The 92,558-nt window shown below is 58.9% G+C and carries 81 protein-coding genes and 2 tRNA genes; 49 read left to right on the forward strand and 34 right to left on the reverse strand.

The features are described from left to right. Positions 1-1,270, reverse strand: a 1,270-nt coding sequence (locus WBG04_RS12655) for an integrase catalytic domain-containing protein (protein WP_424314798.1), incomplete at its 3' end; no start/stop codon positions are given. Between the two features lie 249 nt (positions 1,271-1,519). Here WBG04_RS12655 and WBG04_RS12660 point away from each other — a divergent pair. Then, the gene (locus WBG04_RS12660; RefSeq protein WP_424314799.1) at positions 1,520-2,101 is read left to right on the forward strand and encodes a tetratricopeptide repeat protein; all 582 of its coding nucleotides are present in this window, start codon (positions 1,520-1,522) and stop codon (positions 2,099-2,101) included. Between the two features lie 37 nt (positions 2,102-2,138). Here the strand turns inward: WBG04_RS12660 and WBG04_RS12665 are convergent, their stop codons facing one another. After that, positions 2,139-3,377, reverse strand: coding sequence for a PQQ-binding-like beta-propeller repeat protein (locus WBG04_RS12665; RefSeq protein ID WP_424314800.1), 1,239 nt, complete (start codon positions 3,375-3,377; stop codon positions 2,139-2,141). Between the two features lie 125 nt (positions 3,378-3,502). After that, positions 3,503-4,300, reverse strand: coding sequence for a DUF1853 family protein (locus WBG04_RS12670; protein ID WP_424314801.1), 798 nt, complete (start codon positions 4,298-4,300; stop codon positions 3,503-3,505). 191 nt (positions 4,301-4,491) lie between these two features. Here WBG04_RS12670 and WBG04_RS12675 point away from each other — a divergent pair, with 191 nt between their 5' ends. From WBG04_RS12675 to ybeY, 3 genes are all read left to right on the forward strand, one after another. Next, positions 4,492-4,857: a hypothetical protein gene (locus WBG04_RS12675; protein WP_424314802.1), complete on the forward strand. Its 366-nt coding sequence runs from the start codon at positions 4,492-4,494 to the stop codon at positions 4,855-4,857. Between the two features lie 284 nt (positions 4,858-5,141). Beyond that, positions 5,142-6,785 carry an HD family phosphohydrolase gene (locus WBG04_RS12680; protein ID WP_424314803.1) on the forward strand — a complete coding sequence of 548 codons (1,644 nt, stop codon included), beginning with the start codon at positions 5,142-5,144 and terminating at the stop codon, positions 6,783-6,785. Further along, the gene (gene ybeY / locus WBG04_RS12685; protein ID WP_424314804.1) at positions 6,782-7,231 is read left to right on the forward strand and encodes an rRNA maturation RNase YbeY; all 450 of its coding nucleotides are present in this window, start codon (positions 6,782-6,784) and stop codon (positions 7,229-7,231) included. The genes WBG04_RS12680 and ybeY overlap by 4 nt, the downstream gene beginning before the upstream one ends. Before the next feature lie 17 nt (positions 7,232-7,248). Here the strand turns inward: ybeY and WBG04_RS12690 are convergent, their stop codons facing one another. From WBG04_RS12690 to WBG04_RS12700, 3 genes are read right to left on the reverse strand one after another with little or no spacing between them, the layout of a single operon-like run. Continuing rightward, a complete protein-coding gene (locus WBG04_RS12690) occupies positions 7,249-9,078 on the reverse strand; it encodes a SulP family inorganic anion transporter (protein WP_424314805.1) in 1,830 nt (609 codons plus the stop codon). A gap of 49 nt (positions 9,079-9,127) precedes the next feature. Further along, positions 9,128-10,210, reverse strand: a complete 1,083-nt coding sequence (locus WBG04_RS12695) for an LptF/LptG family permease (RefSeq protein ID WP_424314806.1) — start codon at positions 10,208-10,210, stop codon at positions 9,128-9,130. 51 nt (positions 10,211-10,261) lie between these two features. Beyond that, positions 10,262-11,800 carry a Na+/H+ antiporter NhaC family protein gene (locus WBG04_RS12700; RefSeq protein WP_424314807.1) on the reverse strand — a complete coding sequence of 513 codons (1,539 nt, stop codon included), beginning with the start codon at positions 11,798-11,800 and terminating at the stop codon, positions 10,262-10,264. A 185-nt stretch (positions 11,801-11,985) separates the two neighbouring features. Here WBG04_RS12700 and WBG04_RS12705 point away from each other — a divergent pair, with 185 nt between their 5' ends. The 3 genes from WBG04_RS12705 to WBG04_RS12715 all read left to right on the forward strand — a co-directional run bounded on the left by WBG04_RS12705 (position 11,986) and on the right by WBG04_RS12715 (position 15,597). Further along, entirely contained in the window at positions 11,986-12,615 is a 630-nt protein-coding gene (locus WBG04_RS12705; RefSeq protein ID WP_424314808.1) for a D-Ala-D-Ala carboxypeptidase family metallohydrolase, read from the forward strand. Positions 12,616-12,747: 132 nt separating this feature from the next. Continuing rightward, positions 12,748-14,094: a Trk system potassium transporter TrkA gene (gene trkA, locus WBG04_RS12710; protein WP_424314809.1), complete on the forward strand. Its 1,347-nt coding sequence runs from the start codon at positions 12,748-12,750 to the stop codon at positions 14,092-14,094. Between the two features lie 12 nt (positions 14,095-14,106). Next, a complete protein-coding gene (locus WBG04_RS12715; RefSeq protein WP_424314810.1) occupies positions 14,107-15,597 on the forward strand; it encodes a TrkH family potassium uptake protein in 1,491 nt (496 codons plus the stop codon). A 12-nt stretch (positions 15,598-15,609) separates the two neighbouring features. Here WBG04_RS12715 and WBG04_RS12720 read toward each other — a convergent pair whose 3' ends face one another. Continuing rightward, the gene (locus tag WBG04_RS12720) at positions 15,610-15,876 is read right to left on the reverse strand and encodes a ferredoxin (RefSeq protein WP_424314811.1); all 267 of its coding nucleotides are present in this window, start codon (positions 15,874-15,876) and stop codon (positions 15,610-15,612) included. 42 nt (positions 15,877-15,918) lie between these two features. Here WBG04_RS12720 and WBG04_RS12725 point away from each other — a divergent pair, with 42 nt between their 5' ends. Further along, positions 15,919-16,821, forward strand: coding sequence for a LysR family transcriptional regulator (locus tag WBG04_RS12725; RefSeq protein ID WP_424314812.1), 903 nt, complete (start codon positions 15,919-15,921; stop codon positions 16,819-16,821). Positions 16,822-16,917: 96 nt separating this feature from the next. Next, positions 16,918-17,604 (forward strand): hypothetical protein, encoded by a 687-nt coding sequence (locus WBG04_RS12730; RefSeq protein WP_424314813.1) that lies wholly within the window; start codon positions 16,918-16,920, stop codon positions 17,602-17,604. A gap of 1 nt (position 17,605) precedes the next feature. Here the strand turns inward: WBG04_RS12730 and WBG04_RS12735 are convergent, their stop codons facing one another. From WBG04_RS12735 to WBG04_RS12750, 4 genes are all read right to left on the reverse strand, one after another. Further along, positions 17,606-18,373 (reverse strand): rhomboid family intramembrane serine protease, encoded by a 768-nt coding sequence (locus WBG04_RS12735; protein ID WP_424314814.1) that lies wholly within the window; start codon positions 18,371-18,373, stop codon positions 17,606-17,608. A gap of 77 nt (positions 18,374-18,450) precedes the next feature. Then, positions 18,451-19,317 carry a hypothetical protein gene (locus WBG04_RS12740; protein WP_424314815.1) on the reverse strand — a complete coding sequence of 289 codons (867 nt, stop codon included), beginning with the start codon at positions 19,315-19,317 and terminating at the stop codon, positions 18,451-18,453. Continuing rightward, on the reverse strand, positions 19,314-20,813 hold the full coding sequence (locus WBG04_RS12745) for an SGNH/GDSL hydrolase family protein (protein WP_424314816.1): 1,500 nt from the start codon (positions 20,811-20,813) through the stop codon (positions 19,314-19,316). Before WBG04_RS12745 ends, WBG04_RS12740 begins: the two co-directional genes overlap by 4 nt. 34 nt (positions 20,814-20,847) lie before the next feature. Further along, entirely contained in the window at positions 20,848-21,396 is a 549-nt protein-coding gene (locus WBG04_RS12750; RefSeq protein WP_424314817.1) for a rhodanese-like domain-containing protein, read from the reverse strand. 72 nt (positions 21,397-21,468) lie between these two features. On the opposite strand from WBG04_RS12750, the gene pssA reads away from it, so the two are divergent. From pssA to WBG04_RS12790, 8 genes are all read left to right on the forward strand, one after another. Further along, positions 21,469-22,320 carry a CDP-diacylglycerol--serine O-phosphatidyltransferase gene (pssA, locus tag WBG04_RS12755; protein WP_424314818.1) on the forward strand — a complete coding sequence of 284 codons (852 nt, stop codon included), beginning with the start codon at positions 21,469-21,471 and terminating at the stop codon, positions 22,318-22,320. Positions 22,321-22,403: 83 nt separating this feature from the next. Continuing rightward, entirely contained in the window at positions 22,404-22,991 is a 588-nt protein-coding gene (locus tag WBG04_RS12760; protein WP_424314819.1) for an N-acetylmuramoyl-L-alanine amidase family protein, read from the forward strand. A gap of 117 nt (positions 22,992-23,108) precedes the next feature. Continuing rightward, positions 23,109-23,978: a M28 family peptidase gene (locus WBG04_RS12765; protein WP_424314820.1), complete on the forward strand. Its 870-nt coding sequence runs from the start codon at positions 23,109-23,111 to the stop codon at positions 23,976-23,978. A 133-nt stretch (positions 23,979-24,111) separates the two neighbouring features. Beyond that, positions 24,112-24,187 (forward strand) — tRNA-Ala (locus WBG04_RS12770). A gap of 89 nt (positions 24,188-24,276) precedes the next feature. Then, entirely contained in the window at positions 24,277-25,362 is a 1,086-nt protein-coding gene (locus tag WBG04_RS12775) for a DUF2891 domain-containing protein (protein ID WP_424314821.1), read from the forward strand. 49 nt (positions 25,363-25,411) lie between these two features. Beyond that, positions 25,412-27,226 carry a sulfurtransferase gene (locus WBG04_RS12780; protein WP_424314822.1) on the forward strand — a complete coding sequence of 605 codons (1,815 nt, stop codon included), beginning with the start codon at positions 25,412-25,414 and terminating at the stop codon, positions 27,224-27,226. Between the two features lie 140 nt (positions 27,227-27,366). After that, entirely contained in the window at positions 27,367-28,614 is a 1,248-nt protein-coding gene (locus WBG04_RS12785) for a hypothetical protein (protein WP_424314823.1), read from the forward strand. A gap of 2 nt (positions 28,615-28,616) precedes the next feature. Further along, positions 28,617-30,002 (forward strand): retropepsin-like aspartic protease, encoded by a 1,386-nt coding sequence (locus WBG04_RS12790; protein WP_424314824.1) that lies wholly within the window; start codon positions 28,617-28,619, stop codon positions 30,000-30,002. Positions 30,003-30,014: 12 nt separating this feature from the next. Here the strand turns inward: WBG04_RS12790 and WBG04_RS12795 are convergent, their stop codons facing one another. Continuing rightward, positions 30,015-30,479 carry a hypothetical protein gene (locus WBG04_RS12795; RefSeq protein ID WP_424314825.1) on the reverse strand — a complete coding sequence of 155 codons (465 nt, stop codon included), beginning with the start codon at positions 30,477-30,479 and terminating at the stop codon, positions 30,015-30,017. A gap of 52 nt (positions 30,480-30,531) precedes the next feature. Between WBG04_RS12795 and WBG04_RS12800 the strand changes: the two genes are divergently transcribed. Beyond that, the gene (locus WBG04_RS12800) at positions 30,532-30,885 is read left to right on the forward strand and encodes an arsenate reductase family protein (protein ID WP_424314826.1); all 354 of its coding nucleotides are present in this window, start codon (positions 30,532-30,534) and stop codon (positions 30,883-30,885) included. Between the two features lie 95 nt (positions 30,886-30,980). Here WBG04_RS12800 and WBG04_RS12805 read toward each other — a convergent pair whose 3' ends face one another. Beyond that, on the reverse strand, positions 30,981-32,363 hold the full coding sequence (locus WBG04_RS12805; RefSeq protein WP_424314827.1) for a sulfatase family protein: 1,383 nt from the start codon (positions 32,361-32,363) through the stop codon (positions 30,981-30,983). Between the two features lie 81 nt (positions 32,364-32,444). Here WBG04_RS12805 and WBG04_RS12810 point away from each other — a divergent pair, with 81 nt between their 5' ends. Both WBG04_RS12810 and WBG04_RS12815 read left to right on the forward strand, forming a co-directional pair. Continuing rightward, on the forward strand, positions 32,445-33,926 hold the full coding sequence (locus tag WBG04_RS12810) for a glycoside hydrolase family 75 protein (protein WP_424314828.1): 1,482 nt from the start codon (positions 32,445-32,447) through the stop codon (positions 33,924-33,926). Positions 33,927-34,005: 79 nt separating this feature from the next. After that, positions 34,006-34,155: a hypothetical protein gene (locus tag WBG04_RS12815; protein ID WP_424314829.1), complete on the forward strand. Its 150-nt coding sequence runs from the start codon at positions 34,006-34,008 to the stop codon at positions 34,153-34,155. Positions 34,156-34,173: 18 nt separating this feature from the next. Here the strand turns inward: WBG04_RS12815 and WBG04_RS12820 are convergent, their stop codons facing one another. Beyond that, positions 34,174-35,886, reverse strand: coding sequence for a transglycosylase domain-containing protein (locus WBG04_RS12820; RefSeq protein ID WP_424314830.1), 1,713 nt, complete (start codon positions 35,884-35,886; stop codon positions 34,174-34,176). 81 nt (positions 35,887-35,967) lie between these two features. Further along, the gene (locus tag WBG04_RS12825) at positions 35,968-38,340 is read right to left on the reverse strand and encodes a transglycosylase domain-containing protein (protein ID WP_424314831.1); all 2,373 of its coding nucleotides are present in this window, start codon (positions 38,338-38,340) and stop codon (positions 35,968-35,970) included. 100 nt (positions 38,341-38,440) lie between these two features. On the opposite strand from WBG04_RS12825, the gene WBG04_RS12830 reads away from it, so the two are divergent. Together WBG04_RS12830 and WBG04_RS12835 are read left to right on the forward strand one after the other, a co-directional pair. Continuing rightward, positions 38,441-39,427 carry a S1C family serine protease gene (locus WBG04_RS12830; RefSeq protein ID WP_424314832.1) on the forward strand — a complete coding sequence of 329 codons (987 nt, stop codon included), beginning with the start codon at positions 38,441-38,443 and terminating at the stop codon, positions 39,425-39,427. After that, positions 39,424-40,623, forward strand: coding sequence for a S1C family serine protease (locus tag WBG04_RS12835; protein WP_424314833.1), 1,200 nt, complete (start codon positions 39,424-39,426; stop codon positions 40,621-40,623). Before WBG04_RS12830 ends, WBG04_RS12835 begins: the two co-directional genes overlap by 4 nt. 24 nt (positions 40,624-40,647) lie before the next feature. On the opposite strand, the gene hemQ is transcribed toward WBG04_RS12835, so the two are convergent. Both hemQ and WBG04_RS12845 read right to left on the reverse strand, forming a co-directional pair. Next, complete coding sequence (hemQ, locus tag WBG04_RS12840; RefSeq protein ID WP_424314834.1) at positions 40,648-41,478, reverse strand: hydrogen peroxide-dependent heme synthase; 831 nt, start codon at positions 41,476-41,478, stop codon at positions 40,648-40,650. Between the two features lie 11 nt (positions 41,479-41,489). Further along, positions 41,490-42,578 (reverse strand): hypothetical protein, encoded by a 1,089-nt coding sequence (locus WBG04_RS12845; RefSeq protein ID WP_424314835.1) that lies wholly within the window; start codon positions 42,576-42,578, stop codon positions 41,490-41,492. 135 nt (positions 42,579-42,713) lie between these two features. On the opposite strand from WBG04_RS12845, the gene WBG04_RS12850 reads away from it, so the two are divergent. From WBG04_RS12850 to WBG04_RS12880, 7 genes are all read left to right on the forward strand, one after another. After that, the gene (locus WBG04_RS12850) at positions 42,714-42,950 is read left to right on the forward strand and encodes a ferredoxin (protein ID WP_424314836.1); all 237 of its coding nucleotides are present in this window, start codon (positions 42,714-42,716) and stop codon (positions 42,948-42,950) included. A 1-nt stretch (position 42,951) separates the two neighbouring features. Next, positions 42,952-43,323: a DUF721 domain-containing protein gene (locus tag WBG04_RS12855; protein WP_424314837.1), complete on the forward strand. Its 372-nt coding sequence runs from the start codon at positions 42,952-42,954 to the stop codon at positions 43,321-43,323. Between the two features lie 12 nt (positions 43,324-43,335). Next, a complete protein-coding gene (locus WBG04_RS12860) occupies positions 43,336-44,385 on the forward strand; it encodes an HAD hydrolase-like protein (RefSeq protein WP_424314838.1) in 1,050 nt (349 codons plus the stop codon). Continuing rightward, positions 44,382-44,738 carry a dihydroneopterin aldolase gene (locus WBG04_RS12865; protein WP_424314839.1) on the forward strand — a complete coding sequence of 119 codons (357 nt, stop codon included), beginning with the start codon at positions 44,382-44,384 and terminating at the stop codon, positions 44,736-44,738. The genes WBG04_RS12860 and WBG04_RS12865 overlap by 4 nt, the downstream gene beginning before the upstream one ends. 63 nt (positions 44,739-44,801) lie before the next feature. Further along, positions 44,802-46,340: a sugar ABC transporter ATP-binding protein gene (locus WBG04_RS12870; protein WP_424314840.1), complete on the forward strand. Its 1,539-nt coding sequence runs from the start codon at positions 44,802-44,804 to the stop codon at positions 46,338-46,340. Continuing rightward, entirely contained in the window at positions 46,324-47,289 is a 966-nt protein-coding gene (locus WBG04_RS12875) for an ABC transporter permease (protein WP_424314841.1), read from the forward strand. Before WBG04_RS12870 ends, WBG04_RS12875 begins: the two co-directional genes overlap by 17 nt. Before the next feature lie 40 nt (positions 47,290-47,329). After that, the gene (locus WBG04_RS12880; RefSeq protein ID WP_424314842.1) at positions 47,330-48,256 is read left to right on the forward strand and encodes a sugar ABC transporter substrate-binding protein; all 927 of its coding nucleotides are present in this window, start codon (positions 47,330-47,332) and stop codon (positions 48,254-48,256) included. A gap of 4 nt (positions 48,257-48,260) precedes the next feature. Here the strand turns inward: WBG04_RS12880 and nagZ are convergent, their stop codons facing one another. The 4 genes from nagZ to WBG04_RS12900 all read right to left on the reverse strand — a co-directional run bounded on the left by nagZ (position 48,261) and on the right by WBG04_RS12900 (position 50,575). Beyond that, entirely contained in the window at positions 48,261-49,337 is a 1,077-nt protein-coding gene (gene nagZ / locus WBG04_RS12885) for a beta-N-acetylhexosaminidase (protein ID WP_424314843.1), read from the reverse strand. A gap of 19 nt (positions 49,338-49,356) precedes the next feature. After that, positions 49,357-49,653 carry a KH domain-containing protein gene (locus WBG04_RS12890; protein WP_424314844.1) on the reverse strand — a complete coding sequence of 99 codons (297 nt, stop codon included), beginning with the start codon at positions 49,651-49,653 and terminating at the stop codon, positions 49,357-49,359. 145 nt (positions 49,654-49,798) lie between these two features. After that, on the reverse strand, positions 49,799-50,194 hold the full coding sequence (locus WBG04_RS12895) for an Hsp20/alpha crystallin family protein (RefSeq protein ID WP_424314845.1): 396 nt from the start codon (positions 50,192-50,194) through the stop codon (positions 49,799-49,801). 12 nt (positions 50,195-50,206) lie between these two features. Then, positions 50,207-50,575, reverse strand: coding sequence for an Hsp20/alpha crystallin family protein (locus WBG04_RS12900; RefSeq protein ID WP_424314846.1), 369 nt, complete (start codon positions 50,573-50,575; stop codon positions 50,207-50,209). A gap of 266 nt (positions 50,576-50,841) precedes the next feature. Between WBG04_RS12900 and WBG04_RS12905 the strand changes: the two genes are divergently transcribed. The 7 genes from WBG04_RS12905 to WBG04_RS12935 all read left to right on the forward strand — a co-directional run bounded on the left by WBG04_RS12905 (position 50,842) and on the right by WBG04_RS12935 (position 62,226). Next, positions 50,842-51,312 carry a GNAT family N-acetyltransferase gene (locus WBG04_RS12905; RefSeq protein WP_424314847.1) on the forward strand — a complete coding sequence of 157 codons (471 nt, stop codon included), beginning with the start codon at positions 50,842-50,844 and terminating at the stop codon, positions 51,310-51,312. 3 nt (positions 51,313-51,315) lie between these two features. Further along, positions 51,316-52,005, forward strand: a complete 690-nt coding sequence (locus WBG04_RS12910; protein WP_424314848.1) for a ubiquinone/menaquinone biosynthesis methyltransferase — start codon at positions 51,316-51,318, stop codon at positions 52,003-52,005. A gap of 460 nt (positions 52,006-52,465) precedes the next feature. Then, positions 52,466-53,728: a phosphoribosylamine--glycine ligase gene (gene purD, locus WBG04_RS12915; protein WP_424314849.1), complete on the forward strand. Its 1,263-nt coding sequence runs from the start codon at positions 52,466-52,468 to the stop codon at positions 53,726-53,728. After that, positions 53,725-54,249, forward strand: coding sequence for a bifunctional pyr operon transcriptional regulator/uracil phosphoribosyltransferase PyrR (gene pyrR / locus WBG04_RS12920; RefSeq protein WP_424314850.1), 525 nt, complete (start codon positions 53,725-53,727; stop codon positions 54,247-54,249). Before purD ends, pyrR begins: the two co-directional genes overlap by 4 nt. Then, a complete protein-coding gene (locus tag WBG04_RS12925) occupies positions 54,246-55,175 on the forward strand; it encodes a hypothetical protein (RefSeq protein ID WP_424314851.1) in 930 nt (309 codons plus the stop codon). Before pyrR ends, WBG04_RS12925 begins: the two co-directional genes overlap by 4 nt. Continuing rightward, complete coding sequence (locus WBG04_RS12930; RefSeq protein ID WP_424314852.1) at positions 55,165-56,085, forward strand: aspartate carbamoyltransferase catalytic subunit; 921 nt, start codon at positions 55,165-55,167, stop codon at positions 56,083-56,085. The genes WBG04_RS12925 and WBG04_RS12930 overlap by 11 nt, the downstream gene beginning before the upstream one ends. 195 nt (positions 56,086-56,280) lie before the next feature. Beyond that, entirely contained in the window at positions 56,281-62,226 is a 5,946-nt protein-coding gene (locus WBG04_RS12935; protein ID WP_424314853.1) for an alpha-2-macroglobulin, read from the forward strand. A gap of 60 nt (positions 62,227-62,286) precedes the next feature. On the opposite strand, the gene WBG04_RS12940 is transcribed toward WBG04_RS12935, so the two are convergent. The 5 genes from WBG04_RS12940 to WBG04_RS12960 form a co-directional block, all read right to left on the reverse strand. Beyond that, a tRNA-Arg gene (locus tag WBG04_RS12940) sits at positions 62,287-62,361 on the reverse strand. A 159-nt stretch (positions 62,362-62,520) separates the two neighbouring features. Further along, positions 62,521-63,066, reverse strand: a complete 546-nt coding sequence (locus tag WBG04_RS12945; RefSeq protein WP_424314854.1) for a DUF4136 domain-containing protein — start codon at positions 63,064-63,066, stop codon at positions 62,521-62,523. A gap of 25 nt (positions 63,067-63,091) precedes the next feature. Beyond that, positions 63,092-64,720 (reverse strand): CTP synthase, encoded by a 1,629-nt coding sequence (locus WBG04_RS12950; protein ID WP_424314855.1) that lies wholly within the window; start codon positions 64,718-64,720, stop codon positions 63,092-63,094. Between the two features lie 22 nt (positions 64,721-64,742). Further along, positions 64,743-65,504: a 3-deoxy-manno-octulosonate cytidylyltransferase gene (gene kdsB, locus WBG04_RS12955; protein ID WP_424314856.1), complete on the reverse strand. Its 762-nt coding sequence runs from the start codon at positions 65,502-65,504 to the stop codon at positions 64,743-64,745. 71 nt (positions 65,505-65,575) lie between these two features. Further along, complete coding sequence (locus WBG04_RS12960; protein WP_424314857.1) at positions 65,576-65,821, reverse strand: hypothetical protein; 246 nt, start codon at positions 65,819-65,821, stop codon at positions 65,576-65,578. 390 nt (positions 65,822-66,211) lie between these two features. Between WBG04_RS12960 and WBG04_RS12965 the strand changes: the two genes are divergently transcribed. From WBG04_RS12965 to dnaN, 3 genes are all read left to right on the forward strand, one after another. Beyond that, positions 66,212-67,879: a sodium:solute symporter family transporter gene (locus WBG04_RS12965; RefSeq protein WP_424314858.1), complete on the forward strand. Its 1,668-nt coding sequence runs from the start codon at positions 66,212-66,214 to the stop codon at positions 67,877-67,879. Positions 67,880-68,141: 262 nt separating this feature from the next. Beyond that, positions 68,142-69,599, forward strand: a complete 1,458-nt coding sequence (gene dnaA / locus WBG04_RS12970) for a chromosomal replication initiator protein DnaA (RefSeq protein WP_424314859.1) — start codon at positions 68,142-68,144, stop codon at positions 69,597-69,599. 149 nt (positions 69,600-69,748) lie between these two features. Next, positions 69,749-70,846 (forward strand): DNA polymerase III subunit beta, encoded by a 1,098-nt coding sequence (dnaN, locus tag WBG04_RS12975; protein ID WP_424314860.1) that lies wholly within the window; start codon positions 69,749-69,751, stop codon positions 70,844-70,846. Between the two features lie 93 nt (positions 70,847-70,939). On the opposite strand, the gene WBG04_RS12980 is transcribed toward dnaN, so the two are convergent. Together WBG04_RS12980 and der are read right to left on the reverse strand one after the other, a co-directional pair. Next, positions 70,940-71,914, reverse strand: coding sequence for an ABC transporter ATP-binding protein (locus tag WBG04_RS12980; protein WP_424314861.1), 975 nt, complete (start codon positions 71,912-71,914; stop codon positions 70,940-70,942). 69 nt (positions 71,915-71,983) lie between these two features. Next, positions 71,984-73,384, reverse strand: a complete 1,401-nt coding sequence (gene der / locus WBG04_RS12985; RefSeq protein ID WP_424314862.1) for a ribosome biogenesis GTPase Der — start codon at positions 73,382-73,384, stop codon at positions 71,984-71,986. Positions 73,385-73,526: 142 nt separating this feature from the next. On the opposite strand from der, the gene rlmB reads away from it, so the two are divergent. Beyond that, positions 73,527-74,105 carry a 23S rRNA (guanosine(2251)-2'-O)-methyltransferase RlmB gene (gene rlmB, locus WBG04_RS12990; protein WP_424314863.1) on the forward strand — a complete coding sequence of 193 codons (579 nt, stop codon included), beginning with the start codon at positions 73,527-73,529 and terminating at the stop codon, positions 74,103-74,105. Further along, the gene (locus WBG04_RS12995; RefSeq protein ID WP_424314864.1) at positions 74,102-74,905 is read left to right on the forward strand and encodes a metallophosphoesterase; all 804 of its coding nucleotides are present in this window, start codon (positions 74,102-74,104) and stop codon (positions 74,903-74,905) included. Before rlmB ends, WBG04_RS12995 begins: the two co-directional genes overlap by 4 nt. A 24-nt stretch (positions 74,906-74,929) precedes the next feature. Here WBG04_RS12995 and metX read toward each other — a convergent pair whose 3' ends face one another. Continuing rightward, positions 74,930-76,075 carry a homoserine O-acetyltransferase MetX gene (gene metX, locus WBG04_RS13000; RefSeq protein ID WP_424314865.1) on the reverse strand — a complete coding sequence of 382 codons (1,146 nt, stop codon included), beginning with the start codon at positions 76,073-76,075 and terminating at the stop codon, positions 74,930-74,932. Between the two features lie 101 nt (positions 76,076-76,176). Between metX and WBG04_RS13005 the strand changes: the two genes are divergently transcribed. Continuing rightward, on the forward strand, positions 76,177-76,740 hold the full coding sequence (locus tag WBG04_RS13005) for a DUF1802 family protein (protein WP_424314866.1): 564 nt from the start codon (positions 76,177-76,179) through the stop codon (positions 76,738-76,740). 27 nt (positions 76,741-76,767) lie between these two features. Here WBG04_RS13005 and WBG04_RS13010 read toward each other — a convergent pair whose 3' ends face one another. From WBG04_RS13010 to WBG04_RS13025, 4 genes are read right to left on the reverse strand one after another with little or no spacing between them, the layout of a single operon-like run. Continuing rightward, positions 76,768-78,291, reverse strand: coding sequence for a sulfatase-like hydrolase/transferase (locus WBG04_RS13010; RefSeq protein ID WP_424314867.1), 1,524 nt, complete (start codon positions 78,289-78,291; stop codon positions 76,768-76,770). A 50-nt stretch (positions 78,292-78,341) separates the two neighbouring features. Next, positions 78,342-79,757, reverse strand: a complete 1,416-nt coding sequence (locus WBG04_RS13015) for an arylsulfatase (RefSeq protein WP_424314868.1) — start codon at positions 79,755-79,757, stop codon at positions 78,342-78,344. 58 nt (positions 79,758-79,815) lie between these two features. Further along, the gene (locus WBG04_RS13020) at positions 79,816-81,231 is read right to left on the reverse strand and encodes a sulfatase (RefSeq protein WP_424314869.1); all 1,416 of its coding nucleotides are present in this window, start codon (positions 81,229-81,231) and stop codon (positions 79,816-79,818) included. Positions 81,232-81,250: 19 nt separating this feature from the next. Next, positions 81,251-82,048, reverse strand: a complete 798-nt coding sequence (locus tag WBG04_RS13025) for a ThuA domain-containing protein (protein WP_424314870.1) — start codon at positions 82,046-82,048, stop codon at positions 81,251-81,253. Positions 82,049-82,263: 215 nt separating this feature from the next. On the opposite strand from WBG04_RS13025, the gene WBG04_RS13030 reads away from it, so the two are divergent. From WBG04_RS13030 to WBG04_RS13060, 7 genes are all read left to right on the forward strand, one after another. Continuing rightward, positions 82,264-83,262 carry an AAA family ATPase gene (locus WBG04_RS13030; RefSeq protein WP_424314871.1) on the forward strand — a complete coding sequence of 333 codons (999 nt, stop codon included), beginning with the start codon at positions 82,264-82,266 and terminating at the stop codon, positions 83,260-83,262. A gap of 8 nt (positions 83,263-83,270) precedes the next feature. Continuing rightward, on the forward strand, positions 83,271-84,128 hold the full coding sequence (locus WBG04_RS13035) for a DUF58 domain-containing protein (protein ID WP_424314872.1): 858 nt from the start codon (positions 83,271-83,273) through the stop codon (positions 84,126-84,128). 3 nt (positions 84,129-84,131) lie between these two features. Further along, entirely contained in the window at positions 84,132-84,866 is a 735-nt protein-coding gene (locus tag WBG04_RS13040) for a hypothetical protein (protein ID WP_424314873.1), read from the forward strand. Beyond that, the gene (locus WBG04_RS13045) at positions 84,863-85,888 is read left to right on the forward strand and encodes a vWA domain-containing protein (RefSeq protein WP_424314874.1); all 1,026 of its coding nucleotides are present in this window, start codon (positions 84,863-84,865) and stop codon (positions 85,886-85,888) included. Before WBG04_RS13040 ends, WBG04_RS13045 begins: the two co-directional genes overlap by 4 nt. Beyond that, complete coding sequence (locus tag WBG04_RS13050; protein ID WP_424314875.1) at positions 85,885-87,945, forward strand: vWA domain-containing protein; 2,061 nt, start codon at positions 85,885-85,887, stop codon at positions 87,943-87,945. The genes WBG04_RS13045 and WBG04_RS13050 overlap by 4 nt, the downstream gene beginning before the upstream one ends. 8 nt (positions 87,946-87,953) lie before the next feature. Continuing rightward, positions 87,954-90,467, forward strand: coding sequence for a hypothetical protein (locus tag WBG04_RS13055; RefSeq protein ID WP_424314876.1), 2,514 nt, complete (start codon positions 87,954-87,956; stop codon positions 90,465-90,467). 525 nt (positions 90,468-90,992) lie between these two features. Further along, entirely contained in the window at positions 90,993-91,310 is a 318-nt protein-coding gene (locus WBG04_RS13060) for an ArsR/SmtB family transcription factor (protein ID WP_424314877.1), read from the forward strand. A 353-nt stretch (positions 91,311-91,663) separates the two neighbouring features. On the opposite strand, the gene WBG04_RS13065 is transcribed toward WBG04_RS13060, so the two are convergent. Then, the gene (locus tag WBG04_RS13065; protein WP_424314878.1) at positions 91,664-92,371 is read right to left on the reverse strand and encodes a tyrosine-type recombinase/integrase; all 708 of its coding nucleotides are present in this window, start codon (positions 92,369-92,371) and stop codon (positions 91,664-91,666) included. Positions 92,372-92,558 lie beyond the last annotated feature (187 nt).

The following is a 92,558-nucleotide window of genomic DNA, read 5'->3' on the forward strand; positions in this document are numbered from 1 at the left end:
CTGCAACGTAGCCCGGGCCATCGGTCGCCGCCGGGGTGGTGGCGGCGCCGGCTTCGATTTCCTCAAGCCAGCCGACTTCCTCGGCTCGGCGTTCTTCGATCCGATCAATGATCTCAAATATTGCAGCAAGCTTCTCTTCTATCTGCTCAGAGAGTGTCAGTGGATCGAGCGACCCTCGCTCAGCTCGTAGCTTGCTCTTCACAGCGGCTGGGACATTGTGGCAATCTAACAAACGATCACAGGGTGTCCGGGCTACGTCATATTTCTTCGTCACTTTGCTGCCTGATCGGGTCTTTTCAACGAGCTTCATGACCGGGGTAAAATAGTTGCGCAGTGGCAGCCAGGCTGTGGTGTAGAGGTCGTTGACGTGCTCAACGAACCGGATGTCGTCATATCGACCATAACCTAACAACTGCCGGACATGAGTGAAATTCATCTGCTCCCCGTGCGCTTGGTCGTTCTTCTTGTAAGAGCGTGAGCGGATCCAGTGGATGGGTGTCGCGCGGTCCCGCAGGTAGCTTTCCAGGACGGTGTTGAGAAATTCGCTGCCGTTGTCCGTGTCGAAACTGATGATCGGAAACGGCAGTCTTGCGGCGATGACGCGCAGACCTTGGCATACCTCTCCGCCAGTCTGACCCCATAGTCCCACGAGTTCGGTCCATCCGCTGAAGATGTCCGTTAGCGTCAGGCTCCACATGAATTCGCCGCTGCTACTGCCTCCGCCGTGCGATACCGTGTCGCCTTCAAACCACCCGGGACCATCGACTTCCCAAGGCCCACAACGCACTGGCACCGTGGCCTTGAGCCGATGGCTGGTGCGCCCCTTTTTCCGACCATGGCGGCTTTCGTCAGCGAGTTTGTGAGGGGCGGTGATCCGGTCGAGTTGGCGGGGGCTGCAGGCGAGCACTTTGCGGCGAGTCTCCTTAGCCACCTTCCCGTATCGGCTCTCATAGCTCTCAATCCAGAGCGGCAGAGTTTGCTTGAGGCGCTTGCCGCAGGGTTGTTCGGAGCGCTTCCGGATTTCGATGATCACGGCCATTTCCGCTTCTCCGCAAACCGCCTTCAAGCCTCGTTTCCGGGCCTTTCCACCAAGGCTGACTTTGCCGTTGAGCGCCTTGATCGCGTGCTTGCGGTCCCAGCCAGGTGTGTCGCTCACTTCATCAATCATCGCGCTCTTTCCCTGTCGGTTTCGACTCGGATACCTCGCTCGGCAGCTCTCCCAATATTCGTTTTTGCTCTTCTGGCTCATGATCCAGGTGAGTGTCTTCATCCGGGTGTCATTCTTTCTGGCGCAACGACCGACCTCAGCTCCTTTCGGGGCTTTCTCCCGGTGTCATTCCTTTTGGCTTAATGTGTCCCAGTAATTTCAACTGCCTGAAGCCTTGCCGGCGACTTTGGCGGAGAATATTCTCTTGGCGAGAGTTGTCGCCAAAGGCACTCCACGACCCTGTCCCTGCAGCCATCGCTTATGAAATCCTTCCATCATTCCGTTTTATTCTCCGCTCTAGTCACCACCCTTGTGAGCAGCCCAGTCCTGGCAGATTTCGAGAAAGGGATTGCGGCCTATCAGGCGAACGACCTGCCGCTTGCCTACAAGGAATTTCGTGAGTCGGCGGAAGCGGGTGAAGTGGGTTCGCAATTCAATTTGGCGCTGATGTATGAACAGGGCATCGGAGTGGAGAAGGATGAAAAGGAGGCCGTGGTCTGGTACGGCAAGGCCGCGAAGCAGGGGAGTAGTCTCGCGCAGTACAATCTGGCAGTAATGTATGAGAATGGTCGCGGCACGGCGGTGGATTTTGCGAAAGCGCGCGAGTGGTACCGGAAGGCATCCGTGCAGGGCGATCCGCTGGCCATTGGCAATCTGGGGATGCTCTATGTGCGTGGCGACGGGGTGAAGGAGAACAAAACGGCGGGTGTGGCATTGCTACTGATGTCAGCGACGATGGATCCTTCTCCTCAGAACAACGCGAAGAGAAACATCACCGGGACGCGTGGTCTAACCCCGCAAATGATTGCGGAGGCTCAAGAGCTCTCGGATGAGATGAGCAAGGCGAAGAGCCTGCTGGTGCCGCTCGATGCGTATTTGAAGAAGGGCGAATAAACGGGGCCGCTCCTTCAGACCGGAAAGGAGGACGTGTCTATTCCCAGCGGTAGGAACTCAAGCCTTTCAAGTCGCGGATCAGGACTTCGTTGCCACATACAGCGAGGTGCGCCCAGGTCGGGCGGGCGCTCACTTCCAATTCGCTGATCAGCTTGTATGCCTTTGGGTCGGCTTCAATGAGCCTGAGGATCCCCTTGTCATCGAGGGCCAGGATTCGGTTGCCGTTTGCAACCATCGACCAGTAGTCGCCGAAAGTCTCCCTGGTCGACCAAAGCACGTTTTTGGCGACCGGGTCGATGCAGTGGAAACGCTTGTCGCGCCCATGAAGGTAGATTTTGCCATCGATCACGACTGGAGAAGACATGTTGCCTTCCAGTTTGTCGTTCCATCGTTCGGCAACCGATTGGGTTTCGTTGTCAGAAGTGATTTCATACCAGAAGGTCCCGCCGCCGTAGCTGGCGGTGAAGATGTGATTCCCGACCGACGTCGGTGTTAGAATGTTCATGCCACGGAAGGCCTTTACGGGGGTGGACCAGATGACCTCACCCGACTTCGGATCGACACCGGCAAGGGCCATGCGGGTCTGGACGACGATTTGGTCACGGCCCTCGATTGTCGCTCTGATCGGTGAGGAAAAGGCTTCCCCGAACATGGCGCGTTCATCCTCCAGTGTCTTCCACACCGTTTTGCCGTCGGACTTTCGGATCTTGCGCAAGGCGGCACCTGCTTGGACGTAGACATGGTCCCTCCCGAGGAGGGGTGAGCAGACGAAGCCGAACTGCGGTTTTTGAGTTTGTTCCTGTTGGGGGAAATCGACACGCCATTTCACGCTGCCGTTGGTGACGTCGATGGCGACGAGCACGTCGCGCATGCCCCCGACGTAGAGGTGTTCGCCATCACAGGCTGGCGTGCTCCGCACCCAGCTCCCGTTTCTTGCGGCGTAAAAAGGAACCTTGATCGATCCTTCCCACGAGGTTTCCCAAAGCTGTTCGCCGGTCTTTCGGTCGAAGGCGCGGACGATCTCGTTTTCCTTGCCTCGGGTTTCCACGGTGAAGATCCGGCTGCCATGGACTATTGGGCTTGAGTAGCCTTCGGCAAGATCCACCGACCACTGCTTCTTGAAGTTGGCCTCATCAAGGGTTGCGGGCCATGCCTTCGCTCCTTGGTGGATCTGGCCGTCACGGGTCGGTCCTCGCCATTCGCCCCAGTTCGGAACCTCAGAGAGAGAAGGGGTGGTGGCTACAGCCAAGGCCAGAAGGATTTGTCGGACGGGCATAAGGGTCAGATTGCAAGAGTTTCACCGATCCGCAAGGGAACGTTTCCGGGCGCTCTGGGGTGGGTTTCGAGTCCGAGGACGATTCGGTTCGTCTGCGGAGATCCTTCAGCTGTCCGATTGGTCGTTTAGGCGTCCCCGGCACATTGGGGGTAGTGGGAGGGGACGACAAAGCAGGGATCGGGTCCATGGTTGGCGCGTATCATGAGGCATCGTTCGAGTTCAGGAGCGGGTGTCCACTTTTCCAGTGGAGCGTCTTCAAGGTGATCGAAGGAGACCGGCCAGAGGCTTTTGGGAATGAGTTCGAGAATACTGTCCTGATGGAAGTGGTCAGCACACTCGTCGATGGTCAGCCATTGGCCACGGCGGCAGTGCGGGTAGATGAACTCGGGATGGGCTGGCTGTGGTGCGTGCACATGATCGAAGAGGCAGCCGTAGACCAGGGAATGAACCGTGATGGGCTCCGTTCGAAAGCTCTCTGGAAGCGAGTTGCGATGATTCCGAACGAGGGTGAGTTGATGGGTCCGGAGTCGTTGGATTTTTCTGGAGTAGTTGTCGCGCGGATCGGGTCCGGGCAGGGCCAGGCCGGTTTTGGTTTCGACGCCGAGGTAGAATTTCGTGGCGAGCTCGAGATGGATGAGTTGTTGGCTTGCGAGGTCACGGACAAGGAAATCGATTTCACCGAGGGTGGTCTTTTCCTGAAGCTGGAGGTTGCGGGCGAGTAACTCGAAGCCGGAGGATTCTTCTAACAGAACAGCCATTGCGTCTTCATAGAGATGGCCGAGTTTTTGTTCCAGGTCGAGTTTGGGGATGATGTGGGGAAGGCGGAGGCGATCACGAGGAAAGGTGCTGGCTTCAGGGAGATCACCGATGAGCAAGGGCCCGTGGATGAGGCTTTGGCACAGAGCGTGGGAATGGGAGAACATGGGCTTCGGTGGGCTAATCAACGGCGGTGAGGCGTGAAGAGGAAAGGTGGACCGTATTGAGAACTTTGGGTGACCCTTGCCCGGCGCCCTTTTTGGCATCTGGATTCTGCATGGGAAGGGCTTGGCCTTTCCAAGTTGAGACGGGTTTTGGAATTGGAAGACTTTCCGCCATCCGTTTAGAACTAGGTCCGATGAAACCAACGTTGAAGCCTCCTTTGTTCGTTATGGTGTTCTTCTCAATTTTTGGATTCATCGGAATCGCCTTGTTGGTTTTTCTCTGGGGCTCGGGCGATGGATTCCACGACCCACCGCTTGTATTCAAGGTTTTCGGGAGCTTCATTGCACTTGGCTTCATGGCGGTGGGTTTCGGTGCGCCGATCAGTGCGATGAAAAAGGGGAAGGAGGTGGATGGTGGGCGAACGCCCCCGAATCCAGAAGCCTCCGGAGGGTATGCTTGCCCCAATTGTGGGGCCAATGTGAAGAATGCCGAGGTTTCACCGAGTGGGGATGTGAAGTGTCCCTACTGCATTGGTTGGTGGAATATACATCGAGGGTGAGAGGCGAAGTGCCGCAGGGGCGGGATCGCCGCTGGAGGGGTGGCTGCGACAAGGTGTCGCACCTAGGGTATTTGCGGATTGCCAAGGGTAATGGCATCGGGTAGCAAGGCCGCGTTGAGGGGGCGTGGCAATCACGCCCCTTCGGTGTCTACGGACTCCGCCCAAGAATTACCCTTTCACCTGTGGGATTTTTCGATGCTTTCAAACGCTGGCGATTAGCCCGGAAGGGTATGTCGTCGGGAAAAAAACGCCGTGTCCAGTGTGATACCGGGGTCGCGAACTCCTTGGATTGTTCCCCATGGGTGCGCTTCGCGCTCTATGTTACCTTCTGTGTGGGGGCCGCGATTTTGGTCATGCGGGGCGTTCCGCTCGTCAGCGGAACGGAGGATCTGATCGTTGAAGCGCTGAGGCTGGACTACGCCTTGTATGCCTTTTTCATCGCGATGAGTGGAGTGGCGGTGCTGGAGCTGAATCTCGAATTGGCCGCTCGAAGAAATGGGCGGGTCGTCCTGATTCTGGGAGGGATTCTGGTTCATCTGGCTCTGATGAGGGGGCTTTCGCTAATCGGAGAGGTCAACGGACTGTCTGCCGAACTCAGTTTTCTCCTCACTCCATTCGTTCTGGCACCCATGGTTCACACCGTTCTGCTGGGCCGGGCCTTGGGCATCTTTTCGACGATCTATGTCGCGCTTCTTGGAGTTCTGCTACGGCCTACCGATGAGTTGGGAATGTATCTCGCCGTCAGTCTGCTCTGTGGCCTGGTAGCGGTGCAGGCTTTGCATCAAACGAGGCGAAGGGTGCAGTTGCTGCGTGCTGGATTCTATGCCGGATTGATGGCGCTGGTTCTTTCGATGATCTTCGGCGCGATCGATCTGAGGTCGGTGATGCAGCGGGATGCGATGGAGGAGTGGAAGATCGTCGGCCTGGCCTCGGCTACGGCACTGGGAATGGGCATTAGTATCGCGCTGCTGGTCAGCGGTTCTCTCCCGGTCTTGGAAGGTTTGTTCAAACTGACGACTGACATCAGCTGGCTGGAGCTGAGCGATCTGAATCATCGCTTGTTGCGTCGCATGCAATTGGAGGCGCCGGGAACCTTTCACCATAGCCTGGTGGTGGCCTCGCTTTCCGAGGCCGCCGCGGAAGCGGTTGGAGCCAATGCTTCGATGTGCCGGGTGGGTGCCTACTTTCATGACATCGGTAAACTCAAGAAGCCGGAGTATTTCATCGAGAACCAGAATGAAGGGGACGAGAACCCCCATGACTCGCTGACTCCGACCATGAGTGCCTTGATCATCACGGCGCATGTGAAGGATGGCGTGGATCTCGCGTTGAAGCACAAGATCAACCCGCGGGTGATCGATGTCATCCGCGAGCACCATGGAGACTCGCTGGTCAGTTATTTCTACCGACGGGCCCAGGAGCAAAAGCGAGCGGAGTTGGAGAAAGTGGAGAAGAAGCTCGAAAATCCGGAGGACCTGCCGAAGGTGGATGAGAAGAACTTCCGCTATCCGGGGCCGACGCCGCGCAGCCGTGAGAGTGGCATCATCAGTTTGGCGGATGCGATTGAAAGCGCCTCGCGGACGATCAAGAAGCCGACGCCGGCAAAGATTCGCGCACTGGTTGAGAACATCGTGGAAGCGCGTATCTGCGATGGTCAACTGGATGACTGCCTGCTGACGATCCGCGATCTTTCCAAGGTCAAGGAGGTCTTTTGCAGCACCTTGAGAAGTATGCTTCACAGCCGGATCGACTATCCGAAGGATGACGAAAAGGGTCGGAAGTCGGATTTGGAAAAGCGAGCGGCTGAAGAGAAAAAGTCGGCCGCCAAGCCCAAAGCCAAGTCTGAAATCAAAAACGATCCGCCGGCGACGAAGGCTCCAGTCGCTGAACCGAAGCCGACGGCGGCGCTCAAATCGACCACGGAATGAGTGGAATCGAGGTCATCGTTGGAGACAATCAATCAAAGGTTCCGTTTGCCGGAAGGACTCTAACCATGTTGGAGGAAGCAGGGGCGGAGGCGGCGGCGATCATCGTGGAAAATGAGATGCGAGTCGTTGATGCGCCCCTGTCGGCACTTGAATGCGTCGAGGTGGCGTTGGTGGATGACGAAGTGAGTGCTCAGGTTCACCAACAGTTCATGGGTGTTGAAGGGGCGACTGATGTGATCACCTTCGAGCACGGTGAAATCGTGATTGGCGTTGAGGTCGCGCAACGGCAGGCCTCGGAATACGGCGAACCGGATGCGCGGGAATTGCTGCGCTATGTGATCCACGGCCTTCTCCATCTGGCCGGTCATGAGGATGAGAAGGATGAGGACCGCAAGGTCATGGAAGCCGTGCAGGAGCGACTCGTGGCGAGGCTTTGGAAAGCCTGAGAGGCCATCGGGTGGCGCTATTTTTTGTTGGGATCGTAAAAAATCCGGATATCCGCTTTTTCTCCGCCGAGGAGTTGCTGGGCACGTTTGAGTGCGTCGCGCGTTGAGATGTTCGGGTTGCTTGCACGGTAAAGGAAGATGTTGCTTTCGCCGGCTTTGCGGTCGGCGCCTTCCTGAACGACTTCCAGCACGCCGGAATTCTTGAGAACCTTGTAGACCTCGCGCGGGGCGCCGGAAATGAGCACGTGGCGTCCGTCGGAGCGCATGAACTTGATCAACTCCTCCAGAGCAAGCACCGAGGTGGCGTCGAGGTGGCGAGCGTTCTTGAGGCGTAGGATGAGAATGTGCAGCGAAGGGTCGGCCGCAGTGCGTTGTAGCTGGGTGCGGAACAGCTCGGCAGCACCGAAAAAGAGGTCGCCTTCGACGTGGACGATCGAGATGGCGGGATTCGGACGCTTGCGTTTCTCGCCCATTTCGCGGAGTTCGCCTTCGTCATTGAATTCGTATTCGACGAGGTGGGGTCGGCTGGCGCGGCGGAGGAAGAGGGTGATGGAAAGGCCCACGCCAATGAAGATCGCCACGTGAAGGGGGGCAATCATGGTCGAGAGGAAGGTGGTGATCAGCACGGCCGCATCGTCCGGGGTCGAGCGCAGGCAGATGCGGATGTTGGTGGGGTTGATGATGCCGATGGCAATCGCGACAACCAAGGCGGCCAGTGCGGACTTCGGAACGTAGTCGATCAGTGCGATGCCGAAGGAAGGCAGCCAGGCGATGATCAGAGCGGCGACCAGTACCATCAGACCGGCAAAGATTGATGAGAAGCGGGTAAGCGCTCCCGAGGCGAAATTCAGCACCGAGCGGGTGAGTGAACCGGATGCCGGCATGCCGCCGGCGAAAGCGGAAGCGACGTTGGCCATGCCGACGGCGAACATGTCCTGGTTGACTTCGGCGCGATCGCCGGTGCGCGAGGCGATGGACTTGGCCATGACGGTGTTCTCCAAGCAGGCGAGGAAGGCGATGGCGAAGGCGACGGCTGCGAGCGTCGAGATGTCATCGAACAGAGTACCACTGGCGAAATTAAGATGGGGAACGAGGTCGCCCAAGGTAAAGGTGCGGAATGTTTGGACATCGGCGAACTGGCCGCCCGCGTGGATGAGGCTTCCAAAGACGGCTGAAATGAGGACAAGCGAGATGGCGAAGTTCGGCCACTTTGGGCGAAAGTGCTGAAGCCCGAAGTAGAGCAGCAGGCTTGAAGCTCCGATCAGCAAGGGTTGCCATTGAGTGGCGGTGAGGCTCTTGAACAAGGCACCGACGAGTTCGATGAAATTCCGGGGACCGAGTTCATCAACTTCGGTCGAGATCCCGAAGACATGTTTGAACTGGTTTGCCATAATCAGTACCGCGGCGCCCGTAAGATAGCCGACGAGTACCGAGCGGGAGACATATTGCAGAAGGTCCGCGACTTTGAAGAGGGCGCCGACGAGGCAGAAGATCCCGACCATCAGCACCAGCAGGGGCATTAATTCCGTTTCCCTCGCGGCAAGTTCGGGGCCGGCACCAGCGAAGAAGCTGAAGAGCATGAAGGCCGTCGCATTGGTTGGTCCGAGAATGGTGTGCCGTGAGCCGGCGAAAATCGGCGCGACCATGGCGGCGATGGCCGAACAGATGATGCCGAAGGAAATCGGGAGTTCGGCAATGGCGGCATAGGCGATTCCCTGAGGAATGGAGAGCAGGGCGACATTCGGCGCGGCTCCGATGTCGGCGCGGAATTTTTCGCGGGTGTAGCGCCTGAAGGGGCCGACGATGGCAAAAAGACTGATGCTGCCTCCTTCGAAAAACTTCCGCACTCGCCGGAAGATTTTGGAAGGAGAAAACATTTTGCTCATCGTGGACAGCTTAACGGAACCGGGCGCGGCGGAAGAGGATGATGCCGAGAATCAAGCAGGCGATGTTAGGGATCCACAGAATCCATGAAGCGCCGCCTTCATCTCCGAGGACGCTTCCCGCCATGAAGTAGATCGCGCCGATCGCCAGGCTGAGGACCAGTCCTGTGGACGTGTCACGGCGGCGTGCCTTGAGGCCGAGAGGAACTCCAACGAGGGCGAAGGCGACGCAGGCGAGCGACGAGGTGTAGCGCCGGGTTTGTTCCGCCTCGTAACGGCGACGGTACCTTTCGGGAAGATCTGGACGAGAGAGCAGAAATTCATCGATCTGCTGGTTGGTCATCGCTCCGGGCTTCGCTTTGCGAAGACCCTTGTCGGAGTAGTCGATCGCAATCCATTCGAGGTCTTCGGCGAGCATGGTGAATTCCTTGCCGGGCTTTTCCTCGCCATCGATATAGGCCCCGGTAAGTCGCAGGCGGATTTGTTTCTTTTCGTTATCAACCACCGTTTCCGCTGTCTCGGCATGGATGTAGGCACCGGCGTCTCCCTTGTTCTTGTCGCCGACGACGAAGATGTGGAAATTGTGGAAGACGTCGCCCTCACTTCTTCCGGATTCGACTTTGACGTTCTTCATCCGTGTCTGATCGGCTCCGGCGCGGAGCAGGGCACGCGGGTCCTGGAGGATGGTCCGGGTGACGATGTCGTCGACGCGTCTCTTCGCTTGAGGGGCGACGTCGAGATTGAGCCACAGGCAGATGGCGGAGAAGCAGAAGCCAAGAACAATGACAGGCGCGGCAAGTCGCATGAGTCCCATGCCTGCGACCCGGAAGCCGATGAGTTCATTGTCGGAGGACATTCTTCCGAACACCAGCAGCACTGCAGAGAGGAAGGCCCAGGGAACGGTGAAGATCAGCGACACGGGAAGCACGCTGGCGACGAAGTCCCAAAGCACCGAGAGCGGTGCATTCATTTCGACAAGTAGCGGGCGGATCTTTTGGAACAGGTTTCCGACGACCAAGAGCAGGCTCAGCAGCATGATCGCAAAGAGCGTGCCAGAGAGAACCTGGCGTCCGATGTATCGGTCCGATATCCGCATGGAATGAAGGCAGAAGCTTGGCTCGGTAGCGGCAAGCTGTCGAGTGATGATCTAGTGGACTCTGTCGCAGGTCTGAGTGAGGACGAAAATCGTGAGGAGTGATCCTGCCGAGAGGGTGGCGAGTATGGCGCTGAGACCTGTGGCCATGAGGAGGTAGGCGGCGGCTGCGGCGAGCGCGGCCGCGAGTGCGTAGGGGAGCTGGCTGATGACATGGTCAATCGGGCGGCAACCGGCGGCCATTGCGCTGACCACCGTGGTGTCGGAGAATGGGCTGCAGTGATCGCCAAAGACGGCACCGCCGAAGACCGCTCCAATCACGCCGGGCGCGAAAGCGAGTTCAGTACTTTCTCCCAAGGTGAGGGCCGAGAGGGCGAGAGGCATGATCAGCGCCATGGTTCCCCACGAAGAGCCGGTGGCGAAGGCGGTCAGCGAGGTGACACCAAACACGGTGAGCGGCAACCACGGCAGAGCGATCTGATTTCCCAGCAGCGTCTGGATGCGAGCCGCCGCGCCAGATGCCTCGAAAACGCTTCCGAGGCTCCAGGCGAGAATGAGAATCACCAGCGCGGGCAGCAATCCGGCGGCACCTTGAAGCATGGCGGGGCCGACCTCACGACGTCGGGCAGGTGGGAAGCAGGCCCACGCGGCGGTGAGTCCTGCCAGCGCGCCGCCCACCAGGGCCATCGGCGTGCCGTTGCTGCTGGCGGCTTCCCGCCAGGCGTCGAGAGAAAACAGGCGGATCTCGTTTCCAGACCAGATCTGAAGCGAGACCATGATCGAAAGCGCGAGCACAGCCAGTGGCACCAGCACCCGCCAGGGCTCGGTGGTGGCAGCCGAGACCTCCGTCGCGGAAACTTCGCTGGCTCGGTAGCGGCGCATGGGTCCGGGTTCCCAATGGCGGAAAATGGCAAGTGGCACCAGAAAGAGAGTCAGCAGGCAGTAGGGGTTGGCGGGAATCGACTGGAAATAGAGCTGGTAGGCCTCGCCGCCCGGCAAATTGTCGCCGATCAAGGTGAGCTGAAAGGCGATCCAGGTCGAAATAAAGGCGACGCAGGCGACCGGGGAGCTGGTCGAATCGACGACCCAGGCCAGCTTCTCGCGGGAAATGCCGGTGCGATCGACCGCTTGGCGTGAGATTCTTCCCATCAGCATGCTGTTGGCGAGCCCGTCGAAAAAGCACAGAAGGCCAAGTCCGTAAACCGAGCCGAGCACCCGGCGCTGGGGCTTCGCGCTGCTGCCGAGCATCTTTTTCAGCAGGCTGGTGAAGCCCCCCGAAGTCTCGAGAATCCCGGCGAATGACCCAAGCAGCAGGGTGAAAACGAGGGCGCTGATGTGCCAGGTGCCGGTCAGTTCGGGAAAGACGTGATCTTCCAAGGCAAGGCGTGCGGCTTCGATGGGCGCCCCTTTGGCGAGGATCAGGCAGCCGGCGACGACCCCGGCGCCGAGCCCTGCGGCGGCATTTCGGGTGAGCAGGATGACGGCAAAAGCCACGATCGCCGGCCAGAAGGGGACGATTTCGGCGAAAACGGGAAATAGTGCGATCAGCCAGCTTGCCGCCAAGACCCCGATTCCTACCAGCCCGTTTCGCATGGACGAGGTTTCCCGCTCCCCAGGGCTTTGGCAAGTCCCTGGCCTTTAGCAAATGTTAGGGGATTTTTCTTGCGGTCGGGGGGAGCTCAAGCTTGTCTCCCCGGGAATTTTCGGGTCAGCAATGCCCGATTTTCCCCGAAGACGGCACGCCTAGTGCTTTTGGGCTCAAAAAAACCACCTGCTATATGCTAGAAAACCAAGCTTGCCCGTCATCCCCCGAAGTATTCAGCTCGAACCGTCGAAGCGCCCTTGGAGTGATTGGAGCAAGCAGCCTGGCATTGCTGGGCAGTGCGACTCCGGCATCCGCCTTTTTCTTCAGGAAACCGGCTGCCGAGACTTCTCTCAATGTTTCAAAGCTGCCTGCGGCTTGGGTTCAACGCCAAGGCCGGAATTTGGCGGAATACAGTCAATTCATCGGCAAACTCAGGCTGCGCTATGTTTCGACACAGCAAATCATCGAGGCTCACGCGAAGCATCGGGGTCACGTCTGGAATTCCCTGCCACCCAAATCTTTGTGGAGGAATATGGCACCGACCCTGAAGGTGCTCGATCGTCTCGCCGCCGAGCTGAATCAGCCGGTGACGGAAATCATCTCTGCCTACCGTTCGCCGGCCTACAACGCTCGTTGTTCCGGAGCGAAGAGGGGATCTTGGCATCAGGCAAACGTGGCCTTGGACGTGAAATTCCCGGTCCGCGCATCCGTTGTTTCGTCAGAGGTCCGCTCGCTCCGCTCCCGCGGGCTATTCAAAGGCGGAGTGGGCCGTTATTATGCTTTCACCCATATCGATACGCGCGGTCAGAGCGTCGATTGGTAAGGTTGCTTGCCTAGAAATGCGGAAGGTGTGGCTCGATGGAGAGTCGATTTTCCGCTGGTTTTGGACCTCTTTCTGAGGTTGATTCCCGGTGTCCGGAGCTTCGCCGAGGGGGAAGTCCGGTAGCTGTCGTACATGAACATCATCATTGTCGGGGCCGGAGAGATTGGCCGTCATCTGGCCAAATCGCTTTCGCAAGAGGCCCATAGTATTTCGGTCGTCGAGAGCGATGAGAGCCTGGCGGCGGAGTTGGAACAATCGATCGATGCCAAGGTGGTTTGTTCGGATGGAACCAGTGTCAATGCACTGGCCGAAGCCAATGTCGGGGAGTGCCAGCTCTTCCTTTCCCTGACCAGTTCGAATACCGCCAATCTGGTGAGTTCATCGATGGCCAAAAAGATGGGAGTACCGCAGGTCGTTTGCCGCGTGCATCCCGGACTGCAGCGTGAGGAGTGGCTGTTTGATTTCAAAGGGCACTTCGGGATCGATCACTTGTTTTCCTCCGAAAGGCTCGCGGCGATCGAGCTATCGAAATTCATTCGGAATCCGGACTCGCTCGCCGTGGAGGAAATCGCGCGTGGCCGGATCGAGCTCCAGCAGGTGCGGGTGGATGCGAAGTCGGATGTGGTCGGGCGCTCGATGATCACCCTCAAGGCTCCGGAGAGAACGCGGGTCGCGATGATTTCGCGCGGGACCGACCACATGGTACCGACGGCGGAAACGGTCATTGAGGCTGATGATATCATCACCATCTTTGGCGAGCCGCGAAAGTTGAGAACGCTCGCCGAAAGAATGCAGAGCAAGCGTGATGATCGTGATGCCCTGCGGGTGATTATTTTCGGCGGAGGCGAGTATGGTTTCTCACTCGCCCAGATGCTTGAGAGCTGGGACTGCAAGGTCAGGATCTTCGAACAGGATGCGGCGATCTGTCACAAGCTCGTCGACCGCCTTTCCAACACCACCGTGATCAATGCCGACGCCACGGTCGTTGCCGAACTTCAGGAAGAGCAGATCGATGGCGTGGATTTCTTCGTCGCGACCAGCGACAGCGATGAGGACAATGTGATGACCTGCCTGCAGGCCCATACCCTTGGTGCGAAGAACTGCCTGACCTTGATTCACCGTGCCGACTACGCTTCGGCGATCAGTTCGTCGGGCAAGCATTTCGGGATCGCCGCCGCGGTCAGTCCGCGTGATGCGACCCGGCGCGAGATCGAACGCTTCATCACGTCGGACCGTTTTCATCTGGTCAAGACGCTGCCCGGGGCGGAAGTCATCGAGATGCGCGTCTCGAAGGGTTCGATTGCTGCCGGGCACATGGTGCACGAAGTCGATTGGCCGGCCGGCTGCGTGTTGGTCGGGCTGATGCATGGAACCCATGCCGACGTGCCGGGACCGAATGACGTGCTCCAGGCCGATGACCATGTTTACGCCGTGGTGTCCGGGTCGGCCCGCAAGGCCTTCGTCAAGTTGCTGGCCTGATCCAATCACCCGATGAACTTTCGAATCCTCGCCAAGGTCCTCGGACTGCTGCTGCTGCTGCTCAGTGTTTCGATGGGAGTCTGTGGATTATTCGCCCGCTTCGACATCGTCGCGGGGGATCATGAAGCGATGGTGGCGCTCTTCATCTCCTCAGGTTTGACCATGCTTGCCGGGGGACTCCTGGTGGTTTGCGGCTTGGGGAAAATTGACCGGATCCCACGGCGTGAAGGAGTGATGATCGTGGGACTTGGCTGGTTGCTTTCGGCGCTTTTTGGGGCACTGCCTTTCGTGCTGTGCACGCCCGGCTTGAGCTGGGGTTCGGCGTTTTTTGAGTCGGCCTCGGGGTTTACCACCACCGGCTCGACGGTTATCGGCGACTTGTCTGAATGGCCGCGGGGAATCCTCTTGTGGCGCTCGATGACCCAGTGGTTGGGCGGTGTGGGAATTCTGGTTTTGTTCGTGGCGGTGCTGTCCTATCTCGGGGTCGGGACCAAGTCTCTTTTCCGGAATGAATCATCGTTCCAGGCCGGTGAAGCGGCGACGGCACGCATCCGCGATACCGCTCTAACACTTTGGAAGATTTACGCCGGTCTTACTCTGATCTGTCTCTTCGGTTTGAAGTTGATGGGACTCACCTGGTTCAATGCGGTGAACCATGCCATGACGGCCGTATCGACGGGTGGCTTCAGCCCTCACAACGAAAGCATCGGCTACTACTCGGTGTGGGGGAATGGTCTGTTCATCGAGCTGTGGCTGAGCATTTTCATGATGGTCTGCAGTTTGAATTTCCTGATCTTCGCCGTCATCCTTACGGGGAAGTGGAAGCGGATTCGGGAGGAAGACGATGCCAAGTGGTTTATTGGCCTCTGTGCTTTTGTGGCATTCGCGATCGCGGCGGGCCTGGCGATCGATCCCCGGTATTCGGTGAGCTTTGGGCAAGCGCTTCGCGAGGGATGGTTCATCGTGGTTTCGATTGCCTCGACCACAGGATACGGAACGGTCGACTACGGATTGTGGCCGGCGTGGTGCAAGGCGCTGTTGGCGATCCTGATGGTGATCGGGGGTTGCTCGGGATCGACAGCCGGCGGGATGAAGGTCGGGCGCTTTGTGGTCTTCCTGAAATCATCAGCGCACGAAGTCATCCGAGCATTTCGTCCCAACCAGATCTTCCGTTTGGTGGTCAATGGCAATCCGATGGATGACAGCGCACGGGCGCGAACCACTTCCTTTGTCGCGCTTTACTTGTTGATCATCGCCTTGGGGTCGGTGGTGGTCGGGATCATGGAGGCGGGCCAGGGGATCGATCTGGAAACCTGTCTTGGGGCGATCCTGGCGACGCTTTCAAACATTGGCCCGGGCTTTGGTGAGCTGGGCCCGACGAACAACTTCTCGAACCTGAGGGAGGTGACGCAGGTGTTCCTGTCCTGCCTGATGATTCTCGGTCGTCTCGAACTCTTCGCGATTCTGGTGCTCTTCGTGCCGGCGGCGTGGAGGAGGTTTTGAGCAGATCTCATCTCATGTGTCCAAGCCGTCGTTCCCGATAGTCTCGGTGGGGCAACTGGCAAGGGCCTCTTGGGCTAGTGAAATCTCGTCTGGGGTGGTGGGCTGTCTGAAAACATACGTCGTCCCTTCCTGGTCATCCCGAGTAAAGATTTCAGGAGCGATCTCTCGGCACATATCGCAATCAATGCAGCTTGAGTCGTTGTAAAATCGTCCAGGAACGTTCTGCGGGTGCTTGTCCGTTTTGTCTGCCATGCCCCCATGATGGGGGATGATCGGCATATTGATAATTGCAATAAAAGGAGGGATATGTGCAAATTCTGCATGAGTAATGAAAGCATCGGACTCCGCGCGCTCCAGAATTTGAGGTTGGTGGCACTGTATCGAAGTTTCTCAGCGGCAGCGGAGCATGCGGGGATTTCGGCTAGTGCACTCTCCCGGCAGGTGCAATCAGTGGAGGATAATCTGGGCTTAAAGCTGTTTGATAGGACGACACGCAAAGTCAGCCTCACAGAGGCGGGGGCAATCTTCCTGCGCGAGACAGAGGCGATTCCAAGCATTATGAGCGGGGCGATCCGACGAGTAAGGGAAGAGTGCCTTGGCATGCTAAAGGAGATTCAAGTTGGAATATCGACGGAGCTAGCTTCGGCTCATATCCCTGGAATTTTTCATGCTCACAAACGATTTGACTCAAAATCGCGGCTGGTAATTTCGCAGGCGGATGAAGGCGAACTTCTTGAGCAGACTCAGGCCAATCGACTGGATGTTGCGATCATGACAATGCCCTCGGCTATTCCTCAATCGATCGAAGTGATCCATGAAATGGAAGATCACTTCTGTATTCTATCAGGTCGTGATGATGGCCTAGGGGAGCTTCCGTCCACCGCGAGAGATTGGAAGATTTGGTCTGCCAACCAGAACTGGCTGCTCCCATCAGTGGGAACCCATTCACGTCGATTGATGGATACATGGATGGGTGAGGCAGGTTGGAAAGTGGTTCCCAGCATGGAGCTCAAAGACTTTGACCTGATGATTCAACTGGTGGCGCTTGGCATGGGATCGACGATTGTGCCGAGGCGGGCACATGGAGGTTTCATGCGCAAGCGACAGGTTCTCAAGCTCCCGATGCCTCGGACCCTCTCACGGACCTTGGTTGCTATTGTTCCTCGCTTCTCCAGAGCACCTGGGCATGTGAACGCTTTCGTCAAAGGGATTCTGTTTTCATGAAAGCACACGCCAATTGTTCCGGTTGAGGAACGGGAATTCTCTCTTGGTTCCAGCGGGTGAGGGTGCACGCTTCGCGATGTGAAAAGCCCGCCTGAAATGCAGCGTCGAGAAGCCCCGTGGCGGGCCGGTTTGCGGGCGGCGAAGGCGAACGTGATTCCCGGGCTGATGGTGCAGGCGGTGATGGTCGGGTTGCTGGTTGCCTACTACTTCCATCCTCCCACGCGCGAACTTTTGGAGCGCTTGGCTGAGGTGAAGAGCCGCTGGGGATATCTTTACAGTGCGGTGGCGAGTCTTGTCGCTGGAGCGGTGATCCCGGAGTTGCTGCGGATCCTGGTATTTCAAAAAGGCCGAGTCGTTCGTGAAAACCTGGGCAACTTCCTTTTTGCCGCGCCGTTCTGGGCAGGCATGGGCATGCTGGTCGATGCCTTCTATCGACTGCAGGCAATGTGGTGGGGTGATGAGGCGACGGCTTCGGTGGTCATTCCCCAAGTGCTGCTTGATCAGTTTGTCTTCAGTCCCTTCATCACCGCCCCTCTGACCACCTGGCTGTATGAGTGGAAAAACCTGGGCTATCGGATGAAGCGGGAGTTCTTCACCTTGACCTACTGCAGGGATCGTATTCTTCCGACCGTGGTGGCGATCTGGGGGGTGTGGATTCCGATCGTGACGGTGCTCTACACCTTGCCCGAAACCTTGCAGATCCCGCTCTTCTCACTGGCGCTTTCGATGTGGGTCATGCTCTACACTTGGATGAGTGAGGAGCGGCTGCCGGCTGCCCGGTGACTCACCAGTAGCGTTTGGCGTTCGCCTGTTTCTCGTAGATGTGGCGGAAGGCCGTGTCGGGCTCGTTTTTCAGAAAGGCGCGGTAGACGAAGGCGTAGGCGACTCCTGCGACGAAGCCGCCGATGTGGGCGGCGTAGGCGACGCCTCCGGTCTGGGTGGATTGAGAGAGGCTGCCCGAACCGCTAATGAACTGGGTAACGATCCAGAAGCCGAGCACGACTACTGCGGGAATCGAGATGATGCGGAAGAAGAAGACGGCGTTCACCCGGTTGCGCGGGAACAGCACCATGTAGGCACCAAGGACGCCGGAGATCGCCCCGGAGGCACCCAGGTTAGGGATGATGCTTTCCGGTCCCATCATGATTTGGGCGGCGCTCGCAGCGAGTCCGCTGAGAAGATAGAAGACGAGAAAAGGAATCGCTCCGAAGCGGTGCTCGACGTTGTCTCCAAAGATCCAAAGGTAGAGCAGGTTGCCGCCAAGATGGCCCCAACCGCCGTGCATGAACATGGAGGAAATGAGGGTGAGGTAAATTGGTGTTGGACCGGGAAGCTGGGGGATCTCGATGGCTTGAGTGCCCTCCCTGAGGATCACCGCTTCGGTGAGATCAACGCCGTTGACGATTTCAAAAGGAATGACGCTCCAGCCGTAAAGAATCTCGGGGTCGGCCAATTGGAGCAGGAAGACGATCACGTTGATCACCACAAGGCTGATGGTGACGTAGGCCGGGTGCATCAGGTGCCGGTCGTCATCACTGATCGGAAAAAGCATGGCGGCAGCGTTCGAAATTCCGTGGCAGGAGTCGAGACAGGAGGAGGGTGCGATCCTTGTTCTTTGAGGCGGGCCTCTCAGTCGAGGCTCAGGATCAGGGACCAGCTGCGTGACTCGTGGGGAGCGAGCGTGAAGTGCTCGTTGGCTGCGATGGCGGAGGTGAGGTCGTCGTGGGGAGAGGTGGTGGGCTCGAAGCCGAGATTGAAGTAGGGCTCAGAGCCGGTTCCTGACCAGGCGCGTTGGTTGAGCCAGATGCCGAAGTAGGGGGCATCGAGTTTGTCCCAATCGAGTCGGAGCGAAGCACCGTCACGAGCTTGGATTCTCGCCCATTCCGCCTGATCCCGGGCGGTGAAGCTCTTCAGCATGTGGGGTGCCTGCTTGCCCAAAGCCGGGTCACCGATGGTGATGCGGCATCCTCCGTCGTCCGTTTCCTGAAGGTCGAGGCCTTCGCTGGTGGTGAGCGCGGCCGTGGGGAGCTCAAGCACCATGCCATCTTCCAGGGCGAGCAAAGGATGAGCCGCCCAGAGGTAGGGGATGGGGCGCTCGTCGAGCGACTCGAGGGTGTAGTCGATGCGGAGCTTGGGGCCATCGACGGTGAACTGGCGGCTGAAGCAGCTTTTGAACGAGCGTGTCAGGATGCTGAGGGCGAGACTGTCAGGAGTCTGGTCGCTGACGTCGGCGGGGAGGAAAACAAGGTCCCCGTGGTCGGGGATGTCGATTCCTCCCGGCAGGACGCAGGGGGAGATGGAGGGGAAAATCTCATCCCAACCGCCGGTGTCGAGTTGCTCGACGTAGGATTCGCCGTAGACGGGCGGACGACGCGCCAGGTGGGGGTTCGTCCACAGCCATTCGCGGTCGTGACGCCGATCAAACAGCGATGAGATCTTTCCACCAAGCTCGGGGAGGATTCGAACCGAGAGGGATTCGTTGCGGAGTTCGATCAATTCGGTAGGGGTTCGAGAGTGGATTCCAGTCTGATGTAACCCTTCTCTCCGGGATTGATCGGAAGAAGGGCACGGGACAGGCCATCAGGATCGACGGGAGGCGTGGTGATGAAAGGGGTGAATTCCGTCAGAGAAGTCGAACTCGAAGGAATTACGGTGACTCTAGTGGAAGAAGGTAGTCGCACCGGGTAGGAAATCTCAATCGCCTGTGCGCCGCCCGCTTGATCCATGATGGAAGCCTGGACCTTGTGATCGTCGCGCAATGTCGGATCCAGTCCGAGACCGAATTCGACGCCGGCATTGATGCCGTCGTGATCGGTGTCGGATTCCTCGGTCAGACCGTTCAACCCGAAGCATGTCATCCATTGGTCGAAGCTCATATCGATCTCGTTTGCCGTCTTGCGGTGCAAGCCACCGAGGATCTCGGTGGCGGTGAGGGGGGCGATGCCCGTGCCGTAAGTCCTGTTGAAAGCCTCGATCACGGTGTTTGCGATCACGGCGTGGGCATTGGTGTTCGGGTGGAAGTTGGCGCTGATCGGGCCGTTGAGCCAAACCTTGGAGAGGTCGCCGCTCATGGTTCCGGTATTTTCGAAAGCAATGCCGTGGATGCACAGGGGATCGGGCCCGAGGAGCTTGAGGGTCGGCGAGTAGACGTCGGCGTATGCGAAGCCCCTGGATTCGGCGAGCAGGGCAAGTTGACCGTTCAGGTCATCGAGCACGGCGGTGACCCTTGCGGTCTTGATAGGGTCGGTCGGGTATTTCCCCTTGATTTCGGGAGTGATGCCGATGTGGGGGACATTGACGATGACGACCTGAATGTCGGGATTGAGTTGCTGGACGCGGTCGAGCACGGCCCGACTGTCGTCCATGAATTCATCGACGAAAGTGCCGGCTGAGTCGCCATTGTAGACCGTGCCGTAAATGCCCCGCACGTCATTGCCTCCGATGAAGAAACTGAGTCGTTCGGCGGTGTCTTGGATCTGTTTCTCGAAATCGATGAGCGAGAACTGAGAGGGATCGAAGTCTGTGAGCGCGATGGCTGAGGCAAGGTCTTCGAACTCGGGGATCTCAGCGAGGATGTCGAGGAAGCTCGAGGTGCCCGCGATGAAGCGTCTCATTTGATCGACCGTCTGTCCTGGGACGGCCCAGTTGTATTCGTGGCGGAAGAGGAAGGTTTGTTCGGGGACGACGAATGGAATGCCTGCGATGGTGTAAGTGTCACGAACGCCGATGTCGAAGTGTTCGTTCCGATAAGCAGGGTTGATGAGGATTTCGATCCAGTTTCTAACAGAGGAGCCGAAGCCATCGCCAAAGGTGGGGCCGAAGGGAACCGAGTATTGGAATCCGAATTCCGCCTCGTAGGCAAAGGTCAGCGAGTCGCCGAGGGTGACGATCTGCTCGGCCGCTTTGAGACCCGTACAAGGAAGGGTGATGGCGGCGAGCAAAGGAAGAAGGGAAGACTTCAAGTAGGTGGGATGATTTGAAATTGGGCGCATGTTGGCTAGAACCGAAGTTGCGCGTTAATCGGGTTCACTCGATTTCGAGGCGGTAGCGGCGGAGTGAGGGGTCGATTATCTGCGACCAGGCGTCGATGCCGCCCTCGATGGCGCGGGTCTTGATCAGGCCGTGGCCGTGGAACCAGGAGCAGGTATCGAGGACGTGCTTGCCGCTGTGATCGTAGAGCAGGATCTCGCGCTCGGGTGGTCCGGCAAAGAGGCGCTGCTGGTATTCCTGATCCATGAACTCGGATCCGGGGATGGAAACGGCTTCGTGCTCCTCGCGGGTGCGGGTGTCGAGGAGCAGGGGGGGATTTTCGGATTCAAGGAGTGCCTTGGCTTCCCCGGGCTCGATGAGCATCGCCTTGTCGTGTTCGTGTGCAGCGAGGATGTGCTCGAGCATTTCCTCCGCTGGGACTTCCGCCGCCCTCTTGGCGAGCTCGGCCAGCGTCTCGGTTGGGGCGAAGCCACAGCTCTGACAGCCGCCGAGATGGTAGCGGGAAAACAGGGCGCGGCGGGCACCGGGAAGTGAGGCCATGATCTCGCCGAGCGGGGAGTCGATGGAGAGCGTGGATGGGTTCATGGGCGAAGGCTAGTCGCTGAACCGGGATTTTCCACTGTTTCCGTCCTCCGGAGTAGGGCAGAGTCCCGCCGCATGTTCAGTTCCAAGGATCCTGACGAACCCAAGATCTACCTGCTGCCGAATCTGATGACGGCGGGCAATCTCGCGTGTGGCTTTTTCGCGGTGCTTTCGATCTTCAACGGGATCATGCTGGCGACCAGCAGTGAGGGCTACGATTTCTCAGCCGCTCAGCCCTATTATGAGCGGGCGATCTTGCTGATTTTTGCCTCCTGCATCTTTGATCTTCTGGATGGGCGCCTCGCGCGGCTTGGGGGAAAGGAATCTCCTTTTGGCGCGGAGTTTGATTCTCTCGCTGATGTGATTTCCTTCGGCATGGCACCCTCGTTGTTGATGGCGAAGGCGGTGCTGTTTCCGTTGGATGAAGTCGTGAATGGGCTCGGATGGGTGCTTGCCTGTTTGTATGTTCTCTGCGGTGCGATCCGCTTGGCCCGTTTCAATTGTCTGGCGGCGATGCCGAAAAAGCCAGGGGCAGACACGGACTTCAGGGGGATTCCGATTCCGATGGCGGCCGGCTTCATCACCTCGCTGACCTTCCTGATCATTTACCTCAATAACAACGATCACAACATCGGCGCATGGAAGTATCTGCTGGCCGGAGCGATGCTTGGGCTCTCGATCCTGATGATCAGCGATGTGCGCTACCCCAGCTTCAAGAAGGTCGGTTGGAAGACCAAAGGCACTCCGCTCATGATTGTGGTCGCGGTGGTGATTTTGGTGGCAACGGTGATGTTCTACTGGGTGATGCCGGTGATTCTGTTTTCCGTCTATCTTCTCTATGGTTTGGCGGTCCGCCCCTTCCTGCCGAAACGCGTCATGGAAGAGATCGGTGACGATCCGACCATCGAGGATGACGAGGACTTCTGAGAAAACTCTAAAAAGATTTAAGAAAGTTTTTGATTAAGTTTTCTTAATCAATTAGGGTCCTTGCCGTGAGGAGCGATCGACAAATGGGTGCTTGGTTGGTCGGCTTGCTGATTTTGTTGGGAACCTGCGTGGCAGTGGATGCCGCTCGGTTCTCCACGGTGGTTATCGATCCGGGCCACGGCGGCAGGGATAAGGGAGCCTACTGGGGAGGGGTGAGAGAATCCCATTTGAATCTCAAAGTGGCCCAGAAACTGGAAGGTTTGCTCAAGAAAAGGGGGATCCGGACAGTGATGACTCGTCGCAGCGACGTGTTTGTTTCTTTGGGAAGTCGCGCGGCGATCGCCAATCGCTACGGCTCGTCGGTATTCGTCAGTATCCATTTTAACGCCTCCACCAACCGCTCGATCAAGGGTGTCGAGACGTTTTACTGGGGATCGCGCGGGCGAATCATCGCCGGAGCGATCCAGCGTCGCTTGCCGTCACGGGTGAAAACCATCAATCGGGGGATCAAGCGACGTGGATTCACGGTGCTGGTCCAGACCCGCAGTCCGGCCGTCCTGGTGGAGTGCGGATTCATCAGCAATTCTTCGGAGAGGGGTCGCTGTTCGACGCGCTGGTATCAGGAGACGGCGGCGCGTGCGATTTACGATGGCTTGATGGCGTGCCGCTGAGCTGGGCGAGAAAGGGCTGACCGGCCTTGGTCCTGCAGAAAGACGCTTGCGTTGGCGAACGGGACAGTGGAGGGAAGGCGCGTGATTGAGGTGTCCAAGTCCCCCCGTCGACCGTGGATGGTTGCTGTGCTGGTGATTCTGCCGCTGTGGCTGGTGGTTTCGGCGGGGCTCGGTCTGTGGAAATACTATCTCGGGACGCAGCAAGAGGAACTCATTGAGTCTTCGAAGTTCGCCACTCCGATGACGGGCGAAGGCCTGGCCGACGACATGCGGAAGTTGGTCGGCATCGTCGGCCCGCGGAATGTCGGAGTGGAGTCGGGAAGAAGAGGCTTGAGGCGGGCGTCATCGATGATTCAGGGTTTGCTGGGTCCGAGCAATGCCGGCTATGCGGTCGAGCTGGAAATGGGCCCTGAAGTCGCGGGTGAAAAGTGGCCGATCATCGTGGCGACCTTGCCGGGGAAAGAGGAACAAGCGGTGTGGGTCGTGGCGGGCTATGATACGCTCGGGGCAGGCGTCGAAGCGAACTCGAGCGGAGTATGCTCGCTGCTAGCAGTGGCCCGAGCGGTGGCGAATGAGCGTCCAATGAAGTCGATCAAATTTGCCTTCCTGCCGCACGCCTACGACCCTGGGAGTCCGGTGCTGCCGCTTCTGGATCAATTCACTTCCTTGCTTGGGAATGCTGATCTGCTGCTGGTGGTGGAGGCGATGGGCGCGAAGGGGGAGTTGCTGATTTCTTCGCGCGAGGTGGAGGTTTTGCGGAACCCGGGGTTCGAAAAGTGGGGGACGATTGTTGGCGCGGAGGCCATTTGTCTGGAAGACGACTTCGATCTGACCTCGACCTTGTTTGAGCTGAATCAACCGGCGGTCCGTATCGCGACGCGGCGAGTGGTCAGTGAGACGGAAACGGATGAGGAACTCCCTGATCCGGCCAAGCATCTTGCCTCGACCCGAGCGCTCGCGGAGCTGGTGATGGAGTTGGCCAACTGAACTGGAGGGAGGGAAGCGAGGAAAGGCTTCGCGTTCTGGTGGAGTGGAAATTCGGTCGGTCAGAAATTTCTTGCGCGGGCGGGGGGATTCTCCTACCAACCGCCACCCGCTTCTGGCGGTTCCAGAGTGTCGAGGGGCATTAGCTCAGTTGGTAGAGCACCTGCATGGCATGCAGGGGGTCAGCGGTTCGAATCCGCTATGCTCCACCACTCTCCGCTCCGGCTAGCGTAAGCGGGGCCGGAGCGGAGGGGGGTGGTTTCGACTTTCTCGCGACGGATTTTCGCTGAAGCTGGCGGCGATGAGAAGTTTCCAACTCGTAATGTGGATTTGTCTTCTGGGCGGCACTCTTGAGGGTGAAGAATTGCCGAGGATGACCGACGAGCAGGCAGAAGGACTGGTAAACATGGCTCTGGCCGGGATTGATCGGGAATATCCCAACAAGCCGGGTCAGGTGATGGCCGGGCCGGAGGATGTCAAATCTCCCCGCGAACTGCATCCGGTGTTCTACGGGCACTACGATTGGCATTCCTCGGTTCACGGGCACTGGATGTTGCTGAGGATGCTGCGCTTGTTTCCGGATGCGGATTTTTCGGCAGAGCTGAGGGATCTTCTCGACCGGCGATTGAGCCGTGATGGTCTTGCCGCTGAGGCCGCCTATTTCAGGAAGAAGGAGAACCGGAGCTTTGAGAGGATGTATGGCTGGGCCTGGGCATTGCGACTGGCGGCCGAGTTGAAATCCTCGAATGATCCGCAGTTTCAGGAGTGGGCGACACGCTTCGAACCGCTGGAGAAATGCCTGGTTGAAAGATCACTGGAATTTCTTCCGAAGCTGGATTGGCCGATCCGTTGTGGCTTTCATCCGGAGTCGTCGTTCGCCCTTGCCCAGATGCTCGACTATGCGCGGGTTGTGAAGAACATGGAGCTCGAAGACCTGTTGAAAGAGAAGGCCATACAGTTCTACGGCAAAGATCGTAGCTATCCGGTGCTCTACGAACCATCGGGCTTCGACTTCTTCTCGCAAGGACTGAACGAAGCCGATCTCATGAGACGGGTGCTGGAGGGTCCGGCCTATCTTGATTGGCTCGACGGCTTTTTTCCAGGCTTGGTGAAAGGTGAACTGGGCAATCTTTTGGAGCCGGTTTTGATCAGTGACCCCGAAGATGCCCAGTTGATCCACCTGGCGGGCCTGAACCTGAATCGTGCGTGGACCATGCGCGGAGTCCTCTCCGCCTTGCCTGAGGGAGACGCCCGGCGGCAGATACTGGCGGCTTCTGCCGACCGTCATGAGAGGGCAGGTCTGGCCAGCGTGCATACGGGGCATTACGAAGGGGAGCACTGGCTTGCTTCATTTACCGTATATTTACTAGGAAATTCGGGTCACTAACGTCTTCTCGTATGTTGGCAGCCCGGCGCGATTTGTGCAGCCTCGGGGCGTGGCGGGGTTTACGAATATTTCTGCATACCTGTTCGCTCGGATGGAGCGTTTGAAGTCGCTCAGGGAGGATCTCCTGAAGTTTTGCAAGGAGCGCGATCTCAAGGGGACGATTCTGCTGGCGCCGGAGGGCATCAATCTCTTCGTCGCCGGACGGCATCGAGACATCGAGGATCTTGTTTTCAAGCTGCGGGCAATGCCCGGGCTTTCGGATCTCCATCCGAAATACAGCGAAAGTTCCGATCAGCCTTTCTCCAGAATGCTGGTGCGGCTGAAGAAGGAGATTATTGCCTTTGGCGTGGATGGCATCGATCCCGTGAATCATCCTTCACCGCGCTTGAAGCCTGCGAAGTTGAAAGAGTGGCTTGATGCCGGGAAGCCAATTGTTCTGCTCGATACGCGAAACGACTATGAGGTGAAGCTTGGAACCTTCAAAGGTGCGGTGCCGGCGGGCATTGATCATTTCAGGAAGTTTCCGGAGGCTGTTGAACGTTTTCCGGAATCGATGCGCGACGCTCCGGTGGTGACGTTTTGCACCGGCGGCATCCGATGTGAGAAGGCGGCTCCGCTGATGGAGAAGATGGGCTTCAGGGAAGTCTACCAACTTGAGGGTGGTATCCTCAAATACTTCGAGGAAGTGGGAGGAGATCACTATGAGGGAGAGTGCTTTGTTTTTGATCAAAGGGTCGGCCTTGATCCTGCCCTGCGTGAAACCGGTGCCGCGGTTTGCTTTTGCTGCCAAGCTCCTCTAACAGCGGATGAGGTCGCGGATCCCCGTTTTGTGGAAGGTCAGTCGTGTCCTCATTGCTATCGCAGTAGTAAAGAGCGCCGGCGCGAGCAGATCAGGAACCGTCAGGCGGATCTGGATCAGTTGGTTTCGCCTCTTCCCGGGAGTGAGGCCTATGACAACCGGAAGCCAATCCGAATTCCCAAATCCTGCGATGGCATGACGCTTCTCGATGCCCTTGACGAGTTGTTCTCCTACGTCGGTCGTGGTGAATGGGGGAGTCGTATCAATGACGGGCGAATTCTGGATCCAAAGGGGGAGCCTGCGGAAGCGGAGCAGACCGTTCGGGCAGGCGAGCAGTATGTGCGGCTGATGCCCGAGACGATCGAGCCCGATGTCGCCGCGAACATCAAGGTGATCGATGAAGATGAAGCTGTGGTGGTGATCGATAAACCGGCACCGCTGCCGATGCATGCCTGTGGGCGCTACAACCGGAATACGCTCGAGCATTTCCTACGGCGGGCATGGTATCCTGAAGTGCCTCGTCCTGCCCATCGACTCGATGCCAACACCACGGGATTAATCGTTTGTGCCCGGACCCGGCAGATTGCGAAGCGACTGCAACCTCAGTTCTCCAGGGGTGAGGTTGAGAAAGTCTATCTTGCCCGAGTTCATGGCTCGCCGGGCGATGACGAGTTCGTCATCAACCACCGGATTTCAGCGGAGGCAGGCAAGCTTGGCGCGCGAGAAATCGACGAGCAGGACGGCCTTGAGGCCATCACTGAGGTGCGGGTGATTTCGCGGGACGGCGATGGGACTTCGCTGCTGGAGCTCAGGCCATTGACTGGTCGGACAAATCAGATTCGGATTCACTTGTGGTGGGAGGGATTTCCCATCGTGGGGGACCCGGTTTATCTTCAAGGTGGAGAACGTGGTGAAAGTCAGACCATGGAACTCGGCGCGCCTGCGATGTGCCTTCATGCGTGGAAGTTGGGATTCAATCATCCTCACAGCGGTGAACGGGTCCGCTACGAATCGCCCCGTCCGGAATGGGCCGCCGCGGTTCTAGCCGATGTCGAATGCGGCTGACGGGCTTTTGCCCGCTGCGGGAAAAGTCTGCCAAGATTCATTGCGGTCCCGCTTTGGTGCGAGGATTTCCTGTTTGCGCAATTTGGATGCGCCCAAAGTTTTCGGATGGACAGCCGCGAGGAACCAGTCCACTCGTAGGCATGATTGCTTCGCTGAAATTCTTGGCGCTTGGATTGGTGCTCTCTCTTTCGGTTCAAGCTGCGGAGACCCGGACATGGACTTCCAGGAAGGGAAGTAACATTGAGGCCCAATTGCTCAAGGTGGAGGGCAAGGAGGTGATTCTTCTCACACCCGAGTCACGTGAGATCAAGCTGAAGGTCGAGGATCTCAGTCTGGCTGATCGACAGTATTTGATCGAATACGGAGGGGCTGCCGTGGAAGTGGTGGCGGGTGGCGATCTCGGGGAGCCGGAAAATGAAGTGAAGATCGACACCAAGACCTTCAAGAGTCTGGAGAAACCCTTGCTGCTCGGAGATTCGACCGAGTTGAGTTTCGAGCTGTTGGAGACGGAGCACTTCCTGATCGCGAGTTCGGGAATGAGACCGCAGGCGATTGCCGAAACCGCGGAGCGCATGTGGCATGGCATGGCTTTCGAGCACATGAATTTCCGGAAGGATTGGAAGGACAAGCGCATGGTGATTTTCCTGGTGGATGACGAGGATGTCTACAAGTCGCTGGGCAAGTGGTATGAGAAATACCTCTTCGATGAGAAGGTAGATGAGAACAGCATCAGGCAAATCGCTGCCACTTGGAATGAAGTGGGCTCGACGAGTGTCAACCTGCCGCATGAACTGGTCTCCGAGAGGAACCTCCATGACCGGGCGATTGTGTTCAATGTCAGGCAGGAAAGGCTCTTCAAGAAGTCGATGTCATCGTTCCCCGTGCATGTGATTGCCGGGGGCCTTCTGAGCAAACAGATGGGTGGGGTGAGTGACTTCGGGGCCAATGGATACTTCGCCGTTCGCACCGGCTTCGCCTACTTCAAGGAGATCCACCTCACCGGTAAGACCGAGACCCACCTCATTAATGCCGAGGGCAGCCAGTTTGACGAAATCACGAAAAAGAGTGGTTTCGACGACGGAAGGTCCTGGGCAAAGACACTCAGGACTCTGGTGAAGAGGGACAAGGTGAAGCCAAATTTCGAGGACATGCTGTCTTGGAAGTCGACGGATCTGGACCCCGAGAAGCTGGTGCTGATTTATTCCTTTGCGACCTACTGCAACAGCACGCCGGAGCGCCTTTCGGGCTTCGCCAACATGGTGCGCCGGGTGGAGTCATCGAATCAGATTCCCGAACCGATCGAGTTTGCCAGGTTGATGGGCTTTGAAAGTGTGGAAGATCTGCAGACGGATTGGATTGAATTTGTGACCTCAACTTCCTTCAAATGATCATGAGGCTTTTCAAACAATGCCAGGCGGCTTTGCTCGCGCTCGGATGCGGAGTCATCGCTCTGGCGGATGAGGTGACGCAGGAATACCGTGAGTTCACCGGGAGCAACGGTAAGGTGATCAAGGCGGTGCTTGTCGATAAGGATGCGGAGAATGCGATGCTCCTGATGTCAAATGGCGGCCGGGCAAAGGTGGCGCTTGAGAACCTGAGTGAGGCAGACCGGGATTACGTCAAGGCATGGTCCAAGGAAAAGGCCTTGTTTCTTCAGAAATGCCGGGGTCTGACGATCCGGGAACTGCTTGAACTGCGGGGCTACGAGTCTTTCCCATTCAGGCTTGAGAGCAACTCGATCATTGTTGATGGCAAGCTCAATGGAAAGCCGGCGCGCTTCCTGATCGATACGGGGGCCGGAACCTCGCTCCTGCACGTACCCTTCGCCGAGGAGGCGGGTTGTGAGATCGGCCCGATGGATGAGGTGATCTATGGTGTGTCAGGCGAGGCACCCGCTGGCTGGACGACGATGAAAACCTTTCAACTGGGTCAGTCGATTTTCAAGGATCGCCGGATTCTGGCCACTGATCGGATGTTCAAAATGCCGGATGGCTACAAGCTAAGCGATGATGTGATTTTCGGAGCGGATTTCCTCAATACGCTGGATGCGGTGATCACCTACAAGGACCGCCTGATGTTCCTGCGTCCGGACCTTTCTGATGAGAGCCAGGTGGACCTCGATCTTGATGATGAGAGCGAGGGCGAGGACAGTCTGAGGTTCCGCCTTTTCAAGACGAAGGACGGCAAGGTGCTTCGTGGAAATGTGGTTTCCAAGAGCACGGTCTCGGTCAAATTGAAGCTGACCGACGGCAGGGAGCAGAGTGTGGCCATGTCGCGTCTGGTGCCGGATGATGAAGCTTACGTCAGAAACTGGAGCGAGGCGGGCGACATATTCCTCCGCTACTGCGGGGGATTGAGTATCGAAGAGGTGCTGACGTTGCGCGAGTACCAGTCCTTCGAGTACGAGCGTCGTGGAAACCACATTTTTGTCGATGGCACGCTCAATGGCAATAAGGTGACTTACATGATCGACACCGGGGCTGACAGCAGCCTGCTTCACTTGTGGGCTGCGGAAAAGTATGAGTGCGAGGTCGGACCGATGGACAAAAAGGTCTATGGGATCGGAGGAGAGGCACCCGCCGCGGTGACGAAGATCGCGGAGCTGACCATGGGCGATGCCAAGTTCACCAATCGCAAGGTATTGGCGACCGACATGACCCGCTCTGACAGGGACGATGATCTCGACTACGTCGGGCTCTTCGGGGCGGACTTCATGCGAGAACTGGACGCGGTGATCACCTACAAGGAGAACAAGGTCTTCCTGATTCAGCGTTGACCCGCGACGGCCTCAGGCCACCTCGGTAATCAGGCCATCCGGGTCGTCGATCGAATCCCCCACCTTGCGGCCGAGGAGTTTGCGGTAGAGGCCGCTCGCGGGCGTGAGAAGAGTGATTTCTCGGCCTTCGTCCTCGATGGAAACCCCACCGGCCGCAGGAACGAGCAAGTAGTGAGAGGACTCGCCGTCGAGATCGATTTCAACCAGAGCACCGGCATCGATGGGGTCGTCCATTTCGAAGTCCGGAAGGCTGAGGGTGGCGAAGAGTCCGACCGCCTCCGCGGCATCCTCGACTTGCTTGGCCTGGCCGGAGGCGAGGTAGGAAGCTTCGAGGCTGCGGGTGTCGTATTTGCTCTCGGCCTTGCTGCCGGGATCGGTGGCGGCGGCATGAGCATCGCGTGCCGCTTGAGTGAGGCGCTCCAGTCGGAGGTTCAGGTGTTCGCGGATGCGATCGAGGAGGGCGGCTTTCGGGCTCATGCTTGTGGCGGCGAATCCTTGCCTGATCGGGCAGCGGAGGCAAGATCGCGGCGTGTTGAAGATTTATGCCTACAAGAGCTGTGATTCCTGCCGCAAGGCGATTAAGTGGCTGAAAGAGCGGGAGCTCGATTTCGAGGTCGTGCCGATCCGCGAGACGCCGCCATCGGTGGCGGAACTGAGGAAGGTGCTGGCGACCGGCAAGGGCGAGATGCGGAGGCTTTTCAATACGGCGGGCGGCGACTACCGCGCGATGGGGATGAAGGACAAGCTGCCGCGTATGAGTGAGCAGGAGGCGCTCGAGCTTCTTTCACAACACGGCAACTTGGTGAAGCGGCCGATTCTGATCGGAAATGGCGTGGCGCTGGCGGGATTCAAGGTCGCGGAGTGGAACGAGGTGATTGGCTGATTGAGGGTTTCGCTTGATGGGGGAGGTCGCGCTGCCCGCCCCGCTTATGGCCGACTCGACCGTCACTCTCGCCACAGATGGAATCCTCGAGTCCTTCAGCGGTTGAGGGTTCCGCCGACCGGGCGGGCGGTGGTGGTGATTTCGGCGTCGAGCTTGGTCATGCGTTTGCGCAGGAGGTCGACTTTTTCAGGATGCTCGGTGGCGAGGTTGTTGCTTTCGCCGATGTCTTGGCTGAGGTCGAAAAGCAGGAGCTGTGGCTTCCCGCTTTTTGTCTTTTTGACGAGAAGCTTCCAGTCTCCCTGGCGGATGCCTTCGATCTGTCCGTTGGAGGAGTAGTGAAGGAATTCATCGCGGGGTGATTTGGCTTCTTCCAGCAGGGTCTTGCTGAGGTCGACGCCGTCGATTTTCCTGGGCGGGTCGAGAGGTTTGCCGGTGAGAGTGGCGATGGTGGGAAGCAGGTCGATGGTGCTGGCGAGTTCGTCGGAGACTTTTCCTGAGGGGATCTGACCGGGCCATGAGATGACGCAGGGGACGCGCTGTCCTCCTTCGAAGGTGGTGCCCTTTCCATCACGAAGGGGTTTGGCCGAGCCGCCGTGATTCTTGAAGCGGAGCCAGGGGCCGTTGTCGGTGGTGTAGATGACGATGGTGTCCTTTTCGATGCCGAGTTCCTGCAGGGTTTTTGTGATGCGTCCGGTTTCGGCGTCGATGTGTTCGATCACGTTCTTGTAGGCGTTCGCGGGATCGGAGTCGTAGACGTCGTCGGGCACGTAGAGCGGGATGTGTGGCATGCTGTGGGGGAGATAAAGGAAGAAGGGTTGGTCCTTGTTGGTGGTGATGAATTTGATTGCCTCATCGGTGTAGCGCCGGGTGATGGTGCGCTGGTCGACGGGGAGTTCGACGATCTCTTCGTTGCGCACAAGGGGCGTGTTCCAGTAGGTGACGGCGGTCGCTTGATCAGCCCAGAGTGCATCGCTTGCGATCCTGGACTTCCGCTCGTTTGCCGGGTGGTTCATGTCGTTCGAATAGGGAATGCCGAAGTAGGATTCGAAGCCTTGGGCGCGGGGCAGGAATTCCGGGAGATGGCCGAGGTGCCATTTGCCGATGCAGGCGGTGGCGTAGCCGTTGGCCTTGAGGTGGTCGGCGATGGTCAGTTCATCCGGGTTCAGGCCGTAGGTTGATTTGGGAAAGAGGACATGGCGGTGCATGCCGACGCGTTTCGGGTAGCAGCCGGTAAGAAGCCCCGCGCGGGAAGGTGAGCAGACGGGCGAAGGGACATGGAAGTCGGTCAGTCGGATCCCATTGGTGGCGATCGCATCGATATTCGGGGTGCGGATCGTCTCTGAGCCGAAGCAGCTGAGGTCGTTGTAGCCCTGATCGTCGGTGAAAATGAGGATGACGTTGGGATCGCGGGCGATGCTTGTGAGGGCGAGAAGGAGCCAGAGGGCGAAAGAGGAGAGGGTGCGACGGATGTGGAACACTGCTAGGAAACGTTGAGTGCCCCAAGAAACTTTCCAATTCCGCATGGCAGATCGGAAGGGATGTGATAATTCACTGGGCAAATGAGCGAGCTGGATCCGAATCAGATCGAAGGAGTCAATCGCGGCGGACCTGCTCGGGGGGGATTCCCGTGGATTCGGGCATCGTTTTTTGTGATCGTGCTAGGCGTGGTGGCGCTGCCATTCACCCCGCAGGGCAAACGTCTTGCGCAGAAGATCGAGCGGAGCCTGAAGCCGGTCCCGGTGGTGCAGCAGGTCGATGAGGACGACATTTTGCGGCAGGCCGAGGCGCGCTTGCGTGAAGAATACGAGCAGGAGTTGGCGGACTTGCGGAAGGCCGCGGAGGAGGCCCGCAAGCAGGCCGCAGCGGCCAAGGAATCGGGCGAGCCCGAGGTGCTGCCGCGGATCGATGAGCACTCGGCGACGACGGGTGGCGATGTCACGAGGCTCCGGTCCGGGATTCGTTTCAAGACTCAGGTGAAAGTGGAGAAAGGCGAGTTGGCTTCAAAGGAGCGGGTCGACGATGATTCCTACGTCGCGGAATACACGCTCAGCGTGAAAGTTCCCGAACCGTCCAGGACGCTTGATCAGCTCGAGAAGGTGAATCCGAATCTGGGAAAGCTGCTGCCTGGATTGGATGAGATGCTCGGGAGCGCCGAGGTCTCCCGCTGGTTCTATCAGCTTTATGAGAACAAGACCGAGCGCTTGAAGCGGGACTCGACGAAGCTGGCCGAGTTGTTGACCAAGCACAACTTCTACGACTGCGAGACGATTCTCAACATGAGTCATCCGCAGACGAAGCGTCGGGTCTTTCTGATGCAGGCGGAAATGGATGTGGTTTCCGATGGCTCCGATGGTGACCGCCTTGCCACGATGCCGGACAGTATTGTGAATTCGACGCACTATCAGCCGTTTACGAGCTATGGTTGGAAGAAACAGACGAAGACGCCGAATCCGATGGTTGCCGGATGGGAGAAGCGGATTGGGAATGCCAATCGCGAGCTGGCCGACCCCGCGACGACCGCCGAGCGGAAGGCGTGGTTGAAGGAACGGATCAAGTACTTGAAACGTGGTATCGAGGACATGACCTACCGCAGTTACCTGATTGCGGAGTATGATCCCTTCGTGGTGATTCCGGTGAATTTGTTGACGGCATCGGGTGACGTTTTTGCACCGAAGGTCGGGGACTACGCGGTGGTGGTCCACGGGAAGGATCTTTATCCGGCGATTGTCGGGGACGGTGGGCCGACTTTCAAGGTGGGCGAGGCATCGCTGAGAATGGCGAAGCAGATCAACTCGAAGGCGTCGCCCTACAGTCGTCCGGTTTCTGATCTAACCGTGACCTACGTGGTGTTTCCGGGAAGTCGGGATGAGAAGAAGGGGCCGCCGAACTACGAGAAGTGGCGTATCAAGTGCGGGGAGCTGATCAATGAGATCGGCGGGCTTGGAGAAGGGGTGGAGCTTTTTGAATGGGAGGATCTCTTGCCGCAGAAGGAATTGCCGGTGGAAGAGGCTCCTGAGGGGGGTGTGATTGAAGGGGAATGAGGGCGTCTGGGGTGGTGAAGCGTCACTACGTGACGCAGATCGTGGTGCGAGCTGCCGTGGACTGAAGTCCACGGCTATCATGAGTGGCCCCGACGGGGCCGATGCCGCCGATGCCGCCGATGCCGCCGGGGTCGATGCCGATGGGGCCGATGAGGCGATACTGATGGTCTCGATGCCGAGGGGGCGGGAGTTAAAACGGTCCTGCCGATTTGGGGGAGCGGGCTGTTAGGTCGAGCTGCGCAACTCTTCAGTTGTTGCCGAGACGTTTGACGAGGTCCTCGAGGATGAGGTCGATCTGGGTGTTCGACGAGATGCGTTGTGGGTTGTCGAAGCCGAGCCAGATGATGGTCGAGCCGGTGGGGCCGACACGCAGGATCCAGGCATCCCGGCCCGAACCGGTGGCGCCGGTGAAGGTGCGGGTTCCTGAAGTCGATTCGAGCAGGCTGGTGGCTTCATCGGCAGCATGCCTGGTGATCGCTTGACTGAGCGACGGCTGTCTTCTGAAGAGCACGGTGCCATCGGTGTCGCTGACCTGTTGGATCAGGTGAGCCTGGGGTCGCTTGCCGCCGGAGGCGAGGGTGGCGAGGGCCGTGGCGAGTTCCATGGGGGTGGATGAGGCACCGCCGCGAAAGAGGTCTTCGGTTTCGAGGAAGGGGCCACTGATGCCGCAGCGTCGCATGATTCTCTCGGTTTCGAGGGGTCCGATCTGGCGGCCTGTGAGCAGTGGGTTGCCGGGGATCACCCGTTTCCCGCGCTCGGCGGCGGCGGCGGCAATCCATGGTTCGATCACCTGCCCGAGGTCGCGGCGTGCCAGCGTGGTGCGGTCGAATCGGGAATCGAGAAAATCGCGACCGCCGATCAGCGCGAGCACCTCGCCGGTCTTCGACTCGAGGGTGACGCCGACGCTCTGGAGGTATGCGGGGGGCTCGCCAGGTTTGTGGTCGGCATGGGTGGGGTGCTCCCAGTTCTTTGATTTTTCGGCCTCAAGGAGCGCTTTCGAGAGATCGGTTTCCAGCCGCATCTGCCAATTGGTGTCGAGAGTGGTTTGCACGACGAGGCCATCGATGCGGATGTCGATGGCTTCGAGGATTTCGCTGAGTTCACTGCGCACGGCTTGAAGGGCATAAGAACGCTCGGTGCTGCGCTGCTCATCGGGGACCAACTTGATCGGCAGCGCTTCGATCCGAAGCTTGTCGGCCTCGGTGATGCGATTCATCGCGATCATGCGATCGAGCACTTCCTCCTGCTGAACTCGTGCGCCATCGAGATTGCGGATGGGTGAGAAGACGTGTGGTCCGCGGATGATGCCGACGAGCATGGCGGACTGGCCTTCGTGGAGTTCGGAAACGGACTTTCCGAAGTAGGTTCGTGAGGCTTCTTCGATGCCGTGGCAGCCGCCACCGAAGTAAATGCGGTTCAGGTAGTGGGTGAGGATTTCGTCTTTCGAATAGCGCTGCTCGATCCGGAGGGTGAGTGCGATTTCCATCAGCTTGCGGTGAATCGACTTGGCGCGCATGTCGAAAGTGTTGCGCGCGAGCTGCATCGTGAGGGTTGATGCGCCCTGGGTGAAATCGCGGTCCTTGATGTTGCGCAGGGTGGCCCGGGCGAGGCCGCGGAAGTCGACGCCGGAATGTTCGAAAAAGCGGGCGTCCTCACGAGCCTCGAGGCACTCGATCATGAAGTCCGGCAGGTCCTGCCTGCGGGCCAGTCTGCGGTTGGCGCCCCAGCCGGCTTCGATCTCTTTGCCGTTGCGGTCGATGATGGTCGTGCGAGCCGGAATGGCGGCGACTTCATCGAGATCAAATTTGGCCGACTGGAGGAAGTAGAAGAAGGCGATTCCGAGGAATAAAACGAGGCCGCAGAGGGTCAGGCGCAGGCACCACACCAAGGGCATGTGGCTCCAGTCGGGAAGCCATGAAAGCCACTTGGGAAATGGGGATGCCGGACGCCAGGTAGACACGTGATTCGGTGGGCAGTTATCGGAGCTTCGTTTTCAATGAGGGCCTGTGCGGAGAACCATTGGGGAATCCGGCATCTCCAATCAAGGGTCGACTGGAATGGCCCGGGGAATCTCTTCCTCGACGGGGATCGCGCGTGGTGGCGGTTCGTCGACGGGAATCGCCATGGGCGCTTCGTCGTCGGTGGGCACTTGGTCGATCGGTATCGCCTTGGGCGGGCGTTTTCCCGATTGGGTCAGATCCTCTTCGACATGCTGAAGACAGATGTCGGTGTCCGCCGGAAGAAGGTCGACGGGAATGCTGTCACTGTAGGCCTCGCCGGCCGCTTCGCAGGCAGGCGTAGCACGTTTGCCGGAGACCCGGCAAATCCGGCAATCCTTGAACGACAGTTGGGAATCGAGGCCGTCAGCTTTGTAGCCGAGGCGGTCGGCAGTTTTCATCACCTCTGCCCAGACGGGCATGGCAAGGACCGAGCCGTAGCCCCTATCGATGGTCTTCTTTGGCGTGTCCATGCCGACCCAGACCGCGCAAGTCAGGCTGGAGGTGTAGCCGACGAACCAAGCGTCGCGATAGTCGTTGGTGGTGCCCGTTTTGCCGGCGCAGGGCTTGTTGAAGCCGAGGCGTTTCACACTGGCGCCGGTGCCTTGCTCCATGACCTGATGGAGGATGCGGGAGGTGGTCCATGCCGAGCCGGGTTTGACGGCTTCGTAGGGGATCTGATGATTCTGGTATTCGATGCCGCCGTCGCGGTTGCGGATTTCGGCGATCAGGCGGGGAGGGTAGCGTTCACCGCGATTCGGGAAGACCGTGTAGGCGGAAGCGAGTTCTTCGGGTGAGGCATCCAGCGTTCCAAGGAATGCGGTGGGGTCTCCGGCCAGTTCCCGTTCGAAGCCGACCGAGGTGGCGATGTCTTTCACGTCTTCGATCCCGGCAAAATTGCCGATGCGGACGGACATGGTGTTGCGCGAACGGATCAGGCCGGTGGATGCCGGCTGCATGCCGAGGAACTTGCCGTCGGAGTTTGAAGGTGACCAACCGCCTGCTCCGCGAACTTCGCCACGACGCAGGGGGTCATCGCTGACCAGTGTGTCCGGGCGCAGTCCGTCATCGAAGGCGGCGAGATAGACGAAGGGTTTGAAGGTTGAACCGATCTGACGCTTGGCTTGGCTGGCGCGATTGAACTTCGATTCGTCGGCATCGCGGCCACCGACCGTGGCGACGATCGCTCCTGTTAGATTCTCGATGACGACGACACTACCCTGGATGTATTCGGGGACCGGTCGGGGTTCGGGCAAGTCGAGCCACTGCGCCCGGGTTTGGTGGCGGTAGCCGCCAGCGCGTTCGAATTTCCGCAGGTGCTGGTCGAGTGCTTCCTCCGCCTTTTTCTGGATGAGGCTGTCGATGGTGGTGGTGATCTGAAGGCCGCCGAATTCGATGTTCTCGTCCTCGAGGATTCTTTCAAGTTCACGGCGAACCGAGTCCATTGCCCAGGAGTCGTGGAAGACGCGGCGCCACTCGGGCCGGACTTCGATGGGCTCGGCCTTGGCGATGTCGGCTTCGCTTTGCTCCAGCACATTGGCGTCGACCATGCGTTGCAGGGTGCTGTCGCGCTCGTAGCGGGAGTTCTCGAGGTCCTTGAAGGGTGAGAAGGCATTCGGGCCGCGGACGATTCCGGCGAGCAGGGCGGATTCGGAGAGGGTGAGATCCTTGGCGTGTTTCTCGAAGTAGGTGCGCGAGGCTTCCTCGATGCCACGAATCGAGTGGCCCCAGAAAATACGGTTCACGTAGTGCTGGAGGATTTCTTCCTTATCGTAGTTCGCTTCGATTCGATAGGAGACGGCGATTTCGAGGAACTTGCGGTCGAGTTCCTGCATCATGTGCGAGAAGGAAAGGGTTTCCGACTGGAGGCGGTAGCTGTTCCGCGCGAGCTGCATGGTGATGGTCGATGCGCCCTGGGTCATCGACTTGTCCTTGACGTTTCTCAGCGTGGCGCGACCGAATCCAATCCAATCGATTCCTCCGTGGGCGAAGAAGCGTTCGTCTTCGCGGGCAAGGATGGCGGAGAGGAAATCGGGAGCGATTTCGGAAAACTTGATGATGTCGCGTTTTTCGCCGTGAATCCGTCCGAGTTCGACGCCTCGGCGGTCGAGGACGATGCTCCGCTCGGGCATTTCGGCAACCTTGCCCATGTCGAACTGCCGTGCCCGGGCGTAGTAGAAGAGGGACATCGGGATCAGCGCGTAGAGGGCGAGGATCGCCGGGTGGCCGATGAGGCGAAGGGGCAGCTTGATGATGAGGGGGAAGGCCGAGGTGATCTTCTGCCAGAGGGCGAAGGGCCAGAACAGGAGTAGAGTCCCTAGTCCGCGTCTTTTGCGGGCGGGTTTCTTGTTACGACGTTGATTCTTCCCTTTGTCAGAGGTCGCGGAACTGGAGTTCTTGGGAGAACGTTTGGGCATGAACGTGAAAGATGGTAGCGCGAAGGCGCAACAAGCGCCATGGTCTTCTCAGATGGAGACAAACCGCGGGGATTGCGTCGCTAAGTCGGATGATAAAGCGATGAAGAAAATCGGAATTATTCATGCGATTGCTGCTGCCGTGATTTTGGCGGCTCCGCTCGAGGCGCGGGAGCCGCTGCGGTCTTTGGACGATTTGCTCAAGATTGAGCAGAAAACCGAGGCTCTGGCGAAGAATGTGATGCCGGCGACGGTGGCGCTGATCTCGGCGGGCACCGGTGCTTCGGGGTCCGGGGTCATCACCACGGAGGACGGCCTGATTTTGACCGCGGCGCACGTGACGGACGGGGCCGAGGAGGTGGAGGTGGTTTTTCCCGGTGGAAAGCAGACGAAGGCCACGGTGCTTGGTTCCAATTTCTCCAAGGATATCGGGATGGCGCAGATTCAGGATGAAGGGCCGTGGCCTTTCGTCGAATTGGGTGAGTCCAAGCCGCTGGAGGCCGGCGACTGGGTGGTTGCCATGGGTCACAGTGAGGGCTACGACCCCGCCCGAACGCCGCCGCTGCGCTTCGGCAGGGTGGTTTCCGACGGTCCGGGATACTTTCTGACGACCGACTGCACCCTGATCGGGGGAGACTCGGGTGGGCCGCTATTCGATCTTGATGGCAAGCTCGTTGGGATCAATTCCTCAATCGGGCAGGGTCTCGATAACAATAATCACGCGGGAATCGACGGTTTTCGAGAGGACTGGAAGCGCTTGCTTGCCGGCGAAAGCTGGGGAGAACTGCAGCTCAACCCCTTTGCGAATCCTGAGCGTCCGGTGATTGGCATCATGATGGGCCAGGAGCTTCGCGATGGCGGGGTGCCCGTGGAGCAGGTGACCCCGGGGTCGCCTGCGGCGAAAGCGGGAGTCCTCGCGGGAGATATCATCCGGAGCGTGCAGGGTGAGCGGGTCGGAGGAGGCCGCAGTCTGGTGCTGATGCTGGCCAAGCTGACCGCGGGGGATACCGTCAAGGTCGGCCTGCAACGTGGTCGCAACATGGTCGATGTGGAAATGGAACTCGTCCGCCGTGAACAACTATTCAGATGATGAAGAACTCAATGAAGTCGCTATTGATTTTTGCCGCCATGGCGGTGAGCTCCTTGCTCCCGGCTCAGGATGTTCCCTTGCAACGACCTGACGAACGATTGGAGACTCGTCGACAATCGGCGGAAGTCTTCGATGCGATTCGACCTGTGGCGCGCAAGGCTTCCGCTTCGACCGTCTGGGTTTGGGTCAAGGGGCGCCAAGTCGCCATCGGGACGGTGGTGGGCGACGGCTCGCAAGTTCTGACGAAATGGAGTGAGATCGGGATCAACTACGACTCGATCCAGGTCGTGGGCGGCGATGGTCGTGACGCGACGGCGACGGTTCTCGGAGTGTATCAGGACGAGGATATCGCGCTGCTGCAGCTCGATGGTGCTCAGTTCACACCGGTGACTTGGAGTGAGCAGGAATCGCCGCCGGTGGGCCGCTTTCTGGTGGCAGCCGGACCGGACGACAACCCCTTGGGTTTTGGCGTCGTGGCGGTGGCTGAGAGGGTGCTCCGTGAGACCGACCAGGCCTTCATCGGAGTCGAGCTGGGTGAAGGCCACGATGGGGCAGGGGTGCTGATTCGCGGCGTGGACGAGCGGGGTGGTGCCGACGAGGCGGGCGTGCTTGCTGGAGATGTTATTCTCGAGTTGGGGGGCAAGGAGATCAACAGCGCGTTCGAACTGCGAGGTGCGTTGCTCAGCCATGAACCAGGCGAGATCCTTCCGCTGAAGCTTTTGCGAAACGGGAAGGAACTGGAGGTGCAGGTCGAGCTTTTCGGTCGGCCGGAGTTTCCTCAATTTCCTCAGGCGAGGCTCAATGCGATGCGTGCGATGGGTGGTCCGCTGAGTGTGGTGGGAACGGGTTTTCCAACGGTCATTCAAACCGACATGGAGCTGAAGCCCAACCGCTGCGGTGGACCGATCGTCGATCTGCAGGGAAATGTCATCGGGATGTCGATTTCGAGAACCGACCGGACGAGAAGTTTCATCCTTTCTGCCAGCGTGGTGAGGTCGATTCTCGGACAAGAGGGCACTTCCCCTGAACTGGCCGAAGTTCCGAAACGCGGTGGGCGTCAACTGGCGGGAGGTGGGAATCGTCCGCGCGCGGTGCCGATGAATCCCGGCTCTGCCGATCGTCTGCGCCAGCACCTTGAGGAGATGCAGACCTTGCTCCAGCGGATGGACCGCGAGATGGCGGAAATCGGCGAGTAGGTTCCGATTCTCCGAACGGCTGGATTAGAGGCAGACGCGGCGGAAAAGCTCGTCGAGGGGGAGCTGCATGCCGATGTAGAAGTCACCGAATTCGCCGAAGCGGGCGGTGACTTCGTCGAAGCGCATTTCGTAAACGATGGCTTTGATATCGATGGTGTCCTTGGCCAGCAGCGTGACGCCCCACTCATACTCGTCGAGCCCGGTGGAGCCGGTGATGAGTTGGAGGATGCGGCCTGAGTAGGTGCGGCCGACGCGGGCGTGGCCCGCCATGAGCTTTTTCCGTTCAGCGTAGGTCAGGGAGTACCAGTTGTCGGCACCTTCGCGGCGTTTGGACATCGGGTAAAAGCAGACGACCGGCCAGTCGGGCAGCACGGGATAGAGGCGGTGCTGGAGGTAGTGCGTCATGCGATCCTCGAACTCCTTCAATCCCGCGGCGAACTCGGGGCTGTCTTCGGCGAGTCCTTTTTCGCCCTTGAGTGTGTCTTCGGCATACTGCTCCGCAGTCGTGGTGTATTCCGAGCTCTCTGTCTGCGAGAGGTAGGAGTAAACCGGGCTCAGGACTTCCGCGCCGAGCGAGAGGGTCAATTGCTTTTCATAGGCATTCGCGACCTGGAGATCGGGAGTCAGCAGCATGAAGCCCAGGTCTGCCTTTGGGGTGGCGATGGCAAAAGTCAGCAGGTGGGTGTCGGGCGTTGCCCGGATTTCCTGAATGAGCTTGGTGAGCTTGGTCTTGGCCGAGCGTTTCTCGTCGCTATCGAGTGTCGACCACTGGGCATGGTCGACCTGATAGAAGAGATGCATGACGTGCCAGCCTTCGCGTGGCACCAAGGGGGGAATGGAAGTGGTTTCAGACATGGAGGCGGAAATTATTGGCGATTGGTCGAAATCGGTGAGGAGAAGAGCAGCTTGAACTCGCTGCCAGGAGCATCGGAGGACGGCCCTTCGAAAACCTCAACCGTCCAGCGTTTGTCACCGACCCGGTAGCCGTTGAAGTCGCCGGAAGTTTGGAAGCCGTCGGTCGCCGGAAACTCGACCGTCGGGTTTCCGCTGGAATCGAACATCCCCAGGGCAAAGCTCTGCGAAATGCTGTCGCCCACGAAATTGTTTTCTTCATCGCGGTAAATCGCGCGCAGCACGCCTGTCTGACTATCGTCGAGGGTCACGCTCAAGACCGGGATGAAGACGACCTCGCTCCGAGCCTTGTCAGCCTGGTCGCCGTCGCGCCTTGGTTCGCGCCAGTAGGTCTCGGCCGTGGTCACTTTGCTGAATCTGCCCTCGATGGGGAAATCCGGTTGATCGTCTCCGAGACGGGTGGTCGGGATGCTGGAGAACAAGCTGGATACCCACCAGATCGCTAGTCCGAGGAAAACCACTCCGAGAATGACGAGCCCAAGCTTTTCGCTTTTCCGGGTATCCTTCGACTCAGAGGGGGTGTCGGTCGTCGTTCCGGGATTGGAATGGGGTTTGGATTCAGCTTCGGGAAGGGAATCCTCTTCTTCTTTCGGAGTGGGCGTTGACCCGGAGGGGGCGGGCTCTGGCTCGGGGGTGGCGCCCATGGATTTCGGGTCCATGGGTCGGGGACCAATCTGACGGGAAGCTTTTGGTGGTTTGGGGCGGGTTTTCGGGTCAACCGAACGGGGGGATCGGATCGAACTCGACTCGGATGATGCGGATTTGGCTGAATCCTTGGGCTGGGTCTGGGAGGCCGACCCCTTCGAAGGCGGGGCCTCTTTGGATTTTTCGGACTTCCTTGATTCCTTAGGTTCCAGCGAGTCTTCCGTCTTTTCCTCGCTTGGTGCTTCCGGTTGAGCGACGGATTCGGGCGTGGCCTCATCATCAAAAAACTCTCCCTCAAGGTCCCAGAGGTCCTCTTCAGTGGTCTCCTTGGAGAGTTCGGAAAGCTGCGGCCGGTGACGGCCGGGGATGTTCTGAGGGTTTTCGGGTTCGTCAGGCATGGGCGACTGAAAGGGTCTTAGGAACCGCTAGGCGGCTTGACCAGTGGAAAGCACGGCTTCAGGACGGTCAAAAAGGGTTGCAAGAGGGCCGCTGCCGCGCGATTCAAGGCGCAGCGCATCACCCGCTTATCAATCATGGCCGACCGCGAAGACAAAAACGAAGAGAACGTAGCCGGAAAGTTCTACGTCGATAGCCAGTGCATCGACTGTGATCTTTGCCGGGAAACGGCACCCAGTAATTTCACCCGCTCCGACGACGAGGGATATTCCTACGTCTTCAAGCAACCGGAGAACGACGAGGAAGTCGCCCAGTGCCGTGAGGCGATGGAGGGCTGTCCCGTCGAGGCGATCGGCGAAGACGGGGACGAGTGAGATGGCCGCGAAGGACCGGCTTGCAAGACTCCGCCGGGCCATTCTCCGCGAATGGCGCGGGGGCGATGAACCGGAACATCTCGATTCGCGGGTTCATCAGCCGGATCAATTTATCGCTGAGATTCTCCGGGCCGCTGGGGCAGCCGATGGCATCGAGGTTGAGAAGCTGCGTGAAATGTGGCGTGAGATTGCCGGGGACTTTGTCGCTCGGAATGCCGCGCCGGACTCTTTGAAAAACGGCTGCCTGACCCTGAAGGTTCTCCAACCGGCGATGCGCTTTCATCTCGAGCAGATGAAGGGTCAGTTGCTCGCCAACTTGAAAAAATCGGCCGGGGAAGGGGTGGTGAAATCCATTCGTTTCTCACTTGGTTGAAAAACAACACACATGTTCCGCAATCTGATTTTCGACTGGTCGGGCACCCTGGTGGATGACCTTGGTCCGGTCATCGAAGCGACCAACCATGTGCTGGGAGTTTACGGCAAGTCGATGCTGGATCGGGAAGCCTTCCGTAAATCGTTCCGGCTTCCCTATCGCGAATTTTATGAGGAAGTTTTGCCTGATGTTGGGCTGGAGGAATTGGAGGAGCATTTTCGGGCGGCGTTTTCTGCATCGAAGGTGCCGGTGACGGTGCTTCCCCATGCCCGTGAAAAACTCGAGTGGTGTCGTCGCAATGGCGTGCGTGCCTTTGTGCTGACCAGCATGGACGAAACGGCGTTCCATCAGCAGTTGGATGAGTTCGGCCTGGGCGACTACTTTGAAGCGACCTACTCCGGGGTGCTCGACAAGCGGGAGGTGATTTTGGAGCTCCTCGAGACGCATGGTCTGGATCCCTCGGAGAGTGCCTTTGTGGGCGACATGACTCACGACATTGACACCGCGCATCACGCCAATCTGACCTCGGTGGCGGTGCTGACCGGCTACACCCACCCGGGGCCGCTTTCGCTGGCAAAGCCTCATATCACGGTCGCTGATCTGGCCGGCCTGCAGCGCTTGATGGAGCGTCCGGGGGAAAAGAAGCGGCCGGTGGCGACGGTGGGAGCGCTGATTCAGGATGGCGAGGGCAAGCTGCTGATGATCAAGACCCACAAGTGGGGTCATCGATGGGGGATTCCCGGAGGAAAGATCAAACGGGGCGAAGGCTCGCTGGATGCCCTGAAGCGCGAGATTCGGGAAGAGACCGCGCTGGAAGTCGATGAGGTCCGCTTCGTGATGGTTCAGGATTGCATCGATTCGGAGGAGTTTCAAACACCGGAGCATTTCCTGCTTCTCAACTACGTCGTGCGGCGTACTTCGGGTGAAGTGGTGTTGAATGACGAGGCGCAGGAATTCCGCTGGGTTACCGCGGCGGAGGCCCTGGCCCTCGATCTGAATCATCCGACACGGGTGCTCTTGATCGAAGCTTTGAACGGGGACATGATCATCCATCATTCATGAACAAGGGACTGATCAAGATTCGCGGTCTGAAGGTTCGGACACGTATCGGTGTGCCGGAGGAAGAGCGCGCGGATTGGCAGGAATTGCGGATCGATGTGGAGATGCAGCCGACCACCGGGTTTTCAGAGATGAATGACGAAATCGGCGCGACGGTGGACTATCATGCCGTTTGTGTGGAGATCAGTCGTTTGGCCGAAACAGGCTCGCGAAAACTGATCGAGACGCTTGCGGATGAGATCGCCGATTTGGTTCTTGCCCGGCACGGTGCCACCGCCGTGACGGTCCATATTCGCAAGTTCATCCTACCCGAGACCGAATGGGTGGGGGTGGAGTTGAGCAAGTCGGTGCAGTGACCCGAGGGGCGGGGTCGGAACCGGTTCGGACGCCCCAAGTTCGGTATGGGTTAAGAGATCGACATGCAAGGGCGCCCGGTGGAAGTTCCCGGGGTGCCGGATGAGATCGATGTTGGTGAGGTGCTGCTGGAGGCGCGGGCGATTCGCAAGAGCTTCGGCGGGGTGCAGGCGCTGAACGAAGTGTCGTTCGAGCTCCGGGCGGGTGAGGTCCACGCCTTGATGGGTGAGAATGGGGCGGGGAAGTCGACTTTGATGAATGTGCTGAGCGGTCAGTTTCCGCCAGACGGCGGGGAGATCTGCCTGATGGGTGAGCGTGTCAGTTTCCGGAGTCCGCACGAGGCGATGGAGCGGGGGGTGGCGATGATTCATCAGGAATTGATGACGGTGCCGGAGATGACCGTGGCGGAGAACCTGCTGCTGGGGCGTGAACCGCGCGGGCGATTTCCTGGGACGATTGACCGGGCGGCGATGGCGCGCGAGGCGAAGAGGCTTCTCGATCTGTTAGGGGTGGATTTGCCGGTCGAGGCCAAGATGCGCGAGCTGAGTGTGGCGGGGATGCAGACGGTGGAGATTGCGAGGGCCTTGGGCAGTGAGGCACGAGTCGTGATCATGGACGAGCCGACCGCTGCGATTTCGGAGCGCGAGGTGCGGGCCCTTTTTAGGGCGATTCAAACTTTGAAAAAGCGCGGCGTGGGAGTGGTCTACATCACGCACAAGATGGATGAGGTTTTCCAGATTGCGGACCGGATCACGGTGATGCGGGATGGAGAGCTGGTGGCGACAAGACAGGCGTCCGATCTGGATGACGAGCGGCTGATTTCACTGATGGTGGGTCGTGAGTTGAAGATGGCGAAGGCGGCGCATCGGGAGCTTGCGGATGAGCCCATCCTCGAGCTGCGGGGGCTTTCGAGGGAGGGTGCTTTTGATGATGTCGATCTGGTGTTGAGGCGCGGTGAGGTGCTTGGGATGGCGGGCTTGATGGGGGCCGGACGCAGTGAGGTGGCGTCGGCGGTTTTTGGCCTGGTGCCGGCGGATGGTGGCGAGATCCGGGTGAAGGGTGAGCCGGTGCGGATCCGGAAGGTGGCGGATGCCATCCGTCTGGGTATCGGCATGGTGACGGAAGATCGAAAGGGTTATGGGATCGTGCCGGAGATGTCGGTGGGCCAGAACGCGACCTTGTCGGCCTTGAAGGCTTGTTGCGCGGGACCGGTGATTGTGGCGGGTCGAGAGCGCGCGATGGCGGGTGAAGCGGTGGAGCGCTTCGGGGTGCGCTCGAGCGGGGTCGGGCAGAAGGTCGGAGAGCTGAGCGGTGGCAACCAGCAGAAGGTGGTGATTGCGAGGACGATGCTGACCGAGCCGGAGATTGTGATTCTCGACGAACCCACGCGCGGCATTGACATCGGCGCGAAGTCCGAAGTGTATGAAATCATCCGCGGGCTTGCGGGGCGCGGCATGTCGGTCATGCTCGTTTCATCCGAGCTGCCGGAACTGCTGGCTTTGAGTGATCGCATCGTGGTGATGCGTGAGGGCAAGGTCAGCGCCGAGCTGGTGACCGCGGAAACCCATCAAGAAGAGATCCTGAGTTATGCCATGCCTGAGTGAATCGATTGGTCAAAGATGGTTGCCTGCGGATTGGCGTGGGCGTTTTGGCCTGATCATTGCGCTGCTGGTGACGGCGACCGTGCTGTCGATCCTGCGTCCGCACTTTTTGAGCTCGGCGAATCTGGTCAATGTGGTTCGTCAAATTTCGATCAATGGCATTTTGGCGGTCGGAGTGACCTTCGTGCTGCTGACTGGTGGGGTGGATCTTTCGCTGGGCTCGGTGGTGGCCTTGGCCGGGGTGTTGGCCGCGCAGTTTGCGCATCCGGGGGACTATCCTTTGGTGGTGCCTCTCGGGGTCGGTGTGCTGACGGGGCTGGCCTGCGGGGCGGTCAATGGTGGGGTGGTGACTTTCGGCAAAGTCGCGCCCTTCATCGCAACGCTGGGGATGATGACGATTGCCCGGGGATTGGCGCTGGTCTTCAGTGGTGGGCGACCGGTTTCCAACATGAGCCCGGCGATGAAGGCGGTGGCGGGAGACGTAGCGGGGATTCCGATTCCGGCTCTGATCCTGCTGGCGGTGGCGGTGACTGCGTGGTGGGTGCTGAAGTTCACCCGGATCGGGCGGCATCTCTACGCAGTGGGCGGCAACGAGCAGGCGTCTCGGGCGGCAGGGATCGATGTGGGACGGGTGAAGATGTTTGCGTATGCCGTATGCGGCGCCTTGACCGGATTGGCGGGCGTGGTGTTGGCGTCGAGGATCACCACCGGGCAGCCGAACGCGGGAATTGCCTATGAGTTGGATGCGATTGCGGCGGTGGTGATTGGTGGGACGAGTCTGTCGGGAGGAATCGGGACGATCGGCGGAACGATTCTCGGGGCGCTGCTGATGGGGGTGATCGGGAACGGGCTCGATCTGCTGAATGTCTCTTCGTACTATCAGCAAGTGGTGAAGGGTTTGATCATCGTCGGTGCCGTCTGGCTTGACCAAAGACACTTGCGGAAGGCTTGAAAAATCGTGAAATGATGAAGAACCGAGAGACGCGACGAGTATGAGATCTGTGAAGAAATGGAAGTGGTGGTTGATGGTGCTGTTAGGTGGCTTGCTTTGCAGCTGCGACTCGGGGAGCGATGATGGGAAGCCGGTGGTCGGGGTGTCGTTGCTGAATCTTTCGAATGAGTTCATTGTGACACTGGAGACGGCTTTGCAGGCCGAAGCGGATCGCCAGGGAGTGACGTTGGTGATCAATGATGCGCAGCGCGATGCCGGGCGGCAGATTCAGCAGGTGGAGAATTTCATCGCGCAAGGCGTGACGGCGATTGTGCTGAATCCTTGTGAGATGGAGGCGAGTTCACCTGCCGTTGAGAAGGCGAAGGCGGCGGGGATTCCGATCGTGAATGTGAATTCGGTCACGAAAGCCGTGCCGGATGCCTTTGTGGGATCGCGCGACGAAGACTCCGCGCGGATGGCGATGGAATACATCGCCGAGCGGCTGGACGGGAAAGGCGGGGTTCTGATGATGCAGGGCTACATGGGGCAGGCGGCGCAGATCAAACGCGACGCAGGCGCGCGCGAGGTGCTGGCCCAGCATCCGGAGATGGTCCTTCTCGCCACGCAGACGGCGGAATGGGATCGGGCCAAGGCCGTCACTTTGATGGAAAACTGGCTGCAGTCCCACGGCGATCGGATCGATGCGATTTTCGCCCAGAACGATGAGATGGCGATGGGCGCGCTGTTGGCCGTCGAGCGCGCCGGAAAGAAGGATCAGATCGTGGTCGTGGGGGTGGATGCGATCGGTGACGCCTTGCAGGCGGTGGAAGAAGGCCGCCTGGATGCGACGGTCTTTCAGGACGGCGTGGGGCAGGCGCAGGAGGCTCTGAAGGCGGCTTTGGCTCTCGGTCGTGGAGAGAGCGTCGAGAGCGAGCGCTTCATTCCCTTTCGATTGGTGACCAAGGAGAATGTCGGCGAGTTTCGCTGAGTGCTCAGTAGTCCGCGACCGGGGACTGAGTGATGGCGCTCGAGGCTTCCAGGACGGGGACTTCTTCGCGTAACTTTTCGATTTCCCTGCAAGTCTCGTCCCATTTTAGCTGAGACCAAGCGAACGGCACAGGGATCTTCTTTCGAAGAAAGCGGTCGAGCCGCTTCTCCGAATCATGAAGGACGTGGGATGGTAGCTTTCCGATGCGTTGAGCGGCGTCTTCCGCGCGTTCGGTGTGGTGGCAGATCATCGCGAGGTCATTGCCCGCTTCGAGCGCGGCGGTGACGTCGGTATTGTCGGGGAAGCGCTCCGCGATGGCGCCCATGTCGAGGTCGTCGGTAAGGACGAGGTGCTTGTCGAAGCCGAGTTGATCACGAAGGAAGCCTCTAACAACTTTGGGTGAGAGGGAGGCGGGCAGATCAGGATCGATCGCTGGGAACAACACGTGGGCGAGCATGATGCTGTCGAGTTCAGGCATCAGCGCGGTGTAGGGGATGATGTCTTCGGCGAGCAGCTCGCTGCGGGTGGCCTTGCTCGCCGGCAGATCGTGGTGAGGATCGCTCAGCGCCCGGCCGCAGGCGGGGAAGTGCTTACCGCAGGAAAGGACGGAGTGTTTGCGCATCCAGCGATTCCAGATGCCGGCGTGATCGATGACCTGTTGGGGATCGCGCCCCCAGCAACGGCCGCGGAGCGAGTTCTGGTTTTCCGGATAGTGGTCGAGATCGAGCACCGGGCCGAAATTGAGATTGAAGCCGAGCAGGCGCAGCAGGTCAGCGGTCAGGATGCCGGCCTTGGCACTGGTGCCCATGTTGCCGTGGGCGGCGAGTTCGGCGGCCGACGGGAGTGCAGGGGCGATCTCCTTGGTGCGGGTCACCCGGCCGCCTTCCTGATCGATCGCAATAATGGGTTCGAGGGTGTGGAGCTCACGAAGGGAGTCGGTCAGCGCGCGCGTCTGAGCGGCGGAAACGATGTTTCTTGTGAAAAGAATGTAGCCAGCGGGCTGCAGCTTTTCGAAGAGCCTGATTTCATCAGCGCTGAGCTCCGGTCCAGCGAGTCCTAGAATGAGGTGATGGCCGTTCATGCCATGGGGTTGCAAGTGCCTAGCCCTGAGCTTCGCGGGCCATCATTTCCTCTTCCTCTTCATGAGAGTGAATTTGCAGGTTGGCCTGCACGCTGGCGCGTTCGGAGGCGGCTTTGACAACTCCCCGAATGGCGGAAGCGCTGAAGCCGTTGCGCCCGATCAAGAGCGCGACATCGGATCGCTCGAGGATGATCTTGAAACGCAGTCGATTGGGACCGAGCTCGGCAACCTTGAGCTGGGCCCGTTCCGGATGCTCGATGAATTGGACCGCCGTGTACTGGAGAAAGTTGCGGATTTGATCAGTGACGACCTGCATGAAGCCAATGATGTACGTGGAACGGTGGGGACGCAATGATGCAATCCCGCGGCGCAGCGAGATCATCACCAAAGACACAAAGCGGCCTGCCAATCGGCAGGCCGCTTCCCAAGCAGACAGCGTGTCTGCGTCACACAATTAGAACTTAGTTGATTTCGACTTTCCGCGGTTGGGCGGATTCGAGAAGGGGAATCGAAACCCGAAGGATGCCGTTCTCAAGGTTGGCCTTGAGGGCGGCACCGTCGAGCGTGTCTCCGAGGCGGAGCTTGAGCCGATAGCCTTCGGGCGATGGCTGACCGTAGATCAGCTTGCCGGAGCTTTCGGGGCTCTTGCGCTGAGCTTCGAGTTGAAGGTGCTGACCGTGGACTTCAAGACTGAGGGCCTCTTTGGCGACTCCTGGAAGAGTCACTTCAAGGTCCACGCCCTGATCGTGGCGGTCGGCGTTCCAGACGGGCTCGGTGTAGCGCACGGTGGTTTCGTTTCTTTCGGCGACGGCGGCATTTCCTCCGTCGGTCTGGCAGCAAGTGGTATCGGTATTCATAAGTTTGTTCGGTTAGTTGATTTCAATGCGATGGGTTTCGGTGTCTGCCTTGGCCTTTGGTAAGGTGACGGTCAGCACGCCGAGTTCGAGTTTGGCGTTGATGCCTGAGGGATCGACGTGTTTGCCGAGCGGCAGGCGATAGGCGTTGGATGCTCCGTCATCGGATTTGATGCCCAGATGGAGAGCTCCATCGCGGACCTCGAGTTCGAGGGCTTCCTTGGCGGTGCCGGGGAAGTCGGCTTCGAGAGTCCACTGCTTGTCCTGTTCGTGGATGCGGAGACCGCGTGGGCCTTGGGAGACCCGCTGGAAGGCGGTGTCGAAAAGGCGTCCGAAATCGCTCAGCCACGGAGTCGAGTTGCGTAGATGTTGTGGAAGGATCATGTTTGTAATTGCGTTGGTTAATTGTCGGGGAAGTGATTTGCAGGGAGAGTGCCAGAGCTGATTTCAGGGAATTGGCTTATTGAAAATCAATGGCTTGTGTTTTTTTTGGGTCATGGATTCATGGCAAGAAGGTGGCGCAAGTTGGCGCGTTCGGGACAAAGTGTCGGGTCGAAATGACGCGGTGGGCGCCGACTGAAGTCAGCGGTCCGGGTGAGGTCGGTGATTTCTTAGTTTGCGGGAATGGGGGCATGGTCTAGGGAAGGCGCATGATCGATATGCTGGTGCGGCTCTATGACCTTCCGGACTCCCGGGAGCTTTACGAGCGGGTGGAGGCTCAGGGGATTGTGTTGCGTCGGGCGCGGGCATTCGAGAAGCATACGGTGACGGAGTTTGTCGCGGCTGGATTTTCGCCCAAGTGGGTGAGCGAGGTGGAGGTGGCGATGAGCCGCCAGCCGATTGCCTGCTTCATTGCGACGAAGGACAAGCAGGTGATTGGTTTTGCGTGCTGCGACACGACTTCGCGCGGTTTTTTCGGGCCAACGGGGGTGGCGGAGAGCGCACGGGGCAGTGGAGTGGGAAAGGCCCTTTTGTTCAAAGCCCTCGAAGGATTGCGCGAGCTTGGTTACGCGTATGGCATCATTGGCGGAGTCGGTCCGCGTGAGTTCTACGAAAAGGCCTGCGGGGCGATCGAGATCCCCGGAAGTGATCCAGGAACCTACAACGATTTACTTCCCTAGGCGATGGGCGAAGGAACCATCCAGGATCCGGCTTATGTGCGGGAAGCGTTTGCTCGCATCGCCGACCGCTACGTAACGACCAACCATGTGCTGAGCATGGGGACGGACATTCTCTGGCGGAAGAAGGTCGCGCGGATCGTGCGACGCTGGAAGCCGGAGCGAGTGCTCGATGTGGCGACCGGCACCGGCGACCTGGCGTTAGAGATTCAGGATCTGTGCCCCGAGGCGGAAGTCGTGGGCAGTGACTTCTGTGCGGAGATGCTGGTACACGCTTCCGAGCGGGGTTTGGCGAAGACGCTGGTGGCGGATGCGATGGATTTGCCGTTTGAGGACGGAAACTTCGATGTCGTGACGGTGGCCTTCGGTTTGCGCAACATGGCGAACTACGAGACGGGTCTGAAGGAGATGCGACGCGTGCTCCGGCCGGGTGGACATTTATTGGTGCTCGATTTCTCCCTGCCGGATCCACCCTTGAGAGGGCCTTATCAGTGGTACCTGCACCGGGTTCTGCCGACCTTGGCGGGATGGCTGACTCGCCAGACGGACGCCTACGAATATCTCGGAGGATCGATTGAAGAATTCCCGATGGGCGAGGAAATGGCGGCGCTGATGGAAAGTTGCGGCTACCGAGAGGTTGAGATCGATCCCGTCACCTTCGGGGTGGCGACGATCTATACGGCCCTTGCGAACTAGGCCCGATGGTCGGCGGTTTGCCGGGAGGCTGCCTGAATCAAGCCCGTGGTTTTAGGGAAACCCGGTAGGTGATCCGACGCTTGCGGATGGGGAAAGAAGCGTGATTCTGGCACTCATTCAGGGTGGTGCAACGTACTTTAGCGAGCTGCGTCGTGGCAACCGGAGCTCTCCTTGCCACAAGTGTCGCCGGATGCTGCGGCGAGCTTGGCGCTGCAAGTCCGGGACTCCGTCCATGCCTGGCGTTGGCTGCGGCAATTCGAGACTTCTTCAGCCAATGAAGGATGCGTGTCTGGAAGTCGTAAGGTCCGGTGAGCATGGGGGTTGAACAGTTGAAGTTCGCGGGAAGTAGCGGACAGGAATCGATTTTTTCAACCGGGAACTTGAAGATGTTCCTCGGCAGGAAGGGAATCGGGCCTCCGGGGCTTGCAAAGCCAAGCACTCTGAATGAAAACGGGTGCACATGAAGATTCTGGTGGTAGGCAAGGGGGGGCGCGAACACGCGCTGATCAGGGCATTGGCGGAGTCTCCGGGGGCGCACGAGATGTTCAGCTTTCCGGGGAGCGATGCGATTTCGGAGCTGGCGGAAATTGTGGAAGTGGGTGACGAGGTCGAGGAATTGTTGGCGTGGATGTCGGCGGTCGGGATCGATCTCTGTGTGGCAGGCGAAGAGAGCTATCTGGTCAAGGATGACGGCCTGGCGAATGCCTGCGAGAGGGCGGGGATTCCCTGCTGGGGGCCGCACAAGCAATCCGCACAGCTGGAGGCCTCGAAGGAGTTCGCGAAGGAGTTTTTGGAGCGAAACGGGATCCCGACAGGTGGTGCTGCAGCAGTGGATACAATCGATGAAGCGCGTCAGGCAATTTCGGGAAAATACCCGGTAGTGCTTAAGTTTGATGGGCTGGCGGCTGGGAAAGGTGTCGCGGTTTGCATGGAGGAGAGTGAAGGGGAGGCATTCCTCCACGAGGTGCTCGTCGAGCGCCGTTTTGGCGCCGGGCGGATGCTGATCGAGGAGTTTCTAACGGGTCCTGAGGTGTCCATTTTTGCGGCGGTGGTTGATGGGAAATATCAGATCTTCACGCCAGCGCGGGACTACAAACGGATCGCCGAAGGCGACGAGGGTCCGAACACGGGCGGCATGGGTGCGGTGGCGAGCCGCCAGTTGATCTCGGCCGAACTGCTGGAGCGCATTGAGCGCGAAATCGTCGGGCCGACGGTGGTCGGTTTGCAGCGGGAGGGGCTTCCTTATCGCGGCTTCCTTTACTTCGGGCTGATGCTGACGCCGGAGGGTCCGAAGGTGATCGAGTACAACTGCCGTTTTGGAGATCCGGAGTGCCAGGCGGTGATGCCTTTGGTGAAAGGAGATCTGGCGGAATATTGCCTGGGAGGGGCGAAGGGCCAACTCGATCCGACAAGGATTTCCTTCGATGAAGGTTGGAGCGTCTGTGTGGTGGTGGCTTCGGCGGGATATCCTGACAGCTCGCGGAGCGGGGATGTGATTTCCGGCACGGAGGACGTGGGCGAGGCTCGCGTCTATCATGCCGGGACGAAAAAGAACCGCTCCGGCCAGTGGGAAACCAACGGAGGGCGGGTGCTGGCGGTGGTCTCAACGGCTGCGGATCGCGAGTCGGCGGTGAGCGCGGCGCATGCGGCGGCCGATAAGATTCACTTCGATGGCTTGCAACGCCGTCGCGATATCGGAATCCTCCACTTCGAAGGGACATGAGCCGGTTTTTGGGAAAGGACGAGATGGAGGCGGGCATCGCCAAGCTGGCGGAGCAGATCCAGGCGAGGGCCTGTGGCGGGCCGTTCGCTCTGATCGGCATTCGTAGCCGTGGTGACGAGGTGGCCGAGCGGGTGAGGAAACTGCTGGTGGAGGCGGGCTGCGTTCCAGACTATGGGGTGTTGGATATTTCGCTCTATCGGGATGACTTCGAGCACCTTCACGAGAATCCGAAGCTCCAGGGCAGTGAGATTGATTTTCCGTTAGAGGGGGCCAATCTGGTTCTGGTTGATGATGTGCTTTTCACGGGTCGGACGATCCGGGCGGCGCTCGATGCGCTTTCTGACTACGGTCGGCCGGGAAAAGTCGAGTTGGCGGTGCTGATTGATCGAGGTCACCGCGAACTGCCGATTCAGCCGGACTATGTCGGCATCGTTTTGGAGACGGCGCGGAGAGATCACGTTTATGTTTCGCTCGAAGCGACCGACGGAGAGGACAAGATTGAGATCAAGGACGCATCGTGAGCCCCTTACCCAAAAAGAAGAAGACGGCTGAGGAGCTCGCGGCGCTGCGTGAGTCATTGGGGATTTCTTCTGACGGTCCGCCCCCGGATGCCCCCGGCGTGATGGGTTCGGGCAATTTGGAGGCAGCTGTTCCGCGACCTCCGACGGAAAAGCCTGTCGAGACGCCGGTCGAATCAAAGCCTTTGCCTGCTGCCAGGATTGCGCAGGAGAAGCCTGAAGAACCGGAGGCGCGGATCGAGAAATCTGAGCCGGTCGAGAAGGTTGAGCGGGTGGAGGTGAGTGGAAAGCCGAGTCAGGCGCCGGTGGTGCTGGAGCCTGCTGAGGAAGAAGTTGAAGCCAGGGCGAAGCCGGTGAAATCGCTGAGGAAGTCCGAGCGTTTGCCTGCCGACAAGCCGAAGAAAGTCAGGTCGAGGGAATCCGGCAAGTTGCCGACCCGTGGGCGTCGCGAAGCAGAGCGGAGTCGAGAAAGCCCGGCGGCAAACGTGAGCTCTGGAAGGAGTGGGAAACTACCGACGCGAAAGCACAGCGATGAGGAACTGGCGAGGCTGCGCCGGGCCCCGCTGCCGGGTGTGGAAGCTCCAGCGGTGCATCTGGCCAACCAAACGGCGGGCCCGCTGGCGCTGGTTGCCATCTACGGTGTTGGTTTTTTGTTGCTGGTCCTCGCGATGCTGGGCGGGATTGCAGGTGGGATGTCGCGTTTCGATCTGCCTTTCGAGTGGCTGCAGGATGCGGTCGTGTTGCCCCATTATCGCATGATCCTTTTCGGCGTCATGAGCGGAGGAGTGGGCGTGATGCTGATTGGAGCGGCGTGGATTTTCTTCAAGAAACCGATCTCCCAATATCATGCCGCGATCCTCACGATCATCGCGGTGCTTGTTCTTGTCTTCGGAACCCTCTATTTCTTCCCCGGACTCCATGGCGCGTAAGGACCTTCTCGACCTCGCCTCGCTGGAACGCGAGGAAATCGATCTGTTGCTCGATCAGGCCGTGCCGTTCAAGGAACTCTTCACGCGGTCGGTGAAGAAAGTGCCGGCTCTGAAGGGAAAGTCGGTGCTGATGCTCTTCTACGAACCCTCGACCCGGACGCATTCGTCTTTCGAAGTCGCGGCGAAGCGGCTGTCGGCGGATGTGACGAACTTCGACGTGCCCCATTCCTCGGTGGTGAAGGGGGAATCGGTGCGCGAGACGGTGGAAACCCTGCAGGCGATGAGGACGGACTATATCGTCGTCCGGCATGGACGGAGTGGGCTTCCCGGAATGATCGCCCGACAGACCAAGGCGAGTGTGATCAATGCCGGTGACGGTGCGCATGCCCACCCGACGCAGGGTTTGTTAGATGCCTTCACGCTGAAGGAGGTCTTTCCTGAACCGGCTGGAAAGAGGGTGCTGATCATTGGCGATATTCTGCATAGTCGGGTGGCGCGATCGACGACCAAGGTGCTGCGCGTGCTTGGTGTGGAAGTGGCGCATCTCGGGCCGGGTTCGCTGGTTCCGAAATGCGGGGCGGATGGGGTGACGCGCTTCACCGACTACGATGAAGCGATGAAGTGGAAGCCGGATGTGGTCTATCTTCTGAGAGTTCAGATGGAACGTCAGGATGTGCAGTTTTTTCCGAGTCTACGTGAGTATCACAAGGTTTATGGAGTGACTTGTGAGAGGTTGAAGCGGCTCGAAGGTGAAGGAACGTATCTGATGCATCCGGGTCCGGTGAATCGTGGGGTGGAGCTTTGCGACGAGGCGATGGACTACGGCCGGAGCCTGATCAATACGCAGGTCGAGAATGGCATCGCGGTGAGGATGGCAGTGCTCTACTGGCTGAAGCCGGTGACGGGGTGAATCTGGAGACGGAGTTTTTGAAGTCCGTTGTGCTTGGTTCGTAGTGGGGGATCGTTTGAGAAGGTTCGGTCTCATTTGGTGAGGCGAAAGGACTTGCAAAGTCCTTCTCCATATTTGGTCTAAGAAAGTGGGATTTTAGGTGTCACAATACCGGGGTCTTGGGTCAATGTGATTGGGTAGTCTTCCGTTTTTAATATGAGAACTGTGTTTGTTTCAATCTGGGTGGTCTTGTGTTTGAGTCTTGGCGTGACCAGTGCCGCCTCGAGAGAGGCGGAGTGGAAAAAGGTCGACGAAGCTCGGGAGAAGGATCAGCCGAAGACGGAAATCGAGCTGCTGGGAGAGATTGAAAAGGCGGCATTCGCGGATGAGGCGTGGGGTGAGGGCGCTCGTGCCATGGCGCGTCGGATCCTGTTGGAAGGAGTGATTGAGGGAAGCCCGGCGGCGTCGGTGAAACTGCTGGATGAGCAGATGGAAAAAGCGCCGGTGCCGGCCCGGGCAGTGTTGCGAGCGCTTTCGGCGCATTGGTTGTTTTCCTACTACCGAGAGAACCAGTGGCGCTTCATGCAGCGGTCGGCGACGGCTGGGCCTCCGGGTGAGGATTTCGAGAGCTGGGACTTGGCGCGGATCCTGAGCGAGATCGATCGCCGTTTTCAGGTCTCACTGGAAGATCAAGCGGAGCTGAAAAAGATGCCGGTGGGGGAATTCAGCGAGCTGATCGTTGGTGGAGATTTTGATAAGGCTTACAGACCGACAATCTTCGATTTCCTGGCGCATCAGGCGCTCGATTTCTACGCGATGGAGCAAGTGGCGGTATCGAAGCCGGCGGATGCGTTCGAAGTGGAAGCCGGCGGTCCGGCACTGGGATCGGTGGAGGGATTCATGAATTGGAAGCCGGAGACTGCGGAGGTGGATTCACCGAAGTTGCGGGCAGTGGAATTGCTTCAGAGTCTGTTGGCGTTCCATCAGGACGACGAAGATCAGTCGGCGTTTCTTTATAATGATCTGGTCCGGCTGCGCTGGGCGGGTCAGGCCGCGGTCGGTGCGGAGAAGGACGCACGTTTCAAGAAAGCACTGAGAGAATATGTCGAGAAATGTGCGGATTCGCCGCTGAGTGCCTGGGCGCGGCTGACGTTGGCGGATGATTTGAAGAAAGACGGTGAACTGAAGGAGGCTCACGCGGTGTTGAAGGCGGGTGCGGAGGCGTTTCCGGAACATCCATTCGGTAAGACCTGTCGCAGCCAGATGCTTGATCTGGAAGAACCGCTGCTGACGCTGACCGCCGAGTCTCAATGGACACCGGCGACGGAAGAAATCCGGGTGCAACACCGGAATTTGAATCGGGTGTGGTTCCGGCTCTATTCAATGCCATTTTCGGCAGACAAGAAGACCCTTGGAGCCGATCCGGTGCCGGATCGAAATGGAGGATTGCAGCGTTTGTTGGAGCGCGAGGCTGTTAGAGCATGGTCGGAAGAGTTGCCTGATGATGGGGACTACAAGTCCCGTACTTCATGGCTGAAAGTGCCCGAGGATCTGCCGGCCGGATACCACGTGCTGGTCGCCAGCGGGCGTGAGGACTTTTCTGAAAAGGACAACGCACTGGCGCTGAGCGGCGTGCACGTGACGACGCTGGCGATGACGGCGGGTATTGACGAAGGAAAGCGCGTCGAAGGCTTCGTCGTCGATGCCGTGAGCGGAGCGCCGCAGGAAGGTGTCGAGGTGGAGATCTGGTTTTCGCTGCATGTTGGCTTGCACAGAAAATCGGGGAAAACGGATGAAGAAGGGAGGTTTTCGGTCGCGAAGCCGAAGAACTTGAATCACTTCATGGCGGTGGCAAGTCGTGGTCTGGAGCGTGCGGTGGTCCGGGCCTGGGGTGGCCACAGCCGAGGAAATACCCAGTCCTATGATGCAGTGACCTTCTTCACGGATCGGGCGATCTATCGGCCGGGGCAGACGGTGCATTTCAAGGGGATCCTGAGTCGGGTCGACCGGGAAAAGGGAAAATATGAGGTGATCAAGGAGCGGGCGGGTTCGGTGATTTTGCGTGATCCGAATGGCAAGGCAGTCGGCAAGGTGGAGGTGCAGAGCAACGAACGAGGATCGTTCGCGGGGACCTTCACGGCACCGGAAGGCTCGGTGCTGGGGGTGTGCCGCTTGTCGTTCGATGGGATCAGCGGTCAGGCGAACTTCCGGGTGGAGGAATACAAGCGTCCGAAGTTTTTCAGTGAAGTGAAGCCGCCGGAAGAAGCGGCGGTGCTTGGCAAGGAAGTCCGGGTCAAGGCGCGGGCGGAGGCCTACACCGGGGCGGCGATCGATGGGGCGAAGGTCGAATGGCGGGTGACGCGTGCGACGCGCTTTCCCTCATGGCTGCGTTTTTGCTGGTGGTATTTCCCGCCAATTAGCGAGGTAGAGGAAATCGCGCACGGCACGGCCGAGACCGATGCGAATGGTGAGCTGGTGATCGCTTTCGAGGCGAAGCCGGACCGCTCGGTGCCGGAGAATGTCGAGCCGGTGTTCAACTTCGAAGTGACGGTCGATGTGACCGACGGCACGGGCGAAACGCGCTCGGCGACGCGGAATGTCTCGGTGGGCTACACAAGTCTGCGGGCGAGTGTGATGGCGGCCGACTGGCTGGTGGCGGGGAAGGAACTGGAGTTCGAGCTGCGGACGGATTCGCACGATGGGGAACCGCGTTCGGCGGAAGGGGTGCTGAAGATTCACAAGCTGAAGGAGCCGGAGAAGACGCCGCGGCCGGACTTCAATGGCGGCGGGCGTTACTATGGTGGACCGCCGCAAGAAGAGGACGGCAGGCCTTCGCCGGATCCGAACCATTGGGAGCCCGGCGAGGTGGTGGCAGAGCTTCCGGTGAAGACCGATGAGAAGGGCGAGGCGGTGGTGAAACACACCTTGGGGGCCGGGGCCTATCGTTTGATTTTTGAAACGAAGGATGCCGGTGGGAAAGAGGTGAAGGGACTGGACGGGATTGAAGTGCTTGATCCGGAAGGGAGCGTTTTTCCGACGAAGATGCCGTTTTTCACCACGAGTCCGGCGTGGCAGTTGGAGCCGGGGAAAACATTCGAGTTACTCTGGGGCAGCGGTCACGAGGAGGCACGTGCTTGCGTCGAATTCTGGTTCGATGGGGATCTCTTGAAACGCGAGTGGTCGAAGCCGGAGCGGACGCAGCAGGTGTTTTCGATCCCGATTGAAGAGCGCTTCCGCGGTGGACTGACCGTGGCGGTGTGGCAGGTGACCGAGAACCGGCTGCACCGAATGCAGCGACAGGTCGTGGTTCCGTGGTCCAACAAGGAGCTCACTATGACCTGGGAGCATCTGGTGTCGAAGTTGGAGCCTGGCTCGAAGGAAAGCTGGACGGCGGTGATTTCCGGGCCGGACGGCGAGGCGATGGCGGCGGAGATGGTGGGGACGCTCTACGATGCTTCACTGGATGCTTTCGCACCGCACTCGTTCCGGACGCTGGCGGGGATGCTGAGAAAGGAATATTCGCCCTACAACGGCTCTCAGTTCAGCAGCTCTGCCCAACAGTTGCGTCAGTTAGAGAGTTTTGATCGCAGTGCGCGTTTCGGCTTGGGGAGGATGTTCGGTGAGTTCCGGCCGGATCTGCATTTCTCGATGGGGAGATACTATTTGGGTCGGAGCGGCGGGTTGGCTGGAGTTAGGACTTTGGAGGGTGCGGCGATGGCCGATGCCTTTGCGGCACCGGCTGACGGGCCGGTGCCAATGGCGAAGGCACAAGCTTCCGCGGTAGAAGGTTTGGATCTCGGCGAACTTCAACGAGACAAAGTCGGAGGTGCGCCCGATCTGGCCGAAGTTTCGGTCAGGACGAACCTTCAGGAGACGGCATTCTTTTTTCCACAACTGACAAGTGGCGAGGACGGCAAGGTGCGGATGACTTTCACGATGCCGGAAGCGCTGACGAAGTGGCGCTTCATCGGGATGGCGCACGATGCCGACTTCAGGTCGGGGTTGTTAGATGGGGAAACGGTCACCTCGAAGGACCTGATGGTACAACCGAATCCACCGCGCTTCCTGCGCGAAGGCGATGAGCTGTATTTCACCGTCAAGGTGAGCAATCAGAGTGATGAAGAGCAGGGTGGAGTGGCGCGGCTGTCGCTGGCCGATGCGGCGACCGATGAAGATGTGACCGCATCGCTCGGTGTCGATGTGTCCGAGCAGTCCTTCACGGTGCCGGCGAAGCAGAGTCGGACGCTGAAGTGGAAGCTGTCGGTGCCGGATGGCGCGGGCTTTCTGAAATACAAGGCAGTGGCATCGAGTGGGAAGCTGAGCGATGGTGAGGAAGGCTGGTTGCCGGTGATTTCGAAGAGGATTCTGGTGACGGAGTCGATGGCCTTGCCGATCCGCGATGCGGTGACCAAGGAGTTCGAGTTTACGAAGTTGCTCGAAAGCGGTGGCTCGGAGACCCTGGACAACCGCTTTCTGCATGTGCAGGTGGTTTCCCAGCCGGCCTGGTATGCGGTGATGGCGCTGCCTTATCTGATGGAGTTCCCGCACGAGTGTTCGGAGCAGACTTTCAATCGCTACTATGCGAACGCGCTCGGTGAGAAGATCGCCGGTTCGGATCCGAAGATGCGGCGGATCTTTGATCAGTGGAAGCGGGAGGGCGGCGATACTCTGGACAGCCCCTTGATGAAAAATCAGGACCTCAAAGGCATTTTGTTGGAAGAGACACCGTGGCTGGCCGAGGCGAACAGCGAGTCGGCGGCGCGACGCCGGGTGGGTTTGCTTTTCGATGAGAACCACATGGATACGGAACTGCAGAAGGCGTTGCAGAAACTGGTTCAGATGCAGGGTGGCGATGGCTTGTGGCCGTGGTTCCCGGGCGGGATGGGAAATGAATACATCACGCTTTATATCACGACCGGGTTTGCGCGTCTGCGGGAGCTCGGAGTGGAGACGGACATCACCCCAGCCCTGCGCTCATTGCCGGCCTTGGACCGGAAATTGACCGAGCGCTATGAGCGGCTGAGAAGCGACGATCACCTGAAGAATCATAACGTCGATCCCTGGGTGGCTCACCATCTTTATACTCGTAGCTTCTTTCTCAAGGATGTGGCGCTGCAAGGTGAGAACAAGGTCGCCTTCGACTACTTTGCCGGTCAGTTGCGCAAGTGGTGGACGGATCTCGGAAGCCGAATGTCGCGTGCTCATGCGGCGCTCGCCCTCCATCGGGTGGGCGATAAGGAGGTGCCTGAGTTGGTAACACGTTCTTTGAAAGAGAATGCCAAGGTCACGGAGGAATTGGGAATGTTCTGGAATGACAGCGAGGGAGCAGGCTGGTGGTGGTGGCAGGCACCGATCGAGACGCAGGCGATGATGATCGAGGCCTTCCGCGAGATTGATGAGGATGAAGAGGCGGTCGAGGATTGCCAGGTGTGGCTGATCAAGCAGAAGCAGGTGAGCGATTGGAAAACGACCAAGGCGACGGCGGATGCGGTGTATGCGCTGCTGATGGGCGGGCGGAACCTGTTGGCTTCTGATGCCTTGTTAGAAATTTCGCTCGGCGGGGTGAGCGTCGAGCCGGAAGGCGTGGAGGCCGGGACGGGGATGTATCAGGCGCGGTTCGTCGCTGATGAGGTTTTGCCGGAGCTGGGGAATATCGAGTTGAAGAAAAGCGATGAAGGCGTGAGCTGGGCGAGCGTGCACTGGCAGTATCTCGAGGACATGGCGAAAGTGACTTCGGACGATGGCACCGAGTTGCAGCTGGAGAAGTCGCTTTTCTTGAAAAAGAACAGCGACAAGGGTCAGGTGCTGGTGCCTGTTGAAGGTCCGGTGAAGGTTGGGGACGAGTTGGTGACCCGGGTGGTTCTGAAGAACGATCGGGCGATGGAGTTCGTGCATTTGAAGGACCTGCGTGGCAGCGGGACAGAGCCAGTCAATGTGCTGAGCGGCTATCGCTGGCAGGATGGCTTCGGCTACTACGAAGTGACGCGGGATACGGCGAGCCACTTCTTCATCGATCGGTTGCCACCGGGGACGCATGTCTTTGAGACGAGCGTGCGGGTCCAGCATGCGGGGGAGTATCAGACGGGGATTGCCGAGATTCGCTGCATGTATGCGCCCGAGTTTGCGGCGCACAGCGCGAGTGTGGAGATTGTGGCGGAGTGAGGGTTCGCCAAAGTCTGGCGAACCAATTTGGCAACATGACCGGGACGGTCATGCCACGGCTGGCGGACCCGGCAGGAATCGAACCTGCATCTGCGGCTTCGGAGGCCGCCATTCTATCCGTTGAAATACGGGTCCCGAATGCCTGTGCCCGGCTTGGCCGGGTGGGCCGGAGTGTTACGGGGAGTCGGCGGGGTTGGCAAGGAGAACTGTGGGCAATACTGCCAACGAAATCGGCGGACTAGGAGGTCCGCCGATCCGTTCGCAAGCCGGGAGGTTTGCGCGATTCTGAGAGGCTTAGCGGAAGAATCCGTTGAGGGCTTCGGTGACGGCGGCATTGATGTTTGCCTGGCGCGCCGATGCGGAGCTGCTGGTGTAGATGTCGCGGGTGGCGTGGCCGCGATAGACGAGTTCGTTGGTTCTGGCATCGATGACGTCGACCACGATGGTGCCGGATTCGAAGGCGTCCGGGCGGTTGTTTTTGACGACGCCGAGGGTTTGAGCCTTGTCGACGATGGAATCGGAATCACGTCCGTAGCCGAAGTAGTCATCAAACGCGATCGTCGAGTAGTTGTTCTGCACGAGAACGAGGTAGCCAACGATCAGATCGGCGGAGCCGTCGGTGACGGTGAGATGGTTGGCGCGGAAGTTTGAGGCGAGCGATTTCTGAATCATCCGGTTGGCGCTTGCCTGATTGGGAAACTCTTTGTCGTAGGTGGGTTCCTTGTCGATGGTAACGAGACGGGCGGAAGTGTATCCCTTGCTGGTGCCCTTCGGCATTTCCACGGAGGAGCAGGAAACGGCGGCGAAGGCGAGGGTGGCGAGTGCGATTCTAGCGATCATGGATTCAGTAATACGAGTTTGAGATTTACGGGTTAGAGATTTCGGCATTGGCCCGATCGAGGGCGGCCTTGATGAAGCCGGCGAAGAGCGGATGGGGCTTGTTCGGCTTCGAGCGAAACTCAGGATGGAACTGGGCGGCAAGATAAAAGGGGTGATTGGGGACCTCGATGATCTCGACGAGGCCTTCGTTGGCAGATACTGAGGAGATGACGAGACCTCCCTCTTGAAGCTTGTCCTGATAGTCGGAGTTGAACTCGTAGCGGTGACGATGCCTTTCATGAATCCGGTCGGCGCCTCCATAGAGATCCGAGGCTCTGGTTCCGGCGAAGAGGATGCTTTCACAGGAGCCGAGACGCATGGTGGCCCCCATGTCCTCGATTCCTTTCTGCTCTTCCTGAAGACAGATCACCGGGTCCTTGGCGTCCTTCTTGAATTCGGTGGAGTTGGCTTCGGTAAGACCGCAGACATTTCGTGCATATTCGATGGTGGCGATCTGCATGCCGAGACAGATGCCAAAGTAGGGGATGTTAGATTCACGGGCGTATTGGGCGGCGAGAATCTTGCCTTCGATCCCACGATCACCGAATCCGCCGGGAACGAGGATGCCATGAACGTGTCCGATCGATGCCGCAGCCCCGTTGTCCTCAATGGCCTCGGCCTCCACTCTGACGATATTGATTTCGGTATCGTGGTGAGCTCCGGCGTGAATCAGGGATTCATAGATGGATTTGTAGGCATCCTGCAGTTCGATGTACTTGCCGACCACGGCGATGGTGGTGCGGTGTTTCGGGTGGATGACGCGGTAGACGAACTTTTCCCACTCCTCGAGGGCGGGCGCCGGGGTGTCGCTGAGTCCGATCTTGTCGACAACCAGGCGGTCGATCTTGTCGCGACGCAGATCGATCGGGCATTCGTAGATGGTGTTGGCGACATCGCGGAAGGCGACGACGTTCTTGCGCTCGACATTGCAGAACATCGCGATCTTGCGGCGATTGTCTTCGTCGAGATCGGTTTCGGTGCGGCAGATGATGATGTCGGGCTGGATGCCGAGTTCCCGCAGCTTGGCCACGGATTGCTGGGTGGGCTTGGTTTTTGCCTCACCGGCAGCCTTGATGTAAGGAAGAAGGGTGACGTGGATGAAGCAGACGTTCTGCTTGCCGACTTCGAGCGCGTATTGACGAAGGGCTTCGATGAAGAGCAGGCCCTCCATGTCTCCGACGGTGCCGCCGATTTCGGTGATCAGCACGTCGACGTCGGGATTGTCGAGGGTGACCTGTTGCAGCCGGCTCTTGATCTCGTCGGTGACGTGGGGGATGAACTGGACGGTCTTGCCCAGGTACTCACCGCGGCGTTCCTTCTTGATCACCGAATCAAAGACCTGACCGGAGGTGAGGTTGTTCATCTGGGAGAGCACTCCTGAGGTGAAGCGCTCGTAGTGTCCGAGATCGAGGTCGGTTTCGGCACCGTCGTCGAGGACATAGACCTCGCCGTGTTGATAGGGCGACATGGTGCCCGGGTCGACGTTGAGGTAGGGGTCGAACTTCTGCATCAGCACCTTGAGTCCCCGGTGTTCGAGCAGGGTTCCGATGGAAGCGGCGGCAAGACCTTTGCCGAGGGATGAGACGACGCCGCCGGTGACGAAGATGTATTTCATAAAAGTGCCGAGTGAGCAGTGATCAGTGTGAAGAGGAAGAGAGCAGTCGTTCGATTTCCCGGGCTTGCTCGGGAGTATCGACGCCGGGTGAGGTGTCGGTCGTTGTTAGAACCTTGATTGATGCTCCGTTTTCGAGAGCGCGGAGTTGTTCGAGCGATTCCGCTTGCTCAAGAGGTGAAGGAGGCCAGGTGACAAAGCGTTCGAGGAAGGTCCTGCGGTAGGCGTAGATCCCTTTGTGTCTGAGGACGGGCAGGTCCTGAACCGGATTGCGGAAAAAGGGAAGCGGTGATCGGGAAAAATACAGCGCGCGTCCATCGAGGGTGGTGACGACTTTAACGACGTTGGGATCGTTGACGGCGGGGTCGGCCGGGTCGAGCGGATTGGCGGCGGTCGCCATGTCGAGATCGGGCTCGTTTGCCATGGTGGCGGCGAGTTCGTCGATGAGTTCGGGATCGATGAGCGGTTCGTCGCCCTGGATATTGACCACGTGGGTGGTGCCGGGGAGGGAAGCGATCGCTTCGGCGATGCGGTCCGTTCCGGTGGGATGCTCGCTGGAAGTCATCACGGCACGAGCACCGAAAGCCTCGGCAGCGCTGAAGATACGTTCGTCATCGGTGGCGATGAGCAAGTCATCGAGCCTCATGCACCGGGAGCATCGTTCCCAGACGTGCTGGATGAGGGGCTTTCCGGCGATGAGATGAAGGGGCTTTCCGGGGAAGCGTGAGGACCCCCAGCGGGCTGGGAGAATGCCGGTAATGTGGATGCCGCTCGGGTTGGGACTCACGGGAAATGCGATGGCCGGAGACTAAGGGCCTCGCCAGCAAGGCGGCAAGGGCGGAACATGGATATTGCGCTTTAGTGTCCTGTCCACGTGCCATCGGACTCGAGAAAGCGAAGGGCCTTGTCGTAGGAGCAACCGGAAAGGAAGTGCTCAAGCCTCGGCGGGAGGCTGCCTTGGTGGGACTGATGCCAGCTGCTGATCTGTTCGGAGACCGTCTTCAATGCGCCCAAGTGGGCATCAGGATCACGATCGCGGAAAGCATGGTCGGCGATGACTTCGACACGACGCTGGAGAAGAGTGGCGAGGTCGGGATGGAGCATGGGGGGAGCTTGGTGGATCGGTGGGATGGGGCAAAGTTTTTTCAGGAGGGCAATTGGGAGATTGTTCCTGCGCACGGAACCGAGACCGAGCGGACGATCAATTATTCATCAAAAATTGAACCGCCAAGCCGCCAAGATCGCAAAGAATCTCCGACTATCATCCATGGATAGAATCCTCACCCAGCTCAAGGAGATCAAAACTTGGCGGCCTTTGCGCCTTGGCGGTGAAAGATTGGCTGAGTCTTCAATCCATCCGCTGAACTTTTCACTAGTGTAGAGGTCCTATTCATTGGGAATGAGTGGTCTGTTTTCGGGGAGCCGGCTGAAGCCAGCGCTCCTTGCCGTAATTCGGGCGTGGACGAATGAGGGGGCGAGTCTCTAGCGTGCGCCATGTTCATCGGAGCGATTGAGGTGCATTTCACGTGGATCGATTGGGTCGTCCTTTTTGGCTACCTCGGGATTTGCACGCTGGTTGGCCATTTGATGAGCGGCAAGCAGTCGACGATCCGGGATTTCTTTCTCGGCGGGCGTTCGCTGCCCTGGCAGGCGGTGAGTGGTTCGATCATCGCCACGGAGATCAGCGGCGTGACCTTTATCGGGGTGCCGGGCACCCTTTTTGCGTTGCAGGGCGACTTCACCTACCTCCAGTGGGCGATCGGGTCGATTCTGGCGAGGGTGCTTGTGGCGAAGTATCTGGTCCCCCTTTATTACGAACAGGAGATTTACAGTCCTTATGACTATATGGGTCGAAGACTCGGTCGTGGGGCGAAGAAAATCGCCACCGTGCTTTTCACGCTGGGTAGTATTCTTGGCCAGAGTGTGCGGGTGCTGGTGGCGGCGATTCCGCTAAAGGTGGTGACCGGGATGCCGATTGAGCTGAGCATTCTCATCATCGGCGTGTTCGCAATCGGGTGGACATTGATGGGGGGCATGCGGACGGTGATTTGGACCGATGTGATGCAGTTCGTCATCTTCGCATTCGGGGGACTGCTGGCGCTTGGATGGATCGTGGCCAATGTTCCCGGCGGTTGGGGTGGCTTTTGGCAGACGGCCGAAGGATTTGGCCGGACAAACGTCTGGGACTTCACTGCGGGCTTTGAAGCCGAGCTTCAATTCACCTTCTGGGTCGCGCTGTTCGCCGTTCCGTTCCAGAATTTTACCGCGTTCGGAGTCGATCAGCTCAATGCGCAGCGGATGTTCTGTTGTCGCGATGCGAAGCAGGCAGGGAAAGCGCTTCTCTACAGCTGCTTCGGCCAGATCCTGACCTTGCTGATGCTGCTGGTCGGCGCGGCACTTTTCGTCCATTACCACCAGAACCCTTTCACCCCAAGCGAAGCGGAACTGCTTCAGGTCAAGGATCACGTGATTGCCGGCAGCAATGTGCTGGAGCCCGGGAAGCACGACTACGTCTTTCCGATGTGGATCGTGACGGTGCTTCCAACCGGACTTAGTGGCTTGCTGCTGGCTGGGGTCTTTGCGGCGTCCATCTCCAGTCTCGATTCGATATTGGCGGCCTTGAGTCAGACCACGCTGTCGATGATCTACCATCCGGAGCACCGCAGCGACGAGGAACTTGAGAAGATGAACCTCGTTAGGAAGTCTCGAATGCTCGTGATCTTCTGGGGGCTGTTGCTGACGGGCTTCACCTTGCTGCTGAATATCGCACGCGAAGGGATCCCGATCCTACCCCTGGCCTTTGGCATGACCAGCTACACGGTTGGACCCCTTCTTGGATTGATGGTCTGCGCGATGTTGGGAAGGGGGAGCATCCGAGGATTGTTTGTCGGATCGCTGCTCTCGTTTCTACTCGTCGCGTTCATTCGTCCTGACTTCTGGGTGCTCGCGGGCAAGGCAGGAATGCCGCTGGAGTGGCTTGGGATGTTTGGCACCTTCAAGCCGGAGGCACTGGCTGAGGGCGCCGTCGACTCGATCTGGTGCTACGTCTGGGCATGGCCCGTCACGGCAATCCTCACTTTCCTGTGTGGATGGGTGCCTGGTAAGGCGGGTTACAAAATTGACACAAGCTCAGGACCCGATTCAGGGTCCAGAACCGCTTGATTTATAGGAAGAAAGGCCTGAATCCATCAGCACTGGATTCGATTTAGTTCGGCAAATTGAAGCATCTCCAAGGTCAAGTTTTTAAAAAAACAAACCGTGGAACACTTGTGGAATGAGGCTGACGGGCGCTGATTGTTAGGTCGGATTGAAATGGGTTCCCACCAAGTGCTCCGAGCTTTTACACCTTAGCCCGTCGCAGGAATCAGTGTGGTTGATCTGATTCGGGGGCCGGCAAAACAAAAAATTTACGAGCAAGACAAACATGGAAACGGTGGCTGGATGGGGGGATTCAGAGAGCAATGGCGAGGAGCATGGAGATGCGGTCAATGGCGTTGGTGGATGCTGGCAACGGGCCTGTCGCGAACTGAGTGGCCTGGTCAGCAGGGATGCCTTCGAGCGATGGTTCAGCGCAGCTAGTCTGCAGTCTGTCGAGGACCGGGTGGCGGCCGTGGGGGTGCCGAATGAGATCCATCAGGTTTGGATTGAGACCAACTACCTCAGTGAGCTCAAGGTGGCGGTCAACCGGGCACTGCCAGACGTCACCGAGGTGAAGTTGGTGATCAATGAGATCAGCAAGAAAGCCCCTTCAGCATGCAACGGCAGCAACGGCAGCAACGGAGAGAAGGATGATTTCTTTCCTGAGACGATCGCGGAGTTGGATAGCGCCGACGAACTAGGCTTCGGGAAACGTCTCAAGTCCTCGGGGCTCAACCCGCAAAACGCCTTCGATTCTTTCGTAGTCGGAGCGAACAGCCAGTTCGCCCATGCGGCGTGTGAGGCGGTGGCAAAGGGCAAGGGCAAGGGCTACAATCCGCTCTTCATTCATGGCGGACCTGGCCTTGGCAAAACCCACCTGATGCAGGCGATCGGTCAGGAATGGCTACGGCGCACCGGGCATTCCAAGGTCGTTTACCTGACCTGCGAAAAGTTCACCAACGAGTTCATCGATGCGGTTCGCAAGGGAGACCTCGAGCGTTTCCGTCGCCGCTATCGCTCGGCGGAAGTGATGTTGATCGATGACATCCAGTTCCTCGGCAACAAGGACCGGACCCAGGAAGAGTTCTTCCATACTTTCAACACGCTGCTCGACGGGCATTGCCAGGTTGTCCTGACAAGCGACCGGCCTGCCAGTGAGATCAAGAACCTCGAGCCACGTCTGGTTTCCCGCTTCGAGTGTGGATTAACCGTCGAGCTGCAGGCTCCGGCACTTGAGACCCGGCTTGCCATCCTCCGGCGCAAGGTTGAGGAGTGGAAGATTCAGGTCGATGAGGAGATCATTCGCATGCTCGCCGAACGTATCCGCAGCAATGTCCGGCGTCTTGAAGGAGGCCTCATGAGGGTCGGAACCTTCGCTTCCTTGGCGGGTGAGAGAGTGACCTTGGAGAAGGTCGAGCATCTGCTGCGCGATCTTCTGAGGGAGGAAAATGGCAAGCAGGTGACCTTGGATGCCATTCAGCGCACCGTCGCCGAGCACTTCGATCTCCGGCTGGCCGACATGACCAGCCGCCGCCGCCCGGCGAGTATCGCTGGGCCACGCCAGATCGCCATGTATCTGAGCCGGACGATGACCAAGTCCTCCTTGGTGGAGATTGGAGAGGCTTTCGGCGGTCGGGATCACGGCACAGTGATCCACGCCGTCAAGAAGGTGAAGGAGCGGATCGAGGTCGATACCGAGATCAACGATCGGATCCAGCGAATCGTGGGGGATCTCAGACGCTGAGGAGCTTGCAAAAGTTTTTAAAATTCAGTGACTACCGCTGGATTGGTGGCGGTGATTCCCGCTGGATCGGTGATATACGCGATCTGGGAGAAACGGGGCTTGCCAAGCCTTCGCAAAAGCAGTGAGCATCGCGGCAGCAAATTTGCCAAATGAAGTTCAGTATTTCCAAGGAGGCACTCCTCGACGGCCTGCAAAAGGTCCAGCACGTCGTCAGCACGCGTACCACGCTCCCCATTCTTTCCAATGTCCTGCTGGTCGCGGAGGATGGGAAGCTGACATTGACGACGACCGATCTCGACGTGGGCATCACCGGCTCTGTTGAGGCGAAGGTCGACAAGCCGGGCGCGACCACCTTGCCGGCCAAGAAACTGGTGAACATCATTCGCGAGCTTCCTGCCAGCGAAGTGGAGATTTCAGTCGATGCCAAGAACGTGGCTTCGATCCAGTGTGGACCTTCCTTCTTCAAAATCATCGGTCTCGGGCAGGATGACTTCCCCCCCTTGCCGGACTTTGAAGGAGCCAAGGAATACCGCATTCCCCAGGAGTTGCTGCGCAATGGGCTGAAGAAGACCGTCTATGCGATTTCCACCGATGAGACACGTTACGTGCTCAACGGCATCTACACTTCGTTCCGCGAGGGGAAGCTGACTTTGGTGGCGACGGATGGTCGTCGTCTGGCGATGATCGAGAACGATCTGGATTTCCCGTCGAGCCAGGAAGTCGATGTGATCGTCCCAACCAAGGCTGTGCAGGAGCTTTTGCGTTTGCTTGGAGATAGTGGTGAAGTGCTGGTCCGATTGAGCGGCAGTCAGATTTCGTTTGCGATTGGCGAGCACCTGTTGGTCAGCAAACTGATCGAAGGAAACTATCCGAACTATCGTCAGGTCATTCCGGGTGATTCGAGTGAACGGGTGGAGCTGCCACGCGAGGCGATGCTTGAAACCGTGCGTCGTGTTTCGCTTCTTTCCTCCGACAAATCGAATTCGGTCAAGCTGGTCTTCAGCAACAACAAGGTCGAGGTGACCGCCAATTCGCCGGATGTCGGAGAAGCTCGTGAAATCCTTGAGGTTCCCTATGACGGCAAGGACCTTCAAATTGCTTTCAATCCGGAGTTCCTCAAAGCACCTCTTCAGAATCTTAGCGAGGAGACGGTTTACCTGGATCTGATCGATGAGATGAGTCCCGGCGTGGTGCGCATCGAGGGAACGTTTCTCTACGTGATCATGCCGATGCGGGTGACTGGGTGAGGCAAGGAGCGGGGACTTGCAGTCCCCTGAGGTGATGAGTTGGACGCCGTGAGACTTTGTTGCTGCCTAGCGACTGAAGTCGCTGCTCCTTGATTATGCCAGGCAGCCTGGACAGTTCTGCACGAAATGACCGGGCTCGATCTCGGTCAGTTCTGGCGGGTGGTCCGTGATGCAGAGCTCGGCATTGCCAATCCGGTTCCTTTCGCGGAAAGCACAGCCAAGAGGTGGATGGGTGGTGTCCGGTGGCAGTCCGGGAATCGTGTAGAGTTCCTCGCCTTTCTCATGGCGTGCCGGGATGCTCTGCAGTAGCGAACGGGTGTAGGCATGGAGGGGATTGCGGAAGAGCTCCGCCTTGGTCGTGCTCTCGACGATCCGGCCGGCATACATCACACTGACGTGGTCGCAGACTTGAGCCACGACTTCGAGATCGTGGGTGATGAAGACGACGGCAGTGCCGAGTTTCTGCTGACGATCGCGAATCAGGTCGAGGACTTGCTTTTGAACGGTGACATCCAGAGCGGTGGTCGGCTCGTCGCAGATGAGGAGCTCGGGCCGGGTAATCAGCGACATGGCGATCATCACTCGCTGGCGCATGCCGCCGGAAAATTCGTGCGGGTAGGCGGCGATGCGTTTCTCGGGATCGGGGATGCCGACTTCGGCAAGGGCTTCGATCGCCAGAGACTCGGCCTCCTTTCCTCGAATGCCTTCGTGAATCCTGAGCGGCTCGGTGATTTGGTCGCGGATCCGCATGTAGGGATTGAGCGAGGTCATCGGATCCTGGAAAATCATTGAGATCCGCTTGCCACGAATCTTCATGAGTTCCCGATCGGAAATCTGGAGCAGGTCCATGCCGTCAAAGACCGCTTTGCCGGAGTGAATGCGGCCGGGCGGCATCGGGATCAGGCCAAGCAGCGAATAGCAGGTGACGGATTTCCCCGAGCCTGATTCGCCAACGATGCCGTGGGTCTCGCCGGCTTCGACCGAAAACGAGACATCTTCAACCGCGTGGACGATGCCGTTGCGGGTGTGAAAGCGGGTGGTGAGGTTACTGACGTCGAGAAGCGGCATGGACCGGTATTTCTGTGTTTCGGGAGAACGAAGGGGAAGCCTTACTCCCGATCGGGATGCGATGCGGGTTTACTTGGTGAAATCCAAATCTCTGCGGCGGCGTGAACGAACCGAGAAGATCACCGGGATGGCGGGTGCCGGATGGGCTTCGCGGAGGCGGTTGCCGAGGTACTGTTCGTAGCTCTTGTTCATCATCTGCTTGTCGTTGACGAAAAGGACGAAGGTCGGCACCGGGATGATCGGATAGCGTTCGTTGACTGCGGTCGTGGCGTAAAAGAGTTTCAGGCGCTTGGTTCCCCGACCCACGGTGGGTGGCGGGTTTTTCTGGAAAGCCTCCTTGAGCATCCGGTTGAGGACACCGGTGCTTGGAACATTCTGGGCACTCTTGCGAATGGACAGGGTTTCTCTCAGCACTTCATGAACGGCCTTGCCCTCCTTGGCCGAAACACAAACGAAGGGCGCGTAGTGAAGAAAGAAGAGCTCGCGGCGGACCTGCTCTTCCGCTTCCTTTTTGCGCTCGCGCATCGAGGCTCCTGGATGAAAGAGATCGAACTTGTTGAGAACAATCAGGCAGGGCTTTTGCTCGTTGACGATCAACTGCGCGATCTTCCGATCCTGCGCGCTGACGCCGGCGGCCAAGTCGATCACCAACAGGCAAAGGTCGGCGCGGCGGATGGCCTTTTCGGAGCGCATTGCCGAGAAGACTTCCACAGAGCTGTCCCGTTTGGCGCGAGGTCGGAGACCGGCGGTGTCGACGAGGGTAAAGCGTTCGCCTTCGAAATCGTAGGGGATGTCGAGCGCGTCGCGGGTGGTGCCGGCGATGTCGGAAACAATGGTGCGCTCGTCTTCGAGAATCGCATTGATCAGCGAAGATTTGCCGGCGTTGGGTTTGCCGACGATGGCCAGCTGAATGCCGCGGACCTCGGCTTCCTCGACCGCGACCTCGATCTCTCCTGCGAGCGGTGCGATATGATCATCGATGGCTCCGACCAGCCGGTCAAAGCCCCGGCCATGTTCCGCGGAAATCGCGATGCCCTCTCCAAGACCCAGTCGACTCATGTCGGCGAAGGAATTCTCGTGCTTCTCGTGATCGACCTTGTTGAGGACGAGCAGGACGGGGGACTTGGCCTGCCGCAGCTTGCTGGAAAGGGCCGAATCGATGGTGGTGAGCCCTTCCTGGGCATCGACGACAAAGAGAATCAGATCCGCGGTATCGAGGGCGATGTCGGCTTCCAGTGAGACCTGGGCAGCGAAGCCGTCTTCGAGCGAAGCGCCGATGCCGCCGGTATCGACCAGGGTGCACGGGTGTTCCGTCGCCTTGCACGGAGCCGAAATGCGGTCGCGGGTGACACCGGGCTGGTCGTGCACGATGGCAATCCGGCGCTGGGCGAGCCGGTTAAAAATGGCGGATTTCCCGACGTTGGGGCGTCCGACGATGGCGACAGTGGGCATGGCCGAAGATTCGACCATGAGGGGCGATTAGGCGAGTGCAATTCTAGAGGGGAATTCTGACGATGGGGGTGTTGGTGATCAAACAGACGAGAGCGTGAACTTGGGAATCCGTGTTAGGGAAAGCTTGCGGTTGGGGGGTGGTCATTTCCATGCTGTGGGCATGAAGCCACGCCGTCAGGGTCGCGAAGCTCGTGAGAACCGTCATGTCCGTCCCCCCACGGAGATTGCGGTTCGTTCGCGCGATGAGGACGAGTTGATGGCGATCTTGGAAACGCGGCAGAAACCGCTGATTCTGGTGCTGGATTGTGTGCAGGATCCTCACAATTTAGGGGCGATTTTGAGAACCGCTGACGGTGCGGGGGTGGATGCGGTGGTGGCTCCGAAGGACAAGGCGGTGGGGATTACGGAGACGGTTCGGCGGGTTTCGGTCGGTGCGGCGGATCACGTGCCCTTTGTCCAGGTGACGAACCTGGCCCGTACGATGGAGCGACTCAAGGAGAAGGGAGTGTGGTTTGTGGGAACCTCGGACCGGGCAGAGAAGTCACTCTATGAGCTTGATCTCAAGGGTCCGCTGGCGATCGTGCTTGGAGCGGAGGAGAAGGGCATGCGGAGACTGACGGAGGAGAACTGCGATTTTCTGGCGATGATCCCAATGGCGGGAAAGATCGAGTGTCTCAACGTCTCGGTATCGGCCGGGGTTTGTCTTTTCGAAGCCGTGCGCCAGAGGTCGTTGCCATGAACGAACCGGTGCTCATTCTTTCCGATCTGCATTTGGGGCTTCCGGCATCGCGCATTTCTGCGGCCGAACAATTGCGTCCGCTGATCGAGGGGGCGGGCACGGTGATCTTCAATGGCGACACGTTCCAAGAGCTGGCCAAGGCGTATCGGCCTCATTCTGAAGTGCTGTTAGAAGACTTGAAGGCGATCTGCCGTGAACTTGGGGCGCAGCCCTTATTTCTTCCCGGGAACCATGATCCTGGCTGGGGTGGCCCGGGCTGGGCGGAACTCGCTGGAGGCAGGATCATCGTGACGCATGGAGATTCCGTGATGTGGGGAGGCTCGCCATGGAGTCGGGAATCGATTTCTCGGGCGGATCAGGTTCGCGAGCTATGGGCGCAGAATGAGAGGGCCGACTATGATCCTGAGGAGCGGATGGAGTTGGCGAACAAGATGGCGCTGCTGCTGAGGCCTGCGACGGTTCCCAAAGGTCGGAGTCTGTTCCGGCGCGTGGCGGACGCGGTCAATCCTCCTCGGCGGGCGTTTGAGATCCTGCGGGTCTGGTGGGAGCAGGCCGAGAAGGCGGCCATCTTCGGCAAACGGTATTTCCCCAAATCTGAGGTGCTGATCCTCGGCCATTTCCATCGGCGCGGGGTGTGGACGAGGTCCGGCCGGCTGATCGTGAATACGGGCGCATTCGTAAATCCCAATCGTGCCAACTGGGTTGGCTTTCAAGATGGTTGGCTGACGGTGGGCAAGGTCAAGGAAAGGAACGGCAAGTTCTTCCGTGGAGAATCGGACGCGGTGTGGCGGGCCGAGTAGATGCGGAATCCGGCCGCAGGCTCGTTACTGGCTCAAGAGCCAGGAAATGTGTGGTGTGTAGAGATCCGGCTCAAGGAGGAAGGAGTCGTGGCCTTTGTCCGAATGCACGGTGATGTGCATGGGCTCCACACCGCCCTCGACAAGGTGGGCGACGAGATCGGTCTGCTCTTCGGGATAAAAACAGAAGTCGGAGTCGATCGAGAAGACGAGCCACTTCTGCCCGGCGTCGCGACAGCGCTCGAAGAGCTCTTTTGGGGAGTTGGCATCGCCTTCGTTGGCACCATTGAATCGTGACCAGAGATCGATGATCCGCAGGTAGGTGTTGGCGTCAAAGCGTTTGGTGAACTTCTTCCCTTGATGGAGCATGTAGCTCTGGAACTGGTCGCGGACGCGATACCAGGCGAGTGTGTCGGTCGATTGCTTGACGTCGTTGCGGGCACGTTGCTCGAAGGCATCGACGTGGACGAAGGTCTTGTGCGAGATCATTCGAGCCAGTGCCAGTCCGTAGGCGGGGCTACCATTTTCATAGTAGTCGCCGCCATTGAAATAGGGGTCGTTTTCAATGGCGAGGATCTGTTCGAAGAGGATCAGTCGGTTGAGGACGGTCGTCTTGTAACCCGCGGCGATCGAAATGACATTTCGGACACGGTCGGGAAAGCGCGTGGCGAAGGTCAGGGCCAGCAGCCCGCCGACGGACGGTCCGACCACAGCGTGGAGTTGGCCGATCCCAAGTCGGTCGAGGAGCTTGGCCTGGATTTCGACCTGATCGGCGGCGGTCACATGGGGGAATTTCGAGCCGTAGGGTTTGTTGGTGGCCGGATTGATCGAAGCCGGGCCGGTGGTGCCATAGCAACCGCCGAGGTAGTTGGCGCAGACAATGAAGAACTTGTCGGTGTTGAGCGCCTTGCCGGGCCCGATGAGGTCACTCCACCAGCCGTCGTGAAGTTCCGGCTGCCAAAGCTCGCCAATGGCGGGAATGGCCGGGTTTTCACCGCAGGCGTGGTGGCTTCCGGAAAGGGCGTGGAAAAGGAGAATCGCGTTGCTGCCATCGGCATTGAGGGATCCCCAGGATTCGTAGGCGACGGTGACCTCCGGCAACTCTCCGCCATCACGGAGGCGGAAAGGTGCGTCTTCGCGGAAGGTTTCGAAGTGGGTTTCAACGGTCGGCACGGGGGGCGGGTCTAAGGCTTGGGGAGGCGCTTGACGAGGGTTTTTAGCTGCCGCGAACTTGGAACTTGGATTGGAGGTGGGCGCTGGGGATATGATTGGCCATGACCAAGGGATTCAAGGAGTGGCAGGTCGTGTGCGATGCTTTGGCGAGTGGTCGGCAATCGCTGATCCTACGCAAGGGTGGGATTCACGAGGGTCGGGAGGGCTTCGCCTTCGCCGAGGAGTCGTTTTTTCTCTTTCCCACCCGCTTTCACAATCAGGATCAGTTCGTCCGGGAAGGGGCCATCGATCCGCTGCCGGAATGGCAGGAGGGAGAGGCCGTCCGCATCAGTCATCACTGTGAGGCGCTTTGGGCGAAGACGCTGAACGATTGGGAAAAGGTCGCCGCCTTGGCGCCCTTTCACATCTGGACGGAGGAAACCATTCGCCAGCGGTTTGATTGGGAAGGCAAGGGGATGAGTGCGGGCGGCATCCATGTGGCGCTGGTGCGCGTACGGGAACTCGCCAAGCCATGGGAATTTTCCTACGGACCGAAATACGGTGGTTGTCGTAGCTGGGTGGATCTTCCCGATCCGCCGGACGATTGGGAAACGGATTGTGGGTTTCCCGTGGGCGATGATGACTTTGCGACGCTCGCCGATCGCTTGGAGCAAATCATCGATTGAGGCCTCGCGGCTTCGTGAGAAGGCTGACTACTTCGAAGGATTCGGAGACGCTTTGCTGGGAAGTGGATCGTTGAGGCGGAGCATTTCTTCGGAGAGGACCTTCTTCATTGCAGCAAGCTTTCCAGCGAACTCGGGATTGGGCGCGAGGTCGGTCATCTCATCGGAGTCCTTGTCGAGGTGGTAGAGGCGGTAAACTTCAGCTTCGGGATAGTGGATGAGTTTCCAACCGTCTTGGATGACGCAGCGCTGGAGCTTGGTGTAGGCACCATAAATGACATCACGGTTCGAGGAGGGACTGCCCTTGGTGTGGGGAAGGAGGCTCTTGAAGTCGATCGGTTGATCGGGTTTGGCGCCGGCGAGTTCGAGGGTGGTGGGGACGATGTCCTGAATGTAGACGCGACTCTTGATGCGTTTGCCTGCTTCGATGCCGGGGCCATTGATGATGAGCGGTGGGCAGAGGCTGTGTTCATACATGTTCTGCTTTCCGATCAGCCCGTGGTGACCGACGGCGAGGCCATGGTCAGCCGTGTAGATGATGTAGGTGTTGTCGGCTTTTCCACTCTTCTTGAGTGCCTCAAGGATCTTGCCGATCTGTTCATCCATGTGGGTGATGAGGGCGTAGTATTCCTGACGGTTGACCTTTATGGCGTACTCCGTGCGGGGAAATGGGGCGAGCTTGGCATCACGCAATTTCGGGCCGCAGCCGATCTGTTCATCGTAGGGGTAGCGGGGCAGGAAATTTTCGGGAACCTTGACCTTGTCGAGGGGATACATGTCGACGAATTCCTTCGGTGCCTGTCGCGGGTCGTGAGGGGCGTTGAAGGCGATGTACATGAAGAAGGGATCGGGCTCCTTGGCGGCCGTCTCGATGAACCCGATGGCTTCGTCGCGAAGGACTTCGCTCCAGTGGGTGCCTCCTTTCCAGAACCCCTGCCATTTCTTGTCCCAGGGAAGCCACTCCTTGTCGTTCTCGTCCTTAGGTCGGTTGTAGCCTTCAGGGACTTGATTCGGCATGCCGGGGCGGACGGTGCCGACGTGATCAAAGACCTTGTCGGGTTTGAAAAGTTCCACATGCCACTTGCCGGCGAAGTAGGTCTCGTAGCCGGCGTCGCCCATCAATTGGCTCCATGATTTGATCGCGTTCGGATTGGGTGTGCCTTTGTGCTCCTTCCTCCATTTCGACGAATCCTTGGTGGCCCGGTGGGCATTCCAAACGGTGCGGCCGGTATTGAACATGTGTCGGCTCGCCACGCAGACCGCACCACTCCATGAACCCATGTTGTAAGCGTGGTCGAAGCGCGTGCCTTCCTCGACGAGTCTGTCGAGGTTCGGGGTGATGACCTCACCCCCGATTGCGCCGATGGTTTCCCAGCACTGATCATCGGCGATGATGAAGAGGATGTTCGGCTTCTCTTTTGCCGCCCGGGCGTTTCCGAGAAGGGCGAGGGTGGCGAAGGCGAGGGCTGCAAGGCGGGCGGTTTTAAGGGTCATCGGGAGATTCCGGGTCTGGGTTTCCCGGCCTTTGCCGGGTGAATGCGACGAGTCTTCCATGGATCGACGGGATTGTAGGGAGACAATTCCTGCCATCGGCACCCGGACTCTCAAGGGGCCTTCTTCAGCGGTGTGTGAGCCTGGTCCATGAGCTTCTCCATTTGTTGGACGAGTTCGGGATTGCTTGCGGCCAGATCGTTTTCTTCGCCGGGATCCTTTTTCAGGTTGTAGAGTTCGATGGGGAGGAACTTCTTGCCTCGGTTCTTTTCCGATCGCTGGACGGCTTTCCAGTCTCCCATTCGCAGGGCGCGTGCGGTGTAGGTCTCACGCTTTGCTTGGATGAACTCAAAGTAGTAGTAGCTTGGCTTCGCTTGGTCCGGCTTGCCGAGCAGGGTGGGGAGCAGGGAGACGCCGTCGCATTGATCCGGTATTGGCTGACCGGTGATCTCGGCGAAGGTCGGCAGGAGATCCTGAAAGGCGCTGATGTGATCATTGACGGCTCCGGCTTCGATGTTTGCGGGCCAGCGGACGAGGAAGGGGGTGCGGATGCCGCCTTCGTAGAGGTCGCGTTTGTGTCCCCTTAGGGGTCCGTTCGAATCCCAGAAAAGCGGATCATGTCCACCCTCGATGTGGGTGCCGTTGTCGCTGGCGAAGAGTACGATGGTGTTGTCGTCGATGCCGAGCTCGACGAGCATGTCAAGGATGCCGCCGATCTGGTTGTCGAGGTTCTCCATCATGGCGGCGAAGCCAGCGATGGGGTTCTTGACATCGGGAGTCTCCTCGCCCGGGCCTGCACCGTATTTGCCGATCTTGTTGTCGAACTCGGGATAAACCTTGCGCCATTTTTCGTGGAGTTGCTCCGGCGCATGCATGGCCGCGTGAGGCACGGCGGTGGGAATGTAGCAGAAGAATGGCTTCTTCGCTTTGGCGTTCTCGCGTATGAAATCCGAGGCGTCGGCCATGATGAGGTCGTGAATGTAAGTGCCTTCATCAAGGGCTTCTTCCTTTCCATCCCGGACAATGCTCGTGGGGTAGTAGGTGTGGGCGATCACCTGACTTTTCCACCCTGAAAAGTGGTCGAAGCCATGGCTCATCGGGTTGCTGGCACCTTCCCGGGAGGTGGTTCCAAGACCCCACTTCCCGAAGGCTCCAGTGGCGTAGCCGGCGTTCTTGAAGAGGCGCGGTAGCGTGGTCATTTCGGGATCGAGGGCGAAGCTGTCTTCATTGCCATTGCCCCGGCAGTGCACCCTGCCGGGGTGCTGGCCGGTCATCAGGACGGCGCGTGAGGGTGAGCAGACGGTGTTTCCCGAATAGTGATCGGTGAAGCGCATGCCTTCTTTTGCCAGGCGATCGATATTCGGAGTCTTGAGCTTCTTCTGACCGTAGCATCCGAGGTCACCCATGCCGAGGTCGTCGGCGAGGATGTAGATGACGTTGGGTGGCGTTTCGGATTCCGCTCGAACGGACGCGGCGCTCAGGGAAACGATCCCGAAGGATAGCAAGGCGAGGAGACGGGTTGATTTCATGACGGGTTGATCTTGGTTCGAATGATTCGGATGAGGAGACTCGTGGCGTTTGTCGGAGCTACTTCGCCGGATCGGCGACAAACTTCTGGTTGAGTTCAGCCGGGACCGGGGCATCGAGTTGCTTACGCCACTGATTCAGAACCGCGTGGAGTTCGGAGGCTTTCTCTGGATGGGATTGCGCGAGGTTGTTGCGCTCTCCGAGATCGGCCTCGAGATCGTAAAGCTCGATGCGGCCGTCTTCGAAGTACTCGTGGAGTTTCCATTTTCCCATGCGCAGGGCAGATCCGGGGCGGGTCCTGAATTGCGAGTCGTGGGATTCGTAGTCCTGGTTCACGTATTTCTCGAGATAGATGGGGAAGTGCCAGAACAGCGCGCGATCAGGAATTGTGCCTTCTTCTTTCAGGAGTGGGAGCATGGAGACGCCGTCGAGGATCTTGTCGGACGGCTTGGGGATGCCGGCGGCGGCGAGGAAGGTCGGATAGAAGTCGGTGCCGATCACCGGGGTATCGCAGGTGGAACCGGCGGGAACGACGGTCGGCCAGCGAACGACGAGCGGTTCGCGGATGCCTCCCTCGAAATAGGAGCCCTTGCCCGAGCGGTAAGGTTTCTGGCTGGAGATGTTCCGGAGGGCGCCGTTGTCCGAACAGAACAGAACGAGAGTGTTTTCTTTCAGTCCCAGTTTCTCGAGTTCATCGAGGATGCGTCCGATTCCCTGGTCCATCTTTTCAATCATCGAGGCATAGGGGGCATTCACAGGCTTCCCCTTGTAATGGTCGATGAATTCCGGGACCGCCTCGATCCTGGAGTGGACCGAGTAGTAGGCCATGTGCATGAAGAAGGCGTGATCCTTGTTTGCACGCATGAACTTGATCGCCTGATCCGCGAAGATGTCCACACGGTGGGTGCCCTTGGGATACTGCCGGTTGTAGCGCTTCATCGAGCCGGACTTGAACGGGACGAAGTAACCACCGGTGGGGCTGCCGCCTTTGTCCCCGCCGATATTCACTTCAAAGCCCTGCGAAAGCGGATCCCTGCCGAGGTGCCACTTGCCCAGATGAATGGTTTTGTAGCCACCTTGCTGAAGTGCTTCCGCCAGGGTGAAGTTGTCGGCGGTTAGATGTTCCGTGTTTGGAATCGGAATCAGTTTGCGGTCCCTGGATTTCCCGCGATCGGAATTGCCGACGGTATAGACGCCATGGCGGGGGGCGTATTGGCCGCTGAACACGCAGGCACGGCTTGGGGCACAGTTGGAAGCCGGGGCATAGGCGTTGGTGAAGAGCATGCCCTCCGCGCGCAGCTTGTCGATGTTCGGCGTGCGGTATCGTGGGTTGTTGAAGCCAACATCCATGACACCGAGATCATCGGCGTTGATGTAAATGATGTTTGGTCGGGTCTTCGACTCCGCGTAGGCGGAGATGCCGGCCATGGCCGAGATTGCAAGGGAAAGGAACGCGATGCAGGGCTTCGATCTCACGGTCATCGACTTTGATCTCCTACTTGATGTTTTCAGCGACGGGCTTGCCGGCCGCCCAGAGGAATCCCCGGGTAATCATGTCCATGTAGTTCTCCTGAAGCATGGTCTCGTTGTGATGGCCGATGGTGGTGCCGAACACCCGTGTCTTCTTGGGACCGTAGGCATTGACCCAGATGTTGGTGAACATCTTCTTCTTGGCTTCCGACATCGACTGGGCGAGCGGCGTGGCGGTCGGGTAGATTTTATTGATATAGTAGAGTTCGCCATTCGGGGTGGTCCAGTTCTCCATCCCCTTGGTGATCTCATGTTCCTTGTTGGTGATCTCGACTTCGAAGGGATGCTTGGGGCCGTGACCGGGGGAATGAACGCCGCAGAACTTCCACCAGTCTTCGGCAATCGGACCTTTGCGATAGCAATGCATCGTGCAATGGACGAGCACCGCGGGAGTTCCCTCCAGGTGAGGCTTGAGGATTCCGGCAATGTAGTCCACATCGCCGACGTTGGCGAAGCACTCGTTGTGGACGACGATGTCGTAGCCCTTGGCCCAGTCCGGGTTCTTGTAGAATTCAAGCAGCATGTCGCCGGCCTCGGTGCGCTGGTGGAAGATGGTCCATTCGACGGGATACTTCGATTGGGAATCGATCGCCGCCGGGATGATTTCGCGCTGGGTGTCGTAGTCGTGGCAGCACCCCCCGGTGATGAGCAGGGCCTTGATCGCCGGGCCGGCGCTGTTTGCTGGCTTGCCTTTCTTCGGAGCGGCAACAAGGGGGGCGTTTAGGGCCAGAAGAAAGATGGCTAGACTGAGGAGTTTGGTCATGTCAGCGGATTGGATTTGAAATAAGGATCGAATCCTGACTTTACGCGTCAAGTTCAAGCTCCTTTCGATTCATTTCAAACTGGCAGGCGGTCATCACTGGAGCGCCGACCCTCCATGGTGGCTTGCTGCTGGAGCGGGGCTTGTAAAGATGATGGGCGAGAGTGATAAAGCGGGCTGTCGTCGCCCGTTCTCAAACTCTCGTCTCTTTTTTGCCCATGACCGCCGCCGAAACCGAGCTATTCCTGAAACAGATCGAAGCTCACAGCGCCAAGCTGGATGAGGTTCGTGAGGTGATCGGCCGGGTCGTGGTCGGGCAGGGACCACTAGTCGATCGTCTGCTGTTGGCGATCCTTTGCAACGGCCACGTCTTGCTGGAAGGAGTGCCGGGGGTGGCGAAGACGCTGACGGCGAGTTCATTGGCGCGGGCGATCCATGCGAAGTTCAGCCGGATCCAGTTCACGCCGGATTTGTTGCCGGGCGATCTGACGGGGACGCTGGTCTATGATCCGCGTGATCATTCCTTTTCGGCGGAGAAAGGTCCGGTCTTCGCCAATCTGCTGCTGGCGGATGAAATCAACCGCGCTCCGGCCAAGGTGCAGTCGGCTTTGTTGGAAGCGATGCAGGAGAAGCAGGTGACGCTTGGTAAGGAAACTTTTGCGCTGCCGAAGCCATTTCTCGTGCTGGCGACGCAGAACCCGATTGAGCAGGAGGGGACCTATGCTTTGCCGGAGGCGCAGATCGACCGCTTCATGTTCAAATTGAAAGTCGGCTATCCGGGAATGGAGGAGGAGTTGGCCGTCGTGCAACGGATGGCGAAGACTGCGGAGCCGGCACTGGTGGAGCCAGTACTAGGATTGCCGGAGTTGATGGTGATGCGTGAGACCCTGGAGAAGGTGTTTATTGATGAAAAGGTGGAGCGCTACATTGTCCGCTTGGTGGATGCGACGCGGCATCCAGGGAAGTACGGTTTGGATATTGATCGCTACCTGCGTTTCGGCGCTTCGCCCCGGGCGTCGATCTTCCTTTCGCTGGCGGCGCGTGGTCAGGCCTTCATGCAGAAGCGGACCTACACGGTGCCGCAGGATGTGAAGGACGTGGCGCACGACATTTTGAGACACCGTCTGGCGATTTCCTATCGAGCCGAGGCGGAGTCGATCACCTCGGATGACCTTCTTGAGCGGATTCTTTCGACGGTGCCTGTGATTGAGGAATGATCGATGAAATGGAAAGTCGGCTTCGGCTGCTTGAGTTGAAGTGCCGTCGACCGGTGGAGCATCTGCTGGTCGGAGAGTATCGTTCGGTCTTTCGTGGGCAGGGGGTGGAGTTCGAGGATGTCCGTCCCTACCAACCCGGAGACGACGTGCGGACGATGGACTGGAAGGTCACGGCTCGGACTGGCACGCCGCACATCAAGCGCTACATTGAGGAGCGTGAGCAGTTCATCTATCTGTTGGTCGATGTTTCGGCATCGATGCTCGAGGGAGCCGGCGGTCGCAAGCGGGCGACCATGGCGGAGTTGGGATCGCTGATCACGATGGCCGCGGTCGGTAATGGCGACCGGGTGGGCTTGGTGCTTTTCACCGATCAGATCGAGCTGCTGATTCCTCCGGGAAAAGGTCGTCAGCACGGACTGCGGATCATGGAGGCCTTGGTCGGCTTCAAGCCGGTGGGTCGGCAAACGGCATTCAGTGACGTCTTTGCGCGCTTCGGTCATCTGGCGCGGAAGCGCTCGGTGGCCTTCGTGATCTCCGATTTTCTGGCGGGCGATTACCTTGAGGAAATGAGCTCCTTGGCGCTGCGTCACGATCTGAATGCGGTGAACCTTTTGGAAGTCGATGGCTTGGAGTCGGTGGATGAAGAGTTGGTGAGATTGGAGGATGCGGAGTCGGGTGAGGTGCGCTTTGTGGACCTGGGTCGGAAGAAGGCGAGTGAGGATCGGCATCATGAAACGCTGCAGGAGCAGATGATGGAGCGGGGAGTGAGTTTGATGGAGGTCGGGGTCGGCGAGGATTGTGTCTCGGCCTTGGCCGGGTTCTTTCGCTCGCGGCAGCGGAGATTGGCGGATGAAACGGGCGGCTGAGTGATGAGAGGCTTTCGACCATTTCTAGCGGTTCTCGGATGCCTGACGGGAGGGCTGTGTGCCCGGGAAGGAATTTCGGCGGAGGTCGTGCCGGCACAGGTTCAGCCGGGAGATTTGTTTGAGCTGCGGGTGGTGATGGAGCGGAGTGCATACGGTCGCTTCGAGCTGAAAGTTCCCGGGCATGAGCGCCTGCATCGAGTCGCGGTGGAAAAGGTGCCGGTCCGCTTGGAGGACGGGGTTTATCGACAGCAGGAAACGTGGCTGCTGCAGGCGGATTCGTCGGGCGAGTTGGTGATCGATGGGGTAATCGCCTTGTTGGAGAAAGAGCAGGAGTTTGAAGAGGTGAAGCTACCGTCGCTGCGGGTCGAGGTGCTGCCTTATGCCGCAAAGGATGCCAGTGATGAGCCTTTGGAATTTCCTGAAGCGGAGGCGATGGGTTCTGATCTCGCCTACGGTCTTTGGATCATTGGTGGCGTGCTTTTGGCCTTGGGCTGCTGGTGGTGGATCAGTCGGTCGAACACGACTGGAGTGTTAGAGACGGCGAGTGGGGCTTCCCGCATTGGTCTCGAGTGGGAGGCCTTGCTGGCAGGGAAGCCAGATCGCCGAAGCTTGGAGCGCTTGATGGTCGAGAGGAAATGGTCGGCCGAGTCGCATCAGGAACTGTCGGAAGTCGTTTACGGCGGACGACCGATTAGCGACAGCCTGGTGGAACGCTTGCGGAAGGAGGTGGGGCGATGAGCTTTCTCCATCCATGGCTGCTGGCGTTGATTCCGGTGCTGGCCTTCCTGATGCTGCGAAAGCCGAAGTTGGAGGGCGGTCTGCCGATTCCCTCGTTGAAGCTCTGGGATCATGTCGATCAGGGACGCGCGCGCTACCTGTGGGTGCTGCGGGCGTTGAAGTTCCTCACGGTGGCGATGTTGGTGACCTCCCTTGCACGACCGCAGGCAGGCACGACGAAGAGCATGCAGGTGACCGAGGGTATCGCGATCCAGCTGCTGGTCGATGTTTCGAGCAGCATGGACATGAGCATGGATCTCCCGGATGGCGACAAGCGGACCCGGATGGAAGTTTCGAAAGAGTTGGTCGAAGATTTCATCGCGGGCGATGGAGAGAAACTGCAGGGGCGGGCGGACGATCTGATCGGGCTGATTACCTTTGCTCGCTATCCCGACACGCGTTGTCCGTTGACCTTTGGTCATCCGGCTTTGCTGCAGTTGGTGAGGAGTCTCACGGTGCAGGATCGCCCGAACGAGGATGGCACGGCCTATGGGGATGCGCTGGCTTTGGCGGCGGCGCGTCTGAAACATCTCGATGAGATGCAGGCCGAGGATCAGAGCCTGATCACGGGCGAGGTGACGAGCCGGGTGATCGTTCTTCTAACAGACGGCGAAAATAATTCGGGCAAGCACATGCCGCTCGAAGCTGCGGGTCTGGCCAAACAGTGGGGGCAGAAAGTCTACTGCATCAGTCTCGGTGATCCGCAGGACTCGGTGGCGGGGACTTCGACCAGCTTGTTGTCTCCCGCGGAGAAGGTCTTGGAGCATATCAGCAAGGAAACGGGCGGGGTATTTAGGAAGGCGCATGACTACGATTCGCTGAAGGCGGTTTACGAGGAAATCGACAAGCTTGAGCGCTCGAAAATCTCGACGCGCAATTTCAGTGAAGTTTCGGAATGGTTCTGGATGCCGGTGGCGGCGGGTCTGCTGGCCCTGCTGACGGGCATGCTGCTGGAGGCAACCCTTTTGCGAACGACGCCATGAACTTCCTCGTGATTCAATGGCCGTGGATGCTCGCGCTGCTGCTACTCCTGCTGCCGTTGGCCGGAGCGCTCGCGCGGGCCCGGCGGAAGCGGAGTGATCTGCGTGCGCGCTTGGGCGCGGATGAGGCGAGGGGAGAGAAGCGGCGCGATTGGCTGCGGATCGCGGCGGCGATGGTGTTGATCGTGGCGCTCTCGCGGCCGGGTTATGCGCCTGAGCGTCGCGCGGTGTCGCAGAGTGGCCGTGACGTGGTGTTTGCGATCGATGTTTCGCGGAGCATGCTCGCCGAGGATGCGCATCCCTCGCGTTTGGAGGCAGCGAAGCAGGGCGTGCGCGATGCGCTGGCGGGATTCGGATCGGAGCGGGTGGGACTGGTGATCTATGCCGGCAGCGCGACGATTCTCTGCCCTTTGACTTACGACTACGACTTCGTCCGCTACATGCTTGAGCAGGTCAATCCGCGGGCCGTGGATTTCGGCGGGACGACGGTGCTCTCGGCGGTGGAAAAAACGGTTGATAACGTCTTTTCCGACGAGCGGAAGGGGATGCAGGATCTGGTGGTGCTCACCGATGGCGAGGATCATGTGCCGGACGCGGCGCGGGTGGCGGAGCTGCTCAAGGAGAGCGGGGTCGACCTGCTCTTGATCGGTCTCGGGGATACGAGTTCGGCGAGTCGAATCCCGATCGAGAACGAGGAGGGAGGAAAGAGTTATCTCAAACACGAAGGCGACTTTGTTTCGACGCGACTCAATGAAAAAGTCCTGCGCGAACTGACCGCCAGGAGCGACGGGGCGTCGTATGTCGGACCGGGAACGGCGGCTTTTGATCTGGGGGGGATTTATGCGAGTTATGCGATGGGGAAACCGGCTGAAGGTGCGATGGGTGCGGATAGTTTTGTGGTCTACAAGGAGGCGGGGATCGGGCTTGTCGGGTTGGCGTTGGTCATGCTCGTCGCGGCTGGTCGCGCGGGCAGCTCGAGATGGGTTTTGCTGATGCTGATGGCGTTCATGGTTCAGCCGCTGTGGGCGGAGAGTTTCGATCAGGCGAGGGGGCTGCAGCTTGACGGGAGATTCGAAGAGGCGCTTGAGATCTATGGAGAGCTCGATGGCTTCAATCCGGCGCAGGCGGCGGCAGTGAAGTTTAACGAGGGTTTGTGTTATTTGGCTTTGTCGGAGAAGACTGCCGAAGAATCGCCGGCCGGAGCGCTTGCCTCGGCCCGCATGGCGCAGCGGTATTTTCTCGAAGCGAAGCGCTTGGACCGTGACCTGGAACGCGCGGGGATGCGGCTCGACTCGACGGCGACTCTGATCGCTCGCTATGAAGAAGAGCTGAGGAAAAAGGAGCAAGAGGATCAGGTGGTCGAGGAACTCTTGGACGCCATCATTGAGCGTTTGAAAGTCTTGTACGAGAAGCAGTCGGCTTTGTTCATCGAAGTCCAGGAAAAGGCTCCGAAGTCAAGGCCTGCGAAGAAAGGGCCTGCTCCTCCAACGGTGGCTCCGGTCACGGCGAGCAAGGATGGGCGACGCTTTGCAAGTTCCCAACAGCAGTTGAATACTGAGGGTGTTTCGATTCTTGGTGAGATGGAAAAACTCGATGAAGTGATGATGGCGGCGATGCCGGAAGGAACGCCTCCTGAGATGAGTGTGATGCGGGAACCGATTCGCTTGATGGGTGAAGTGGTGACTGTTCAAAAGCAGGCGGTCGTTCCGTTGGGCGAGTGGAAGACCTGGCCGGAGACGATGGGATACCAGCAGATTGCGCTCCGACGCATTGAGGAGATTCTCGGAATCTTGGAAGGGGGAGAGTCTGATGATTCGGGAGAAGGAGAAGACGGTGAATGGGACGATGAAGGAGAGTGGGACGAGTATGGAGAAGGTGAGGAGGGCACTCCCTCATCAATGCCGATGGAAGGCGATCTTGCGGCTGGTAGTGAGATGGCACCACTGCCGGTGCCGAATTATTCGGTCGAGGATTTGCTGATGGAAGAGCAGGGGAGCATGCAGTTCCGCGAGCAGCAGCGGGCGAAGTCACAAGCGGGAAAGGTTGAGAAAGACTGGTGATGAAACTCGTGCGCCCACTATTTCTGATGGTCCTGCTGGCTTGCTTCGGGCGGGCGCAGGAGCCCGTCCTTGAGGAGGGGGCGAAAGACCTGCCGATTCAACAGGTGGAGCTGAAGCTTCGCGATGCCTCGTGGTTTGTGGATTCACCTGCGAGTGCCTTGGTGGTGCTGCCGGAGCCAGTCGAGGAACCCGGGGACTACGGCACGAATGGCGACGGAGTGGTGGTGATCTCGATCGATGTCGGAGCAGCCGAGAACGGCAAGGGTTCGGTGGCGGTGGTGACCTGGCTGCCACAGCGCGAAGGGTTGGTGACCATACCGGCCTTGAGTTTTGAATCCGAGACGACTCGCTACCAAAGCCCTCCCATGCCCGTGCTGGTGAGTGTTCCGCAGAAGTCGTCGGAAATGGAGCTGACTCTCACGCCGGGGAAGAAGCAGGTGATGGTGGGTGAGCCGCTTCGGGTCGATGTGCGATGGAGCTGTCAGGTGCCGACGAAACGCTTGCGGGCGATGTCATCTTATCCCGCATTCTTCAATGACCCGACAGTCGAAGCGGTGGTGCCGCGAAGCACCGTGCCGGAAGAAGAACAGATCGGATTGCCGTTTGGAGGCCGGCGGGTGATCGGTCATCTATCGGAGAAAGATCAGGGGGAGGGGCTTGGTGTGGTCGAGTTTCCGATCTATCTCCGGATGAGCGAAGCAGGAACCTACACGCTGCCGGTGGTGAGGCTCGAGTGCGCGCGGCTCAAGAAGGAAGGCGGCGCGTTTGCCCCTTACGCTGCGTATTTCAACAACGGACTCTTCGAAGCAATCAGCGAAGGCGAGGCCTATGAGCGGGTGTTCGTGGAGTCGGAGCCGACCGAGATCGAAGTACGACCCTTGCCGCAGGAAGGTCGTTTGGAATTGTTCAGCGGATTGTTTGCTCCCTGCAGCTTCGAGGTTTCGGCGAAGCCGACAGAGACCGAAGTGGGGCAATTGCTCGAAGTCGACATCCTCGTGCGATCCGAAGCACCGCATGGATTTCTGGATCTGCCCGAGCTGACGAAACAGCGCGCCTTGCGGAGTTGGTTCAAGGTGGATTCCGAGTATGGTCGCGCCTGGCATCCCGAGGGCACGGTGTTTCGGACCCGGGTGAGACCTTTGACGACGCGAGTGGAAGCGTTTCCCGCGTTGGAGTTTGAGATTTTCGATCCGCAGAAAGGCGCGTATCAAATCGTGACGACGGATGCCGTTCCGCTGCGCGTGCTTCCGAGGGATGGACGCGATTATTTCGATGCCAAAACTCTGGGAGGTGAGACGCCGAGTCTTTCGGCCCAGCCCACCGGGATTTGGCAGAATGCGGAGATCAACAAAATGGATGAGATACTGAACAAGCTCGGCAATTTCATGGCCGACTATTTCTGGTTGCTGCTGGCGGCTGGTCCGCTGCTGTTTGCCGCCGCACTTCCCTGGGCGCGTGAACGGCGTCGATGGGCGATGGATCCAGACTATCGGAAGCGGCAACTCGCCTATCGGGCGTTCTTGAAGGAAGCCGAAGGCACTGCTGAGAAGTGGACGAGCTTTCGCGCTTTCCTGGCGACGATCCTTGGCGTCGAACCAGGGGCGTGGACCTCTGGCGATGCCAGGCGGCTTGCCAAGCTTGGCTTGGCAAAGGAGGACGTCGAACTGGTGATGCGCAGTCAGGAATCGAAGGATGCGGCGGAATTTTCACACGGAGCCGGAGCGGCGAGACTTCCCGAATTGGGACCCGTGGCGAAGCGGATCGTCAAAGTGGCGGGTAAGGTCATGCCGCTGGTGCTTGTTCTTTTTTTCAGTGGAGTGGCATTCGGATCCGATTGGGATCGCGCGAGCCGACTGTTCGATCAGGCAATGGAGGAACAGCCCGCGTCCGACGAGGCCGTGTCGTTGTTCACCCAGTCGGCCTTGAGTTTCGAAGCGGCAGCCCGCTCCGATGCCCCCCGTGGTCAAGCGTGGTTGAATGCTGGGAATGCCTGGTTTCAAAGTGGCGAGATCGGTCGGGCGATTGCAGCCTATCGACAGGCCGAGGTCTATCGACCCTTCGATCAAACGCTTCAGGAAAATCTAACGGCGACCCGAGCTCTTGCTGTGGATCGAGTTGAGGACCATCAGTCATCCCCGTGGTTGCAGTGGCCGATGCGCTGGGTCGCGGCCTTGCTGATTCCGGTTTCCTTGGGATTCTGGGCGGCCTGCCTTGGCGTGGTGCGTTTCCGCAGTCGCGGCTGGTGGGTCACGGCTGGCGTGCTGCTTGCCATCGGGCTCGGTCTTGGAGTGCTCGGACTAATCGTCAAGGGTCAGGATGGCAGGCTTGGGGTAGTGGTCGTTCCCGAAGTCTTCGGACGAAAGGGACCGTCCTTCCGCTATCAGCTGGCCTTCAACGAAGCGCTTCACGATGGCCTCGAGGTCGAGGTGGTGGCACGTCGAGACGGATGGATCCAAATCGAATTGTCCGATGAGCGTCAGGCCTGGATTCCGGAGTCGCAGTTCCAGTTGATTTTACGCTGAGCTCCCGTGGGTTCTGTGGAGCGGTTCCTCCTCGTCCTTCGTCCCTCCTCCTCGTCCCTCGTGCTCGTCCTTCGTGCTCGTCCTTCGTCCCTCGTGCTCGTCCTTCGTCCCTCGTGCTCGTCCTTCGTGCTCGTTCTCGTCCTCGTCCTCGAGACAACAAAGCTGAAGGACGGGTCATTCGTTTCGAGAACGGGAACGGAGCGGGAAGGGGAAGCTCGTCTCCCCAACGCCCCCAGTCATCCCCCAAGGGCTCTGAGCTCCTGTTGGACGTCACCGACGGCACCTGCAAGATGCCTCAGTCCTGTTCCAAGACCAATTACTCCTGAGTCATGTAGCAATACTCCTTTGTAGAGAATAATCACTCTCGATTCAAGAGATCCACGACTTTAAGCAAGATGTTTGACTCCTTGTTCAAGAGAAATTACTCTTTGTCCAAGAGCACCAACTCCTCGGGCAAGAGAACCTACTCCTGTGCTCAGGGGAACAACCGCTTGAACCCCTTGATTCACCAACTCCGACACGCCCATGGAAGCTCAGGACTCGTCACCATCACCCGCGCGGGCGTATCCGATTGGCACGGTCCTGCGGGCCATTAGTAGTCCCGTGCGTTGGGCCATTTTGCGGGAGCTTGCCAAAGGTCAGTCGCTCCCCGTGGTTGAGATTGCCAGGCGGCTCCGCGCCACCCCATCGGCGATCTCCAAGCATTTCAGTGTGCTCTATCACAGCCACATCGTGAACAACGAGCATGGCCGCTATCGGATCGCCCCCGGTTTGCTCTCCGCCGATCGGCAAACCCTCGACTTCGGCTGCCTCCTCATCCGCCTCGACCGGCTTTCCAAGTAGCCCTGCTCCGTGGACAGCCCTGCTTTCCGCGCAAGGGAGCAAGGGCATTCCTGCCCTTGTCGAGCCACCCGTAGAGTTCACCCCACCCGACCAGTCTTGGTAATTAGAGGTCGAAGGTCAGAGGTCGAAAGTCGGAAGTCGAAAGTCAGAAGTCAGAAGTCAGAAGTCAGAAGTCAGAAGTCAGAAACGCCGCGCTACCGCGCCCTTGGAGGCGGCACGCCCCCGTGCCGCAACCCCGGCAGCCCGCCTCTCCCTTGCAAACCAATCGCCGCCCAGTGCTCCTGTTCCATCAGACAAACCAAGCACGTGGGGGCTGATTGCGTGGGGCGAAGCCCTTTACGCGACGCAGCCCTTTACGCGAACGCGATCCCATCCAACGGACTCGTCACCCCCAGACCACTCACTCCCAGCGCCACGTGCAGGTAGATCTCCGTCGTCGTGATATCCTGATGACCCAGCAGCTCCTGAATTCTCCTGAGATCCGTCCCGCCCTCCAGCAAATGCGTCGCAAACGAGTGCCGCAGCGCATGACTCGTCACCCATTTGTTGATCCCCACCGCAGCCGCCGCTCGCTTGATCCCATCATTGTAAACCTGCGGATGAATGTGATGCCGCCGCCGCACATCGCATGCCGGATCCACCGAGGTCTGCCGTGCCGGAAACAACCAACACCATTCAAAGCTCTCCGCCGCACGTTTCATCTTCCTTCCCAGCGCCCCGGGAATGTGAACCCCGGCCAGGCCCGCCGCACGATCCGCCTCCCATATCTTGCGCGCCGCCTCCACCTGCCCAGCCACCGCCTCCAGCAAGCTCTTCGGCAGCACCGTCATTCGATCCTTGTCGCCCTTTCCCTTGCGCACCGTCAGCGTCCCGCGCTTCAAGTCGACATCCTTGATCCGCAGCCGCACCAGCTCTGAACGCCTCAGCCCCGCCCCATACTGGAGTCGTGCCGGCAGACCATAGCTACCTTGCGCCGCACGGCCGGGCCGATCAAGCCACTCAAAAATCTGCCCCGTTTCCTCCTTCGTCAGCACCACCGGCCACGTAAAACCTTCGGTCACGTGGCTTCGCGCCTTGGTGTATGAGCAAAATGGTTTCTCAATTGCTTGTCGAGAAATCGCCTCCCTCCACCGCTCTTCAGGAAACAAATCGCGTGAGGCGAAGCCTTTTACGCGACTCTCCCTGAAGCATCTGATTCCTGGAGATAGGCCTCGTAGTAGATCAACTTCCATGGACGTCGCCCCTTGG

Origin of the sequence: Haloferula sp. (genome assembly GCF_049672945.1) — a bacterium.
Taxonomy (GTDB): domain Bacteria; phylum Verrucomicrobiota; class Verrucomicrobiia; order Verrucomicrobiales; family Akkermansiaceae; genus Haloferula.

Coding starts and splice junctions, on each gene's coding strand:
- WBG04_RS12665 (WP_424314800.1), bottom strand. CDS start 3,377: ATGCCCGTCCGACAAATCCTTCTGGCCTTGGCTGTAGCCACCACCCCT.
- WBG04_RS12670 (WP_424314801.1), bottom strand. CDS start 4,300: ATGTTCTCCCATTCCCACGCTCTGTGCCAAAGCCTCATCCACGGGCCC.
- WBG04_RS12675 (WP_424314802.1), top strand. CDS start 4,492: ATGAAACCAACGTTGAAGCCTCCTTTGTTCGTTATGGTGTTCTTCTCA.
- ybeY (WP_424314804.1), top strand. CDS start 6,782: ATGAGTGGAATCGAGGTCATCGTTGGAGACAATCAATCAAAGGTTCCG.
- WBG04_RS12695 (WP_424314806.1), bottom strand. CDS start 10,210: ATGCGGATATCGGACCGATACATCGGACGCCAGGTTCTCTCTGGCACG.
- WBG04_RS12700 (WP_424314807.1), bottom strand. CDS start 11,800: ATGCGAAACGGGCTGGTAGGAATCGGGGTCTTGGCGGCAAGCTGGCTG.
- WBG04_RS12705 (WP_424314808.1), top strand. CDS start 11,986: ATGCTAGAAAACCAAGCTTGCCCGTCATCCCCCGAAGTATTCAGCTCG.
- trkA (WP_424314809.1), top strand. CDS start 12,748: ATGAACATCATCATTGTCGGGGCCGGAGAGATTGGCCGTCATCTGGCC.
- WBG04_RS12715 (WP_424314810.1), top strand. CDS start 14,107: ATGAACTTTCGAATCCTCGCCAAGGTCCTCGGACTGCTGCTGCTGCTG.
- WBG04_RS12720 (WP_424314811.1), bottom strand. CDS start 15,876: ATGCCGATCATCCCCCATCATGGGGGCATGGCAGACAAAACGGACAAG.
- WBG04_RS12725 (WP_424314812.1), top strand. CDS start 15,919: ATGAGTAATGAAAGCATCGGACTCCGCGCGCTCCAGAATTTGAGGTTG.
- WBG04_RS12730 (WP_424314813.1), top strand. CDS start 16,918: ATGCAGCGTCGAGAAGCCCCGTGGCGGGCCGGTTTGCGGGCGGCGAAG.
- WBG04_RS12735 (WP_424314814.1), bottom strand. CDS start 18,373: ATGCTTTTTCCGATCAGTGATGACGACCGGCACCTGATGCACCCGGCC.
- WBG04_RS12745 (WP_424314816.1), bottom strand. CDS start 20,813: ATGCGCCCAATTTCAAATCATCCCACCTACTTGAAGTCTTCCCTTCTT.
- WBG04_RS12750 (WP_424314817.1), bottom strand. CDS start 21,396: ATGAACCCATCCACGCTCTCCATCGACTCCCCGCTCGGCGAGATCATG.
- pssA (WP_424314818.1), top strand. CDS start 21,469: ATGTTCAGTTCCAAGGATCCTGACGAACCCAAGATCTACCTGCTGCCG.
- WBG04_RS12760 (WP_424314819.1), top strand. CDS start 22,404: ATGGGTGCTTGGTTGGTCGGCTTGCTGATTTTGTTGGGAACCTGCGTG.
- WBG04_RS12765 (WP_424314820.1), top strand. CDS start 23,109: ATGGTTGCTGTGCTGGTGATTCTGCCGCTGTGGCTGGTGGTTTCGGCG.
- WBG04_RS12775 (WP_424314821.1), top strand. CDS start 24,277: ATGAGAAGTTTCCAACTCGTAATGTGGATTTGTCTTCTGGGCGGCACT.
- WBG04_RS12785 (WP_424314823.1), top strand. CDS start 27,367: ATGATTGCTTCGCTGAAATTCTTGGCGCTTGGATTGGTGCTCTCTCTT.
- WBG04_RS12790 (WP_424314824.1), top strand. CDS start 28,617: ATGAGGCTTTTCAAACAATGCCAGGCGGCTTTGCTCGCGCTCGGATGC.
- WBG04_RS12795 (WP_424314825.1), bottom strand. CDS start 30,479: ATGAGCCCGAAAGCCGCCCTCCTCGATCGCATCCGCGAACACCTGAAC.
- WBG04_RS12810 (WP_424314828.1), top strand. CDS start 32,445: ATGAGCGAGCTGGATCCGAATCAGATCGAAGGAGTCAATCGCGGCGGA.
- WBG04_RS12815 (WP_424314829.1), top strand. CDS start 34,006: ATGAGTGGCCCCGACGGGGCCGATGCCGCCGATGCCGCCGATGCCGCC.
- WBG04_RS12825 (WP_424314831.1), bottom strand. CDS start 38,340: ATGCCCAAACGTTCTCCCAAGAACTCCAGTTCCGCGACCTCTGACAAA.
- WBG04_RS12830 (WP_424314832.1), top strand. CDS start 38,441: ATGAAGAAAATCGGAATTATTCATGCGATTGCTGCTGCCGTGATTTTG.
- WBG04_RS12835 (WP_424314833.1), top strand. CDS start 39,424: ATGATGAAGAACTCAATGAAGTCGCTATTGATTTTTGCCGCCATGGCG.
- hemQ (WP_424314834.1), bottom strand. CDS start 41,478: ATGTCTGAAACCACTTCCATTCCCCCCTTGGTGCCACGCGAAGGCTGG.
- WBG04_RS12845 (WP_424314835.1), bottom strand. CDS start 42,578: ATGCCTGACGAACCCGAAAACCCTCAGAACATCCCCGGCCGTCACCGG.
- WBG04_RS12850 (WP_424314836.1), top strand. CDS start 42,714: ATGGCCGACCGCGAAGACAAAAACGAAGAGAACGTAGCCGGAAAGTTC.
- WBG04_RS12855 (WP_424314837.1), top strand. CDS start 42,952: ATGGCCGCGAAGGACCGGCTTGCAAGACTCCGCCGGGCCATTCTCCGC.
- WBG04_RS12860 (WP_424314838.1), top strand. CDS start 43,336: ATGTTCCGCAATCTGATTTTCGACTGGTCGGGCACCCTGGTGGATGAC.
- WBG04_RS12865 (WP_424314839.1), top strand. CDS start 44,382: ATGAACAAGGGACTGATCAAGATTCGCGGTCTGAAGGTTCGGACACGT.
- WBG04_RS12870 (WP_424314840.1), top strand. CDS start 44,802: ATGCAAGGGCGCCCGGTGGAAGTTCCCGGGGTGCCGGATGAGATCGAT.
- WBG04_RS12875 (WP_424314841.1), top strand. CDS start 46,324: ATGCCATGCCTGAGTGAATCGATTGGTCAAAGATGGTTGCCTGCGGAT.
- WBG04_RS12880 (WP_424314842.1), top strand. CDS start 47,330: ATGAGATCTGTGAAGAAATGGAAGTGGTGGTTGATGGTGCTGTTAGGT.
- nagZ (WP_424314843.1), bottom strand. CDS start 49,337: ATGAACGGCCATCACCTCATTCTAGGACTCGCTGGACCGGAGCTCAGC.
- WBG04_RS12890 (WP_424314844.1), bottom strand. CDS start 49,653: ATGCAGGTCGTCACTGATCAAATCCGCAACTTTCTCCAGTACACGGCG.
- WBG04_RS12895 (WP_424314845.1), bottom strand. CDS start 50,194: ATGAATACCGATACCACTTGCTGCCAGACCGACGGAGGAAATGCCGCC.
- WBG04_RS12900 (WP_424314846.1), bottom strand. CDS start 50,575: ATGATCCTTCCACAACATCTACGCAACTCGACTCCGTGGCTGAGCGAT.
- WBG04_RS12905 (WP_424314847.1), top strand. CDS start 50,842: ATGATCGATATGCTGGTGCGGCTCTATGACCTTCCGGACTCCCGGGAG.
- WBG04_RS12910 (WP_424314848.1), top strand. CDS start 51,316: ATGGGCGAAGGAACCATCCAGGATCCGGCTTATGTGCGGGAAGCGTTT.
- purD (WP_424314849.1), top strand. CDS start 52,466: ATGAAGATTCTGGTGGTAGGCAAGGGGGGGCGCGAACACGCGCTGATC.
- pyrR (WP_424314850.1), top strand. CDS start 53,725: ATGAGCCGGTTTTTGGGAAAGGACGAGATGGAGGCGGGCATCGCCAAG.
- WBG04_RS12930 (WP_424314852.1), top strand. CDS start 55,165: ATGGCGCGTAAGGACCTTCTCGACCTCGCCTCGCTGGAACGCGAGGAA.
- WBG04_RS12935 (WP_424314853.1), top strand. CDS start 56,281: ATGAGAACTGTGTTTGTTTCAATCTGGGTGGTCTTGTGTTTGAGTCTT.
- WBG04_RS12945 (WP_424314854.1), bottom strand. CDS start 63,066: ATGATCGCTAGAATCGCACTCGCCACCCTCGCCTTCGCCGCCGTTTCC.
- WBG04_RS12950 (WP_424314855.1), bottom strand. CDS start 64,720: ATGAAATACATCTTCGTCACCGGCGGCGTCGTCTCATCCCTCGGCAAA.
- WBG04_RS12960 (WP_424314857.1), bottom strand. CDS start 65,821: ATGCTCCATCCCGACCTCGCCACTCTTCTCCAGCGTCGTGTCGAAGTC.
- WBG04_RS12965 (WP_424314858.1), top strand. CDS start 66,212: ATGTTCATCGGAGCGATTGAGGTGCATTTCACGTGGATCGATTGGGTC.
- dnaA (WP_424314859.1), top strand. CDS start 68,142: ATGGAAACGGTGGCTGGATGGGGGGATTCAGAGAGCAATGGCGAGGAG.
- dnaN (WP_424314860.1), top strand. CDS start 69,749: ATGAAGTTCAGTATTTCCAAGGAGGCACTCCTCGACGGCCTGCAAAAG.
- WBG04_RS12980 (WP_424314861.1), bottom strand. CDS start 71,914: ATGCCGCTTCTCGACGTCAGTAACCTCACCACCCGCTTTCACACCCGC.
- der (WP_424314862.1), bottom strand. CDS start 73,384: ATGGTCGAATCTTCGGCCATGCCCACTGTCGCCATCGTCGGACGCCCC.
- rlmB (WP_424314863.1), top strand. CDS start 73,527: ATGAAGCCACGCCGTCAGGGTCGCGAAGCTCGTGAGAACCGTCATGTC.
- WBG04_RS12995 (WP_424314864.1), top strand. CDS start 74,102: ATGAACGAACCGGTGCTCATTCTTTCCGATCTGCATTTGGGGCTTCCG.
- WBG04_RS13005 (WP_424314866.1), top strand. CDS start 76,177: ATGACCAAGGGATTCAAGGAGTGGCAGGTCGTGTGCGATGCTTTGGCG.
- WBG04_RS13010 (WP_424314867.1), bottom strand. CDS start 78,291: ATGGAAGACTCGTCGCATTCACCCGGCAAAGGCCGGGAAACCCAGACC.
- WBG04_RS13015 (WP_424314868.1), bottom strand. CDS start 79,757: ATGAAATCAACCCGTCTCCTCGCCTTGCTATCCTTCGGGATCGTTTCC.
- WBG04_RS13025 (WP_424314870.1), bottom strand. CDS start 82,048: ATGACCAAACTCCTCAGTCTAGCCATCTTTCTTCTGGCCCTAAACGCC.
- WBG04_RS13030 (WP_424314871.1), top strand. CDS start 82,264: ATGACCGCCGCCGAAACCGAGCTATTCCTGAAACAGATCGAAGCTCAC.
- WBG04_RS13035 (WP_424314872.1), top strand. CDS start 83,271: ATGGAAAGTCGGCTTCGGCTGCTTGAGTTGAAGTGCCGTCGACCGGTG.
- WBG04_RS13040 (WP_424314873.1), top strand. CDS start 84,132: ATGAGAGGCTTTCGACCATTTCTAGCGGTTCTCGGATGCCTGACGGGA.
- WBG04_RS13045 (WP_424314874.1), top strand. CDS start 84,863: ATGAGCTTTCTCCATCCATGGCTGCTGGCGTTGATTCCGGTGCTGGCC.
- WBG04_RS13050 (WP_424314875.1), top strand. CDS start 85,885: ATGAACTTCCTCGTGATTCAATGGCCGTGGATGCTCGCGCTGCTGCTA.
- WBG04_RS13060 (WP_424314877.1), top strand. CDS start 90,993: ATGGAAGCTCAGGACTCGTCACCATCACCCGCGCGGGCGTATCCGATT.